Raw genomic sequence first — 115,343 nt, 5'->3', positions numbered from 1 at the left:
ACCGAATCGACATCATGCCAGGCGATGTTGGAAAAGCCACTATCAGCTTTAGGGAGCGATATAGATAATGAAAATGAACGGAATTTTACATGTCGTAGACTTTAAAACAGAACAAATTGTTGCAGCTATTCAACCAAAAGATTATTGGGACGATATGCGGCACTGGGAACTCAAAAATAATATAGATACGTTACAATTCACTACATTTGATGGAACAGATCAAGCGGTAACTTTCCAACAACAAAATTTAATATTGAAGCAAGTTCGAGACGGTCGCATTGTTCCATACGTGATTTCGAATGAAGTGGAAAAGGACTCGAAAGACAGGTCTGTTACTGTGCATGCAGCCGGCGCATGGGTCTTGTTAGCGAAGGCTGGAATTATTAGACCACAACGAATTGAATCGAAAACACTTAATGAATTCATGGACATGGCTCTCTTAGGAACGAAATGGAAGCGGGGGCGTACAGAATACGCAGGATTTCACACAATGACCATTGACGAGTTTATTGACCCTCTTACATTTTTAAAGAAAATCGCTTCTTTATTCGGGTTGGAAATCCAATACCGAGTTGAAGTGGTTGGCTCTCAAGTAGTTGGCTGGTATGTCGACATGGTCAAAAAGCGTGGTCGCGAAACTGGTAAAGAGGTAACGCTCGGCAAAGATTTAGTTAGTGTGAGACGCATTGAACATTCACGTGATATTTGTACAGCTTTAGTTGGTTTTGTAAGAGGTGAGGGAGACAAATTGATTACAGTTGAATCAATTAACAATGGACTCCCTTACATCACGGACTCTGACGCTTTTCAGCGTTGGAGCGAGAATGGACAACATAAATTCGGATTCTACACACCGGAAACAGAAGAACAAAATATGACCCCGCAACGTCTTTTAACTCTTATGAATACAGAGTTAAAAAAACGTGTAAATGCGTCTGTTTCATATGAAGTTGAAGCGGCGGATATTTCGAAAGTATTCGGGTTGTCGCATGAGGAAATCAATGAAGGCGATACAATTCGAATTAAGGACACGGGATTTACACCGAAACTTTATTTAGAAGCAAGAGCGATTGCTGCTGATGAATCATTCACAGACCCTACGAAAAACAAATACACGTTCGGTGACTACCGCGAGATTATGGATCCGAACGAAGAGTTAAGGAAAATGTACAATAGAATCCTTTCTACATTAGGAAGTAAAGCGAACAAAGAGTTGCTAGAGCAGTTAGAAAAACTCGTACAAGAAACCGATGAGAAGGTTGAAATTGTACAAAAAGAATCGCAAGCCGCTAAAGAATTGGCGGAGAAGGTGCAAGAGAACCTTGAAAATTATCAAACGAAGATTTATGAGGGAGCTAACCCTCCTACAACAGGATTAGAAGCAGGGAAGACGTTATGGCAAGATATAAGTAATGGAAAGCCAGGTATCCTTAAAAAGTGGAATGGTGAGAAATGGGAAATATTGATTCCTGACTATGGCGAGGATATCAAAGAGCTTGATGAAAAGAATGCTCAATTTGAAACAACTGTAAATGGATTAAAAAGTGATGTGGAACAACTATCAATCACCACTGATGAACATGGAAAACAAATTAGAGAAGCTAACACGAAAATAGAACAAAATTCACAAGCTATCGAAGCGAAAGTTGAAATAAAAGATGTTGAGGATTATGTGGGTGGTATTGGTAGCATTAACTTGATTAGAAATGCCAAATTAACTAATGGTGTTAAGTATTGGAAATTACATGACGCTACAAGGACACATATTGATATAACTGTTGTTAAAGATGGTATAAACTCCTTCAAAACGGTTTCTACAGGAAATACTTCTAATCACTATTACGGAGCTGAACAAACAGTAGAACTGAGAGAAGGTGAAACAATTGTCGCTTCTGCTTACTTTAGAACTGATAACCCCGCTGGACTAGATCAGGGCGCAGCATTAGAAATTAAGTTCTTGGGTAGCGGTGGATTAATTAAACTAGTTTCTGAGGAACTAAAATTAGCAAAAGATCAGTGGTTAAAAGTTTATAAAAGCGCAATTGCCCCTTCTGGTACAGTAAAAGCAATATTTCGTTATCAGGTAAGACGAAACGGTACATTGTGGATGGCTCAACCAATGCTACAAGTCGGAACGATACCTTCTAGCTTTTTAGAAAATCCAAATGATTTTGTAGACAAAGATAAAATCATGGAAGAGTTGGCTGACAAAGTAGCAACTGAACAATATACCAAAAAAGTAACGGAGTTAGAAAGAAGTATCAGCGCTAATGAAAAAGGCGTTGCAATTATATCTGAAAAACACGAAACCTTTGTGAATGATACTTTCGATGCTTATGTCAAAGAAACAGGATCTAAATTGCAAGTGTTGGATGAAGGAATTCTAGCTCAAGTGAAAAAAGGCGATATTATCGCAGCTATCAATATGTCAGCAGAGAAGATAACAATTGATGTAGCAAAATTAGCAATTAATGCAGACACAATGGTCAAATGGTTAACTGCAAAAGGTATCGATACGAATCTCATTCGAATCAGTGGCGATAAGATACTCATCGACAAAAACGGTGTAACGATTAAAATGCTAGATTTCCTTTTCGAAGATGAACGAGGACTAAAAACAACGGTACAAGCCAAACGAAACCTTGTTATTGACCATGATTTTTCAAGTGTTCCTAAGCAGGTTATGCCAGGTAACACAGCATTTTCATGGTTCGAAACAGGACGATTTTGGAGGAAAAACGGTTCTGTTGTAATCGAAAATGACACGCTGGCATTTAGCTATGAGCGAATGGTGAATGCGACTCGGGTAGACAAAAACAGCTATGTTGAAACTACGGTGAAAAATGGAGTTCATCCGGGGAACATCTATACCGTATCAGCGCACTTTCGAGCTGCTACAATAAACGGTCAACGTGTTACCGCCAAACCTGTCATTCAAATTTTATATGTAAAGTACGATGACAATGTCCACTATACGACGTGGTACGAAGTAAGTAAGTCTTTTGACGCTCCTAGTACCTTTTACGGCGATATACAAAGACGAGCATTCACGATTACGATACCAGCGAGTTACAGACCAGGCGAACACGCTGTAATCATTCGCTTGAAAGCGGAAGGAGACGTTGGCCAAGGAACAGCTGTTTGTGTATCTGGTGTGGAAATGGTAACAGGTAAATACCCTTCTATGTATAGTTGGCAAGCACAAAGTGGCAGTGTATATGGTGGTATTATGCCAATCGATGGATTAGAATTTGGCGATAGTCAAGGTACGATTAATGTTGCCCAAGATAGAAAAACGTTTGACATAGGCGGAACTTTAGAGACGAAGTTTCACAATAACATCAGAGCAACGCAAGGTGTCAATCTCGGCGGAAATGAGTTTCAAGGTTGGGGGCATGTTCGCTTCACAGACGGAAACCAAGGAATCGGATTTTACGTCCACAATTCAAATGGTTGGTTTTTTAATAGATTAGGATAGGAGTGATCGTTGTGGAAGGCGATACGAACATTACTTTCCCCTTTCCTTTACAAGAAGGAGAAGGAATGCCCTTTATGGGCAGAGTTGTAGATTTAGAGAGAACGGAAAACGGAATTACTGTACAAATTCCATTCGACATGCTAGATAACGCAGGGTTAGAAATGGGTACAAATAAAGTCGAAGTGTGGAGGGAAGTACATGACGGAACGATTTGCATTCGAGTGACTACTATTTGTGATATCTGCAAAAAGGGCGCTCGTTTATACGAGCTAGATTTAGGGTTTGTTAAGCGAATGGTATGCGCGGAAGACTATAAAAAGATTGTGGGCGAATATCCGAAAGAAACACAAGAAAATGAAGATACAGAACAGGCGGAGTAGGAGGCAAATAATTGGATCGTATCGATGTATTACTAAAAACATTTATTGCTACTTTTGGTGGCTTTTGCGGTTATTTCTTAGGAGGATGGGATACAACATTGAAAGTTTTAGTGATTATGGCAGCTATTGATTACCTCACAGGAGTAATCGCAGCAGGGTATAACGGGCAATTAAAAAGCAAAGTTGGTTTCAAAGGCATCGCTAAAAAAGTGGTTCTTTTTCTTTTGGTTGGAGTGGCAGCTCAATTAGATTCTACATTTGGTAGCAATAGTGCTATCCGTGAAGCAACAATCTTTTTCTTTATTGGAAACGAGCTATTATCACTTTTAGAAAATGCTGGACGAATGAGGATTCCCCTTCCACAAGCATTAACAAATGCAGTTGAAATTTTAAGTAATAAGAGCAATAAGACAAGCTCTGAATATGATAATAAAAAAGGAGATGTTGAGTAATGGGACACATTGTAGATATTTCAAAATGGAATGGTGACATTAACTGGCCTATAGCAAAGCAATACATTGATTTCATCATCGCTCGTGTACAAGATGGTTCAAATTATGTAGATCCATTGTATAAAGGATATGTACAAGCCATGAAGCAACATGGTATTCCTTTTGGTAACTATGCATTCTGTCGTTTCGTTTCTGAAAATGATGCAAGAATAGAAGCGCGTGACTTCTGGAACCGTGGAGATAAGAGCGCGACAGTATGGGTTGCGGATGTTGAAGTGAAAACAATGAATGATATGAGAGCGGGCACACAAGCATTTATTGATGAACTACGCCGATTAGGTGCTCAGAAAGTTGGTTTATACGTTGGTCATCATATGTATGCTCCGTTTGGTATGGCAAATGTAAAATCTGACTTTGTTTGGATTCCTCGTTATGGCGGTAACAAACCTGCATATGAGTGCGATATTTGGCAATACACAGAGACAGGGCACGTGCCTGGTATTGGTAAATGTGATTTAAATAAATTAATCGGAAATAAACCGCTGGCTTGGTTTACAAATCAAACTGTTGAAAAACAAGAAGGAGGATTTATTGTGGCTGACAATGGATATAAATTAGTGGCAACTGGTGGAGTTGGGTTTAATCATTTACAGGAGGTGGCAGAATTCCTTAACAAACTTGGATATGGAGCTTCTATCCAAATCTCTGGTAAAAACGACGGAATTTTTAGTGTTCGCACAGAACGTCGCATTGGTTCTGAATTGGACAAGTTCACCGCATGGCTAGATGAGCGTAACTGGTGGTATCAGTACGAGTAATAACTATAGAAAAGACCGCCCGTAATAGGCGGTCGATTTTTTATAATGTTTTAATGTCACGTATAAGTTCTTTAATGTCGCGTTCTTCACCTTGTTCAAACGATTGGATAAAATCGTTTAACTTAGTCTCATAATTTTTAATAGATTCTGTTTCACCTTTGACACTTTTGATGTCACCTACATGCTCAAGGACTAACTTTAAATCACCTGAAAGCATCTTAGTATCAATTTCAGATAATCTTCCACCATTAGCTACTGACCTTTTTAAGTCAGTCAGGGTTTTATCAGTCGTCATAAGTAATTTACGTATTGTCTCTTTAGTTTTGGAAACTTCTTTGTCAATCTCCGCTTGCTTTTTCTTTTCTTTCTTTTCGGCTCTTTCCTTCGCTTGCTTTTCTACTTTCTCTTGTTCCTTACGTTGTTTCTCCGCTTCTTTCTCTTCCTTTTCCTGTTGCTTACGTTCTTTCTCCGCTTCTTTTTCAGCTTGTTTTTGCGCTTTTTCTTCCTCCTTCTGTACCTTCGCTTGTGATGCCGCTTCTTTATCTTGTGGAGTACAGCCTACTGAAAGCGCAAGTGACGTACCGATAATAACTAATCCGAATTTATTTAACCATCGATTCCCCATTTAGTTCACTCCCGTGTGTATATTCTGATACAAGTATATCAAATATTACGGTAAATTTCTCCAATAAAAAAGAACGCCTTATCCTATATAGCGCTCTTCTTAGTCTTCAATAATTGTAATTAATTCGTTAATATCCGTTATATTCAACGCTGATATTATTTTATCAAGATGTTCTCTATTTAAAGATTTCCGTTGATTGTTATATAACTCACTAATGGCGGCGGGTCTAATACCTGTCAACTCCGCAAGCTCTTTTTGAGTTTTTCCTTTCTTTTTTAAAACGTTATCTAAAGTAATATGCACTTTCGGCATAGTTATCCTCCTCGTTAAAATGCGAACAATATTAATTACTATAATTATAAGGTTTCGTAAAGAATTACGCAATAACGGAAAAATTAATTGTTGACAATTACGAAATAACGTAATTATAATGAAGGTATTAATTACGAAATAACGGAATAACGAAAGGGGGATAAACGAAATGGTTGAATTTAAAACGATTCTTAACACTATTCAATCCATAACCTTCGAAGAATTACCCGCAGAATTACAACGTGAGATTAATAACAGTGTAAGTCCAATCGAAATAGAAAACGAAGTATTAATGTGTAAATCCCGTAAATTAAACGTAGGTGGTTACGTCCATACAGTCGTGTATATTGAAACGGACGCTAACTATTACGTATTTACACACGTGTTATTCCGTACTGGATCATCGATTAAGAAACAGGTGATGAGTAAAACGGCGCTCTGCATGTTCCAGTTGCTACATAACGAGGATAGAGGAGGTAACGTACTATGTTCGCAAAACTAAACGATTACTTCGGATTAGAAACGTTATCTGATCGTATTTGGTATTACGGAGTGTTTGGCGTAGGCGGTACGTTGTACGCTATCGATATGTTTATTGCCTATGTACTTTAATACGTGAATTAACGTAACTTAAAAATTGAATAACGGAAATTATCCAATCAGCCTCCTGTAACCATTCGTTTTTAAAAAGCGAAATACATGAGGTTTAGTTTTCTATTGTCTTTTTTAGGAGGAGAAGAGGTAATTTCCGAACGAGGAACGACCTAACACTCGTAAAACTTGAACAGGTGAGCCTAGCCAATGTCGGAAAGTAAGGCGTAGACACGTTATAAACGTTCCCTGTTGCGTTTGTGTCTAGTCTAGGCGAGGACTGCCATAAAAAGGTCTGGACGGTTGCTTGGCGTGTTACGGCACGGGTAGCAACGATCATAGAAAGACGTATTTAGGTTACGAGTAATTAAGAGTACGCCAGCAGCGCAATCTCTTCCCTAAGTCTTTCGGCAAGTAGGACAAGCATTATTTGTAAGAAGGTCGTTGCGTAAGAGATTACGACGTTCCAACAGGGTGTTACTATACGGATTCCTTAACCCGATAGACCATGAGAAATGACTTGGTGACAGAACGACTACTTTACGTCGCATTTATTTTTTATTTGCGATGTAAGGTAGTCGTTCTATGCCCTAGCCGTTGTCCTGTACCCTCATCCCATGATGAAAGACACGTAACCGAAGTCAAGTATAAATTCGGAGGAAACGGCGTTTAATTTAGGCGAGGAGTTAGATCGGCGGTAAGCGAGTAAGGGGCTGACGGCTAGGGGACGAAGTAAGGTTAACGTCAAGTTTAAGTGGAAATAACGAGATAACTTACTGATAAAATGGAAGAGGGATTGTGATGGGGAGTTAGGGGAAGAGGGCGAGAGTTGGCGTAGGTTATCGAGGGAATTGTCGGTAAATACGAGGGGAGGACGGAAAGGGTGACTTTTGGTGACCATGAAAAAAGAGCGTAACAACATACGCCCTTATACATTAATTTATTCACTATAAACGTTAATACATCGCACTTGCAACGGATATTTATGCAAAATGTGTTATTGTGAACGGTCACTTACCGTGTCACTTTTTCGACTTTTCAAAGCGAGATATTCACAATCTCTCTATACTTTTCATAAATCGAAGCCGCCACTACTGTATCCAAAAAGGCAACCCCAACTGATTTAAATAAAGTAATCTCATTCGGATTTGCTCGTCCTTGTTTCTTCCCTATAATAATATCCCCAAGTTCACTATATATGTTTGAAAAATCCCATTCATTTTGTTTGCTTGCAATCAAGAAATCTCCAGCTTCATGTTGTACACCTTCTATTGTATCTACAATAATTTTATCACTGCGCTGTAATGTAGTGACATCAAGTTCTTGCATATGGGGCTGATAAGAACCAATTCCATTTATATGAGTACCAGGTTTGAGATAGTTTCCATTTAATACAGGGGTAGTTGAAGTAGTGCTACAAATCACAATATCAGCTATTGCAACAGCATCATTAGCTGATTCCATAATTTCAATCGACCCGCTCCAATTCGGATATAAGGAGAGTAAGATATTTTTAAATTCAAATGCTTTTTGCATTGTCCGATTGACGAGGAGAATGCGAGTTACCGGGCGAACTTCCATAACGGCTTGTATTTGTCCGAGCGCTTGAGCGCCGCACCCAATGACAACGCAGACATTAGCATTTTGACGAGCGAAATGTTTTGTCGCGATACCGCTCATTGCTCCTGTGCGAAGTGTTGTTAAATAGGAAGCTTCAATTGTTGCGACATGATCACCAGTATTTGTTTCTGTTAAAACGATTAAGCTTTGTAGTGCTTTTTTCCCTTTTTGCGTATTTTGGGGAAAGACACTAACGATTTTCGTAGAAGCAAATTCGATGGGAGCTACATAAGAAGGCATATAAAGGGAGTTTGCTTCTTCTTGAGAGTGCTGTATATTTAGTCGTACCGGCGTTGCAATTTCATTGTTCATGTAATATTGGAATGCCCTTTCTACATCTTGTAAGCAATCTTTCATTTTATAAATTTCTTTTACCATTTCTTCTGTAATATGAATCATTCTAATCACCCTTCTTTTTAATAGAAAAGGGGGAGCTAGAAATCCCCCGATTGATTAAGCTTGTATATCTTGATTTTGTATATTTTCTGCCATTTGCTTCGTTGAAACGGCAGCAATTGCGATTAAAGAGATACAGCAAGTAAGTACAATATATAGCGCTACTGGAATCCATGAATTGTTATACACATTCATTAAATAAGCAGCAATCATTGGTGCCGTTCCGCCAGCAAGTGCAGCGCCTAGTTGATAACCTAATGTAACACCGGTATAGCGAACTTGAGTAGAAAAAATTTCAGAGAATAATGTACCTAATACAGCTGTGACAGGTGCCCATAAAATACCTAAACCAATAACAGTTGCGATTATGATAGAAAAAGAGGTTCCTTGATTTAATAGGAAGAAATAGGGGAAGGCATATAAAAGAATGGCAACTGTACCCCATATGTACATTTTCTTTCTCCCAATTGTATCTGAAAGTTTTCCCATTAACGGGATCATAATCGTCGTAATGAGCATAGCAATCGTAACAGCATTTAAAACAGTTGTATGCGGTAATTTGAGTTGCAGTGTACCGTAAGAAACAATGAATGTTGAGAAAATATAGAAAGGACCTGTTTCCGCTACCTTTGCACCTGTAGCGCTTAGAACAGACTTCCAATGATAGCGCAGCGTATCGACAATTGGCAGTTTAGCAATATTTCCGCTTTCCTTCGCTTTTTTGAAATCAGGTGTTTCATCTAATCCATTTCGAATCCATAATCCTATGAATACGAGTACGGCACTCAGAATAAATGGAACTCTCCATCCCCACGTCACAAAGTTATCACCAGAAATCATTGTCATAAAGGAGATTGCTGCAGTTCCAAGTAACATTCCAATTGTAACACCTGTTTGCGGAATACTGCCGAAAAATCCCTTTTTATCTTTTGGTGCATATTCGACTGCTAGTAGTAAAGCGCCACCCCATTCACCGCCAATTCCTAGTCCTTGAATAATTCGCAGTAAGATTAAAAGAATGGGAGCCAATATACCGACCGATCGTCTCATAAGAAGGAAGTAAGCCAATACATACTGTCGCTCCTCCCATAAGCGATAAGGTTAAAACAAGTGTCTTTTTTCGGCCGATTTTGTCACCGATATGACTGAAAATAATACCTCCAAGAGGGCGAATGAAAAACGGGATACCAAAAGAAAGATAGGAAAGCATAAGTGCGATAAGAGGGTCCTCGTTTACAAAAAACAACTTGTTAAATACAAGCGCGGCAGCTGTTCCGTATAAAAAGAAATCAAACCATTCGATAGAACTGCCAATTAAACTAGCTATTAATGCTCTTTTTTGAGTGGAACTTTGTTGTTGCATGAATTCACCTCTTTTTATTTTATTTTTTGATTATTGTGAATATTTTATATGAAAAAAATTTTTGTGTCAAAGTTTGAAGGAAGTGATACAGTAAGCAGCAAATACTATAAGGTGTTGCCTTTTATGAGAATATTGAGTTTCTACGAATGAGGAGGAAAAAATGAGGGTTAGGAATATACAAAGTGAAGATTATACAGCCATCCATTCTGTCCTTAACGAATGGTGGGGTGGACGGAATATGGCGGATATGTTACCAAAACTATTCTTCATTCATTTTCAAGAAACGAGTTTTGTTATGGAAGAGGATGGAGAGATAGTAGGTTTTTTATGTGGATTCTTATCGCAAACACATCCCGATGAAGCGTACGTTCATTTTATTGGAGTGGACCCAAAGTATCGAAGAAAAGGGATAGCCTCTACACTCTATTCTTATTTTTTTGATGTGGCTCGTGCAAATAATCGTCATACCGTTAAAGCAGTAACCTCTCTAGTAAATAAAAAATCAATTCAATTTCATCAAGAATTTGGATTTGAAATTGAAGCAGGTGATAGCGAGGTTGATGGTGTATCTGTACATACAAATTATGATGGGAATGGAGAGAGTAGAGTTTTATTTGTAAAGAAAGTATAAATAGCGACAAATAATTTCGTTATTCTCCCGTAACTTTTTAACTAGGAAAATCGTTATATAAATTGAATGCTAATTTTTTAGTTTGTGAAATGGGGGAAAGATATGAAGGTGCTTATATTAGGAGGTACGCGCTTTTTAGGAAGAGCATTAGTAGAAGAAGCTTTGAAACGAGGACATGAAGTAACTTTGTTTAATCGCGGTACAAATAAAGAAATATTTCCTAAAGTAGAACAGCTAATTGGCGATAGAGATGGAGATGTGTCTGCTTTAAAGAATCGAAATTGGGATATTGTGATGGATACATGTGGATTTGCACCACATCAAATTCGTAACATTGCCACCATACTTGGAGGAAATATCGAACATTATACATTTATTTCAAGCATGTCTACCTATAAAGATTGGATTCCACTGCATATTAAGGAAGACTATCAATTACAGTCTATTCCACCTAGGGAGAAGTTGAAAGCGATTGAGGACGGGGAGGCATCTCCTTACGAGTATTACGGAGGATTAAAAGTGTTATGTGAGAAGGAAGCAGAAAAATATTGGCCAGGGCGAGTTTTGCATATGAGAGCAGGACTTTTAGTTGGGGCATTTGATTACACAGACCGGCTTCCGTACTGGATTCAGCGTGTAGCACAAGGGGGGGAAGTATTGGTTCCAGAGCATTCCAACCGTCCTGTTCAATTGATTGACGTAAAAGATGTGGCAACGTGGGCGTTTAATATGGCAGAAGGCAGAAAAGTAGGCACGTTTAATGTAACAGGACCGAATAATGAATTGACGATAGGAGAGTTATTAAATACTTGCAAAGCTGTTACCAACAGCGATGCTGAATTTGTATGGGTGGAAGAACAATTTTTACTAGAAAATAAAGTGCAGCCATGGACGGAGATGCCTCTATGGATTCCTGAAACTTTTCCGTTAGAAGGAGAAACAGAACCGTGGAAGGGGAGTTTTTTTATAAGTATTGAAAAAGCTGTTAACGCTGGACTTTCTTTTAGACCCATTCAAAATACGATTTCTGATGTGTATCAATGGGAAAAATCGAGGAAAGATACAGAACGAAAAGCAGGTATGGCAAGAGAAAAAGAGAGGGAATTGTTAAAGCTTTGGTTTCAACAAGAGAAAATGCGATGAGAAGATAAGGTTAGAATGCAGAGGTGGATTGTGTTTAGGAATTTTATATAAATGATTGAAATATAAGGTATATCCCCCGCCTTCATTGAAGGCAGGGGGGGATTGTTTGAATGAACTGAAAATTATTTTTTGAAAGGTATATTTTGGTTGAATTTATATATGTCGCTGCATGTTCGAATGGGTGAAACACTTTACTACGGACTAGGAGTAAGAATTACCAATTCACATTCTGAAGAGAAAGTGATACGGCATTCAGGTTTAACACCGAATTCACATGCAAAAATGTTTTTTATACCTAAAACAGATTGGGGCGGCGTTATTTTAACGAATAAGAATCATATTTTTGAAGAGGAAGCGCTCCCTCAATTGAAATAAGGGATAATAAATACATTACATGGAAATAAACCGGTACATATTCCAGCAAGTACACCGAGTGTTCAGTGGATTCTATTTAGAATCATTTCCTTACTTAATAAAGATGAAAGAAACGTTACAAAAGGAATAAGTGGATATTTTCGGTATTGTTTTCTTTCTGATAGCTCTTATTATCATTCCAGCACTCATTTATAGCACAAATTCTCCGTGACATGTGATTTATATGTTTGCGTATGTGTTGGCGTTGTAATTTTTTTAGGAATCAATGGAGTATTGTCCATCATGATTGCGAGTAAGGGACAATGTAAATAAAATATAGTAATTTTTCAATCTAACATAATATGAAGAGGGGATTATCATGGATCTTACATTTCAAGTCAATCAATCATGTTTTAATTATAGAGTTGGTGCAATATGTAAACATGATAATAAAATTTTAATGCTTCAAAATGAGGGAGAAGATTTCTGGTATGTACCAGGTGGTCGCGTACAATTGCTAGAGACGAGTGAAGTAGCAATAAAAAGAGAGCTAAAAGAAGAGCTTGGAGTCGATGTTGCAGTGAAACGACCTTTATGGATTGTAGAAAATTTCTTTACGTATGATTCAAGGCAGTTCCATGAAATAAGTTTGTATTATGAAGTCAATTTACTTACGTTACCAGTAAAAGGAGCAGATTCTTTTCTTTTTGAAGAAGAAGGGAGAAAATATAAATTTCAATGGATACCTTTAGAACAAATATGTGAATATAACGTAAAACCAGAGTTTTTAAAAGATAAAATGACGCAGTTGCCACTTCATGTGGAACATATTGTTAAGAATCAATAGGGCAGTTATATGAAAAAGATATTCCTAAATATGGAACCGTATTATGATAGAGAAGAAAAAACAAAAAATGGAGGGCATCTATGATTACATTGCAACAAAAATTAGAGCAGTATACGAGCATATATAAACAGTTGAAGAGAGAACTAAAGTGGAAAACGAGTGATTCTCGAACAGGGATGATGATTGCTGCTATGTACACAAGTAGCGATAAACCTTTTGATTTAGAACGTTTTTTACAAATTAGTCATTATATTAAATCTCAGGTAGGTATGTTTTCCTATTTGAAATCTTATCATCGCTTTGTAGTTGCGGCAACGTTAGATATTCACTTTACGCATTATAAAACGGCATTTCAGCAGTTTTTAGACTTATATGAACGGTTTATCGCTAGTGGTTTTAGCCGCAGTATCTTTACTTATTTAGCCGCAGCTACGCTTTTGCCAGATGATCGTGAGCAATATGAAGCACGTATTCAGCGTTCCGTGAAGGTATATAAACGTATGAAAGAGGATCACTTCTTCCTTACAAGTACAAGTGATTATCCGCTCGCAGTTTTATTAGCAGGACAACAAGAAGAAATAGGACCGCTTATGGACCGGGTGGAGCGCCTCTATCAGAAACTGGCGACATCTGGTTTGCGCAAAGGAAATGCTCTTCAATTTTTAAGTCATATTCTCTCTCTAAAGAAGGATATTCGTGAAGATATGTTAGTGGCGCGATGTACAAACATATGGAATTTATTTAAGCAAGAAAAAGTAAAAGTGAAACAAATGCACTATCCAGCTATTGGGCTACTAGCATTGCTTGAAGATGGAGAAAAAGAAGTTTCTTCTATTCGAACATTTATGGAGAAATTGCAGGGGGATAAGCTATTCCGTTGGCAGACGGATACAAATATTTTGATTGCGATCCAACTATTTGTGAGTCAAAAAGGTATGGAACATCAAGCAGCTAACACAGGATTACAAACAATGATTGAGATTCTCATACAGGCGCAACAAGCAGCTGTCATCGCAGCAATTTCGGCTTCTACTGCCGCGACTTCTGCAAGCAGTAATTCATAACGAATTAGTTGCTGTATGTTATTATAAGACTTTTCAAAATTAACAGTAGTCTGGCTACTAGTAAGGGGATTTATTCTGAATGTAAAGGCTATTTCTATAAGGAATAGTCTTTTTTATATTCAAATTGAGAAGACGCAATAATACGTCATAAGGAATGTAATAGAATAAGTAAAAACAAAACAGTAAACATACAAACCTTTGGCGTTTTCTTATTATTGATAGTAAAGAAGGAAAAACAACACTTGCATCTCTCACTAAATGTAATCAACGACGAATAGGAACTTCCTCAGCAGTGATGGCTGTATGTGATGACTTGTAAAACTTTGTTAACACAAATCGGTATTTAACAGCATCGTGAAATAGTAACGTGTATGATGGGTAGCCAATCAAATAAGGAAAGTATGTTTTCCCTCCCTTGGTGAAGTTAGTGGAACTTAATCGAGGGGGATTTTGTTTTAAATGGATACTAATAAATTCCTTGCTTCGTTGAGCCCTAGAAAGAGTATGTGTATTGCATTTTCAATACAATCATTATATAATATCGTTAATCGATATATCGCCTGTTGATATAGATGTTGGCGATATAATGGAGGTAGATAGAGTGGATGAGAAAGCAAAAAAATATATTCCATTAACAGAAGCAACCTATTATATTTTGTTGTCATTCGCAAAGCGAATACATGGGTATGGAGTTATGCAGATGGTGGAAGAAATGACAGATGGGGAAGTTAAGCTTGGGCCTGGTACATTATATGGAAACATAACAAAGTTATTGACGGAAAAATTAATCGTAGAAGTAGATTCTACAGATAGAAAAAAATGTTATATGTTAACTCCATTTGGTAGAGAGGTATTAGAACTTGAATTTAAAAGATTACAACGCTCTGTTCAAAATGGAAAACAAATTTTAAGGGAGAAGATGTAATATGGAAATTAAGAAAACCTTTAAATTTTTTACAGCGTGGAACTTAGAAAAGGAAGAGGCATACTTAAGAGAAATGCATCAAAAAGGTTGGGCATTTCAGAAATATCATTTCATGTATACATTTAAGAAAACAGAACCGAAAGATGTTGTGTATAAAGCTGACTTTAACTTTGATTTTCAAAAATCTTTAAAGAATCAGAGAGAATATTTGGAAATATATGAGATGTCCGGTTGGAAATATGTATCTAGTTTTACAAAATGGCATTATTTTTGTAAAGAAGTTGTGGATAAGAATGAGCTACCAGATATTTATTCTGAAACAGAAACGAGAATTGAAAAATTAAAAGACCTATTAAACCACCTTGTAATTATTTTTTTATCGATCCTACCAGCCATATCTATTTCTTGTTTAGAGTCTCCTGCAAACAAATTGTCGATTATCATAAAAGGTTTCATAGGATTTGTAGTTTGTATACATATGTATATGTTTGTGCGATTGATTTTGAAAATTAGAAAGTTAAAAAAAGAAATAATATAAAATAGTGTGAAAAAGAGAGAATTAGAGTGTTGGTTTGACTATAGTATTTCTATAATTGACTTTAGAAGAAAGGATTGTGAAAGGAGCGATTCTTGTTTTTTATTAGATTCATTGTACGTGATATTATGAAGGTAGGGATAAGGGGATAAAAAGTGAGTAATGGACAAACAGCCGAAAAAGTAACGAGCTTGTTTTATTACTTTTTCGGCTATGAAATATGAACCGAGCTTTCTAATGTTAAAATAATTTGTTTTGTGCAGGTTTTATAAATTGTTCTGGATTTTCAACTAATCCACATACAGCGCATTGTACACGGTATGTAGGACCTTGGTAAGACATATGAAACACATTTAATGTTTCGTTTGTATATTCTTCTTCGATTTGTCCTGTTTGTGGGTTGAGTTTTACCGGTTTGACTTGTTGTTCAAGAATATTAAAGCGAGTACGGTTTGTTTTACAATTTGGACATAACATTGGTTCCATTTGTGCACACCTCCATCTTTAGCATGTGCGGAATGGAAAAATTTATTCAAAAGGGCGCACTACATAAAAAGGGCTAAACAATTTTCTCAATATCGATCATGTGATAAAAGGTTCAAAAATCTGAAAATATAAAATATAATAAAACATGAATTGGTTATGTCCAATCTCCTGTTTATGCCAATATGTTTGAGACCGAGTAATCGGTCTTATTTTTTATGCTATCATTTGTTGAAAACAAGGTGTTTAAAAATAATTTGTCGAATGTTAGAGAAGATGGTTATACGTTAAAAAGTATGAAGAACGTTTATTACTAAAAGAGGAACATAGCACATATGTTGAATAGAATTCAGGAGGAAAAGGAGAGAAAGAATGGGATTTCCAACTTTAGAGACGGAGCGTTTTATACTAAGAGAATTAACGTTATTAGATGCAGAGAATATGTTTCATTATTTTCAAAAAGAATCTGTCATGCGCTATTTTGGTATGGACGCTATTCGAAATATGGAGCAGGTAAAAAGAATGATTCAGATGTTTAGCAAAAAATATAAAGAAGGAAGCCAAGTGCGCTGGGGAATTGAACTGAAAGGGACAAATCGATTCATTGGTACATGTGGATTTCACTTTATTAATCTTAATCATAAGCGAGCCGAAATTGGTTACGAACTCGATGATGCATATTGGGGAAAAGGATATGCAACTGAAGCGGTACAGACAATCGTTACATATGCTTTTCAAACGATGAAACTTATCAGAATTGGAGCTGTTGTCTATAAAGAGAACGAGGCTTCTCATAAATTATTGAAAAAGATTGGATTTCAAAAAGAAGGACTGCTTCGGAAATATATGATTCAAAATAATGTAGAGTATGATACCATCATCTATTCCTTATTAGCAGAAGATTGGGAGAAAAGATCATGTCTTTCAATCAAGTATTAAAAGTGATTGATGAGAATATAGGTAAACGATTTGTTTTAGGAATAGATGGATTAAGTCGCTTAGGGAAAACAACTTTGGTGAAGCAGCTTGAACAAAAGTTAAAACAAAAGGGTGCATCATTTTATATATTTCATATAGATGATCATATTGTAGAACGGAACAAACGCTATCATACTAAATTTGAAGAATGGTAAGAATATTACTATTTACAGTGGGATATAGAATGGTTACGATATCATTTTTTTCAGCAATTAAAGTGGAAAGAACAGTTTCGGTTTCTAGGAGCTAGCCCCAAAACCCCCAGCTAGCTCTCTCACCCAAAAACAAGAATTCCTGTTAGAAATTTGCTAATTAAACACGCACTAAAAATAGAATCTTTATTTATATTCTTATCGTTTCCTACCTTAAGCATGCCGTAATTTATGGACATTCTTAAGATTTTGAAGAGAATTGAAATCCAATGACAAGTAAAGTTTTAGAAACTAATAAAACAAACAAAAGGATTATGTGAGGAGCGAATGCAATCGTAAGAATGAAAGCAACCAAAATAGTACATAAAATATTTGCTGTATGACAAATGACAAAAAATCTTGTTTGTCTTTGTTTGATGCTAATAAGAACATAGTTTAAAAAAGCAAGGAAGATGAGTGTACAACCGGCACTTGCAAACCAAAGGGCCTCGATTGTATATGACTTATAATTTATTGGAGTTACAGCAATATGAACGATTCCAATGATAAAAATAGCGACAATAAATATTAAAATCGCCTTTCTCATTTAAAAATCCCCTTTCTTTTCTTGGATACAGTTATAAATGATATGTGATTAGTTCCCATATCATGCGAAAAAGGAAGTATGTGTCTTTGATTTATTTAACATTAGTGCCCTTTAGGGGTGGCAACACTGATTAGGGAAACACGTATTGCAAACAAAAAGAGCTACTTTTTGTTTGCAATTCTTAAATTTATGTATTTAAGAAATCCTGCTTCCATACTTTACCTTTTTTAATGAATTCACTCAGCAAAAATCAAATGAAATATTTTAATTGAAAATAATTATCAAAATCAATTATAATAGAAGAATATGAAAGTGATTTGGAAATTAAGGGAGTGGGATGTATGTTTATTGAAACAAAGACACTTACAGTAAAAGAAGGTACTTCAGATCTTGTTGTGCAGCGTTTTTCTGGAGAAGGCATGATTGAAAAATTTGAAGGTTTTATTGATTTAAACGTTCTTGTGAAAAAGGTAAGAAGAGGAGACGAAGAAGTCGTTATTATGATTCGCTGGGAATCTGAAGAAGCATGGAAAAATTGGGAGACAAGCGAAGAACATTTGGCTGGTCATCGTGCAAATCGCGGAAAACCAAAGCCAGAACATATTTTAAATGCTGAACATGCTGTTTATTATGTGAAAGCAACGAAATCGGCTTATCAGCAATCATAATGTGGATGAAAAGGGGGCGATTTAGCCCTTTTTTTAATGATTAAAGAATTCTTTTCTTAAATGTAGTTTTGTATTATATTAGAAAATAAGAGTGTACCTATACCAATACTCATTTTGCAGCATATCAATTTTTGAAAGAAAGGAGTCAAAACCCTTATGTTTCAAGGGATAGACTTTATTTTTGAAAATGCATATGAAACAAAACTAACAGTGTGCTGCAAAACTTTCAGTGTATTATATAATAAATGTATTGATTTTAAAGAGAATTATGGTGATTTTTTATAGGGTTTTATCTGAACGTAGTGGGATATAAAGCACGATACCGCGTGCAAAGTCTTCTACACTACGCGCGTGTTTTATCTGAACGTAGTGGGATATAAAGTGATCCGTGCGCTACCATTTCCGCTTGGTCGCACGAGTTTTATCTGAACGTAGTGGGATATAAAGCTTAAGAAAGGAATATTGATTATTGAAAAATGGTTCAGTTTTATCTGAACGTAGTGGGATATAAAGGGAAACGTCTCTGTTTTAGACGACACTAATTTCAGTGGTTTTATCTGAACGTAGTGGGATATAAAGACGGTTTGCAATGCACCACCAACGCCACCAACACGGGTTTTATCTGAACGTAGTGGGATATAAAGGGGATGTTTTTCTTTGCAATCGCTCCGTGAAATCCTGTTTTATCTGAACGTAGTGGGATATAAAGTTGACTGAGCGTTCAAGAAAGTAGCATGTTTGTCCCAGTTTTATCTGAACGTAGTGGGATATAAATCCAATGTATTCAATGGTTTTTGGACATTGTTAGAAAGTTTTATCTGAACGTAGTGGATAAGATAAAAAGCTTCAGATGATAATAGTCCTTCTAGGGCATAGCTATCAACTTTAGAGAAGTGCTTCCCCTAAAAAAGTATCGGGACACTTTTTTGTAATCTTTGAATGCAATCCTGGATTTTGGGTATATTCAAATAGAACTTCCTATGATATATATTTTATGGCGCTATTTGAAGCCGATTCGCTGATTTTTCTATGTTTTGTTTACTGATAGCTTGAAAGAGGTTGCTAAGCACTAAAACAGGGGGGGGAAGTACAAAAAAGTTGCGGTGTATATTTTTTTGATAGATTTGCACCATATAAGCATATTTCAACTTACTCATTTTTTCCTTGTGTCTCTCATAAAGGTCTTTGTAGTTGATAGGTGTAACGCTTGCAAATAAACATAAACGCAAGGAGTATAAATTTATTTTAAATAGAAGTTCTATTTGCTGTCGTAATGAATAAAAAGCATACACTTCTGTGAGAGGATACTGAAAAATGGTGGTTTTGAAAAATAACACGCATTTTATCGAAATGTTAAGGATACAAGGGGGGCTTTTACCTACATAGTAGATGGCGGGCGCCTTTTTATTATTATGAAGTGGACTTTTTCAGTGCCTCCCTTTGTAGCTGGCAGTTTTTCTGTCGAAGTGTTGGTAACTAATAGAGTTACTCTGCTCACAGATTTGGTATTTTTTCATTTTTTTGATGCATCAAGCGTTTATATCGTTCATTCTATTTCAAACGATATAAGATAGTCGAGTTCTATGTTTGTGTTTTAATCGATATATATACCTGATAAATTCCTTAATTGGTGTGTAATTTAATTATTTTGCTCACTTTCTTAAGTTCATGGCTATAACCCTTCTAAGGGGATTTTGCATATTCACAAATTGTTAACCAAAAAGCACTTATATAGAATATATTGGGCGGTATAATAAAATCAAATACAATGAAGGAGGATAGCATATGAGGTTACATATTAAATTACAAACGAATCGGTTTCCGATTTCATATAGAATGATGATGGTGAGTTTTATTAAAGAAGCTTTGAAGTTATCCGATGCTGCATATTTTCAACAGATATACCAAGAAAGTAAAGCGAATCGACCATTCTCTTACGGCGTATATATACATGATTATAAACTTAATGCAACAGAGTTTCATATTAAAGGATATGTTGGTCTTACAATAACTTCTCCAGATGCTCAATTTATGTTGCACTTTTACAATGGGCTTATGAAAATGAACGACTTTCGATATAAAGGCTTTAGTCTAAAACGAATGAAGGTACAAATGGTAAATAGTGCGGATATTAATCAAAATCATGTGTATTTTAAAACACTATCCCCTCTATTAATCCGTGATAAACACGCCAAGCCAATTTTCATAGATGATGATAAGTTTGAAAAAGAATTAAACTATATTTCTGACACAGTTCTGAAAGAATTTCGTGGGTATGGACTAAAACAACCACTTATTTTTACAAGTAAGAATATGAAAAAAGTAGTGGTCAAGGAGAAAATTCATAGTGATCATGATACGCTATTTTTTACGGGCTATCATGGGATTTTTTCCTTACAAGGTGCTGTGGAAGATTTGAAAATACTTTCGGAAATTGGATTAGGCTTTAGATCTAGTCAAGGATTCGGTGCTGTGGAGGTGGTATAATGATATTTGTAACGGAAGAGATTCCTTTAGCGGCAGAGGAATGGACAATAACTCAAGGGTTAGTTGGATATTATCGAATTTTGAAGCATGCGGGTATAAAAGTGAAAACGACTGATGAGGGGATTTTGTTTAACCCTGAACATTTAAGAAACTTTGAACACTATTATTTTGACTACTTTTTGGATCGATTTAGTGTAGCTAAGCGTGATGAACAAAATATTAGGAGAACTTTTTTGAAGTTTAGAGCAGAAAGTGAATCAAAGGGAAGCAAAGAAGCGAAACGGCGGATGCAAGCGGCTAAAAAGAGTCTTGATGAAACGATAAAAAAAACGGCTATTGAAAAAGTTGAAAAGAAATTTGAGGATTCTTCGCATAAAAAAAGATTAGTAGAATATGCTACTTTAATTCGGAATCAAAAGACATATAATCCAGAAATGGATAAATGGATTGAAGAGTATATCCAAGCTTTATCGGAACCGAATATTAATGAAAAATTAACATTAAATTATTTTAAAGCAACTGTTTTAGGTACATATTTTGGACAAGTTAGTTTTTTAAATGTATCACATACATCGAAAGATATTGAAGAACAAAAAGAAATTTTTAGAAAAGATTATATTGAAAGTTTACTTGCTGATTTAGAGTTGCAACAAATGATTGCAAGAGCTGAAGATTCAGATGAAATTATGAAATATCTTGAAATAAGTACACATGAAATGGCAAAAAAATTAAAAACGAAGTTTAAAAAGATGACAATTCAGCAAATAAAAGATTATGTATCTAATGAAATAAATTGTTGTAGTTTTTTTGACTCGCAGTGGGCATTTGAACAGTATTCTGAGTTGCATTTTTCTCCTTTATCTATGAGTGCTTCGAAAGCGCTTAACTTTTACTGGAATGCCAATGGAACATTAACCATTCCAGTAAGCAAATTGGCAAAATTAATTTTATTTTGTGCACCTGCTGGAGCTTCGATTATTGGAGGGAAATCTTTATTTGTTCAGCGAGAAGGACGATTTGAACAAGTTATTTATGCAAATGAAACATATGAAATAGGGCGAAGTAAAGATAAAGCATTTGATGAAATTATTTTTGATTTAATTGCTGAGCAGAAAACGAAGGCACAGCACACTGGAGATAGTTATTTAATTTTAGAATACTCTTCGGAATATAATGCAAAAAAAACAGATTTGCAATACCTACATTTAACCCCAGGATTATGTTCATTCTTTAAAGAAAAAAATTGTACGAAATGGTTTAGTAGATTAAATTACGTACTTAGGAATCAAATTGTTCATGCATTTTTACGCTATCAAGATTCAAAGCATATCATTCATAATGCTTTGCGCAAGAAGTTGCAAGAACAGAAATTAGCAAATGAAATTGTTTATGCCTGTTTATTACGGTGTTACTATTTGTTCTTTGTAAAAGGAGAGGGGAAAATGAATACAGATTTGAAAACTAGTAAGAACAGAATCTGGAGTGCTTTTTATGAGGGGGTAGCAATAAAAAACATAGTAGAAGAAGGGAAAATACGATCTGTTGCTTACCGATTATTAAATGCAATTCGATCGAATGATAAGAAGATGTTTTTAGATACAGTAATGCGGTTATATATGTCTGTAGAAAAACCGTTCCCAAGAGTGTTTATGAATATATTAGACGAATCAAATATTGATTTTGCTTCTATTGGGGATTCGTTTATTGCAGGGCTAATTTCAAAAGAGGAGGAGAAGATAAATGAATAATAAAGCTTTAACATTAACAATCATATTTAAGGCAAGCTCTTTAAATTATGGGGAAGGCACAGCGAATATTTCTGAGTTAAAAAAGTTCCATCGTGGGAATGGAGAGGTTTATTCTTTCGCCTCTCGTCAAGCGATTCGTTATGATATTGTACGCTTAGGTAATCAATTGTTTAACTGGAACTTAAATGTTGTTGATAAAAGCAAAGGTGTTGTTCAATTTAAAGATGATTGTACAATTGCTGATTCTGTTGAAATGGATTTATTTGGATATATGAAAACAAAAGCGAAAGCAGGGGCAGATAAGCGTTCAGCTGTAGTACGATTAAGTCATGCGGTCTCATTAGAACCATATCGTAGTGATTTAGAATTTTTAAATAACATGGGATTAGCTTCACGTATTCAGGAGAATCCCAACTTAGCTACATTAGAACAGCATGAAAGTTTATATACTTACACATTAACAGTGGATTTATCAAAAGTTGGGGTAGATGGAGAAATCGAATTACCAGTAGACGAAAAAGTAAATCGAGTTAAACAATTAATTGAGCTTACGAAGTATTTAAATCGTGAAATTCGTGGGCGGCAAGAAAATTTATCTCCATTATTTGTGATTGGCGGTGTGTATCCAATTGCAAATCCGTTTTTCTTAGGCCGAATTTCTTTGCAAAACTTTGATTCGAATTTATTGAATGTGAAGTCATTAGCATCGGTATTAGGACAAACAGTATTAGGTCATGATGTACGTACTTGTACAAAAATTGGTTTAGTTGATGGAGTATTTGCAAATGAAGAGGAGATTTCTCAACTTACAGACACTGTATCCGTAGAAGAGTTTTATCAGCATGTAATGAATGAAGTAGAACAATTTTATAAGGTGTTAGTATGAAGGTAATTCGATTAAAACTTTTTCAAGAAACAGCTTGCTATACAAAGCCATTTGCAAACAAGGTAGCGGAAACATATCCACTACCTCCGTATTCCACGGTTAAAGGAATGATCCATCAACTATTACAAGCAAATGAACTGTTACCTTTACGTTTTTCAATACAAGGAAACTATGAAACAAAGCTAATAGATTATAGAAAAAGTTATATGGTGAAAAAGAAATCCGTTTCTATGCCTATTATTTTTGATGGGCTAGCAATGGAGGTACCAGAACAAGAACATATGACTTCCATGCCTTTATATACACATATGCTTTTTAATGTGGAGCTTGTTATTCATATTGCTGGGGAAGAAGCGTTACTAGAACGTATTTACCAACACTTTATTGAATTGAACCAGCACTTGTCTCTTGGTCGTCATGAGGATTTAGTACGAGTAGATGAAGTAACATTTGTAGAATTAGAAGAGTGTGATGAGTGGTATTCGAAATATGCCATATATGTTCCGAAATATTATTATAAAACGGATTTTCCTGCGGGCATTCCATATCGTTTAAATTGGACATATAAGATTGTGAATGGAATAAGAGAATGGAATAAGATTCCTTCTCTTTATGTGAATGGAAATAATCCTCATTTTGAAGATGGGAAATTATTTCATACAGATGGAGAGCATATCGTTCTTTGGAATGAATAAAAAGGGTTCGTATTCTTTTTGAAGAATACGAACTTATTTTTGAGGTGATGATGATGTTTTTAGCGAAATCTAATCCGAAAGAAACATTACGCGAACATACAGATGAATTACGCTCACGCTATAAAAAGTTAAAAGAATCATATGGTCATTATTTTGATGAACGTATTTGGGAGTTACTTCTTTATGCTGTTGATTATCATGATGCTGGTAAAGCTCATGAGCCATTTCAATTAAACATAAGGCGTGCTCTTGGAGAAGGAGTAAAGTTGCAAAGGAATTTAGAAGTTCCACACAACTATTTATCTCCTTTCTTATTGCCAGAATCGATTTTTTCATTACCGAAAAAAGACTATCAAGCCCTTATTCAAGCAATTGCATATCATCATGAACGGGATATCGAACCTAATGATACATTAATTAGACAAGCTCTTTGGCAGGACCTTTGGCCGAAAATGGATGAAATTAATAAACATTTAAATATTAATGGCGCAAATTTAGAAAAGAAATTTAATCGTATTTTAGCTCAACTACATAGGCGAATTAAGTATAGTGATAATAAAGAAAATTATGTAGATTATGTTATTCTGAAAGGTTTGCTTCATCGTATTGATCATGCAGCTTCTGCTCATGTAGATATTGAAATTGATGCAAAACAAGATTTTAAGAAACTTGTGGATGCTGGATTTCAAAAAATTGCAGAGAAAAAGAGAGTGCCAGTTGAAGAAGTATATCGCGATTTACAAAAACATGCACATAAACATCGTAAAGAAAATTTAATCATTGTAGCACAAACGGGTATGGGGAAAACGGAAGCTGCTCTTCTTTGGGCTAGTGACAGCAAAACATTCTTCACACTACCGTTAAGGGTTAGTATTAATGCACTATTTCATAGAGTGTATGAAAAAATGAACTATAAAAATGTTGGTTTGTTGCATTCATCATCAATGGATTATTTAACAGAGAATCTTGAAGAAGACTGGGAAGTAATTGCAGAACAATCTAAGCATTTTTCAAGTAAATTGCTGTTTACTACGATTGATCAAATATTGAAATTCCCGTTTCTTTATCGTGGTTACGAAAAAGAACTTGCAACAATGGCATATTCTTCGGTTGTCATTGATGAAATTCAAGCATATGATCCGAAAATTGCAGCTGTATTGGTTCGTGCGTTAGAAATGATTTATCTAGTAGGTGGGAAATTTCTACTCATGACAGCGACACTTCCTAGCATCTATTTAGAAACCTTGAATGAGAGCGACATTATCTCTAGCGATGGATTTCGAGTAGATACATTTATAGATGATTGCGTTATACGACATTGTATTGAGGTTGTAGAAAAGCCAATAGTAGATGATTTTGAGAAAATTGTAGATTTAGGGAAGCAAAAAAAAATATTGGTTATCGCTAATACAGTAAAACGTGCAATGGAGTTGTATAACAAAATCAAGGAATATAGTGACAATGTTCATGTCTTTCATTCTATGTATATTCAAAAACATAGAACTCTAATTGAAAAAGAATTACTTCTCTTTGATGAAAATAAAGAAGCAACTGGAATTTGGATCACAACACAGCTTGTCGAAGCATCTATCGATATTGATTTTGATGTTTTATTTACTGAAGCTGCAACATTAGATAGCTTATGTCAGCGATTTGGACGTTGTTATCGAAGAAGACAATATATGATGCATCAAGAGCCAAATGTGTTTATATATGCAGTTGATATGAGTGGTGTGAAATATGTATATGATGAAGAAATTCTAATGAAATCATTAGATATTTTACGACCCTTTAATCGAAAAATATTACTTGAATCTCAAAAGATTGAACTTGTGTCTCAATTGTATAGCAGGGAAAATTTAAAAGGAACGGAATTTCTTAAAACATTCGACGATGCTCTAGAGCAATTGCAAACATTTGAGGATTATACATTATCTTCGAAGGATGCTCAAAAGTTACTTCGCGATATTCAGGCTGAACTTGTAATTCCTAGAAATATTTATGATGAAAACGAGCATTTATTTGAACAGCTTAAAATAGTGAATAAAGAAGAACGAGCAAGATTGTATCGTGAAATTGCAAAGTTAACAGTTAGTTTGCGGAAAAATAGAGTCAGAGGGAAAACATCTAGAATACCTCATGAACGTATACAAAGTAACGGAAAAAAATATAACTTGCTACCATGGATTAAAATTTTAGAACTACAGTACGATTTTGATGAGAAAAGTAAAACAGGTACAGGTGTATTACTAGATCAGGAACTAGATAATTTTATTTGATTTTATAAGTTTATTGAACCGGAGTGGGATGTTACATAACAAATTTAAAATGAGGTGGTAAGGTGAAAGGGACTTACATTCATTACTATTTTGTTTGTCATCGTAAACTTTGGTTATTTGTGCATCAAATTCAATTAGAAAAAGAAAGTGAGCGGGTGATAGAAGGGAAAATTCTTCACGACTCTACATATCAACGTATGGAACACCGTGAATTGGATATTGACGGTGTAGGTAAGATCGACGAAATTGAAGGGGAATATATTCGCGAAATTAAGTTAACCAGCAAAATGCAAGAAGCGGATCGTTGGCAATTACTTTATTATTTAGCAGAATTGAAGAAACGAGGAGTTACAAAGAAAGGGTTATTAAGTTATAAGAAAGAAAAAAGGACAGAAGAAGTTCATTTAACAGAAGCTAATCAACAAGAATTAGAAAATATTCAAAAACGTATTCAAGCCATTATATTGAGTGATAAACCTCCAAAACTGGAAAAGAAAAAGTATTGCTCATCGTGTGCATATTATGATTTTTGTTTTTCTGGGGAGGGAGAAGGATGCTGAGAGATTTCTATATTTTTTCAAACGGAAGAATGAAAAGGAAAGACAATACATTTTATTTTATTAATGAGGAGGAAAAGAAGAGATCACTACCGATTGCACAAATTGATAATTTATATGTATTTGGACAGGTGGATTTCAATACGAAATTATTAAATTTTTTAAATCAACATCAAATTCATGTGCATTTTTTCAACTATTATGGTTTTTATAGCGGTAGTTTTACACCACGCGAAAGTAATTTATCAGGCTTTACATTGGTGCAGCAAAGTGCTCACTATTTAGATACAGACAAACGATTAATACTTGCCAAAGCCTTTGTCTCTTCAGCTGTATTTCATATGCTTAGAACTTTAAGAGGATATAAACAAATAACCGCTGAAATGCTAGGAGAAATCATACGATTAACTCCACAAATATCACAAGCTAGCACAATCCAGCAGCTCATGGGTGTTGAAGGACTTATTCGACAACAGTATTATTCTATGTTTAATTATATTTTACACCTGAATTTTCGTTTTATAAGCGTTCTAAGAAACCACCTCAAGATGAGATCAATGCATTGATTTCATTTGGGAATAGTTTATGCTATACAACAGTTTTATCAGAAATTTACAAAACGCAATTAAATCCAACAATTAGTTACTTACATGAACCATCATCAAAGCGTTATTCGTTAAGTCTTGACATTGCAGAAATTTTTAAGCCGCTTATTGTGGATCCACTAATCTTTACACTTGTTAATAAGAAAATGATTAGCTTAAAGCATTTTGAGAGTCTTGATGAGATGGTATTATTAAATGAACAAGGACGAAAAAAGTTTTTGCAGGCATGGGAAGGAAAACTGGGACAGACGGTGATGCATCGTCGTTTGAAACGAAAAGTGTCTTACAAATATTTTATACGTTTAGAGTGTTATAAACTCATTAAACATATGATTGGTGATGAATTGTATAAACCTTTAAAAGCGTGGTGGTAAAAAAATGTTTGTTATAATTACTTATGATATTGGAGAAAAAAGAGTAGGAAAAGCGTGCAAGAAATTAAAACAGTATTTAACTTGGACGCAAAACTCTGTTTTTGAAGGAGAATTATCTAGGACACAACTCTTAAAATGCTTAGCTGAATTAGATCAGATTATAATATCGAGTGAGGATTCTATTTACTTATATGAAGTAAATAATCCACGTAATATAAAGAAAAAGGTATTTGGTATTGAGAAAAGTTACGAAGAGCTATTTCTCTAAACACGATTTTATAATATATTAGGAGTAGTTTTTTTCTTATTAGTGAGAAGTTTGCAGTGCATCGTTTTTTAGCGAGTAAACTGCCAACCTCTTGTCTGTTAAAGGATGGAGCGTATTTTTGAAAATACTTTTGAAACACGACTCAACATCCGCTGCAAGATTTGGAAGTCTTAATGTAATGTGTTCCTTGATTTAAAAGGGATTATAGTGTTTTTTTATAGGGGTTTTATCTGAACGTAGTGGGATATAAAGTCAATGACCGCTTAACGTTCGCTGTAGCTTTAAGGGTTTTATCTGAACGTAGTGGGATATAAAGACATTAAATACACGCAGCACTGTACGTGGTAAATACGTTTTATCTGAACGTAGTGGGATATAAAGAAATTCATGATGTGGAAAGCTGCGAGACCAAAAAAGGTTTTATCTGAACGTAGTGGGATATAAAGAAAGATAATAAAGCGGCCCTTGTATATGATTTAAAAGTTTTATCTGAACGTAGTGGAATAGAAAGGCAGTTTTCTTATGGTTAAATAACCCATGGAAACAAAATTAGTCGCCATTTATGCTTATCTGAGCGGTATAGAACCTTTTAAAATAGTGGCTAGTTTTTTAGAAAAGAAAGAAGTTATCGTGAACGAAACTAGCTCCTTACCCGTAATTTCGTAGGTTAATTTGGTTACACTGAATAACTATAAAAAACAAACCAAATCAGAGCTACATTACGAAAGGAGCTAGTTTATTATGAAGGATACCACAAAATACGTAGGTTTAGACGTTTCAAAGGAAAAAATTGCTGTTGCTATCGCGGATGAAGGAAGAGAAGAACCTAGATATTTAGGAATGATCCCTCATACACCTGAATCTCTAAGAAAGCTGATAAAAAAATTAGGTGCCGTTGAACACCTAAAAGCATGCTATGAGGCTGATCCAACTGGCTATGGGATTTACCGCTTACTTTTCAGCTTAGGAGTAGATTGCGCAGTGATAGCTCCCTAAAAACCTGGAAATCGTGTAAAGACCTTAAAAAACTTGACATGGAGCCTCTGCGGGCATGATTCATACGCCGAGCTGCCAAATTCCTAAAGGAAGTTGGCGCTTACCCGTAAGGTTATCATGCGCGCCTTTCCGTATAAAGTTTTCTAGAGGGAACACCAAATTTTGTACCCTCTACTTTGAGTTGCTTAAAATATTGTTTTAACCCGAAATATGGGGAAGGACTTGAAAGTTTCGTTCATATCAGTGAAACTGATAGAAGGAGATAGAGTAGCTCTCCTTGCAGAAATCGTAGAAAAAATTCCAAAAGAATTTGCGATATGTATTTTTCATACGCATGTCGCAAAGCAAATGTCTGAAAGTGTAAAAAATGGATTAATAGAATAAATAAAAGAAATTGGCGTTAAGCATAATTTCATTTTGTTTACATAATAAAATTATGTTAGATTATTTTTTCGGTTTTCATGGCATGTTTTGTCTAAATAAATCGGTTACAATAAAAAGGGTGATAGATTGAGAAGGTTTTGGGTAGGGAGCATAAAATCATTTCAAAAAATATTTTAAAGGGAATGAATGTTCTTATATACTAAATATAACTATGTGACTAGAAAAGGAGAGAAGATGATGATTCATAAAGTTGGTCAAATTATGTTATATGTAAAGGATCAAGATGAAGCTGTACAATTTTGGACGGAAAAGATGGGCTTTCATCTAATTGCTGAAGAAGATAACGGTAAGGGATTTAGATGGATCGAAATTGCGCCAACGAAGGAAGCTGAAACAAGTATTGTGTTACATAATAAAGAATTTATTGCGAAAATGCAGCCAGAATTAAACTTGAATACACCTTCTATGCTGTTTTTTACAGAAAATATTGAGCAGTTACATAAACAACTTGTTGATAAAAAGGTGGCGGTTGGCGAAATTGTAAATATGCCTACGGGCAAGGCTTTTAATTTTGCTGACGATGAAGGGAATTATTTTGCCATTATGGAAAAGTCTTAATATGAAATAACAGTAAGAGGTGTTAAAGGTTGTTTTGATCCTGTTTTACAGGGTCTTTTTTGTAGGATGACAATCCGAAACGTTCTTTGTATAATGATGAATCGAGCAGGGATGAAAGCGCTCTAAAAGAGATGGATGTCAAACGTAATATCAAGCATGTTGTAGTGAAACTTCATGTAGAGTATTGCTGTTTATTACTACATAGTATTTCGATTGAAAGGACTTACTTGGTGTTAATAATATGCAGATTTCAATGTTAATGAATCGTAAAATAGAGGCATTTAGGGGAGGAAATGGTATGTGGGAAAAAATGATAAAAGGAAAAACAATAAGAAAGTGGACTGAGGAGAATCCGATTTTACAGCAGTTAATCGAAACAAGTGAAGTGTTTTGGGAAAATCCCAATTATAGTTCCTATGAAAAAGCGAGACAGGATTTTGTTTTAACGACGGAAGATGTGAAAGAAGCAGAGGCACGTTTGCTTCGTTTTGCGCCGTATATTGCGAAAGTGTTTCCAGAAACAAAAGAGATGGATGGAATTATCGAATCTCCTCTTGTTGAAACGATGCATATGAAGCAATATTTAGAGGATGCCTTTGCGCAGGAAATGCCAGGTAGGTTTTTATTAAAATGTGATAACAATTTACCGATTTCCGGATCGATAAAAGCGCGCGGCGGTATTTATGAAGTGTTGCAGCATGCAGAGAAGTTGGCGATAGAGCACAATTTGCTTTGTGAAGAAGATCATTATGCAAAGTTAGATAGCGATAGGTTTCGAGAATTCTTTTCTCAATATTCCATTGCGGTTGGATCAACAGGTAATTTAGGACTAAGTATCGGTATTATGAGTGCGAAGTTAGGTTTTCAAGTAACAGTACATATGTCAGCTGATGCAAAGGAATGGAAAAAAGAACTGCTTCGTAATAAAGGGGTAACGGTTGTCGAATATGAATCTGATTATAGTAAAGCAGTAGAAGAGGGGAGAAAACAAGCAGAGCAAGATCCTCATTGTTATTTTATTGATGATGAGAACTCGAAACATTTATTTTTAGGTTATGCAGTTGCGGCTTCCAGGGTAAAGCAGCAGCTTGAAGATAAGAATATTAGAGTAGATAAAGACCATCCTTTATTTGTCTATTTGCCATGTGGTGTTGGCGGAGGACCTGGAGGAGTCGCTTTTGGCTTGAAATTACTATTTGGTGATGCTGTACATTGTTTCTTTGCAGAACCAACACATTCACCATGCATGTTGCTCGGTTTAGTGACAGGGCTTCATGATGAAATTGCAGTTCAAGATTTTGAGATTGATAATGTAACAGAAGCAGATGGTCTTGCGGTTGGAAGGGCATCTGGTTTTGTTGGAAAGATTATGGAGCCGCTTCTTAGTGGTTGCTATACAGTTGAAGATCAACAACTTTATGAATTATTAAAGGCAATGGTAGACACGGAGAATATACGCTTAGAACCGTCTGCATTAGCAGCAGTCTATGGTCCAGTGCAATTGTATCGACAAGAAAATTATGTGAAGAAACATAAATTAGAAGGTAAGATGAATCGTTCGACACATATGATGTGGGCAACAGGCGGTGGAATGGTACCGAAATCCGTGTTCGATGAGTATTATCAAAATCAGTAAATCGTGTACAAAAAGGACGTCATTTTAAATGATGACGTCTTTTTGTTTATTTTTTCTTGTTTTTGTCTAATGGATTTTGTTCTTCCGCAAATTCTGTTTCGTATGAGAAGCGGCGGTTAAGATGGATGTTATCACTGTTATGCCGTTCGTAAGCATGGGAAAAGCGCTGAACAATGACTTCACATAAAGTAAAGACTAAAGCAGAAAGAATGCTTCCCCATGCAATTTGCATGTAATGATCTAACAAAATGTTTCCAAAAATCCATACACTTAAATAAGTTAACAGGAAATCCGTCATAATAGCTGCGGATCGACCAATGCGTTCTAAGATTATTTTATCTACAAATACGTATGAAACAATCGTTACAAATAAACTAAAGGAAATAATTTGAACGAGTGTGGCCGGAAAAAACAAAGCAAGTCCGATTGCAAAAGCAATGATACAAGATATAAATTTTATGAGCACTAAAGCAATATCACTCAACGTGTACACCTCCCGTTTCTACATAGTTTTTCTCTAACGCAATAACTTCATACATGCTATAGCGATATTGAGGCGAGAGATTTGCATTTTTTCATGCCAGTAATTTGACTAAATATTGAGAAATATCATAAGAAAAATGTTATAGTAAACTGAGGAGTTATGACATTTTTAGGTAAGGAGGGAATCCGAATGTGGATTACTTCAGAAGTAGAAATTCCAGAGGAGTTATTTGATCATCTTGAACAAGGGAAGCTCGTATTGTTTGTCGGAGCGGGAGTTTCTATGAAAGGAAAATCAAACTTACCAAATTTTGATGATTTAGTTGATGAAATTGCGAAGGCTTTATACGTTGAAAAACGTGAAATAACAGAACCGCACGATTACTATCTTGGTAAAATTGCAAAGACGAAAGATGTTCATCAAATTGCGAAAGATCTCGTAAACGTGGAAGGATCGAAACCGAATCCGCTACATTATGCGATTCCAAGACTTTTTCCGAAAGATACGGATGTGCGAATTGTAACAACGAACTTCGACCAGCATTTTACTACTGCTATGCGAGAGAGTGACCGGGATTTTAATATTTACTATGCGCCTGCTTTGCCGACGGGAAGAGCGTTTAAAGGATTAGCATATATACACGGAAATGTGGAGCAAGAAAAAGAAAATTTAATTTTAACAGATGGTGATTTTGGAAGGGCTTATTTGACAGAAGGATGGGCGCGTCGTTTTTTAGTTGATTTATTCTCGAATTACACAGTTTTGTTTATTGGATATAGCCATAATGATCCGGTTATGAAATATTTAGCGACAGGTTTACCGCCTAGTACAAGGCGCTATGCTTTTGTTGCACACGGGGATAATACGTATCATTGGGAACATTTGGGAGTAAAGCCGATTGTCTATCCGAATAAAGCAAATAACCATCAAGCACTTGTTAGAGCAGTAAAACGATGGGCGGAATTAATGGGAGATAATTATATTACAAAAAGAATGCGTATTCGCGATATTGTAACAGTTCCACCATCTGTTGAACAAGAACAATTATCTTATATTAAACAAGCGATTAAAAAAATTGAAATGCTTAGATACTTTGTGGAATTTGCACGTGATTATGGGTGGGTGGAATGGCTAGAAGCAGAGGGAAAGCTGCAAAATTTATTTCGCATGACTTCCCATTACGATGAAGTGGATGAATTACTTGCTGCGTGGCTTGTTGAACAATTTCTTGTTAGCCATCAAAAAGAACTATTTCAACTCATTTTTAAAAATCATTCTAAAATATCACCGCTACTTTGGAAGAGCATTTGCACCTATTTAAAAGAAACAAAAAAACCGGTGGATCCAATATTATTTGCAAAATGGACGCTACTTTTATTAGAGACAGCTGAGAATAATAGTCAGTCGATAGAAAAGATTTCCTATCTATTGCAGAAATGTTCGTTTCCAGAGCATAAAGAAATTAGCGTTTTATTATTAACGTTTATTTTAGACGGGAAAATTAAGTTGAAACGAGTAAAGCGATGGGAAGATGATATGCAGGATTCTGTTGAGTTAGAGGAATCAAGCTGCCTACCAGTATCGGTGTTTTCACATGTACAACGCATTTGGGAAGAAAAAATGAAACCACATATTTCCTATTTTGCAGGTCCTATTTTAGTTATGGGACTGGAAAAGTTACAAATGTTATCGCTAAGACAAACAGCTTTACAAAAAAGAGATGGTGTTCTTTATCATACAATGGAATTTTCAGAACACGATTTACAACCAAAAGATTTTACTTTTCTAATCCGAATTATGAAAGAATGTCTCGCCTATTTATGTGAGCATAATAAAGAGAAAGCAGCATATTATATCGCACAAATGATCGACACAGATAGTATATTACAAAAGAAAATTGCGATTGAAGCAATGAGTGAAAATACATTTGTAACAGCTGATGAAAAATTAATGTGGTTGCGAAAACAACAACTTATTTTTGATTTTACATATAAGCATGAAGTGTTTCAATTTCTAAAAAAACACTATCAAAATGCATTAGAAAAAACGAAGAAGGAAGTCATTCAAGAAGTGATGAAACATCTTGAAAATGAAAGGTTCTTTGATGCGTGCCTTGTGTTAGATTTACTGTACACATGTGATGCAAACAGTACGAGTACTGCCAGAGCCTATCGCATAATGAAACGGACGCATCCGCATTTTACTTCGAATCAATACGGTGAGAAAAAAGAAGAAGTAAGAGCGCCAAACATTATATGTGACGTAACAGCTGACGGGTTATTAAAATTGAAAGGTCATGAAATCAAGAAACAAATTTTGTTATTTTCAAATGATGATTCATTTGAACAACGTCATTTTTTAGAGATGTTATCAAAGGCTTGTAAGTTGAATGTAGATTGGAGTATTGCACTTGCCTACCAGCTTATAGGAGAGCAGAGAGTAAGTGATGAGATATGGTTTGTTTGCATTAGGGAATGGAGGAATAATCGAAAGTTGACAAATGAGCAGATTCAAAAGATTATTCCACTATTGCAACAGTTTGTACGAAATCCCGCATTTTATTGGTTGATTAGTAGCTTCTTATATGAGATTAGTAATCGACTAGAAGACTTTCAAGAAAATCAGATTCGGGCAGTGAAGCGATTTGCATTTTCTTTATTCCCGCATATCATGAAAGGAGAGAGCAGTTTTAAAGTAGGAGAGCTTGATTTTTATAATGAATCAATCCAGCATCCAGTCGGAAAAATGACGTCAGTTTTATTGAAATTATTAGCATACGACCATTTATACGATCGCAATATACATGAATATTTATTTTTATTTGAAGAGCAAATTAAGGTTGCTTCTGAGAGAACGCATTTTATGTTAGCGCGTTTAACGGCTGATGTTACATTTTTGTTTCACATTGAAAAACAATGGTGCAGAAAGTATGTGCTTCCTTATCTTAAATTAAATAGAGAACATAAAGCAGTGAAATATGCATGGGCAGGGCTATGCTATACACAAATTAATTTGCCGTTATTTACAGAGATAAAAAAATATATTAAATATGCAGTTGAGCACTTAGAGTTATTGCATCCACATACAAAACAAGTCTTTTTAAAATGGTTAAGCTTTGTATGTATTAAGTGTGTGTTGTACTGGGGGCAGAGAACAGACTGGGTTTATATGATATTTATAGAAGAAAAAGAGCATGACAAAATAAAGTTTCTGAAACACTTGTGCTATTATGTAAAAACATTGAGCGCGCGAGAGAAACAAAAATTTTGGGATTCGTGGTTAGCTACATTTTTAAAAGAACGCCCGAAAATGAGTTTGATCACTGGACGAGAATACGTAATGTTATTGCGTTTTGTTTTCTATATGGATGAAGTAGCAGAAAAAGGGGTGTACACCATTTTGAACTGCTTTCCAATTCCGATCGAACATTGTTCAGAGGCGGAAATGAAACAATTACTGTTGACGATTTTAACGAGAAAAGAAAAGGTCATAGCTCATGTACAAGCATATGCGAAACTATTTTTTATTTTGTTACAAATTGTGCAAGACGCTAGCTCCATTGAAAATGAAATGATACAAATGAAAGAAATGTTAGAGACTTGTCATGTAGATGATGACATATTGACCGCAATTCAAAACGAAATGATTCGAATTGGCATTGTAGTAACAAATTTTCAGCAAGAATCATAAGTGGAAAGTGGAATTTTAAAAAAATAGATAAAAAGTTATTGACAGTATTCAAAAAAGAGTTCTATAATACGAATCATACTTATTTAATTTCGAAAACATTTGAATAAATAACGTGCAATGAAGAGATCACAGTAGTGAGAATCTTCCTGTAACAGAGAGCTGATGGTTGGTGTGAATCAGTACAGGGGTTATCATGAATTACAGTCTTGGAGCACCTTTTTCGGAATAGAGTGATATATCTTTATGAAGAAAAGGCGGTCATTTGATCGTTAACAGTGAAGAGAGGTAGACGAAGTTAGTCTACAACTAGGGTGGTACCGCGATAAATATCGTCCCTACTGATTGGATCAGTAGGGACTTTTTGTATTTTTGTGGCCCAACTTGAAAAAGGAATAGGAAATGCAATGAAAGGAATAATAGTAGTAGTTGTTTCCCTGTAACAGAGAGCTGGTGGGTGGTGTGAACCAGTACAAAAACAAGTGCGAATTACAGTCCTGGAGCATCTTTTTTGTAGTAAAGAGAAACATCTTTATGAAGGGAAAGACGGTCGATTGATCGTTAACAGTGAAGAGAGGTAGACGAAGTTAGTCTGCAACTAGGGTGGTACCGCGATAAATATCGTCCCTACTGAAGAGATCAGTAGGGCTTTTTTGTACACAGAAAAGGCGGTATCGATTTCATATGATAACGATTTAGTTTATGGATTCAGAAAATAAGGAATTTTATTTCTCTTACTATACTTTTACACATTTGAGGAGGATATGAAAATGGCAAATCATGAATTAGAACAATTACGTAAACAGGTGGATGAAATTAATTTACAGCTATTAAAGCTTTTAAATGAAAGAGGTAGAATTGTTCAAAAAATTGGTGCACAAAAGCAACTGCAAGGAACGAAGCGCTTTGATCCCGTTCGCGAGCGCGAAGTACTAGATATGATTGCGGAGCGTAATGAAGGGCCATTTGAGACATCGACGGTTCAACACATTTTCAAAACGATTTTCAAAGCAAGCTTAGAGCTTCAAGAGGACGATAACCGTAAAGCGCTTCTTGTTTCCCGTAAGAAAAAACAAGAAAATACAATTGTGGATGTAAAAGGTGAGCGATTAGGTAGTGGAACACAATCATTCATTATGGGACCTTGTGCGGTAGAAAGTTTAGAGCAAGTTCGTCAAGTTGCGCAAGCGATAAAAGAGCAAGGATTAAAATTAATGCGCGGGGGAGCGTTCAAACCGAGAACATCACCATATGATTTCCAAGGTTTAGGGGTAGAAGGATTACAAATTTTACGACAAGTGGCTGATGAGTTTGATTTAGCGATTATTAGTGAAATTTTAAATCCGAACGATGTGGAAATGGCTCTTGATTACGTTGATGTCATTCAAGTTGGGGCACGAAATATGCAAAACTTTGACTTATTAAGAGCTGTAGGAAAAGTGAATAAACCTGTATTGCTAAAAAGAGGTTTAGCAGCGACAATTGATGAGTTCATGCATGCAGCTGAATACATTATTGCACAAGGTAATGATCAAATTATTTTATGTGAACGCGGCATTCGCACATACGAAAAAGCAACTCGTAATACGTTAGATATTTCAGCAGTACCAATTTTGAAAAAAGAAACACATTTGCCAGTTGTTGTGGATGTAACACATTCAACAGGACGCAGAGATTTATTATTACCGACTGCAAAAGCAGCGTTAGCAATTGGAGCAGATGCAGTAATGGCAGAAGTACATCCAGACCCAGCTGTTGCATTATCTGACTCAGCACAGCAAATGGATATTCCAGAATTTCATAGATTCATGGAAGAGTTAAAAGAATTCAAAAATAAATTATCGTAAGTTCATATAGAATATGCGAAGAAAGGGAAACAGTAGTGTTTATCTCCCTATTTATAGAGAGCTGATGGATGGTGAAAATCAGTACAAAGATAAACATGAATTACAACCCTGGAGCATCTTTTTCGTAGTATGGAGTGAAAGGTGAGATGGGGTACCATTACTTATGGATCGCGAGTAAAAGTGAAAAAACGAAGATGCACGTATAAAGCATCTTCGTTTTTTTTATTTTTATATAGGATTATAGAGGCACTAGTTCGAATGAAAGAAGGAGGATAGGAGGCGAAAAGTATGTAAAAAGAAAAATTTTAGTTGACAATATACAAAGATGATTGGATATACCTTTAACATGTTAAATATGGTATAGTAAGTGGAGTATGTAATAAAAGTATCGAAATTGGAGGAACCAAATGATTACAGTAAGTAACGTTAGTTTGCGTTTTGCGGATCGCAAATTGTTTGAAGATGTTAACATAAAATTCACGCCGGGTAATTGCTACGGCTTAATTGGAGCAAATGGTGCTGGTAAATCAACATTTCTAAAGATTTTATCTGGAGAAATTGAGCCGACAACAGGGGATGTACATATTACGCCAGGTGAGCGTTTAGCAGTATTAAAACAGAACCACTTCGAATATGAAGAGTTTCCAGTACTAGAAACAGTTATTATGGGTCACACTCGTTTATACGAAGTGATGCAAGAGAAAAATGCGATTTATATGAAAGAAGATTTCAGTGATGAAGATGGTATGCGCGCTGCAGAGCTTGAAGGTGAGTTTGCTGAACTTAACGGCTGGGAAGCGGAATCAGAAGCTGCTATTCTTTTAAAAGGGCTTGGAATTGGTGAAGAGCTTCATGATAAGAAGATGTCTGAATTAACAGGTGCAGAGAAAGTAAAAGTATTACTGGCGCAAGCGTTATTCGGTCAACCAGATGTTCTATTATTAGATGAGCCTACCAACCACTTAGATTTAAAAGCAATTCAATGGTTAGAAAACTTTTTAATGAACTTTGAAAATACCGTTATCGTTGTATCCCATGATCGTCATTTCTTAAATAAAGTATGTACGCACATGGCTGACCTTGATTTCGGTAAAATTCAACTGTACGTTGGTAACTATGACTTCTGGTATGAATCAAGTCAATTAGCGTTAAAATTAACGCAAGATGCAAATAAGAAAAAAGAAGAGAAAATAAAAGAGTTACAAAACTTTATTGCACGCTTTAGTTCAAATGCATCAAAAGCAAAGCAAGCAACTTCTCGTAAAAAATTATTAGATAAAATTACATTAGATGATATTAAACCATCATCACGCCGTTACCCATTCGTTGGTTTCACGCCAGAACGCGAAGTAGGAAATGACTTATTAACGGTTGAAGGTCTTTCAAAAACAATTGATGGAGAAAAAGTGTTAGATAATGTGTACTTCACTTTAAATAAAGGTGATAAAGTTGCATTTATCGGACGTAACGATATTGCGATGACAACATTATTTAAAATTCTTATGGGTGAAATGGAGCCAGATAGCGGTTCGTTCAAATGGGGTGTGACAACATCTCAATCGTACTTCCCAAGAGATAATTCTGCATACTTTGAAAACAGCGAATATAATCTAGTTGAATGGCTGCGCCAATTCTCACCACAAGATGAATCTGAAAGCTTCTTACGTGGCTTCTTAGGACGTATGTTATTCTCTGGTGAAGAAGTGAAGAAGAATGTTTCTGTATTATCTGGGGGAGAAAAAGTACGTTGTATGTTATCAAAAATGATGCTAAGCGGTGCGAACGTATTGGTACTTGATGATCCAACGAACCATTTAGATCTTGAATCTATTACAGCATTAAACAACGGTTTAATCGCATTTAAAGGTACAATTTTATTTACATCTCATGACCATCAATTTGTACAAACAATTGCAAATCGTATTATTGAAGTCACACCAAATGGTGTAATCGATAAAGAAACGACTTACGATGAGTACTTAGAAAATGAAGAGCTACAAAAGCAAGTAAGCGCAATGTACCAAAATAAATAAACGGATGAAATCCCCCCTTAACTAAGAAAGTATATAGGGGGGATTTTTTATTCCGCCATTTTAAGATAGTAACAGCCAGAATATAATCAGTGGAGGGCGAATCCTCCATTGATTAAAGTTTCACTTAATCGGAAATGAAGTATGGATAGACTTTCTCTACCTATATAAATAAACCATTACCAATCCAATTGGTAATTTTGGAAATAAAAATGTTTGCGAATGGAACCGCAAAGGTTTATAGTGATGTATGTTTTCGTTACTGGATGAAGTGGAAATATTACAAATTTATTTTGTTAAATGGAAAGTAAGGTCAAAATGTTTAGTAGGAAATAGTTGAATAAATAAAAGATTCAAATTATAATTACTAATATTCTTCATATGGTTAAATAAATGAACGACATGAAGAAAATAGATAAAAAATAGAGATAGACTTATAAAAAATAAGCCTTGGATAATTAAAAGAGGTGGAGAGATGAAACAATTATTACAAAAGAGCAAACGAGTGCTAAGTAATCACTTTGGGTTCTTTATTTTTGCGGTTGTTTTATTCTGGTTGAAAACATATGCAGCATATGTGACGGAATTCAACTTAGGAATATCGAACACAATTCAAAAGTTTTTGCTTTTCTTTAACCCGTTAAGCTCAGCCATTTTGTTTCTAGGACTTGCATTATTTGCAAAAGGGAAACGATCTTATATTTTGTTGATTGTTATTAATTTGCTACTGTCAATTCTTTTGTATGCAAATGTTGTATACTATCGTTTCTTCAGCGATTTTATTACGTTTCCAACATTGACTCAAACGAATAACTTTGGGGAAATAGGCGGCAGTGTTTTAGCATTGCTACAACCGTATGATCCTCTATATTTCTTAGACACAATCGTTTTACTTGTACTTGTTTTAACAAAAGTTGCGAATCCAAAGCCAATTCGTGTTGCAAAGTATAAATTGTCACTTGTATTTATTTCAGCAATTTTAATTTTCAGCATTAATTTAGGACTGGCAGAATCTGATCGCCCGCAATTGTTAACAAGAACATTTGACCGCAACTACATTGTGAAATATTTAGGTGCTTACAATTATACCATTTATGATGGTATTCAAAGTATGAAAGCATCAACAGAACGAGCTATGGCAGATGGTGACAGTATGACAGAGGTCAGAAATTACATCGCTTCAAACTATGCAAGCCCAAGCGCAGAGTATTTTGGAAAAGGAAAAGGGATGAATGTTATCTATATTCATCTGGAATCGTTCCAAAACTTTTTAATTGATTACAAGTTAAATGGGCAAGAGGTCACACCATTTATTAACTCATTTACAAAAGATGCAAATACGTTGTATTTTGACAACTTCTTCCATCAAACGGGGCAAGGGAAAACATCGGATGCGGAATTTATGCTAGAGAATTCCATGTTTGGATTACCGCAAGGTTCTGTATTTACAACAAAATCGCATAATACGTATCAAGCAGCACCCGCTATTTTGGGGCAACAAGGATATACTTCAGCGGTGTTCCACGGTAACTACAAAACATTCTGGAACCGTGATGACATTTATAAATCATTTGGATTTAATAAATTCTTTGATGCATCATACTATGATATGAACGAGAAAGACGTTGTTAACTATGGTTTAAAAGATAAACCGTTCTTTAATGAGTCAATTCCATTATTAGAAACAGTCAAGCAACCGTTCTATACGAAGTTTATTACGCTATCAAACCATTTCCCTTATCCAATTGATAAGGAAGAAGCAACAATTGAGCCAGCAACAACAGGCGATTCATCTGTAGATACGTATTTTCAAACAGCGCGTTATCTAGATGAAGCAGTCAAAGGGTTTGTTGATTACTTGAAACAATCTGGTTTATATGACAATTCCATTATCGTAATGTATGGGGATCATTATGGTATTTCAGATAACCATAATAGAGCGATGTCACAGATTATGGGTAAGGAAATTCATTCCTTTGAAAACGCACAATTACAACGCGTACCTCTCATTGTTCGTGTGCCAGGGATAAAAGGTGGCGTTCAACATCAGTATGGCGGAGAAATCGATGTTCTCCCAACGCTATTACATTTATTAGGTATCGATACAAAGGATTATATCCAATTTGGTACAGATTTATTATCACCAGAGCACAAACAAGTCGTAGCATTCCGTAACGGTAATTACGTAAGTCCGACTGTTACTGCACTTAACGGAAGATATTATGATACAACAACTGGAGAACCAGTAGAGGTTACAGAAGAAATAAAACAAAATGAACAAATGGTTCAGCAAACACTTAAACTTTCTGACCAAGTGGTAAATGGTGATTTATTACGATTCTATACACCAGAAGGGTTCACACCTGTAGATCGTTCGAAGTACAATTATAACCATCGTGATAAAAATAAAACGAAGGTGAAAACAACGCAAGATACGAAAACAGAATAAAGTATAAATAAGAAATCCTACTCATATGAAATAAAGCATGATGAGTAGGATTTTTTATTTTAATTATGAGTCAATTAGAAAAGGAAATATGTGATTTTATATATAATAAGTATAGAGGTGCTGATTAAAGGGAGAAGAGGGATGGTATATGATGGGAATATATGTAATCTTAACAATTGGAAAAACATAACCAAGAGTTAATAGAGGTTCCAAAACATGTATCAGGGGCAGATATAGAGTTTTCAATATTTGATGAAAAAGATGCGGAAATTGTTATAAGGAAAATTCGTGCGTGTATTTGTTGCAGTGCGACATAAGGAGAGGGGAGGCTTTTGAATTCAAAGCTCTTAAGCCCCTTCATAGCAATCTATTTGGAAGGGAGAAATTATAATTTCACATACCGTATTGTGAAATTATCATAAACAAATATAAGAAAATCAGTAAGACATAAAATGAAGAAGATGAAAAAACAGTACAATTATTGCACCGTACATAAACGATAATTTGGACTTAATTTTGCAAGAAATAAGAGATACTATATTAGTAGAAGGTGATGTCAATTATCTAATTTTGCAAAGTTAGTATCTATACTTGCAAGGTGAAGAAAGAACAAGTATAGAAAGGGTGTACATCATATGATATTAGATTATCGTAGTGCTGCAATTTTGCAACAAATGATGCAAGCGGATAGCTATACTTCTGTTGATCAATTGACAGAAGTACTACAAGTGTCGAAAAGAACAATTTATTATGATATGAAAAAAGTAGATGACTGGTTAATTACCGAACATCTAGAACCGATTCAATATGTTCGTCCGTTAGGATATTGTTTAGATAAGAAAACAAAACAAAAAGTAGCTCAAAAGTTACAAGGATTGCTAACAGTTCAATATGAGTATTCTCCACAAGAACGAAAGGCGTGGCTTGCGTTATATTTATTAACGGAAGAAAAAAGAATTTTGCTGGAAGATTTAATAAAACTCATTCAAGTAAGCCGAAATACAACACTAGCTGATTTGAAAAAATTGAAAGCAGAGTTAGGAAAGTTCAAGTTATCTCTACAGTTTCACCGTAAGCAAGGGTATTACATTAAAGGAAGGGAGCAAGGGAAGCGAAATGTATTAATAGCATATCTTTCACAGTTAATTGCAAAGCATGGCTGGGAATATGTAGTTTCTCATATGAGGAACATTGTGAATCATGGAGAAGGAGAAAAGAAGCAAACAGCACAAGACAAACTTCATGTAATAAAAGGTATTTTATCGAAGTGTGAGGAATTTTTGGGCGTTCAATATACAGACGAGGTGCTTGAGAATTTAAGCGTTTACATGTATTTGTTTTGTAGCCGTATTGTGAAAGGGCGATATATTGAAATGGAGGAAACTGAGAAAGCTGTTCTCCGCGAAACAAAGCATTTTCAAGCAGCTACCTATATTGGAACACAGTTTGAAAAATTGTTATATATAAAGTTTCCAAAGGATGAGATTTATTATATTACAACGCACTTATTGGGAGCAAAAGTGAACGCGCAGCAAAAAGAATATGAAAAGAATGATGTTCACGGCATTTGGCATATTGTCGATTGCATGATACAAGATTTTCAGCATTATGCTTGTGTCATATTCCGAGATTTTACAGGTCTTGCTTCTGACTTATATTTACATATGAAGCCAGCTTTCTATCGTGTGAAATATGGAATTGAAATTAAAAATCCATTATTGCAGATAATTCGAAACAGTTATGCGGAAGTATATCATTTAACAAAAAAAGTGGTTCATCATTTTGAACAATATGTAGGGAAAGAAATTTCAGAAGATGAAATTGCGTTTATTACGATGCATTTTAGCGCTTGGATGAGGAAAGAAGGAATCGTTCCCAGTCCGAGGAAAACAGCTTTACTTGTATGTCCAAATGGTATTGGTACGTCACGTATGTTGCAATATCAGCTAGAACAATTATTCTCAAATATAGATATTTTACAAGCAATCTCAAAGAGAGAATATGAATCTAATACATTTGATGTAGATTGTATTATTACAACTACTGAATTAGAGAAGGGATTGATACCTATTTTTATGGTAAATCCCATTTTGACAGATGCTGAAAAGGCATCCTTATTTCGAAAAGTGAATGCTACTTTATTTCGTGAGGATCAAAATGATTCAGCTGATATTATTATGCAGATGATTCACAAATATGCAGATGTGAGAGATGAACATGCTTTAAAAAGGGAACTGAGAGAATTTATAAGTGGACCAGTGCATTTCGGAAGAGAGGAGAAATACAAGCCGATGTTAAACGAGTTATTAACAAAAGAATATATTCAGCTTCAAGATCATGTTGATTCTTGGGAAGGTGCAATTCGAATTGCAGCAAAGCCGCTGTTACAAACGGAATATATTTCTGAAGAATATGTGCAAGAAATGATTGCAAATGTAAAAAAATTAGGTCCTTATATTGTCATTGCACCTAAAATAGCAATTCCTCATGCACGACCTGAATCAGGTGTGAAAAAATTAGGAATGAGCTTATTGCAATTAAAAGAAAGTGTTTCATTTTCTGAAAAACAAGAGCATGCGGCTAATTTAATTATTGTATTAGCTGCTATTGATAATGAAACGCATTTGAAGGCGTTGGCCCAATTAAGTGATATGTTATCACAACCTGAAAATGTCGATCTGTTAATTCGTTCAAATTCAAAAGAACAAATGCTAGAAATGATAGCGAAGTATTCAAATTAGGAGGAAGTTAAAATGAAAAAAATCTTAGTTGTATGCGGAAATGGATTAGGAAGTAGTTTTATTGTTGAAATGAATGTGAAGAAAATACTAGATGAACTTGGTTTACAAGCGGAAGTTTCGCATACAGATTTAGCATCGAGCAAATCTGAGCAAGCGGATTTATATTTAGGATCAAAAGATATTATTTGCAATTTAGAAGATGGTGTTCGTACTGTTGCTGGATTGACAAATATTTTAGATCAAAATGAAATTAAAGAAGCATTGCAAAAACACCTCATGTAACACAGTTGAATAAAGAGAAACTTTAATCAGTGGGATGATTTGATGTCCTACTGATTCTGAGCTGAAGGGGAGCGGTGCCATGTTTGATTTGATTATGAAAGACATTTTAGGACAACCAGCTATTTTAGTTGGATTATTTGCCATGTGTGGTTTATTGTTACAAAAGAAAAACTTTGCAGATACCGTATCTGGTACGCTTAAAACGATTATGGGATTTATCGTATTAGGTGGCGGAGCTACAATATTAACAGGTTCTTTAGATATTTTTGGTAAAATGTTTGACAAGGCATTCCATATTAAAGGGATTATTCCAAATAATGAAGCAATCGTTGCAATCGCACAGCAAACGTTAGGGAAAGAAACAGCATTTATTATGGTATTTGGGATGATTGTAAATTTATTGATTGCGCGATTTACGAAACTGAAATATGTATTTTTAACAGGGCACCATACACTTTTTATGGCCTGTTTAATTTCAGCTGTATTTTCTACAGCGGGGCTAAAAGGTTTTTCACTTGTATTGATCGGATCCATTCTTTTAGGAGTACTGATGGTCATTTTTCCAGCACTATTACAGCCATATGTTAGAAAAATTACAGGTATGGATGATATTGCAATTGGACATTTTGGTTCTGTTGGTTATTTAGCGGCTGGTTTTGTTGGTAGCAAGTTTGGAAATAAAGAAAAATCTACAGAGCTAATTCAAGTACCGAAATCTTTAGGCTTTTTACGTGATACATCTGTTTCTATGTCACTAACAATGGCTGTTCTTTTCTTCATTGTTGCACCATTTGCTGGAAAGCAATTTATTGAAGCAGAGTTAAGTAATGGCCAAAACTTTTTAGTTTATTCTTTTATGCAAGCCATTACATTTGCAGCGGGAGTATATATTATTTTAGCAGGTGTTCGTATGTTAATTGCAGAAATTGTACCTGCATTTAAAGGAATTGCAGATAAGCTTGTGCCGAATGCAAAGCCAGCACTTGACTGTCCGACTATTTTCCCATTCGCACCAAACGCAGTTATTATTGGATTTTTAACAAGCTTCATTGCTGGATTACTATCTATGTTCATTTTACCTGTTATTGGTTTAAGTGTTATCGTACCAGGACTGATTCCTCATTTCTTTACAGGAGCAACAGCTGCTGTATTTGGAAATGCAACGGGAGGAAGAAGGGGAGCAATTTTAGGTTCATTTGTGAACGGATTATTAATTTCGTTCCTTCCAGCATTATTGTTGCCAGTATTAGGCGGATTAGGATTTGAAAATGCAACATTTGGTGACTCTGATTTCGCTGTTATTGGTATTTTGATTAGCGAAATTACAAAATTATTTTAACTGAGGCAGAAAGAAAAGAGACTTGATTTTCTAATAAAGAAAATCAAGTCTTTTTCAATTAGATACGATGATCATGCCAGAAGTTTAATGGGAAGTGTTCGTCCTCTTTATAGCTTTCTAACTCGTATCCTTTTTCTTTTAAGCCTTTAATAATAGCAGGCACTGCTTTTACGGATTGTGGATGAATGTCATGCATAAGAATAACTTCCGTTGGCTTGTTTGCACCAGCAAGCACGTTTTGAACAATTTGAGCAGATGCTGCATCGACTGGCATTTTATTATATTTCCAGTCTAAAGAATCAATTGTCCAGTCCCACACTTTTAAGCCGTTTTCGACTACTTTATTGCGAAGAGCTTCATTTAATCCAGGCATAGATCCGTAAGATGGGCGTGTTAAAACTGGTGATTTTCCGATAACGCCGGCAATTAAGCCCTGATCCTCTTTCATTTCATCAACGTAACGACCTTCTGTGTAAAGTTTTTTGTAGTTATGCGTCATACTGTGCATACCAACATAATGACCTTCTGCGTGTTCACGTTTAACTAAATCAGGGAATGCTTTGACATTTGAACCGATTAGGAAAAATGTAGCTTTTGCATCTTCTTTTTTCAACATATCTAAAAGTTCAGCAGTGTATTTTCCAGGACCATCGTCAAATGTTAAGTAAGCGACTTTTCGAACTTGCCCGTTATATTGCTTCGGTGCTTCTTTCGGAGCAAGAGCTGTCTGAATTTCACTTACAAGTTGAACAGATTTTGCATCATCTTCTGTACTTGCATGAACAGCATTCCCTAATCCTAAAACCATTTCGGATAAAAAAATAGCCCCGATGCAAAGTAGCAGTACCCTTTTTACTAAAGTTGTCATTGGAATTCCATTGTGCATAATTTTCCTTCTCTCTATAAAAATTCTACTCTACTATATTAGCAATTTTAGGTAGGGAAATGCAAAGAAAGTTTATAAAAATTGTATAAGATTCTTTCATTTCGTTATTGTTATATGGTTAAGTGATAAGGGCTGAATAAAAAAGATAAGATCATCACTTTAAAAATTTCACATATCGTATTGTAAAAATAAAAATAGGAAATTTAGAAATAGCGTCGAATGTTTGTATGTATATAGAGAAAAAAGGAGAGAGAGAGATGAAAGCGATTGAGGCTGCACAAAACATAATCGAAGTTCGATTTCCAAATTGTGATGTTGCTTTATTAGGAGGTAGCGTTGCAAGAGGAGAAGAAACAATAACATCAGATCTCGACATCGTTGTATTAGATAGAAAGCTGCCGTCTTGTTATCGAGAATCATTCTTTTGCAACGGTTGGCCAGTTGAGGTGTTTGTACATAATTTTGAAACCTATAAACAATATTTTAAAAGTGATTGTGAGAGGGGAAGACCAACGCTTCCTCAACTTGTTTTAGAAGGGATTATGTTAAAGGGAGAAAAGGAAATCGTGTCACATGTAAAGAAGGAAGCGCAGCAATTATTAGAGAAAGGTCCTGAAACTTGGACAGAAGAAATAATTAGAAGAAAGCGCTATTTCCTTACAGACGCATTAGATGATTTTATTGGTGCAACAAAAAGGGAGGAGGAATTGTTTATTGCAAATCTCCTAGCAGATTTATTACATGAATTTGTACTGAGAGTAAATAGACAATGGGTTGGAAATTCAAAATGGTTTTTTCGTGTGTTAAGAAAATATGATGAAACATTTGCTGAAGCGTTTGTAGCGGCGTTTGATTATTTTTATAGAACTGGAGAAAAGAGAGAGCTTATTTATTTTATTGAACAAACATTAGAGCGTTATGGAGGGAGATTGTTTGAAGGATTTTCGATTGGGAAAGATAGATAATCATAATATTATTATGTAAATTAATTGTTCGTTACTTAGTTTGATGAAGGGGTGAAAAGATATGATTCGTATTTTAACAAAAGAAGACGCGTTACAATATTGGGACTTACGTTTACAAGCATTACAAATGAGTCCAGGTGCATTTGTAACCACTTACGAAGAAGCGCTACAAAAAGAAAAACCTCTTGAAGAGATTAAGCGAAATTTAAGTTCAAATACTAGTTACACATTTGGTGCTTTTCAGAACGATAATCAACTGGTAGGGGTAGTAACGTTATTGCTAGAGCAAAAAGCGGTATATAAGCACAAGGGCCATCTTGTTGCGATGTATGTTGATCATCGAAGTAGAGGAAGAGGAATTGCGAAAGCATTAATTGAAGCATTAATAGAAAAGGCAAAAGGAATAGACATAGAGCAAATCCATTTAGGAGTCGTTTCCGATAACAACGCAGCAAAGAAACTGTATCAATCTATCGGCTTTAGAACGTATGGAATAGAAAAAAATGCGCTAAAAATGAACGGTATGTACCATGATGACGAATATATGGTGTTATTTTTGTGAAAGAAAAAGATGATAAGGAAAGATTTGTATTTTTTCAGATTTTTCTTCGAATTGATTATGCTTCATTATATAGTAGAAGAAAAGTATAAGGGATTTTAGGATGAAAGCAATTGCAGCAGGGATATTGGCATCGTTTTTTCTTTGCCTTTACGTTTATTTTAAACCCGGCAATGGATTTACAGGGAGGAAGCTGGATTTGGAGTGCTTCTTTACGTTACTACTTTATGGTTCCATTACTATTTAGGAGTAATGTATAAAGGAAACTTAAAAGACCCTTTCAATGATCGATAGTAGCTCATTGAAAGGGGAATACTACTATCTTTTGAAAAAAGATACAGAGAGAAGTGGAAGCAATTCATTTCTTCATTTTAGTCAGTAAAGTTCCCGTACACATATAGTGAAGAAAGGTGATGTACAGCATGTTAGAACGAATTGAAAACATAGGACAAAACATGGTACATATATTGAAGCTTGCAGTTGGTCCCTCGGAGCTCAGTTTACAAAAAGCAATTCATTTTTATACAAAAAAACAGCAGGCCATATTATATAAATATGGAGAGTGTGCTTGTGTTGGAATGGAACTGATAGGTGAAAACAAAGCAAGATTATGTCATATTGCTGTTTCAAAAGCGAATCGTCATCAAGGACTTGCTTCTTATATGATAAAGGAAATCATTCGAATACATCAATTAGTCTACTTAGAAGCCGAAACAGACTATGAAGCAGTTGAGTTTTATAGAAAATGTGGATGGATTATTACAAGCTTAGGAGAAAAATATCCAGGTGTGGAAAGATTTCAGTGTTATTGGGAATGAATATTTCTTACATCTGAGCTGCTTGAGTAAAATAGGTATTTCGTTTTTATCCACAATAGGCGAGAATACTCCCACCTCAAGGAATGTGAAGGGCGTAGCCCAATGAGTAGGTGGGAGATGAATCGCCTTCGGATAGGGCGTGGTTTGTGCCACGTTAACGATCCGACACACGTAAACCTTTGCGGATAAGTTCATAAACTGCACCCGCAAAACTTGAGATATAGTTTTCCTTTTGATACTTTTCGATTTCTGCTACTAAATCAGCAGGGAACTTAATTAATTTTGAAATACGTTTCATGTTTTTCACTACCCTTTCAGTATATACTCGACATATTCTATATATTAAATATATAATTAGTGTATACCGAGAAGGAGGTAGAAATCAATGTTGGTCAAAAAGGCATATAAATTCCGTATCTACCCGAATAAAGAACAAGAAATACTGATTGCGAAAACAATCGGATGTTCTCGGTTTGTATTCAATCACTTTTTAGAGAAGTGGAATAACGTATACAAAGAGACAGGCAAAGGATTAACATATAATTCTTGTTCAGATAAACTCACACAGTTGAAAAAGGAATTAGTATGGCTAAAAGAAGTTGATAGCATTGCCCTTCAATCATCACTGAAAAACCTTGCTGATTCGTATACTCGATTCTTCAAGAAACAAAACAAAGCACCACGTTTCAAGTCTAAAAAGAATAAAGTGCAATCCTACACAACAAAGCATGTGAATGGAAATATTGCCATTGTAGACAACAAAATCAAGTTACCTAAACTTGGATTTGTTAGGTTTGCGAAAAGTCGTGAAGTAGAAGGACGAATTCTTCATGCTACAATGAGAAGAAATCCAAGTGGTAAGTATTTTGTATCCATTCTTGCTGAAACAAACGTTCAAGGACTTCCTAAAACTGGGTCGTCTGTTGGTGTGGATGTGGGTCTGAAAGATTTTGCGATTCTTTCAACGGGAGAAGTATTTAGCAATCCTAAATGGTTTCGCAAACTGGAAGAAAAATTAGCGAAAGCACAGCGTGTTCTTTCCAGACGACAGGAATTGGCATTAAAACGAAAATGTAAACTGGATGAAGCAAAAAACTATCAAAAGCAAAAACATAAAGTAGCTCGCATCCATGAGAACATCACGAATGCAAGAACAGACTATTTGCAAAAAATCTCTACTTATATTGTCAAAAACCACGACATCATTGGTATGGAAGATTTGCAAGTGTCAAATATGTTGAAGAATCATAAGTTAGCTAAAGTCATTAGTGAAGTGAGTTGGTCGCAATTCAGAACGATGTTAGCGTACAAGGCAAGATGGTACGGTAAACAAGTAGTTACTGTATCTAAAACATTTGCAAGTTCTCAATTGTGTTCAGTTTGTGGCTACCAAAATAAAGACGTTAAGAATCTTAAACTTAGAGAATGGACTTGCCCTAAATGTAATAGTCATCACGATAGAGATATTAACGCAGGACAAAATCTTAAAAATGAAGCAATAAGACTTCTAACCGTAGGGACTACGGGGATATCCTAATCAATAACTAACCGATAGGTTGGTGTTCTTAGGAATCTCCCACTTCAAACAGACCGTAAGGTCGTTAAGTGGTGAGTAGTTCAACATTGTTTCATTATAACGAGGAATGAGTGTAAAAATACATCCCCCCCTGAATCATGGGCTTTTTTAAGTGTCCACGATTCGGGGTACAGTTTAAATGAATTGATAGGCAATCTTTTTTGGCATATATATCTAAAATTTTGATTTCCACATTTACCTAATTTGTTATACTGAAAGGAATAACAAAAGAAAAGGAGACATTGCCTTTGATGAAATTTTTAGTTTTAGCAATTCTTACATTATTTTTAATTCCATGGACAAGAAAAACACTTCGTACAGTGGATCAAAAAAATGCTGAGACAATTATAAAAAAGAAGGCTGCACCTATTTTAGTCATTCCAATTTTTCTTTGGATTGGCATTGCAATCTATGAATATTTTTGGCTAATCGATAACCGTGTAGACTCGATTCTTACGCATTACACGGTTGTTATTGCTGTGCTCATTGGAGTTGTTCTCGTGTTGCAAGGTAGAAGAGGAAGATTAGAAGTTCAGGTGAAAGTAAGTGTAATGCTTGTTTTACTTTTAGCTTACGGCTATTTTGCTTATGTACATGATATCGTAATCTCACAAAATAAATATGATTCTGTTATAAAGGTCGAAAAAGATATTTCAGAGCCTTTCACAGAAAATGATCAACCGTTTACCGTTCCACCGAAAACAGCGGAAAATAAGATGAAGAAGGTATTTGGTGATATTCCAAAGGTAGCCTACTTTGAATTAGGAGAACTTACTCCACAAATGGTAGATGGGAAAGCTTTATATGTGGCTCCAATTGAGGTTTCGGGATTTTTTAAGGCACGCAAGGCAGGAACGATTCCTGGTTATGTGACGATGTCAGGTACAAATCCTGATGCGGAAGCGAAATTACATCTTGGGTATAAAATGAAATATGTACCAAGTATGTTTTTTGGTAATCATTTAGAACGTGTTGTTCGAAAGGCAGAGCCAAATCTTATTTTTAAAGGGAAACCGAAGTTTGAAATAGATGATAAAGGAAAACCGTATTATACAATGACATACGGTGAATTTATTTCTGGGCGATCTGGCTTTAAAGTAAAAGGCGTTGTCGTTGTGGATGCACAAACAGGTGATGTAAAGCGATATGATAAAGGGAAAGCGCCTAAATTTATTGATGGTGTGTTAAATCATGAAACGGCATCACTATTAAACACGTACTTTGGTAAGTTTGTACATGGTTTTTGGAATACGAAATTTTCTCAAAGTGATGTGAAGATTCCAACTGAATGGGGAACAAAAGAAGGGGTAACACCAATCTTTGGGAAGGACGGGACATTATATTACTTTACTGATTTTACTTCTCCAAAAGAAGGTGTCGATTCTGCTTTAGGTTATTCATTAGTAGATGCACGTACAGGGAAGCTGTATTACTATAATGGAAAAGAAGTAAAAGGAATTATGGATGGCTCAGCTGCGACAGAGGTAGTAGATAATTCTTTTAAGAGAGAGAAATGGCACGGAACGATGCCGGTTATTTATAATGTGTATGGGAAACCTTCTTGGATTGTACCTGTTATTGATGATGGCGGTTTAGTGCGAGCACATACGGTGATTTATGCTTCCAATGCAAAAATATTTGCGACAGGTTCCACTCAAAAAGAAGCGCTGGACAAATATAAGAGTGTGCTAACGGGAAGTGGAGGTTCATTCCGCCCGACTTCTAGCGGAAAAGAAGCACAAAAAGAAGGGATTGTACAGCGTGTTTATAAGGAGAAATCAGGAGAAAATACGCTTGTCTTCATCTTATTAGAAAATGAGAACAAAGTATTTATGGTTTCTGCAAAAGACTTCCCGTATGCGATGTTTACCGAAGTGGGAGATTCCATTAAAATGGCGTATTTGGACACAGGGGAAACGATGTCTTCGGTATCTAAATTCACAAATGAAAATTTAAAAAAGTAAAGCGATAGATTTTCTATCGCTTTTTTTATGTTATAAAAAGGAAAGTAGCATATACTTGACGTATCTGTATTGGTGTAACTATAATTGTTACGTTTATTTAAGATATATCAATTTAACCTTATATTTATAGTAGAAAGGATGAATCTTACAAGTGAATGAAATGAATCACGGTGTATATAAGCCTGTAAAAACAAACAGGTTTTGGATGATTATTGTTTTAGGGACACTCACAGCAATTGGCCCATTATCTATTGATATGTACTTGCCTTCATTGCCAAAATTAATGGGGGATTTGCAAACGAGTGCCTCCCTTGCTCAGCTTACACTAACAGCATGTTTGCTCGGACTTTCAGTAGGACAATTATTTGTTGGTTCTATTAGTGATATTTATGGACGGCGCAAACCTTTGATTATTGCCCTTATTATTTATGTAGCATCTTCTTTACTTTGTGCGGTTGCTCCATCTATTTGGATTCTAGTGCTATTACGGTTTCTGCAAGGAGCTTCAGGTTCAGCGGGTATTGTCATATCCCGTGCGATGGTACGTGATATGTATACAGGCCCTGAGATGACAAAGTTCTTTTCGTTACTTATGTTAGTAAACGGGGCAGCGCCTATTTTGGCGCCTATTATTGGTGGACAATTGTTGCAATTTACTTCATGGCACGGTGTATTTATTGTTCTTGGCGCAATCAGTATTTGTATGTTAATATCAGTTATTTTTGTACTGCGTGAAACATTGCCATTAGAAGAAAGGATAACAGGAGGCGTAGCAGGGACGCTGTCGGTCTATGGGAAGTTATTGAAAGACCGCTTATTTATGGGGTATGCCGTATCACAAGGGTTCGTTTCAGCGGCGATGTTTGCTTATATTTCTGGATCGCCGTTTGTATTACAAAATATATATGGGGCATCGCCACAAGCATTTAGCTTATTTTTTGCGATTAACGGAATCGGTATTATTATTGCCAGTCAAATTACGGGCCGCTTGGCAGGAAAGGTAAGTGAAAAAGCGTTGTTTGTAGTAGGTATTGGAATTGCGGCTGTTGGAGGTACTTCCTTACTACTTACGATTGTATTTGGAATTGGATTAATCGGTGTATTATGTTCTTTATTTCTTGTTGTATCGAGTGTTGGTGTTGTATCAACAACAGGTTTTTCACTTGCGATGAGAAATCAAAAACAAGCGGCTGGAACGGCTGCTGCATTACTTGGTCTGCTACAATTTATCTCCGGGGCACTTGTTGCACCTTTAGTAGGTATCGGGGGAAGTAATACAGCGCTTCCTATGGGTGTTGTTATTGCGTTATGTGAAGCAGGTGCCGTTTTATATTATTTACTCATGGCAAGGCCTAGTGAAAGAAAACTTGTATTGCCGGAAAAACAAGATATAGACGCATAAAAAAGAGGTGGTTCAAACATAAATTGAATCACCTCTTTTCATATTATAACTATGGTGAGATTGGTTGCATAAAGTGACGATACTGTGACAAAAATGATGGTATGCACACAGAAAATGACGGTCAAAAGTGCAAAGTGTGAAGTGTTCTCGTTATAATAACAAGTGGAGATATGATGTAAGTTTCTATAGAAAGATTGTCAGGTAGATAAAAGGAGAGTAAAAGATGAAGAAAATATGGGGCGCAGCCTTGCTTGGGAGCATGCTGCTTTTAGCAGGGTGCGGTGGAAATCAACATACAAAGGAAACAAAAGAAAATGTGCAACAATCAGCAGATGAGAAAGAAGCTATGAAGGTATATCAAGATGTACATAAAAAGTATGATGAGAAAATGAATAAGGAATTAAATCAATCTGTACAATTATGGGGGCAAGCGAAGGAAAAAGGCGGGAAATCGATAGCTAACAAGCAGTTTAAAGAAGATGTTCAGAAAGTAACAAAGAGCATGTTAGAAGATATTGAGCATATTCGCACAGAAATTCGCGTACCAAAGTCAAAAGAACAAGAGCATAAGTTATATGAAGGTTTCTTAAATGAAACAGAACAAGCGATGAAAAAGTTAGATCAATTAGCAAAAGAAGAAGATTCATCATTAATTCGTGATATAGAAGTTCATTTTTCAACAGCTTCTACATACTATAAACGTTTCCAAAAAGAAGCACAAAACTAACCTTGCAATATGCAAGGTTAGTTTTGTATATGGCAGATTCTTTCTTGTCGAAATGTCGATAGAATGGAAAGCTAGATATTTCCTGTTAAGTAAAAATATAAAAACTGATTTTTCTAAAAATACCCATTTGGATTGACTTTTTGTTTTTTCAGAATTATAATTCGAAATATACAATTCAAAGTAAAGAATAATATAGTCATTTACTTATCCAGAGAGGTAGAGGGACTGGCCCTATGAAACCTCAGCAGCGGGTTCTGAAAGAAGAATACCGTGCTAATTCCAGCAAGCAACCAAAGCTTGAAAGATAAGTGATAGGCATAGGATAGATTAAAAAGCCTTGATCTTATTTTTTAAGATCAAGGCTTTTTATATTGCGGATAAGGAGAGGAATTGGCAAAAAACCGCGAATAAAACAAAGTAAATTTATATGTTTAGGGGGTTATTTTCGTGTATGTTGTAAAGAAACTATCAGTTATGGTGTTTACACTATGGGTTATTGTTACAGCTACTTTTTTAATCATGCATATTATACCTGGTGATCCGTTTTCATCAGATGCAAAGATTTTTCCTGAGGAAGTTGTCCAAAATATGAGGGCTAAATATCATCTTGATGAACCTTTATGGAATCAATATGTAGCGTATTTGGATGGGATTATTCATTTTGACTTTGGAGAATCTGTTCAGTCAACGGGTCAAGGAGTGGCAGAAATCATAACAACTGGCTTTGGACCATCTGCTGTTATTGGATTACAAGCATTTGTTATTTCGTTGTTAGTTGGAATTGCAGCTGGAACGTTTGCGGCTTTATATCATGGGAAAATCATTGACTATAGTGTGAGTCTACTAGCGATTTTAGGGATCTCAATCCCAAGTTTCATCTTAGCACCGTTATTTATTCAGGTGTTTGCAATTCAACTTGAGCTGCTTCCGGTTGCCTCTTGGGGAACATTTGCTCATACTGTATTACCTTCCTTTGCGTTAGCGCTTGGGCCAATTGCTGTTATTACAAGATTTGTTCGTTCGAATATGATTGAAGTTTTACAAAGTGAGTATATTAAACTAGCACGTGCAAAAGGAATACCACTTCGAACAATTATTATAAGACATGCGCTTCGAAATGCGATTGTTCCGGTTCTTACTTTTGTCGGACCACTTATGGCTGGTTTGTTAACAGGAACCTTCGTGATTGAGAAAATATTTTCCATTCCAGGGTTAGGAAAATATTTTGTAGATAGTATTTTTAACCGAGATTATCCAGTTATCATGGGAACCACTATTTTCTATAGTGCACTGCTCATTATATGTATTTTCGTTACGGATATCATTCATCGCATGATTGATCCGCGCATTCGTTCTATTACGTGAGGAGGGAAATTAAAATGGGGGCTTACGAAATCGATGATCAGCTATTGACGGCTGAAGATAAGAAAGCATTAACTGCTAATAAAGAACAGCAAATGATTAGTCGGAAAAAGGAAGTATTTCAAAAACTCATATCAAACCCAATAGCAATTATAGGGGGAGTCACTTTACTTTTAATCGTTATTTTTTCTCTTATCGGAGAAAGTTTAACGCCATATAGTGCAAATGAGCAAATAAAAGAAGCAACAAACCTCCAACCAAGTAGTGAGCATTGGTTCGGTACAGATGATTTAGGAAGAGATATTTGGGCACGAACATGGGCTGGTGGAAAAATTTCATTAGCAGTCGGATTGATCGCAGCAGCTCTTGATATCGGATTAGGTGTACTGATTGGTGGCTTTAGTGGATATGTGAGAGGGCGTAATCGTCTCGGTACGTTAATTGATGAGTGGATTGTAAGAGGAATCGAAGTGATGTATGGTATACCGTATTTATTAATTGTTATTTTACTATTAATTGTTATGAAGCCAGGACTGTTTACAATTATTCTTGCTCTTGCATTAACAGGTTGGATTGGAATGGCACGACTTGTACGAGCGCAAGTGCTTTCATTAAAACAAAAAGAATTTGTCATTGCTGCTGAGAGATTAGGAACATCTCATATGAAAATTATTTATAAACACCTAATTCCGAATTTAACAGGGATTATTATTGTGAATTTATCTTTTACGATTCCAGCTGCCATTTTCTCAGAATCATTTTTAAGTTTTATCGGATTGGGTGTACAATCGCCAGCAGCAAGTTGGGGAACGATGACAAACGATGCACTAGGAACATTATTAAGTGGGGAATGGTGGCAGCTGTTTTTCCCAGCGATAATGATTGCATTAATTATGTTTGCTTTTAATGCGATTGGAGATGGTTTGCAGGATGCAATTGATCCAAAAATTGTGAAACAAAATCGAAAGGGGAAAAAACATGGGGCAGCTCTTATCTTTAGAAAACGTAACGTTAGCCGTTGAAAAAGAGGATCGTAAACAACCGATTGTAAAACATGTTTCTTTTTCCATTCATGAAGGTGAAATAGTTGCACTTGTGGGAGAAAGTGGTTCGGGAAAAAGTGTAACAGCACAATCGATTATTGGCTTAAACCAAGAGTCAATTCGCACTGAGGAAGGGAAAATTTCTTTTCAAAATAGCGAATTAACAAACTTGCAAGAAGCTGAATGGAATCACATACGGGGAAAAGATATTTCTTTTATATTTCAGGACCCGCTTTCATCATTAAATCCAACAATGAAAGTAGGAAAACAGATTACAGAAGTAATCTTGCAGCATGAAAAGAAATCAAAGAAAGAAGCAAAAGCAATTGCGATTCAGTTATTAAATGATTTAGGCATACATGAAGCAGAACAGCGTTTCGAGCAATACCCCTATCAACTAAGTGGCGGTATGAGGCAGCGCATTTGTTTAGCAATTGCATTTGCTTGTCACCCAAAACTCGTCATTGCAGATGAGCCAACAACAGCGCTGGATGTAACAATTCAAAAACAAATTATGGAGTTATTAAAAGAGAGAAAAGAAAAACAACATACAAGTATTCTATTAATTACACATGACCTTGCGCTTGTACGTGAAGTAGCAGATCGAGTTGTTGTTATGTATGGCGGCCGTGTTGTAGAAAAAGGAATGATTCAAGAAGTCATTGAGTCACCGAAGCATCCGTATACAAAAAGTTTATTACAAGCTATTCCGAATATGGACGATTCAGAAAAGGTATTGCGGGCGATTGATGGAACAACACCATCGCTTGAAATATTAAATAGTTTTGGATGCCCGTTTGTGAACCGATGCCCAGTTGCGATGAAAGAATGTATTCATCGTTTCCCAGAGAAAACAGTATTTTCGCCGGAACATAGTTCATTCTGCTGGAAACATATTATTGAGCAGCGTAAAGGGAAAGCGAAAGAGAAGGTGAGTGCTTCATGACGACAGAGTTCATTACAGTAAAACAGGTTACGAAAATATATGGGAGTAAGGAGAAGGGGCTTGCTGCGCTGAAAGATATATCACTATCCATTTCAAAGGGAACTACACTTGGCATTATTGGAGAAAGTGGTTCAGGAAAAACAACGCTTGGTAAGTTAATAGCTGGTATTGAAAAACCTTCATCAGGAGAGATTGCTTATAACGGTCAAATTGTCCATGCGCTTAATCGGAAAGAAAAGCGAGATTTTTTACAAAAAGTACAATTTATTTTTCAAGATTCCACCGCAGCTTTAAATCCGCGGTGGAAGATTCGAGATAGTGTTGCAGAAGGATATATCTCGTTTGGGTTAGGCGATAAGAAGGAGAAGGATAAAGTTGCTGGTGATGCGTTAGAACGCGTCGGATTAGATAGAAGGTATATCGAGCGCTATCCGCATGAATTTAGCGGTGGGCAACGTCAACGGATCGCTATTGCTAGGGCGCTTATATGTGAGCCTGAAGTACTAATACTAGATGAACCGATTTCAGCATTGGATGTTTCCTTGCAAATTCAAATTGTTCATTTCTTGCAGCAAATTCAAAGAGAACAAGGTTATACATATTTATTTATTGCTCACGATTTACCGATGGTTCATTATTTATGTGAAAAAGTAGCTGTTATGTACAAAGGAGAACTTGTTGAATTTGGAGATACGGATGAAGTATTCCGTAATCCACAACATTTTTATACAAAAACATTGTTAGAATCGACACCAAAAATTTCAGGCTAAAGGAGAATGTAGAATGAAGAAGATTTTACTTTTTGCCATTATGACAGTTTTAGCGATTGCTTCTGTCGGCTGCGGTAAGAAAGAAGCGTCAAAGGCAAGTGCAGATAAGGGGGATCGCTTAGTCACAAATATTAGTAGTGACCCATATACACTTGATTCAGCAATTGCGACAGATAGTACGTCAGGTTATGTAATTGAACATTTATTTAGTGGTCTATATACAAAGGATGCGAATGGAAAATATCAAAATGAGTTGGCAGAGAAAGAAGAAGTAAATGTAGATGGAACAGAATATACAATTCATTTAAAGAAAGATATGAAATGGTCAGATGGTTCACCTATTACGGCTAATGATTTTGAATTTGCATGGAAGCGTATATTAAATCCTAAAACAGGCTCTATGAATGCAACAGAAATGTATTTTATTAAGGGTGCAGAAGCGTATAATACTGGAAAAGGTGAAGAAGGACAAGTAGGTATTCAAGCGGTAGATTCGCAAACTTTAAAAGTAACGCTTGAACATCCAGTTGCATCTATCAAACAACAATTAGCGAATTCTTTATTTATTCCACTTTCAAAAAAATCTATCGATGATAAAAATAAGTTAAAAACAAGTCCAAAAGAATTACTTACAAACGGACCGTTCAAATTAAAAGAGTGGAAGCATAACCAAGCAATTATTTTAGAGAAGAACAAAGAGTTTCATGATAAAAAAGTAACATTAAAAGAATTGGAGTTTCGCATTATTCCAGATACTAATACGGCATATCAATTGTATAAATCGAAAGAACTAGACTTATTAAGCGGCTTGCCACAAGAGATGGTTGAAAAAGAAAAAAGAAATAAAGAATATAAACGTATGGCAGGATTTTCATCTTATATTTATTCATTTAATGTTGAAAAAGAACCGTTTACCAATGCGAAAATACGAAAAGCATTTGCGTTAGCACTTGATCGTAAATTTATTGTTGAAAAATTGTATAAAGGGAATGCACAAGAAGCATATGCTTTTGTTCCAGAAGGAGCGAAAACACAGAGTGGCCGTGATTTCCGTAAAGAAAAAGGGGATTATTTAAAATTTGACCCAGTAGAAGCGAAAAAATTATTAGAAGAAGGCATGAAAGAACAAGGATGGACAGAGCTTCCTCAAGTAACATTGAAGTATACAACAGATACACAACATAAAAAAGTAGCAGAAGCAATGCAAGAAATGTTCAAGAAAAATCTTGGTGTGGATGTAAAACTAGAAAATAAAGAGTGGAAAAGTTACATTGATACGTATAAACAAAGTGACTTTCAATTAGCTTATATGGGATGGGGCGGAGCTGTAGATCCAATTAAAAAACTTGAATTATATGCAGGTGATGGACCGAATAACTATGCAAAATGGCATAATAAAGAATTTGATACTTTAATAAAAGAAGCGGAAGTTGAAAGAGATGAAGAAAAGCGCTTTGATTTGTTGCATAAAGCAGAAGATATTATGTTTGCTGAAACGCCATTAATCCCAATCTTATTCCCATCATCATCCTATTTACAAAAAGAATCAGTGTCTGGGGTTCAGTATGATGTTGAAGGTAAACCAGATTTACGTTATGTAAAAATCAAGAAATAATACAAAATAAAGAAGTAGGCATTTGCCTACTTCTTTATTTTGCTTCCTTCTTATATTCTTTCTTCGTTCCATCAGAGAAGACAACTTCTAATTCGAATTTTTGATAATCTTTATCGAGTTGGAAGACGTCGACTACTTGATCAATCACTTCTTGATCTGGTGTGTTTTTATCAAATGTTAGCTTTTTAAGAAGTGGGCTTAACTTTGCAATTGCTTCATCGCTAGTTAAGTTTACATTAGCTTTATGGTCTTCAATTTTTGCTTCCATTTTTTGATCAGCAGATTTATGTTTATAGTCAGCTTCATAATCTTTGTTTGTATCTTGGTAGTCAACATCTAGATCGAATTCGTTAAAGTTAAGCTTTAAATCAGCAGATGTTTCATTCTTTGCTTCTTCCGTTGTTTTCTTGTTAGAAGTTGTACCTTCCTTTGCTGGTGCGTTACACCCTGTTAATGCAGGTATTAACATAAGAGCTAATAAAGCTGAAAGTAAAATTCTCATGGTATCTTCCTCCTTAGTATAGCTTCCTTCTATACAATTTTTCCCTAAATGTCCTTAATTATGTATCAATTAGAAAGATATTTTCTATGTAATAGGTAGCAGACTTCGCAAATTAAATCAAAAAATGAATTGGATGTATATGGTAAATTGGAAGTGTAAGGAGGCATGGATATGTATGATGAATATAGTAGTTTAGTCAAAAAGGCAATTGTGTATATAGAAAATCATTTAGAAGAAGAATTGACAACTGCAAAAGTCGCTTCGTATAGTGCGACATCTATGTATCACTTTCATCGCATTTTTCAAAGCAATTTAGGAATAAGTGTAACAGAGTATATTCGAAAAAGAAGACTTACATATGCTGCTCAAGCTTTAGTAACGACAAATAGACCGATTCTTGATATTGCACTGCAATATGGTTTTTCTTCACAAGAGGCGTTTACTAGAGCGTTTAAAAGAATGTATCATTTGCCACCGAAAAATACCGTAACTATTTTCAATCATTTTATATAGAAAGAGGGGAATTTTCAATGCAAAAAGGTTTACCGAAAGGATGGGTATTAAGTGGAAGTCACCCTACAGAATATGAAATGGGCTTAGATTATAAAACAGTTCACCAAGGAAAAGTATCAGCTTATATTCAAGCGAAAGAGGGTGTGACCCATGGCGGATTTACGACGCTAATGCAAATGTTTAAAGCGGATCAGTATAAAGGAAAGCGCTTGCGGTTAACAGCGTTTATCAAAAGTGAAAATGTGAAAGATTGGGCAGGGCTATGGATGCGTGTAGATGGGAAAGATACAGAACCACTAGCTATGGATAATATGCAAAATCGTCCTATAAGACATACTACAAGTTGGCAACCCTACTCAGTTGTACTCGATGTAAAAGAAGAAGCGATTGGGATTGCATTTGGCATTTTGTTGTCAGGGGAAGGATGTATATGGGCAGATAGTTTTCGGTTAGATGAAGTAGATGAAAAGGTACCGGCGACAGATCTGACAGAAAGTTTCTATGAAACCCTCTCCAATGAGCCAATGAATTTACAATTTGAAGAGATAGAAGACTAGCAGAGGTGAAAATGAATATATGTGGAAGCTGTTATTCTATTCAATAGCAGAATTGTTCAAAGTAGAAACGCCTATGTATTTTTTTATATGGTTTTTCGTTCTTTTCATTACGATGGTTATATGTGAAGTGATGGATACAAAAGGGAAGAAATATTCATTTTCATATGCCCTCTTCAAAGCCACGATTGAATTGTTCCTGTCACTTATTATTTGTCTCGGTATTAGTCTTTTATTATTCTGCATGGTGCACTTCATTTTTCCTAATCAAGTGACACCTTATGATGTGAAGTATGGAAGATGGCTAGCATTTATTATATTAACTTTAGTTTTCATACTTGGATGGATTGTAAAAGTAACAAAGAAAAAAACGAGAATATGGTTGAAGCCAATAGGGATTCTTGCACAATTTTTCTTTTTTAGTATTAGTATATGGATAGCAAATGCTATATTCTAACCAACGTTACATATAAGTGTGTTCGTTATGATTCTGTTTAGTTTCGTATTAACTGTATTTCAGTTCGTTGGTTGCTTATACGAATATCGATCTTACTAATTTACAGGAAATGAATTGACAATAATTAGAAAAAAGTGTACTATGGATTGCAAGTGATCACTTGCATAAGGAAGAGAGGATTGTATGGCGCGCTCAAAGACAGCAGAAAAAATTATTCAAGCAGCAATTGAATTAGTGAAAGAAAGAGGATATAAAGCAGCGACAACGAGAGAAATTGCGATGCGTGCTGGTGTCAATGAAGTGACAATCTTTCGTAATTTTAAAAATAAGAAAGGGGTCATTGAAGCAGCCGTTGCTGAATTTTCATATGTGCCGCATTTAAAACATTTTTTACAAACAAGAATTGTATGGGAGTTAGAGACAGACTTAAAGAATTTAGCAAGGCATTATCATCAATTTTTGAATGAAGTGAAAGATATCATCGCGATCGGTATTCGTGAAACAGGTGCGTTTCCGGAGTTAGATGATGAAATCGCCAAAATACCAAAGGGTTTAAAGGAAGAATTAATGATTTATTTTACAGAAATGCAGAAAAAGGGAAAAATCATTGATACGAATATTGAAGCACAAGTCATGAATTTTATATGGATTAACTTTGGATATTTTCTCTCTAAAATGCGTTTTGAAAATCGATTGATGGAGATGAATGATGAAGATTTTATTGAAAATAATATAACTTTATATGCTAGGGCATTAAGACCCTAGTATTTATTTAAAATAAAATGCAAGTATGTACTTGCTTGCTAGAAGGGGTTGGGAAAATGAATACGTTGAAACAATTTTTAAGAGTACCAGGTACGTATATAGGGATTGGAGTAGCTTTAGCATTCCAGCTCATTTTCTTTTGTGTTTGGCTAACAGCTTATGATGGAGTCAATGAAAGAGCAGATAAACTGCAAATTGCGATTGTAAACCAAGATACGAGTATGGGAAGTAAAATAGGAGACGGTTTACAGAAAAGTTTACCTTTTCAAGTGACAAAAGAGAAGTCTATGGAAAAGGCAAAAGAAGAAATGGATCAGTATGCATACAATATGATTATTGAAATTCCAGCCTCTTTTTCAAAGGATATAAGCGAAAAAGGTAAGACAGATTTAAACGTTCATATTAACCAAGCCAGCTCGATGATGGCAAAGCAGATGATGGAAAGCATAGCAAAACAAGTTCATAGCAATGTAAATAAAGAAATTACAAACAATAAACAACAAGCTATTGCAGGAAAGTTACAAGCTGTGGGGCCAGAGAGCATTGAAATGTTAAAGGGGCTAACAAAAGAATCAGTTGGACTTAAAGTGCACAAAGTAAATGATGCAAAAGGGTTTTCCGTAAACATGGTGCCGCTTATGATTGTGTTAGCTTCATTCGTTGGAGCGATGATTATGAGTATGGAATTATCGAAAGTGGCAAAACAAGTAGGAAGAGATTGGAGAAATTTTCTTTCAAGCCAAGTGATTAACGGTGTAGTATCTATTCTACTTGCATGTATGACCATTGGCTTAATGAAAACTTTTCACATCGGAATCCAAGAAACGATTGGGAATGTATGGATATTTCAAACCATTGTCTTTTTTGCTTTTCTATCATTAACGCAAATGTTTCTTACTCTATTCGGAAATGCAGGTATGATTTTTAATATTATATCACTCTCGTTGCAACTTGTAAGTTCTGGTGTAATGGTCCCGCAGGCTATGTTATCCAAAACATATCAAATAATCGGAGAATTATTTCCCGCAACTTATGCTGTGAAGGGTTATTTTGCAATAATATTTGGTGGTGGGAATTTAAGTGTAAATATTATTTCTCTATTATTTATAATTTTGATTACACAAATTGTAGCACTAAGTGTAGTAGGGATATCATTTATAGTAAAGAGAGAAAGGGCTGTAGGAAAAGACATGTAATAAAAAAGGTATCCGACAAATGGATACCTTTCTATTCTTCATGGACAATTTTTCGTTTCTTCAGTAGATGTAACAGCTAAACTGCCATTAAAAATCAAAATGATCAGGATCCGGACCAACGCGATGATTTTCATTTAAAGACTGGATTGTTTTCATATCTTCATGGCTTAATTCGAAATCAAAAATATTTGCGTTTTCGATGATGCGGTGTTCTTTAATTGATTTTGGGATAGTTACCACTTCATTTTGAAGATCCCAACGCAAAATAATTTGTGCTGTTGATTTATTGTATTTTTTTGCAATCCCTTGCAATGTTGGATGATCAAGAAGTTGTCCTTGCATTAACGGTGACCATGCTTCTAGTTGGATATGGTTTTCTTTACAAAAAGTATGTAATTCTTCTTGTGTTAAGCGAGGGTGATATTCAACTTGGTTCACCATCGGTTTAATTTCTGCAACTTCGAATATATCTTGTAAGTGATGGATGTGGAAATTACTTACCCCAATTGCACGAACGCGGCCATCTTTATAAAGTTTTTCTAATGCTTTCCACGTTTCGGTATATTTTCCTTGTACAGGCCAGTGAACTAAATATAAGTCTAAATACTCTAAACCTAATTTTTGTAAGGAAGTTTCGAATGCCTGTAATGTCGATTCATATCCTTGATCATTATTCCATACTTTTGATGTAATAAATAGCTCTTCACGCGGAACGCCGGACTCACGAATTGCTTGTCCCACACCTTCTTCGTTCTTATAGATAGCAGCTGTATCAATGCTACGGTACCCGTTTTTGATAGCAGCTTTCACAGAATCAATTACTTCTGTGCCCTCTTCCACTTTAAATACCCCTAAACCAAACCAAGGCATTTTTACCCCGTTATGTAATGTAGTGTAATCTTGTAAACTGGTAATTTTCATATTATTTCCCCCTTACCTTTTTATTTGTAGCTTCAATTGCTTGCTGAATAATTTTGGAAAAATGATGTTCATAGAGCACTTTTAAGCCTTCCGCAGTTGAACCGCCAGGTGTAGTCACTTGTTCCCGAAGAAGTGCTGGATTTTGTACTTGCCCAAGCATTGTGGCTGCGCCAGCAATCATTTGAATAACAAGGTGATGTGCTGTTGTTTCATCAATACCATAATTTTTGGTAGCTTCAATTAGGCTTTCTGCAAAGTGGTAAAGAAATGCTGGTGCGCTACCAGTAATAGCGGTTAGCTGATGAATTTCTTCTTCTGTGCAAAGCTGTGATGTACCAATTCCTTTTAAAAGAAGTTGTAATGTCTCTTTATGATTTTCATTTACGAAGTGTCCCGTCGTATACAAGCTGATAGACTGTCCAATGCTAGCAGCCGTATTTGGCATAATCCAAGCAACTGGTGTGCCGTGAGGTAATCTTTTCTCTAAGTAAGATGGGCCAATTCCAGCAGCAATCGTCACGACAAGTTGATGCGTAAGAAGAGGTGCTAGTTCTGTCAATAGTTGTTCATGTGCAGCTGGTGGCATTGCCAGAATGATCGTGTCTACAAACTTGACGCATTCTTTCCAATCAGTTGTTGTTGAAATAGGATATTGTTCTTGTAATTGCTGGAGTTTTTTTGTATTGTGTCGATTCGATACAATAATTTCTTCGATGTATGGTTTGCTTGTTTTAAGCAAACCAGAAAAGATTGCTTCGGCCATACGTCCAGCACCAATAAATAAAATTCGCTGTTTCTTTGGCATCTCCTCTAATCCTTTCTTATAAAGTAAGTTATAAAAACAATAACATTGATAAGAGAGCGTGTAAAAAGAAAAGGTCTATTAGATGGATATAAAAATGATAGAAAAGTTTTGAGAGGGAAAGAGCATTCATGGTTTATACGGAAAAATAGATGTCAAAACACCCTAAAAGGTTACTATACTTTTAGGGTGTGATAATCAATTGTGAGTTTATGCTTTTGTCATACCGAGTAAAACAGCACCACCAATAATGAAAATACTGCCTAATGCGATAAATATCATTTGACGTTTTGTTTTCTTCTCACCTAAGAAGACAATTGCACCAAATGTAGAGATAACAATACCTGTTTGTGATAATGGGAAACTTGTTGCGACTCCAACTTTTGGTAATGAAAGAAGTAAGAATAAGTTTCCTGTTCCCCAAAGTATACCAGATATTGTATTGCGAATTGCATATTTATTAAATGGTTTATGCTTAGATGTCAGTATGATTGCTCCAACAAACATACCAACCGCTTGTGGTAAAATAGCTGACCAGCCATCAATGTTATACCAGCGAATAATAATTACATATACAAGATAGCCGAAAGTAGAAATAATTAAAGTCAAAAGTCCTTTTTTTAATTGTCCTGGTGGCTGTGCATTTTCTTTATCATCTAATGAAGTGAAGACAACACCAATTACAATTAAAAGAATTGAAATCGTTCCCAGAATAATCGTAGTAGTAGTAGTCCACTCATGAAAAGCGATTACCCCAAAGATAGAAGTTGCAATAAGTTGCATCCCGGTTGAAATGGTTACTGTTGTCGAAACACCTAGTCTTTCAACAGTTTTTAACTGGTTTGCTTGTCCTAAAGCCCAGAATACACCAGAGATAAAACCGACAATTAAGATTGTCATCGTTAAAGCCGGCTGAGTAAATACATACATAATAATTGCAAAGAATAGAGCACCCATTGTCATACCAAGCGTTTGACTATAGGCACCGCCACCAGCTTTTACACTTACTAATAAGATATTCCCCCATGCAATTGCAGGAAGAAGAGCTAATAAAATGTCCATCACAAGACTCCCTTCGTTTTTACTATATCAATATAATTGAAAGCCACTCTAAAAATTGGTAATTCTCCATTAGTAGAGTAGAAGATTACTGATCATTAAAATATAATGAAGAAGGTACACTATAAATGCGTTTTCATTTCTTTATTTTTTCAAACACCTCCATATAATAACAGGAAAGTCATCATTTTAGAAAGTGAATTCAAATAAAATGTATATTTTTATAAATAGGAAAATTTCGTTATTATTTTACGATAAAAAAAAGATCCCAAATCGGGATCTTCTTTTGAGGGGAATAGGGAAATAAATTTGTTAACCCTTTTTTAACAACAAGATGTGGGGGGACAATCCACTTCTTGAGGGGGTATCTTATGTATTCATTATATGAGATGTGGTTGGGAGCAACTATCGAATTAGCTTACAGAAAGATTACATTTTTGTAAGATACGCCTTTCCTCGTTTTACAAAATAATTTATTTTTCGGGAAATAAAAAGGCAGCTTTTTGTCGAAAGCTGCTTTAAAAAGTAATTCGCTTATTAATGAATTGCATGCACAATAAGAAAATGAGCGACATACTAACTGTTATGATAACAAGTGTCCAAGCAAGGGGCATATTACTTGCATCAATTGCCATATAAATGGCTGTTGGAATTGTTTGTGTTTTACCAGGAATATTTCCTGCGAACATGAGTGTTGCACCAAATTCTCCTAGTGCTCGTACGAAACTTAAAATCATTCCGCTAAGTAATGCAGGGAATGCAAGTGGTAGTGTGACGTGTAAAAACACTTGATATTCACTTGCTCCGAGGTCACGGGCCCCGTCTTCAATTTGTTCATTTGCAATAGAGAAACCTGTTTTGGCCGATTGGTACATAAGCGGAAATGAAACAACTGTTGAGGCAATGACTGCTGCCCATGATGTAAACATAATTGATTGTTGAAATAATGTTTCAATCCATTTTCCAATCGGGCTATGATTTCCAAAAATAATAATGAGAAAGAATCCAATCACAGTTGGTGGAAGCACCATCGGCAATAGAAAAATGGTTTCTAAAAACACTTTATAACGCGAAGAGGAGCGTGCTAATATCCGACCAATAATTGTACCGAAAATCATAGAAATAATGGTAGCAAGTGCAGCGACTCGTAAAGAAAGAAAAACAGGTAGCCAAAGTGTATCAAATGTCATAGTAGTTAAGGTAGGATTGTAAATCCATACTTGTTAAAGATTGTTTGTGCATCTTTGGATTGTAAATATTCATAGAATAAAGTCGCCTCTTTTTTATGCTTAGATTCTTTTATAATTCCAACAGGATAACGAATCGGTTCATGAGAGTTAGCTGGTGCTGCAGTAGCTATTTTTACTTTATCTGAAATGAGGGCATCTGTTTTATATACAATACCAGCATCTACATTTCCTGTCTCTACATATGTTAATACTTGACGAACGTCTTTTGTAGGTACAATTTTGTCTTGAAGGTCAATCCATAAGTTTTCGTGTGTAAGAAGAGCTTTTGCGTACTTTCCAGCTGGCACGGATTCAGGTGTACCAATTGCTAGTTTTTTCACTTTCTCTTCTTTTAATTCTTGGAATGTTTGAATAGAGCTTTCTTTTGGGACAACTAACACAAGCTCATTTCCTAGAAGATCTTTTCCTTCTTTTTTATTGATAAATCCTTTTTTTACAAGCGTTTGAAATTTATCTTCTGCCGCAGAGAAAAATAAATCAGCAGGAGCACCTTGTTCAATTTGTTGCTGAAGTGCACCAGAACCACCAAAGTTAAATGATAGCTTTATGTTAGGTTCTTTCTGCTTATATTGTTTTTCAATTTCTTTAAAAGCATCTTGTAAACTAGCGGCAGCTGATATTGTCAATTCAATCGTTTGTTCTTCTTTTGCATTTGTTTTCTCTTTCTTGTTTCCGTTTGTACAAGCGCTACTGAAAATAAGGAAAAAAGAAAGTGTGAGCAATCCAATATACCGCAATATAAATTTGTTCATAACGTATAATCTCCTTTCCTTCTTATCATATTAATTATAACTAAGTATATTTAATTATGAATGGTTATAATTAAATATAATGTGAAATACGTCACTGTTTGAAAAAATAGGAGAAAGTTTCACTTCTTTGCTACAATAGAGTAAGAAAGTGAGGAATCGCCTATGAACCATCATTCCTACACAACGGAAGAAGTAGCGAAACAATTAAAAGTATCAAAGTTAACCGTATACGACTTAATAAAAAAAGGAGAACTCCCTTCTTATAGAGTCGGTAGACAAATGCGTATTGATGCGGGGGATCTAGAACAATATATTAGACAGATGAAGACAGGAAAGTTACAAACATCCTCTGTAAAAGTAGAGAACAAAGGTGCAGAGCACTGTATAATTAGTGGTCAAGAACTAACGTTAGATATGCTAGCAAAGCATATAGAAAATCGAATGCCGAATTCTAATATACTTCGAGCGTATCAAGGTAGTTTAGCAAGTTTAATCAAAATGTATCATGGGGAACAAAGCGTTGTTAGTCTACACTTATTTGATGGAGATACAAAAGAATATAATATTCCATATGTAAAACGAATTTTAGTTGGACAGCCTTGTGTTGTCATCAATTTATTAGCAAGAAATGTTGGGTTTTATGTTCAAAAAGGAAACCCAAATGAAATACAGAATTGGAGCGACTTAGTTAAACCATCTATACAATTTGTAAACCGTGAAAAAGGGTCAGGAATTCGTGTATTAGTAGATGAGCAAATTCGCATTCAGAACTTAAGGAAGGAATATGTTCAAGGGTATGAATGGGAAGAATCAAACCACCTTGGTGTTGCTTCGCAAATTGCTAGCGGGAAAGCTGATGTTGGTGTAGGAGCAGAAAAAGTAGCGCAAATTGTAAATGTAGACTTTATTCCACTTATGAAAGAACAATATGACTTAGTCATTTTGAAAAATAAGAAGAATGAACAATTGATTGAAGTGGTAAAAGATATTTTGCAATCTATAGAATTTCAAAATGAATTGCTAGCAATCGGTGGTTACGATATAAGTAAAACGGGTCAAATTATATATGAAACAAACTAAAAAAGCTGTGTGCCTATAGGGTACACAGCTTTTTTCGATATATGCTAGGTGAGGCATTGCAGGGGGATAAGTATATGTCTCTTTCCTTCTTTATTGAGGTAGATTTGCTTTTCTTAAATTAATACCTAATTTTATTACCAACTATTAAAAGTTAGTGTTATAATGGTTTTAAAAGTGGAATTCAATTTGGAAAGTGAGAAAGGAACGAACGAAATGTATAAACCAATCGCATGTTTGTTGAAATATATATTTAAGACTGTTGGAAAAGTAGAAGTACAAGGAAAAGAGAAATTACCGAAAGAAGGACCGTATGTTGTAGCATGTACGCATACAAGTTTTATGGATGTGTTAATGCTAGCAACAGGAATGTATCCGACGGAAATCCATTACATGGCCAAAAAGGAGTTATTTGAAAAAAAGTTTTTGAACTGGTTTTTTAAGAATGTAAATGCTTTTCCTGTAGATCGAGCAAATCCAGGGCCAAGTACATTGAAAATCCCATCGCGTTTATTAAAAGAAGGAAAAGTTGTTGGGATTTTTCCAAGTGGAACAAGATCTACAGAAGATGTCTCTTTAAAGGCTGGTGCTGTAACAATTGCGATGCGTTCTCGTGTGCCGTTAGTACCGGCAGCATATATTGGACCGACAAGTGTGAAAGAATTGATAAAAGGTAAGAGAGCACAGCTTATTTTTGGAGATCCAATTCAAATAGAGGCGGAAGAAGCGATGGATCGGAAAGCGATGATGCAAAAGATGACAGATCAATTAAATACGAAGTTTGAAGAATTAAAGGAAACTTTAATAAAGAAATAGGAAAAAATAATTGGATATAGAGAGACCATTAAAAAAGTCTACTTCATAATAAAACAGGAGTCCATCATCTACTATATAGGTGTCGGACTCCTGTTTATTTTCAACATTTTTATAAAATGCACGTTGTTTTTTAGGGAGAACTCTCTTTTTCAGTGCCTTTGATGTGGACGTTATTTTTATACGAAATGGAAAAATTTTTATTTGTATATGAGGGACATATTTAGTAAGAGGAAGTACAGTGATTAATGTGGATTGTGAGGGAGAATTTGAATAATTAACCAAGCGTTTGTTTAAACATAATTTTGTAAATAGCGTATAACAAAATGTGTGGTAAAAACCACTTCTATACCTCTAGGAGATGGTGATACAATGTCAAATGGGGAGGGAGGTACGAACTATGGTTACTCAAAGAATACAAGAAATTACACTCATTACAATTGGTTCATTATTATTTGCAATCGGTATTAACTATTTTGCAATTCCAAATCGTTTGTCAGAGGGTGGAATTATTGGGTTAACAGTTGTTACGTATTATTTATTTGGATGGTCACCAGGGGTTGTGAACTTTACTTTAAATGCAATTTTATTAGCGATTGGATATAAATTTTTTGATAAAAAAACGATGATTTATACAATTATTGGAATTGTAGAGACGTCTTTATTTTTATATGTTACCGAGCATATTGGACATCGAGTAAATAGCGACACATTACTAGCCGCTTTATTTGCTGGGGTGTTTGTTGGAGTTGGATTAGGATGTATGTTCCGGGCAGGAGGTACATCAGGGGGATCAGCAATTTTAGCACAATTGGCAAATCAATATTTAGGATGGAGTGTTGGGAAAGGTGTTCTTATTATTGATATTGTTGTGATTACTGGGTCTGTCTTTATCATCGGTCAAGAAAAGGCGATGTATACACTTGTCGCAGTCTTCATCGGAGCGAAAGTAATTGACTTCATTGTAGAAGGAATTAATACGAAAACGGCAGTGACGATTATATCGGATCAGCCAGATTTAATACGTGAGACAATTACAAAACATATGACACGTGGTGTGACCGTTCTAGAAGGACGAGGTGGATATACAGGAAAGAATAAAGAAGTGTTGTATGTTGTGATTAATAAGCAAGAGCTTGTTAAGTTAAAACAAGTGATTCGTGATGTAGATAAAGAAGCATTCGTCGTGATTCATGATGTACGGGATGTACTTGGCGGTGGCTTTAAAGCAAGTTAAAAAGATGAACGAGTCGATTCGTTCATCTTTTTATTATTTTAATATTTGAGGCAAGTGAGCTAATAATTTCTGTTTTATTTTCTTTGCAAGTGATGGACTTTTGCCAAAGGTGGAAATGCTTATCATATAGTCATTCCTTCGAATGATGGCTGGTGTATGGAAGGAGGATTTTGTTCCATCACTTACAACATTGACCCATTGAAAATCATGAGCAGCTCGTTTGACCATCATATTGATTTCATGATGATTCGTGGCTGCATAAATAAGGTGTGCCCTTTGAATATCATCTTCTGTAAACTCTTTTTTCTTCCATTCAATATAAGATAGTTCTTTCATTTCATTGCAAATATGAGGACTTACAATTGTGACGAAGGCACCGGTATTTTGTAAACTAGCCGCCTTTCGATAAGCAATTGTTCCCCCTCCAATAATGACAACATTCTTACCTGTAAGGTTGCACATAATTGGGTATGTTTGAAACATGTACATGTTCCTCCATTCGTTCTAACAAAGTAAATTTCATATAAGAATCAAATTGAAGACAGTTACAAGTGCTCACATTATCATATATTTTTGCATACTTTTTTATCTTTTGAAGCAGTAATCCGGTAAAGAGAAGATAAGGCATAATATAGATATGCTTTGCAGTAGGTGCTGTTTTAGCTAGCATATCTATAAAAGAAGGTGTCCCTTTTGTTAAAAAGGTGCACGTTACCGGTATTTTTAATTTTTGTTCCACAGCTAAACCGATTTGTTTTAATTCATAGATAGGCTGAGCATCACTACTGCCTCGGCCGACTAGTAGAATTTCACTTTCTTGTATGGGCTGCATTTCATGTATTCGTTTTATTACAAGTTTAATCATGAATGGATGGATACTAAAAGGTGGTGCAACTGAAAATGAAATGTGCGGATAGAGCTGTTCTATTGTTTTTATTTCAAAAGGGACATCGCGTTTATAATGAGCAGCTGCGAATAGTAAAACAGGGACAACTACAATTTCAGTGGCCCCTTCAGTAATCGCTTCATAAATAGCCTCTTGAACGGTTGGAGTTGCAAGTTCCAGAAATCCCACCTTTTGTATTTTCTCGTTTCGTTCCTGCATAACAGAACGAATAAAATGTTTGAATTGCTCATTGCCCTCTTGCAGACGACTACCATGACCAATATATACAATTGCTTTCATGATGCAGTCACTTCTGTTTGGTCCACTATTCTTTGTACTTGATGATCGATACAATGGAGCCCAACCTTGTTGGCGTATTGTAAAGTGGCTTCGTCCATATATGAAAATGGTAATTTCGAAATATCGTTAAAACGAAGGCGATTGATTTCTGCTAAAAATGTATCAATTGTAGCGCGGCCTTCAAAGAAAATACTATCCCATGTAAACTCAGTGAGCATACGTGCATGAATTTCATCGAAACGATTATCGATTGTATATTCATGTGTCATTAAGAACAAACCAGCACCTATTTTGTTCTTGATGACGTCAATTCGTTTTATATTCCGCCCTAAATAAACGGTTGTTTCTGTAGAAAATGTAGCAGGTGTGCCCAGTAATCCGTACTTCATAAACATTTGCCCTGTCTTTGCATTCATATATTGAAGTTTCGCTTGTAAGGAACGAATATCTTTTCCATGTTTTGTGCAAGATTGCAAGAAGATTTCCATGCTTTCTGGTGAACAGAAAACAAGGCGTTCCGCTTCGAATATTTCACCGAGTTCATTTGCTGTTAAAGAATGTTCTTGCTTTTTGAAGGTAGGTATTTGGTATATTTCTGCTCCAGCTTCTCGCAGTATTTCTGCATATTTACTTACTTTATTTGTTGCAGAGACAAATAAAATTTTTCTTCCATGAAGAGGTTTCCGTTCTTGCCAAGCAAGTTGTTTCCGTAATGATACGACTTCCCCGACAATGGTCATGGAAGGGTTCGAAATGTTTTCTTTTTTTACATCTTCCGCAATTGTAGAGAGCGTACCTGTTACTACTCGCTGCTTTCCAGTTGTGCCCCATTCAATGACTGCTACAGGTGTATCGTTTCTTTTACCAGCTTGTAATAAATTTTTACAAATTATTGGTAAGTTTTTAATCCCCATATAAAAGGCAATTGTATCGCTATTTAAAAGATTGCTGTAATCAACTTGATCGCAAATTGTCCCTTTTGTGTGTCCAGTTAGCAAAGTTACACTATTACTGTAATCGCGATGGGTGAGAGGGATACCGGCGTACGAACCAGCGGCACTGCTGGAGGTAATCCCTGGGACGATTTCGTATGAAATGTTTGCTGTAGCTAAAGCAGCTGCTTCTTCACCAACACGACCAAAGATGGAAGGATCGCCGCCTTTTAAACGAACGACGATTTTTCCTTCCTTTGCTGCCTGTACTAAACAAGTATTAATCATGCCTTGACGCATAATATGATTTGTTGGCATTTTTCCGCAGTATATGAGTTCGCATGTTGGCTTTGTATAGCGAAGTAAACTTGGGTTTAATAAGTGGTCATATAACACAATATCTGCCTTTTTTAAGTAGTTTACTGCTTTTTTTGTAATCAGCCCTTCATCACCAGGTCCAGCACCAATTAAATATACGTATCCGTTCATCTCTTCACCTCATCTTGTTTGACTTAAAAGAAAGCTAAATCTTTTACAAATTATAGATATATATAAATGTCATCTTGAATGACTTCTACTTTATGTGTTTGAATACAACCATCATCAGGCTTTTGAACTTCGCCTGTAAGTAATGAAATTTTCCAATCGTGCAACGGACAAAAGACAAATTCACCAGAAACAATTCCTTCCGCTAATGGTCCGTTTTTATGCGGGCATCGATTTTCTACAGCGCGAATATCCCCGTTTGCAAGGCGAAATAACGCAATAGATTTGTCACCGATTCGTACTTCTTTACCAATTTGCATGGGGAGGTCTTTGGCACGCATAATTTTTATTTTCTGTTTTGTGTGTAACATATAAATCGCTCCTTATTGTACAGTTTCTACTTTATACATAGCTTGTAATGACTTTGTTTTTAGAGCTTGTCCCCAGGCTTCTTCATATGTGCTGCGGGCAGTTTGGAAACGTTCATTTAGCGCAGTGACCATGTCTTCCTTTTGCAGTATTTCTTTTACATGTTCTAAGCCCATTCGTTCTACCCAAGGAGCTGTTCGCTCGCCATAAATCCCTGTTTCACGATAATACTGTACATAAGCGGTTGCGATGCGTAATACGTCTTCTTCCGTAGGAACAGTCATAATAAAATCGGCTTCACGAACTTCTGTACCACCATTACCACCGATATAAAGCTGGAAGCCGTTTTCAACACAGACAACTCCAAAGTCTTTTGTTAATGCCTCAGCGCAATTACGTGGACAACCTGTAACACCCATTTTCATTTTGTGAGGTGTATCTACCATCTCTAATGACTGTTCAAGCAACATACCAAGTCCTAAGGAATCTTTTGTACCAAAGCGACAGAAACGAGAACCAACACATGATTTAACATTACGAAGGGATTTTGCATAAGCATAACCGGATGTCATATCAAGATCCGCCCAAACATTTGGTAAATCCTCTTTTTTTACACCATATAAACCAATGCGGCTTGCACCTGTTATTTTTATGAGCGGTACATCATATTTCTTTGCCACCTCTGCAATTCTCATTAAATCATCTGCGTTAGTCACACCGCCGTACATGCGAGGAATAACAGAAAATGTGCCATCATGCTGGATGTTGCCATTCATTCTTTCGTTCACGAAGCGTGAAGCTTTATCATCAGCATATTCTTCTGGATTGGTCATACGTAAATAATAATTCAGTGCAGGACGACATTTAGAGCAGCCATCTTCCTGTACGAAACCAAGGACGTTTCGCACTTCTTTTGGCGATTTTAACGCTTTCTCATGAATAGCTGCGACAACTTCATCACGTGATAAAGAGGTACAACCGCACATACCAATTGATTGAGCAGAAGGATCAAAATGATCGCCCAGTGTATGGGATAAAATTTGCTCAACGATTGGGCGGCATTTCCCACATGAACCAGCTGCTTTTGTGCATCCTTTTACTTCTTCAAAAGTAGTTAACCCTTGCTCCAAAATGGCTTGAACAATGGTTCCTTTTGTAACACCATTACATCCACAAACGGTATCATCAGCACTCATACTTGCAACATCAAGCCCGCTCTCTTCACCAGCTTTATGAAGAAGGGAAACGGCTGTATATTCTTGTATGTCTTCTTCTTTTTGTAACATGCGGAATAGACGTGTGCCGTCTGCAGTATCACCGTATAAGACAATCCCGACAACTTTATTGTCGCGAAGGAAGACTTTCTTATAAGAACGTGTACATTCATTAAAGATAGAAATGGCTCTTGTTTGATCGTCTTCATAGATTTGTCCAGCAGAGAACAAGTCACATCCGGCTACTTTAAGCTGCGTACCAACGATGCTCCCTTTATATTTATCTGTCTGTGTATTTGTTATATGTCTTGCTAATACAACTCCTTGTTCATATAAAGGAGCTACAAGTCCGTAAGCAATTCCGTTATGTTCGGCACATTCGCCAACAGCATAAATTGCGCTGTCTTCTGTTTGCATATAATCGTTAACAACAATTCCGCGATTAACAAGTAACCCAGCGTCTTTTGCTAATTGAGTATTAGGACGTATCCCAACGGCCATTACAACTAAATCGCATGGTACAACATTGCCATCTTCAAACTGAATACCTTCTACATGGTCTGTGCCTAAAATTTTTACGGTTTTCTTTTGCATAAGAAACTTCATGCCTTGCGCTTCTAAGTCCTCACGTAATAATGAAGCTGCTTTCGCATCAAGTTGTTGCTCCATTAAATGTGGCATTAAATGAACTACATGTACATCCATTCCTAGGTCAATGAGACCTCTAGCAGCTTCAAGGCCAAGTAGTCCTCCACCTATCACAACAGCTTTTTTGTATTGTTTAGCAGCATTTATCATAAATTGTGTATCTTCAATGGTGCGGAAACCCGTTACTCCCGGCAGATTCGAACCTTCAATCGGCAGAATGAAGGCACTAGAACCTGTTGCAATAATAAGTTTGTCATATGTAACAATACGCTGTTTTTCAGTAACAACCATTTGTTTTTCCCGATTAATCGTAATTACCTTTTCATTTGGATAAAGTGTAATGTTATTTTCTTTATACCAACTATATTCATTTATGATGATATCTTTTGTAGTAGTTTTTCCTTGTAAGACGTGAGATAGCATAATGCGATTGTAGTTTGGGTGAGGTTCATCACCAAAAATAGTAATATCATAAAGATCTGGTTGTTGTTTTAAAATTTCTTCGATACATCGTATTCCAGCCATACCATTTCCGATCAGGATTAAGCGTTTTTTCATATTCATTTCCCCTCTTAAATGTGAAATGTTTAACAATTTTTTATACCTATAGTATAGATTTTCTGGAAAATAGAGGATGTGACATTAATCACAGTTTTTACAGGTTCACAAATTGTTAAAAATCATATAAAATCCGAATTGGATTCTTACAAAAATGTAAGAGAAATGTAATAAGGTGTGATGGCGGGATCTAGTCTATCTTTTTAAAATAAATATATAGAAAAACTGCGCATATTGTGTGGAGGAGGAGTCAACCTTGCGGTGGGAAGTATTAAAGAAAAAAATTATTATCACTATAATTGCACTGGCGGCTTTGTTAATACTCTTATCGCCAACAAGACTGGGACCAGTAATTGATAAATATAATCCATTTTATAAGACGAAAGAATACTATACTGTTGTGAATGATATTGGTCAACATATCGGTGATGGATGGTATGAATATGAGTTTATTGCTTACGATGAAAAGGGAAGAGAGAAAACGATTATTAAAAAGGTTAACCATATGTTAAAACGAAATGAACCGTTGAAGATCTTTGCAAAAGGAAGTTACGGTGAGTCAATTGTAGAAATTGAACCACAAGATATCCCTGTGCAAGCTAGAACGAAGTTGATGGCGGTGAACTAAAGACAGCCTGCCCGAAGTTGGATAGGTTGTTTTTAGTTTAGAATAATGATGTATCAGGACACCTTAATTAGTGATAGAACCTTACTATTCTAAAATAGTGGAATAAGAATTAATTTAGCTTCTGAAAAAATATATCAATACAACAATATACTGGCAATGAAATAGGAACTTTACTATAATAGCAACGTTGCACTTTTAGGAGGTGGAAGGTTGGGAGCATATTTATTACCTATTCAAACAGCATTTATCACATTTCCGATCGCTGGTTTTCTATTATTAATTCCTTTTCTAATTTGGCAGTATCGGAAACATGGTTATATTCATTACTTTCGCATGTTTATTTTATATTCCTTACTATTATATTGTATGGCGGCATATTATTTAGTCATTTTACCGTTTCCAAGTACATTTGATACGTGTAGTATGCAGCGCCCAGGAACGCAACATTATAATTTAGTACCATTTACATTTGTGAGCGATTTTCTAAAAGAAACAAACGTGATTTGGAATCAACCAGCTACGTATCTCGCTGCATTAAAAGAGCGCAGTTTCCTACAAGCGGCATTTAACGCCATTTTATTATTACCACTAGGAGTGTATTTGCGTTATTATTTCCGACGGAATTTTATGCAAACGTTGTGTATTGTCTTTTTAACTTCTCTATTTTTTGAAATTACGCAAATCACAGGGTTTTATGGTATGTATAATTGTCCATATCGTTTATTTGATGTAGATGATCTCATCTTAAATACAACGAGCGGAGTTATTGGTTTTTGGATTGCACCGCTATTTGTATACTTTTTGCCAGATATGCACCGCTTAGATGAAAAAATTGACTTGCAAAATAAGCCTGTTCGGATGACGCGCCGTGTATTAGCTCTTTGGCTAGATTGGCTTATTCTTGGAATGGTATCAGGGCTATTAATTGGACAACAAGTTCAATTGACATCTGTCTTCCATTCTACTTCGGGATTAGATGAATTATTAAATGGCTTTTTTGTTGTATTTTGTTATTTTATCGTCATCCAATATTTCACGAATGGGAAAACATTCGGGAAATGGTTATTGCACATGCGTGTGAAGGGAAAGGGCGAGAGAATTACATGGCTAGAGTTATTGAAACGCTATGGTCTTTTATATTTCGGAATTGGCGGGATCAATTATCTGTTATTTGCAGTTGCGGTGTCGAATGAAAATAACCCAATCATTTATCTCATTATAGCGATGCTTTTCTTCGTATTTAATGGTTTGTTTTTCTTACATGTTTTACTTCACATGTTTAAACGTGATAAGCGATTATTCTATGAGAAAATAAGCGGGACATATAATGTGATTACCTTTACAAAGAAAAATAGTAACAATAATCATGGGTGACAATATTGTAAGGTGGATGTAAGTTAATTCGATAGTTGTATGTGAGAAACCTTATTATAATAAGAATAGAAAGTATCGCAATATTACTTTCTGTCTGAAGTAATGAAGAATATTGAAAAACCAACTAACCTGTAAAATAGCTCTTATCCTAATAGGGATGGAGTTATTTTTTTGAACCTTACAATATTGTAAGGTTCACGTAAGTTAATTCGATAGCTTGTTTTTTATATTTTTTGCATAATAGAAATAGATTAGGGAGATGATTCAGAAGGGAGACAAATGAGATGTGTAAAGAAGAAGTAGTGAAGGTTCCGCTGAAAGAGTGCTGTAGCTACTTTATGGTTGCTATAGTATGTATTGGATTGTTTGATATAATAACAAATTTAATTGTTAAATAATATAGATATGGAATAAAATGCTAAACATAGAAATAAAGATTTATATGTTTGGTAATAAATTAATATATATAAAACAAGAAAGATGCTCTTTCTTGTTTTTTTATATCCTTTCCTTAAAATCACGTATTAGAATAAGTGTAAGAGGTGATAGGAGTGAAATGGATAGATAGTCATATTTGGATCAATATGAAAGTAAAGAGCAAATGAATATATTAAGCGATGTGAAAAAAAGTGTTGCAATTGATGGATGAATGGGGGTATCAATGAACTATCATTCTTGTTATGAAATATGATCTTTAGCAAAACAGTACCCGTTTGTATATCCAACGATTGGTTTCCACCCAGAACAGCCGATTCAGAAAGAAGAATATGAACCAATTATTGCTATCGGTGAGGTTTGTTTTCCATATTATGTAGGACAAAAGCAGCCGAAACTTGCATTAGAAACGTATATAGAGGTATTAGAGCGATTTATAATTTTGGCTAAGGAATATCATTTGCCAATTATATTACATGCAGTCTATGAATATGCAGACATTGTTTGCGATCTACTTGAAAAGCATGGAATTTCATATGCTCATTTTCATTGGTTTAAGGGAAGTAAAGAAACGATGGAAAGAGTGATTCGAAATGGTTACTATATTTCTATTACACCAAATACTTTGTATAAGGAAAAAATTAGAAGTATCGTCTCGTTTTATCCGTTAAAATATATGGTGATAGGGACAGACGGACCTTGGGAATTTCAAGTGAGTCAAATCACACATCCGAATATGATTAAAGACGTATGAAAGGAAATTCGTGTAATCAAAAATGTTCCGATAGACGAGGTGGCGAGGTGAATATATTGGAATACAGTTCAGTTTTACTTAAGTAAGGCAGAATAGAAAAGGTAAAGTACGAATGAATTTTTTTAAATCAGTCTAAAGCACGATGCTGCGGTATATATTTGTTTGCTATGATAAAGGTTGTAGAGATTGCTAGAACCATATAGATAGAAGGATGAAAAGGAGTAAAATTCAGCAAAGAAAGAGGTAAAAGCAGTGAAAAAATTCTTTGTAGGATTTCTAGTTGTTCTTGGAATGTATTTATATTTTCAAGGTGAAACTGAAGGAATGGAAAGATTGACAAAACAGACAAGTTATAGCGATTCAGAAGAAGCAAAGCGAATGAAACAAATTATTATAGAAGAAGCAAAGAAGGTAAACCTCCCAGAATGGATTCCTCTTACAATTGCTGAACATGAAAGTCGTTTGAACCCAAGAAGTGTTGGAGATAATGGTACTTCATTTGGGTTGTTTCAATTACATCGCGGTGGTGGACTGGCTCCAGAGCATGTAACAGATGAACAACTAAAAGATCCTCGTACAAATGCTCAAATTGCGATGCCTCATCTACTGAAAGGTTATAAAAGAGGAGTACAAAAAGGGTTAACCGATTTTGCTTTATTAAAATATATAGCGAACACATCTGGATGGCCAGGAAACTTAGGGACAGAGTGGACGGATCAAAATATGAAGTATAATGAAGGTTTGCAAGAAGTATACTACCGAAATAAAGGAATCGTAAAAGAGTAGGGGCATGTAGCCTCTATTCTTTTTATTTATATTTGTTTTTCGTATAGTCCAATCGTATCATTTGCGTTTCAATTGCGGTTTTATTTCTTCTAAATTAGTAGAATCCCTTTATGAAAAGAAAACATAAAAGACAAGATACCTATATGTATTGGATATCTTGTCTTTTATGTTCTCGATAGTTTTTTCTTTTGATTGCCTGTTGCACATAAGGAAATGTTTATAACGATGGCTTTCTGCATATCCCTTTTCCCCTTTTATTGTTGATTTAATTCTTGGCTAACAGCTTTTGCATCAATTAAAGCATGAAGAATCATTTTAACCATGTTCATCATCTTTACTCCTCCTTTTATCATTGATTTAATTCTTTTACAACTGCTTGTCCGTTCACTAACACCTCAAGGATTGCTTTTACGATTTCTTTCATCATGATTATTTCCTCCTTTTGTGATCTCTTGTTTCTATCTTTATTGTATAGGGAGGCATCATTTCGCACTATCGCTTTCCATTACGTGAACATAACAGTTTTGTAAGGTTAGATGTGATATTGTGAAATGTTTAGTCTATCTTCATTATTTTCAGAAAAATGATTATTCAAACATTAAAGTGAGGAGAATAAGATACATTATGAAAAATATAAGAGAGGTGACTTGTTTTTCATCTATCTGTTTGTAATAAAATGGTATAATTTTTTTGTTATAGGTGAAATCCACATTTTAAAATGCGAGGAGAATTGTATGTTAAAGTATGCACGTATCATTACGATTATTATGATCTGTTTAGTATATATCAACAATGTTTCACGTGGAACGATAGGTTTGCAAGTATTTATTGGTATGGCATGTTTTATTTATATTTTGAATCATGTATTGCTCTTTCAGCCACAAAAAGGAAAAAAACGTGATTTTTATATATTTCTAACCAATGGAATTGTTACAGCAATGCTTGGATTTTTATTTCCTGAAACATCTTTATACTTGATTATATTTGGGATTGAAGCAGTAGGAATATTTATTCACACATGGCGGAAAGAAGTTGTATATTTTTTTGTGAGTTTTTTCTTTATATGTTGGTTTTCTATTTTGTTATATACATATCAATATACAGGGAAGGTAGAATTGGATACAAACGCCATTAACTTTATGTTTGTACTCTTTAGTGCTTTAGTAGGGAGTTTAATAAGAAAACTGACCGTAGCACATCAAACGGTTGATGAACAGTATGAAAAATTAATATCATCTCATACGGCTTTAAAAGAAGCACATGAACAACTACGGCTTTATGCTAAAGAAGTAGAAGAATTAACTGCTGTTCGGGAACGAAACGATATTGCTAGAGAAATTCATGATACAGTAGGTCATAATATGACAGCTTTACTTGTACAACTGCAACTTGCCGAAGCTTTATGGAAACAAAAGTCAAATGTGACAGAAGATGTTTTGCGTACATGCCATGAATTAGCTAAGAAATCTCTTCAAGAGGTAAGAGCTTCGGTACGTGCACTAAAGGAAGAAAAGAATTTAGGGAATATAGTAGAGAGTATGCGAGAAATGTTAAGGGAGTTTTCAAAAGCGGCGACAGTGCAAGTAACCTTTCAATTAAAAGGAGATCCGATTGTTATTCCGTTATCATTACAGCCAACTCTACTACGTATTATGCAAGAATCTTTAACAAATGCGAAACGTCACGGAAAAGCTAGTGTATGTGAAGTTGAATTATTTTGTGACAGTGAAACAGTAATGTTATCGATTTCTGATAATGGCATCGGCATGAATGAAGTGAGCCCTGGTTTTGGATTAATGAACATGAAAGAACGCATAGAGGAACATGGAGGAGTAATTCGGTTTGAAAGTGAGATAGAGAAGGGATTTCGGCTAAAAGCTGAGTTCCCGTTAAAAGAAAAAACATGGGTAATAGGAGGAACGAAATGATTCGTATTATGATTGTGGACGATCAGCCATTGATTCGTGACGGTTTAGCAATGTTATTAAACTTGCGCCCAGAACTTGAGGTGGTAGGGACAGCAAGTGATGGGGATGAAGTTGTTGAGAAAATAGAAAAACTGCAACCTGAAATTATTTTGATGGATATTCGAATGCCTCGAGTAAATGGGGTGGAAGGAACAAGATTGGTAAGGGGAAAATTTCCAGAAGTCAAAGTACTTATGTTAACGACGTTTAATGATAGTGAACTTATTTTTGAGGCGTTAGAACAAGGTGCAAGTGGTTATTTATTGAAGGATATGGAGACAGATGCGATTGTTCAAGCAATATTAACAGTCCATGGCGGAGGTGCTGTTCTTCCGCAAGATATAACAGCGCAAATTGTAAAGGAATTAAAAAGAACAAAAGTTGTAGACACATCAGAACAAAGTGTTCCAAATCAAATAGAACAATTAACAGAACGTGAAATAGATGTATTAAGGGAAATCGGCCTTGGACTTAATAATAAAGAGATTGCTGAAAAGTTGTTTATTACAGAGGGTACTGTAAAAAATCATGTTTCCAACTTAATTGGTAAGTTAGAGCTTAGAGATCGGACGCAAGCAGCTATATATGCAGTGAGATATGGTATTACTACATACACATGACTTTTAGCATAGAGAAATCGAAAAAAGTAGCCAATGATGCTGCTTTTTTATTTTACATTTCTATCTGAGGAAGGATGGAAGAGAGGGGGCATTTTTTTACAATGGAACTGTAGATGAATGCAAGGAGGATGAAACGTCATGTTAGCTGTGGAACATATTGTGAAATCTTTCGGAAAGAGAGAGGTTGTACAGAATATATCTTTTGAAGTGCATAAAGGGGAAATATTTGGTTTACTTGGGCCAAATGGCGCTGGAAAGTCAACGACGATAGCGATGATTTGCGGGCTCATTCCTTATGATAGTGGTGATATTAAAGTTGGAGGAAAGTCTGTACAAGAGTATCCATTAGATATAAAAAGGAAAATCGGAATTGTTCCACAAGATATTGCTTTATATCCTACGCTTTCTGCGAAAGAGAATTTAATTTTTTGGGGAAAGATGTATGGATTAAGTAGAGCTGTTGCTAAGAAACGATCAGATGAAGTGCTTGCATATGTAGGATTACAAGATCGAGCGAAAGATAAAGTTGAAACATTTTCAGGAGGAATGAAACGCCGAATTAATATTGGAGCAGCGCTCATGCATGAACCAGAGTTATTAATTATGGATGAACCGACAGTAGGAATCGATCCACAATCGCGAAATCATATTTTAGAAACAGTAAAGAAATTAAATGAAAAAGGTATGACTGTTATTTATACAAGTCACTACATGGAAGAAGTAGAGCATTTATGTGAACGAGTTGCCATTGTTGATCATGGAAAAGTGATTGCAGTAGGAACAAAAACAGAGCTATGTAATCGTTTGACAGATGGCTTTATGGTGAAAGTACAATTGAATCATTTCACTCAGAAGTTATTGAGAGAATTAAGGGCAATTCCTACTGTAGAACGGGTTGTTATCCATGAGGAGACAAATACTTTTGATATTGGATTGCAGAATGGAGAGGCTGTTGGTACTGTTGTTTCGGTAGCGGTAGAAAATCGAGCGCAAATTTTAAAACTTGAAGTGCAAGAACCAAATTTAGAAGCCCTTTTTTTACAATTAACAGGGCGGTCACTTCGCGATTAGGGGGAGAATGTTATGAAAAGCCTCATTGTAGCATGGAAAGATGTAAAGATTCGTATCATCGATCGGCGCGGAGTTATGATGATGTTACTAATGCCATTATTGCTCACGGCTATTTTAGGATCGGCACTAAGTAACATATTTGATAACGGAGGACTACCTAAAACAGTAATCGGCTATTATCAAGAAGGCCCGGATGAGTTTGGTGAGATGCTTCGAAAAGACATATTGCAATCAAAAGAGATAGAGAAGGATATAAAAGTAGAAATGGTAACATCACAAAGTGAGCTAGAGGACTTATTAAAAAAACAAAAAATTGATGTTGGGGTAATCATACCAAGCGGCTGGAGTGAACAGATAGAAGAAGGAACTTTAAAAGAAGCAAAACTAATGACGAATCCAGCAAAAGGTATACAAGCAAAAATTGCTGAATCGGTTATTCGTTCTTTTACAGAACAGGCACAAACCATCGCAGTTTCTACTCAGGTTGTTATTACAGAGTTAGCAAAGTCGCAACCTAAAAATATAGAACAAATCGCAAAAGAAGTGAGTACGAATTTACAAACAGTAGCTACTTCCGATAGAGATGAAGTCGAAAAAGGAACCATCGGTAAAAAGACAGTCACTGCCATGCAATATTATGCAGCAGCTATGGTAGTCATGTTTTTATTATTTAATATAACAGTTGGTGCGAAATCTATTATAACGGAGCGAAGAACAGAAACGTTGGCAAGGTTATTCAGTACTCCAACAAGTTCATTCTCTATTTTATTAGGAAAATTCTTTGGAACATTGTTATTTTCTCTTATTCAATTTGGAGTATTTGTATTGGCTACTCATTATGTATTTCATGTGAATTGGGGCGAGAATATATTTCAGATGATAACAGTAGGAACTTCCTATGCCATTTGTGTTTCTGGATTATCGATGCTTATTGCAGCATGGATTCATGAAGAGAAGACGGCAGATTTAATGGGGGGGATTGGAGTTCAATTACTTGCTCTATTAGGCGGATCTATGCTGCCGCTTTATGCGTTTCCAGATAGTCTTCAAACCATTGCTCATATTGCTCCAAATAAATGGGCGCTGACAAGTTTTTTAAACATTATGTCGGGTACATCTTGGAGTACATTACTTCCAGTTATCTTAAGTTTGGCTAGTGCAGGATTTGTTTCAGTAATTATTGGAACTGTTCGTCTACGCATGAGATAGGAGGAGAAGAAATGAAAAAAATTTGGGCGCTTTGTTCGTTAGAGTTAAAACAAGTTTTCACGAAACCGCAAAGCTATATACTCATGTTTGGAATGCCAATCATTTTTACATTCATATTCGGAGGTTTGTTAGGGGGAAGTGGAGACGAAAAAGTAAAGATTAGTTTAGTAGATTATGATCAGTCAAAGTTATCTCATTCGTATTATCAAGAACTGAGAGGGAATCATTTCATTACGATTGAAAAAGGAACTGATCAAGAAGCAAAGCAGAGAGTTGAAAATAAGAAGTCTTCGGGTATTGTTATCATTCCAAAGGGATTTCAAGAGAATGTGATAGCTGGAGAGTCGGGAAAAATTAAATTTCAATCAAGCGCTGATTTTACAGGAAGTTCTTCTGTAGAGCAAGTTCTGCAAAGTACGATTAAAAAAATGAAAATTGAGGTAGCAGCAGCAAAAAAACTCGAACAAACAAGGGGAACTTCTTGGAAGGATGTATATGAAAGTATTCATGCAAAAGTAGAACCTGTCTCAATTGAAAAAGATTCTATAGCAGGGAAGAAAAATTTGAATCACATGGCAGGACGTGCAGCAGGGTTTTCTATTTTATTTGTTATGATTGTTATGCTAAGTGCAACAGGGACGATTTTGAAACTAAGGCAAATGGGAGTATGGTCTCGCCTGCTTGAAACTCCTACATCAAAAGCTCAAATACTAGGCGGATATATACTGTCATTCTTCTTAATCGGATGGGTTCAATTTGGTGTCTTGATGATATTAACGAATCGTTTATTTGATGTTCAATGGGGGGATATGCTGGGAATTATTATGCTTGTATCGGGATTACTGTTAGCGGTCATTGGATTGGCGCTGCTAGTAGCGAGTATTGTAAAAACAGCCGATCAACAATCTGCGCTAGGAAATATTGTTGTGATTTCAACATGTATGATAAGCGGTCTATATTGGCCGATTGAAATTGAACCGGAATGGATGCAACAAATTGCCAATTTCGTTCCGCAAACGTGGGCAATGCGCGGATTTACTGAATTAATTGTAAGAGGTGGAACTTTCATTGATATAACGGGGGAGATTTGCATATTACTGTTGTTTGCAGGCGTATTTTTTATCATTGGTTTAACAAGAATACGTTATGAATGACAAAAAGCAGAGTTTACAGCTTTAAGCGCTGAGCTCTGCTTTCTTTTTGTGTATCGTCCTCTCCTAAGGAGATAATAATAGCCATTCCAAGTATGAAAAAGAATGCTAAAAAGAGGACGAACTTTGGAAAGAATGGGAACAAAAGCAATGCTCCCACAATCATGATTGTCAATGCCACATAGTGCAAGACATATTGGAATAGTTTGTCCATATTTTCGCCCCCTTTTTGGTCATTTGTTAGTAGTTTATGCATAGGAAAGAAAAAATAGAATAATTTTTATGATTTTATACATAAGGTTCATTTTCGAAGTGTATAAGAAAGAAAATTAAAAATATTTAAATAGAATGAATTGACAAAAAATAATCAGAGGTGTAATCTAATATAAATAAAACCTATAGGAAATATATGAATTAAATTATTACCCCCTCACGAACACTTATTTTTTAAAAGATAAAACAAATTTTTCCGATGGGTTTTATAGTTTTTTGAGGGCGATTTAAGAAATACTTAAGAAAGTTAAGGTGGGGACAATGGAGAAAAAGTCAAAAAGATGGGCGAGTGTATTTTCGATTTTACTAGGTAGTTCACTTGTATTATCCGCTTGTGGGGGAGGCGAAGAAGAGGTTTCAACGGAACCTGCCAAGCAGCAGGACTTGAAGAATCTCAAAGTTGAAAAAATCGCAGCTACAGATAAGACGAAAGTTCCGGACAAAGCAAAAAACAGAAAGGATACGCTGATTGCTGGTATTTCGAAACCAGGGGGTGTTTTCTTACCATATTTTCAAGAGAACGGTTGGGATGGCAACGTAACATCTGTTATTTTTGCTTCCCTTGTTACAACAGATAAACAAGGGAAACCAGTTCCCGATTTAGCGGAAAAATGGGATGTTTCTTCCGATCAATTAACATACACATTCCACTTGCGTAAAGATGCAAAGTTTAGTGATGGTTCACCGTTAACAGCGGATGATGTAGCATTCACATTAACGCTTTTACATGATCAAGCATATGAAGGTAGCGATTCTATTTTGCAATATGCGATTAAGGGGGGAAAAGATTACAGAGAAGGGAAGGCAAATGCTATTGAAGGTATTCAAATTATTGACCCACAAACAATTACAATTACAACAGAGAAAGTAAATTCTCAAGCTTTACTCGCTTTAGGAGGACCAGTATTATCGAAGGCATATTACGGTAAGGACTATAAACAAAATACAAGTTTAGATTATTTAAAAGAGCTGTATGGTAAACCGCTTGCTGCCGGCCCTTATAAATTTGAAAAATATATTCCTGGGCAAGAAGTTCGTTTCGTAGCGAATGAACATTATTATGCAGGAGAACCAAAAATTAAAAATTTTATTTATAAAATTACGTCAGCAGATACGAAATTTCAACTATTCCAAACAGGTGAGATAGACTATACAGGTGTTGGAACAGGTGATGAAATTTTAGAACAAGTAAAAGGCTTAGGATTTGCCAATATTGAAATTGAGACGGCATCTTCATTCTCTTATATAAAAATAAATAGTAAAAAGCCATATTTAAAAGATAAAAAAGTTCGACAAGCACTTATCTATGGATTAGATCGTAAAAAGTATGTGGATACAGCCTTGAAAGGTTACGGTACGGTAGCAAACGTACCAATTCATCCAACTTCGTGGGCTTATACAGAAGATGGGATTAATAAGTATGAATATGACAAAGAAAAGGCGAAGAAATTATTAGATGAGGCGGGATGGAAAGTCGGTTCGGATGGAATTCGGGAAAAAGACGGTCAAAAATTAAAAGTAACATATTATGGTGGAAGTTCAGCAAAAGAGGGCGATCTATTCATCCCGATTGCGAAAGAGAATTATAAAGAAATAGGAATTGAGTTTAACCCAGAGTTTATGGATTTTAATACGATGCTTTCAAAAGTGAACAAGGGTGACTATGATTTAGCTGCTGTTGCAACTCCAATTACAGTAGATCCAAGCGAACCAGTTAGTGGTTATTCATCTGAAGGTGATGGAAACACGCTAGGATATAAAAATGAAAAAGTTGATGAGTTAATTCAAAAAGGGCTTGAAACAATTGATATCGAGAAAAGAAAACCGATTTATAAAGAACTATATAAAGAATTAAGTGATGATCCACCTGTTATTCTATTAAACTACCGTAAAATGATTACAGCTTACAACGCAAATATAAAAGGAATTGATCCTGAAAAATATGACAGCATTAGTTCTAATTTACCTGTATTATCAATTGAAAAATAAAGATAAGTCCGTATAAATAGAAGACATTTTTTTATTCGAAACGCTGAATGAAAAAATGTTCTTCTATTTTAAGTACATAAGATTGGGGAGACGAAGGGTGAAAACATATATCATTCGTAGGTTGTTACAAATGATCCCTACACTGTTTGGTACATCTATTATTATCTTCTTCTTATTCGCACTTTTACCAGGGGATTATATTGATTCGAATCCGAAGATTACGCCAGAAAGAGCTGCGGAGCTGAGGGAACTATATGGGTTAAACAAACCAATTATGGAACGTTACTTTCATTGGTTGGGTAATGCATTACAAGGGAACTTTGGTTTTTCTTTGCAATATCAAGAATCTGTAACATCGCTATTAAATAAATTTATTTGGAATTCGTTTATGGTAGCGATTGTAGCTTTATTTTTAATTTGGTTAATCGCGCTTATTGTCGGAGTATTTTCAGCCACAAAACAGCACTCCTTATTCGATAAGCTTGTGACAGTCGGAGTTTTTGCTGCAATGTCATTTCCGTCATTCTTTATTGGCTTATTTCTGATTAAAGTCTTTGCTGTAGATTTTCATTTGTTACCGATAGGTGGAATGATTGATGTTGGTAGTAATTCAACCGGTTTTGCTTATGTTTTAGAAGTTGCTGGACATATGATCCTACCAGTATTTATTTTGACACTTCTTGGTGTAGGGTCGTTAACTCGTTATTTTAGAACAAGTATGCTTGAGGTTGTAAGACAAGATTATATTCGCACAGCACGAGCAAAAGGGCTCAAGGAGAAGGCTGTTATTTATAAACATGCACTAAAAAATGCCATTTTACCAGCTATTACATTGCTTGCATTTGAACTACCAGGATTATTCTCTGGTGCAATTATTATTGAACAAATTTTTAACTGGCCTGGAATTGGAAGCATTCAATTAGAGGCATTAAATTTTCGAGATTATACAGTATTAATGGGCTTTACAATGTTTCTTTCTGTTTTAACGATTGTTTCAAATTTCTTAGCGGATATTGTATATGCTGTTGTGGATCCACGCATTCGGTTGCAGTAAAGGGGGGAGAGAGATGGAAGTTGTTACAACAACTACAGAGATAAAGAAGAAAAAGAAAAGAAGAAATGAATCGTCGCCATGGCGACAGGCCCATAGGAAAATTAAGAAAAATAAAATGGCGTTAGTCGGGTTTTATGCATTAATTTTTATGTTTTTATTTTGTTTTATTGGACCATTCTTTTCACCATATGCATCTGGAAAAATACAAGTTACTTTAATAAATAAACCACCTAGCTTGTTACATTGGCTTGGTACAGATCAACTTGGAAGAGATGTATTAACAAGGCTTATGCAAGCGGGGCGTATATCACTAACAATTGGCTTGGCATCAATGGTTCTATCGGTAATTTTAGGTGCTTTATTAGGTGCCATTTCTGGTTTTTATCGAGGTATTGTTGACAACGTTATTATGCGCCTTGCCGATATTTTAATGTCAATGCCAGGATTACCTTTACTCATTATAATGGGAGCGATTTTATCAGAGTGGAAAATCCCATCAAACTACCGTCTTTATGTCATTATGATTATTTTAAGTTTGGTGGGTTGGCCAGGACTCGCTCGTCTTGTTAGAGGACAAATTTTGTCGCTTCGGGAACAATCCTTTATGCAAGCAGCTGATGTGTTAGGGTTGAAAGACTATCGTAAGATTGTGTATCACTTAATTCCGAACGTATTACCGTTATTGATAGTTGTATCTACCTTAGGGGTTGCAGGGTCTATTTTAGGGGAGTCAGCACTCAGTTATCTAGGTCTTGGAGTTGTTCCACCTACACCTTCATGGGGGAATATGATTCATGCAGCAAACTCACTAATTGATTTTCAAAAGCGTCCGTGGTTATGGATTCCACCAGGGTTTGCTATTTTTATAACCGTTATATCAATTAACTTACTTGGTGATGCACTTCGTGATGCATTAGATCCAAAGATGAAGCGGTAGGTGAAAAGAATGAGCAGAGCAATAGTAGAATTAAAAGATTTACAAACACACTTTCAAACAGAAGAGGGGATTGTGAAAGCTGTTAATCATGTGAGCTTTTCTGTTCGAGAGGGAGAAATTGTTTGTGTGGTTGGTGAATCAGGATGCGGGAAAAGTGTAACAGCTTTATCTATTATGGGACTTATTGATGAATCCGGTCGTATTGTTGGTGGTGACATTCTTTACGAAGGAAAAAGCCTGTTAGGAATGAAAGAGAAGGAGCTTCGTAGTTTAAGAGGAAATGACATAACGATGATTTTTCAAGAGCCAATGACATCTCTTAACCCCGTATTTACTGTTGGGGAACAAATTGTTGAGACATTACGAGAACATGAACTTCTTAGTAAAAATGAAGCATATAAAAAAGCAATTGAACTCATTCGGAAGGTTGGGATTGCACGTGCAGATGAGATTGTTCATTCCTATCCACATGAATTAAGCGGCGGAATGTTACAGCGAATTATGATTGCGGTTGCTCTTAGTTGTAATCCTAAATTGTTAATTGCTGATGAGCCAACAACAGCTCTTGATGTTACAATTCAAGCGCAAATCTTAGATTTACTAAGACAAGTCAAAGAAGAATTCAAAACATCTATTTTATTCATTACACATGACTTAGGTGTTGTAGCAGAAATGGCGGATTATGTTGTTGTGATGTATGGTGGAAAAGTCATTGAAGAAGCGAAAGTATTAGAGCTATTCCAAAATCCGAAGCATCCATATACAAAAGGTTTATTAAAGTCAAAGCCAGTAATGGGAAAACGAACAGATAAACTGTATTCAATTCCTGGGCAAGTTCCAAACTTAGTTGGATTAGGGGAGTTTTGCTACTTTAGTGGTCGCTGTGAGCATTGTATGGATATATGTAGAAATGCAGCGCCAGACCTTAAGGAACATGAAAATAACCATAAAGTAGCATGCTGGTTATATGAGGAGCGTGCTGAGAGATGAGTGAACCATTATTAGAAGTAAAGAATTTAAAAACGTATTTTCCGGTGAAAGGCGGTGTATTTAGAAGGACAATTGGACATGTAAAGGCAGTAGATGGAGTTAGCTTTGCAATCAATAAAGGTGAAGTATTCGGTCTAGTTGGTGAATCTGGAAGTGGTAAAACGACGATTGGGAAAACCATTCTTCGTCTCGTTCCAAAAACAGAAGGTGAAGTGAAATTTAAAGGGGAAGATATTCACTTGTTATCGAAAGAAAAGCTGCGAAAATATCGCCCCAATATGCAACTTGTATTCCAAGATCCATTTAGTTCATTAAATCCAAGGATGCGAATTGGTGAAGCGCTTAGTGAACCAATGTTAGTTCATGGTTTAGCAACAAAGAAAAATGTTCGGGAAAAAGTGTTGGAAGTATTAGAATTGTGTGGATTAGCCCCATATCATATAGATCGTTATCCGCATGAATTTTCTGGAGGACAACGCCAGCGTATTGTGATTGCAAGGGCGATGGCATTAGATCCAGAATTTATTGTTGCCGATGAACCTGTTGCAGCGTTAGATGTATCGATTCAAGCACAAATTATTAATTTGTTTAGTGAGTTGCGTGAGAAAAAAGGTCTTTCCTACTTATTCATTTCGCATGATTTAAGCGTTGTTGAGCATTTATGTACGAAAATAGGGATTATGTATTTAGGGACAATTGTCGAAACAGCTTCTCGTGATCAATTGTATACGAATCCACTTCATCCGTATACAAAAGCGTTATTATCTGCGGTGCCAATTCCCGATCCAACTGTGAAGCGTGAACGAATCATTTTGCAAGGTGATGTTCCAAACCCAGCTAATCCACCATCAGGCTGTCGTTTCCATACGCGCTGCCCAATTGCAACAAATATTTGTAAGCAAGCTGTACCAGAATTTCGAGAAGTTGAGGAAGGACATCACGTTGCTTGTCATCATATGTAAATAAAAAGGCTCTTTCAAATGGTGAAAGAGCCTTTTTATCACTTGCTGGATGAAGGTTGTTTTAATACATATTGTTTAATTGCGTACGCAACGCCATGTTCATCATTTGTTAATGTCACTACATCACATAGTTTCTTTACATCTTCTTCGGCATTTCTCATTGCGACAGATAGACCTGCTATTTCAAGCATTGGCACATCGTTAAAGTTATCACCGATTGCCACGGTATCTCTAAGCGGAATGTTGAAATGTGCCGCCATTTCTCGTAGTCCATTTCCTTTATGACCGTCTTTATCCATAATTTCCAAGTTTGTTGGTGCTGACGCTGTAACCATAATCTCTTTATCTTTTTGTAAAGTTTGTAGTAGTGCCGAGCGGTGTCCGGCATGGAAAGTTAAAATAAAGAATTTAGATATTTCTAAGTCTGCATTACTTATAACATCTTCGATTTTTTGAAAATCAGTAATTAGATTCGATTTTTTTTGTTTTTCTGTAATTCTTTCCAATTCTTCTATTGTAATGTCAAGTTCATGCTTATTTTCTTCAAATGTACGCATAACTTGTTCATTCCAATTATAAGGAGCATAGACTCCTTGGTTTGTATATAATTTATATGGAAAACCTTCAGATTCTAGTAATTTTGCAAGCTTGTATACTTTATCATTTTGTAAACAGCGAGAATTAATTACATTTCCATCCACATATACAATTGCCCCATTGCTTGCTCCAACTGGAAGTGATAACTTATATTCTTCCAATACTTTTAAAGCATCTTCTTTTGCACGACCAGAGCAAATCATTACAATATGCCCAGCTTCTTGTGCAGCATGAATTGCTTGTAAGTTTTCTTTGGAGATTTCAAGATTAGATGATAAGAGTGTACCATCCATATCTAATGCGATTAATTTCAAAATGACCACCTCTTTGCTTTTATTATACATAGTTATGTTAAGGAAATATATCAACTTTGAGATAAAAAGTAGAAGTCAGGAAGTAATCTATTTTAAGGAGAGATAGGAAAAAATCGCTATCATTCGTTTATCCCGTAACAGACCAATTGGTGAGGGCTCATAATCAGTAGAGATGAAGAAAATCCTATTGATTAAAGTTTCACTTTAGTACGCTTATTTTTATGAGTGTAATACAAATGTTACATTTACATTACAAACAATAAAACGATAGAATCCTTTATATAAAAGGATATTAGTAGATATTTTTATTATCTTGTAAAAAAAACGTCATAAATTTTGCAAATGATGTTGCGGATGAAAGGGAGTTATGTTACATTAATGTTACAAACGTTACACGGAGTGAATTATTGTAACGAAAAGATAAAAACTATGAATCAATCATTTCTTCAAAATGATATAGAGATGCATATAAAAGGAGAGGGAAAATATGAACAAAGAGCAAGTGTTACAAGTAACGAAAATGGATTTTTTAGGATCAGCAAGCGGGGCAGCGGCATTAACAGCATTCATCGTATTTTTAGCTAACGTTTTAGTGTAAGAATTGAAATACATATGCAAAACGAAGGGAGCATGAACAATATGGAAAACAAAGAAGCATTACAAGTAACAAAGATGGATTTCTTAGGATCAGCAGTATTAACAGCACTTATCGTATTTCTTTCAAGTGTTTTAGTATAATAAAATTTTTATACTTTATATATAAATAAAAGGAAGGGAGCATGAGGAATATGGAACAAGTATTACAAGTAACAAAGATGGATTTTTTAGGCACAGCAAGTGGGGCAGCCGTGTTAACAATGTTAATCGTATTCCTTGCAAATGTATTTGTATGATGAATAGAAATAGAAAGAATTTTTCATATTTGATTCGAACAATTATTTTAACAAGATAAAAGCTCTAACATATTAATTATTGATAATATGTTAGAGCTTTTTTTATTTTTGAGTGTTTTGTTGGAAATGAGCTAACTTTTAGATAGAAAAAAGTCGAATTTTATGTGGGAGAAAAAAAGAGGAATTTGACAGAAAAAATAGAAAAATTAAAAAGTCGCAAATTTGTTAGCTTGCTAACTAATTTGCTATTAGTATCTGAAAGAGTTTTCGAATGGTTGTAAGTATGTAATATTCAATTCATTTACAGGGGGATGAGAAAGTTATGAAACAACAATCTATGGATGCGTTGACTGCACAAATGGAGGATTTTTTCCCAGTACGTGATGTAGACCATGTAGAATTTTATGTAGGAAATGCAAAGCAGGCAAGTTATTATCTTGCAAGAGCATTTGGCTTCAAAATCGTAGCTTATTCTGGATTAGAGACAGGAAACCGCGAAAAGGTATCTTATGTTCTTGTACAAAAAAATATGCGCTTTGTTGTGTCTGGAGCATTAAATAGTGATAATCGTATCGCAGAATTTGTAAAACTTCATGGAGATGGGGTAAAAGACGTTGCGCTACTTGTTGACGATGTCGAGAAAGCATACTCAGAAGCTGTGAAACGAGGTGCTGTTGCAATTTCCCCTCCGGAAGAGTTAACAGATGAGAATGGAGCAATAAAAAAAGCAGTAATTGGTACGTATGGGGATACAATTCATACGCTTGTAGAGCGTAAAAACTATAAAGGAACATTTATGCCTGGCTATGAAAAAGCTGAGTTCGAAGTCCCATCAGAAGAAGCAGGTTTAATTGCTGTAGACCATGTTGTCGGTAACGTTGAGAAAATGGAAGAATGGGTTAGCTATTACGAAAATGTTATGGGCTTTAAACAAATGATTCATTTTGATGATGAAGATATTAGTACGGAATATTCTGCGTTGATGTCAAAAGTTATGACAAATGGAAGTCGTATTAAATTCCCGATTAATGAGCCTGCAGAAGGGAAACGAAAGTCGCAAATACAAGAATACTTAGAGTTTTACAATGGTGAGGGTGTACAACACCTTGCATTGTTAACAAATGATATTGTCAAAACAGTTGAAGCGCTTCGTGCCAATGGAGTTGAATTTTTAGACACACCAGATACGTATTATGAAGAATTAACGGCACGTGTCGGAGAAATCGATGAGGAAGTTGAAAAATTAAAAGAGCTTAAGATTTTAGTAGACCGTGATGATGAAGGATACTTACTACAAATTTTTACAAAACCGATTGTAGATCGTCCAACCTTATTTATTGAAATTATTCAGCGTAAAGGATCTCGTGGATTCGGAGAAGGGAACTTTAAGGCGTTATTTGAATCAATTGAAAGAGAGCAAGAACGTCGCGGAAACCTATAAAATGTATATCCACCAGTAAGAAATCGGACTGCTGGTGGATACGTTATTTGATGATAAGCAGGGAGGAGTATTGATGAAATTTGTTACGTTTCGTCTTCCTTCACAAGAGATGCGAGCAGGGTGGCTAGAAGGCGATCAAGTGATTGATATGAATATAGCAAGTGGTGGCGTACTTCCTTCTACAATGCTGGCTTTTTTAGAGAAAGCGAATGAGCACTTAGAGATTGCACGTCGTATTCAAAAGCCGACAAGTGGTATATACCCTTTAGAACATGTGGAACTTTGTGCTGCACTTCCAAATCCGAGCAGTATACGCGATTTCTATGCTTTTGAACAACATGTCAAAACAGCCCGTGGGCGTCGTGGTTTAGATGTCGTTCCTGAATGGTATGATATTGCGGTTTTTTATTTTACGAATCACCGTGCTGTAATCGGTCCAGATCATGTTGTCATTGGACCAAAGAATACCGAAAAGCTTGATTATGAATTAGAAATTGCTTGTGTTATAGGGAAAGAAGGTAGAGATATTCCGCGTGAACAAGCGGAAGAATATATTTTTGGTTATTGTATTATGAATGATTGGAGTGCAAGGGATTTACAGGCAAAAGAGATGAAAGTAGGGCTTGGGCCAGCAAAAGGAAAAGATTTTGCCACTTCATTAGGTGCTTATCTTGTTACAAAAGATGAGCTGGACATATATCGATTACAGGATCGTTATAACTTGGAAATGACCGCCCGTGTAAATGGAAATCTCTTATCCAAAGGGAATTTTCAAGATATTTATTATACGTTTGCAGAAATGATTGAGCGTGCCTCTGAAAATGTTACGTTATACCCTGGAGATGTAATAGGTTCTGGAACAGTAGGGACTGGATGCATTTTAGAATTAGGGACGGAGCAGTGGCTACAAGATGGCGATGTAGTAGAACTTGAAATTACAGGATTAGGTACACTGCGTAATACAATTAAAAAAGAGATGAAAGCAGGTGATGACCATGTATTATCGTCACATGGGAGAACTTCCCCATAAAAGACATGTACAATTTCGTAAAAAAGATGGATCACTTTACCGTGAACAAGTAATGGGAACAAAAGGTTTTTCGGGTACACAATCCATTTTATATCATCACTATATGCCGACAGAAGTAGAGCGCGCTACATTAGCGTATTCTTGTCAATTACAGTATGAAGAAGAGGGGGCGCTTTCGCATCGTCATTTTCGTACGAAGGAGAATCAAAAGAAAGGCGATGTAATAAGTGGTAGAAATTTTATATTAGGAAATGAAGATTTATTAATTGGTGTTGTACATCCGACGGAAAAAATGGACTATTTTTACCGCAATGGTGATGGAGATGAAATGTTATTTATCCATCATGGAACTGGAAAAATCGAAACGATGTTTGGAACGATTCATTATCGCAAAGGAGATTATATAACGATTCCAATCGGGACAATATATCGAATGATTCCAGACGAAGGTGAATCTAAGTTTCTTGTTGTAGAGGCGAATAGTCAAATTACAACACCGCGTCGTTATCGAAATGAGTATGGTCAGTTATTAGAACATAGCCCTTTCTGCGAGAGGGATATTCGCGGTCCAGAGAAACTGGAGACATATGATGAAAAGGGTGAATTTGTCGTTATGACAAAATCACGTGGATTTATGCATAAGCATGTTTTAGGTCATCATCCGTTAGATGTCGTTGGGTGGGACGGATATTTATATCCATGGGTCTTTAATATTGAAGATTTTGAACCGATTACAGGCCGTATTCATCAACCACCACCAGTTCATCAAACGTTTGAAGGGCATAATTTTGTTATTTGTTCTTTTGTACCTCGTTTATATGATTACCATCCTAAGGCTATTCCAGCACCGTATTATCATAGTAACGTGAATAGTGATGAGGTTCTGTATTATGTGGAAGGAAACTTTATGAGTAGGAAGGGGGTAGAAGAGGGGTCTATTACACTCCATCCAAGTGGAATTCCTCATGGACCGCATCCAGGTAAAACAGAAGCGAGTTTAGGGAAAAAGGAAACAATTGAATTAGCGGTTATGATTGATACATTCCGTCCGCTGCGCATTGTAAAACAAGCGCATGAAATAGAAGATGAAAAGTATATGTATAGTTGGATTGAAGAAAATTCGTATACAGTTAAATAGAAGAAAGAGCATGTTCAAAAAATGAACATGCTCTTTCTTTTTGGAATCGACAATGTATAGAATAGCAAAAATAACCAAAAAAAGATATAGGGATATAATGTTTGTTTATTTTTGATTGATTGAGGTGTAATGCTGCAATATGTACGCGCTGCATACGATGTAATAAATGATGAGCGTCGTGTGTTTTTCACAATAACAGGATATGTGTTTTGAAAATTTACATTTTTCTGTAATTGTTATAACATAATAAATGGCTAAATAAAGGGGGAAAAACATGAAGGAAACATGGCGTGAATTGAGAGGGATGGATCGTAATGTATGGATTCGATTTATAGGAGAAACGTTAAATGGAATTGCGATGATGATGTTGATGCCGTTTTTTGCATTGTATTTAAAAGATCGTGTAGATTCCTTATTTCAGGTAGGAATTATTATGGCGCTTTCTCCTATCGCAGCGAGTATCGGTTCTCTTATAGGGGGAAGAATTGCTGATATATATGGAAGAAAGCCCATTATGATTTTTTCGATGGCTAGTAATGCGCTCTTGATGCTCGGCTTTTTATTTATAGAAGGATTTATTCCTTATGCTATATTATCTATTCTTTTGGGATTTAGTAACTCGTTATTTCATCCAGCGGCGTCTGCAATGGTAGCTGATGTTACTGCACCTGAAAAAAGAACAGAGGCATATGGTCTATTGCGGATGGGACATAATATTGGGGCAGCAATTGGACCGATTCTGGGTTCATTGGTCGTTATACTATCAAAAGACCTTGTGTTTATGATTGCAGCATCTACTATGTTGTTTTATGCATTACTTGTCTTCCTATTGATTCGTGAAACAATGCCGAAAGCTCAGATTGCCCAAGCAAAAGGTGAAAGTAAGCAAAGAGGTTCTGTTTGGAGAGTTGTTTTAAAAGATAGAGTTTTAATGGTTTATTTGTTGGCAGGAATTATTATTTCAATGGGATTTTCTCAAACGGAGGGAATGCTCCCGCTTCATTTTGATAATGAAATGAAAGATATATTGGGGAAAAATAATCCGTACCCATATTTAATGGCTTTAAATGGCCTACTAGTTGTTTTATTTCAATTTCAAATTTCTAAATGGGCAACAGATAAGCCGGTTGGGAAGACGATGTTATATGGTGCGTGGCTATTTGGATTTGGTTTGTTTTTTATAGGATGGGTACCAAAATGGTTTGGCAACTTTGGAACCAATGTGACAGTTCTCTTCATCATATTGCTAATTATATATGCTGTATACACATTAGGAGAGATGATTATGTCTCCTGTACAAATGACATTTGTTGCTAATTTAGCACCGGAACATTTACGCGGGACATATATGGGTGCGGCAAGTTTGCAATGGATTACAGGGAATGCGTTTGGGCCTCTTTTAGGAGGTGTGTTACTTGACCGCTTATTAGGGCACTTATTATTTACAATTTTAGCGATAGGCTGCATAGTAGCAGGTCTTGTATACATATCATTAGATCATCTTGTTGAAAAGAAGCAAAAGGAAAATGCAGTAAAGCAATCTTTATAATGAATAGGTGACATACACAAAAGGAATGAATTTTTCATATTTTAGGGCAGTAAGACTCCCGCCTCAAGATTCAGAAAGAAGCAAGGAAGATAGGTGGGAGTAGGGAGGCCCGTAACAGCCCGATTGGTGAAGGATCATAATCAGTGGGGGATGAAGCCCCCCACTGATTAAAGTTTCACATTATATACTTCTAATAGAGAAACCAATACACGGTGCTTTTCTATTATTTGTGGAAGTTTCATTTTATTTCAAATAGAACTACCTATTTTTATAAAAAGTGCTAAAATAGAAAAATGAAAACAATTGGTTAGGGTGATTTCATTGACGAAAATTAAATTAGGTTTATTATATGGTGGGAAATCAGCAGAGCATCAAGTTTCATTACAAACAGCTCTAGCTGCTATTAAAGCATTAAATCAAGAAAAATTCGAGATTCATCCAATTTATATTACAGAGCAAGGCCAATGGATGCGTGGGGAACGCATTGAAGGCGAAGTAACAAGTGTGCAAGCTTTACAAATGAGTGGAGAAGCGAATGCCATTTCTCCGGTATCACTAAGTACAGAAATTATCCCTGCACCTGCTTCTAAGCAAGAGGAAGCAATTGATGTTATTTTCCCATTGCTACACGGGCCAAACGGTGAAGATGGAACGGTACAAGGACTATTAGAATTAATGAATATACCATATGTTGGGAATGGTGTGTTAGCATCAGCTGCTGGTATGGATAAAGTTGTGATGAAAAATATTTTTGCAGAGGCTGGATTAAACCAGGCAAAATATACATCTTTCGTTCGCAGTGTATGGGAGAAAAATCGTGAAGAAGCTTATGAAAAAGTAGAAGAAGCGCTAGGATATCCATGTTTTGTAAAACCAGCAAACCTTGGATCAAGCGTTGGTATTAATAAATGTAAAGATCGTGAAGAATTAGAGAAAGCATTTGAGGAAGCTTTCCAATTTGACCGTAAAATTATTGTAGAAGAAAATATTATCGGTCGTGAAGTGGAAGTGGGCGTTTTAGGAAATGATGATCCGAAATGTTCTGTTGTAGGTGAAATCGTACCTAAGAAAGAATTCTATGATTATAAATCGAAATATATTGATGGTGATACAGCATTAATTATCCCTGCTGAAATTACAGAAGAAGAAACAGCTACAATTCAACGAGATGCAATTCGTGCATTCCAAGCTTTGGATGGTGCGGGTTTAACAAGAGCTGACTTCTTTTTAACAAAAGATGGCGAAGTTTATATTAATGAAGTAAATACAATGCCAGGATTTACACCATTTAGCATGTTCCCGTTATTATGGCAACATACGGGGTTGTCATATCCAGAGTTAATTGAAGAATTAATTCGTTTAGCAATTGAGCGTCATAAGGAAAAACAAAAAATTAAATATACAATCTAACAAAAAAAGGGGGAAGCACTATTCACAAGAATAGTGCTTCCCCTATATAAGGAGTGTTTCATATGATAAAAAGAACGTTAAAGCAAATCGAGAAAATGGTAAATGGAACAGGCTTAGCAGAGAAATATTTTGATATGACTGCGCAAGGTGTTTCAATTGATACACGGAAAATGGAAAAAGGGAATGTATATGTGCCAATTCAAGGTGAACGTTTTGATGGTCATTCATTTGTAGAGAAAGCAATAGAGAGCGGTGCTGTAGCTACACTTTGGAAAAGAGATGTACAAAACCCACCTGCGAATATGCCAGTTATCTTTGTGGAAGATACATTGGAAGCATTGCAAATGTTAGCTAAAAACTATCGTGATCAATTGAATGTAAAAGTTGTTGGGGTAACAGGAAGTAATGGTAAGACATCTACAAAAGATATTGTGACGAGTCTTCTTGCAACTAAATTTAAAGTCCAAAAAACAGAAGGTAATTTTAACAATCATATCGGCCTACCTCTTACGATTTTAAATTTGGAAGAGGATACAGAAATTGCTGTTTTAGAAATGGGAATGTCTAGTAGAGGAGAAATTGAATTTTTATCTAAGTTAGCTCGTCCGAATGCAGCGATTATTACAAACATTGGCGAAGCTCATTTGATGGATTTAGGTTCTCGAGATGCAATTGCAGAAGCGAAGCTTGAGATTGTTACCGGATTACAAGAAGGTGGAGTATTTGTATATAACGGGGATGAGCCTTTATTAACAAATCGCGTACCGAAGATGGATTTAGCGGTAGAGACGATTACATTTGGAGATGCTAGAGCGAATGATTATTATCCAACTTCTGTGACATTACAAGCAACTGGGACGCATTTTACAATGAACCGAGATGAAAATGTATTGTTCTATTTGCCTGTTCTTGGGAAGCATAATGTATATAATGCACTTGCATCGATGGCAATTGCGAAATACTTTGGGGTGACATGGGAAGAAATGAAACAAGGTCTAGTGACGCTCCAAATGACAGGAATGCGTATGGAAGTTGTAAAAACAAATAGCGGATTAACAATTATTAATGATGCGTACAATGCAAGTCCAACTGCAATGGAAGCTGCTTTTCATTTGATGAATGGTTTAGATGGGTTTGCTAAAAAGATTGTTGTTCTGGGTGATATGTTAGAACTTGGAGATCAAGAAGTACAATTTCATTATGAGGTAGGTAAGCTCATTGATCCTGCACGAATTTCTTATGTATTCACATATGGTAGATTAGGAGCTCAAATTGCTGAAGGAGCAAAAATTAATTTCCCAAATGAACGTGTGAAGGCGTATGACAATAAGGAAGAATTAGTGAAAAATCTAAAAGATATTGTAGATATGGAAGATGTCGTGTTGGTGAAAGCATCTCGCGGGATGAAAATGGAAGAAATCATTACAATGTTGAAATAATTGGGGTATATAAATAGGAATGTTCATCACGAAAATAGCAGAAACTTATAATAAGCGCTTACAGTGAAAGTTGAAAAGAGAAAGTGAAGAAAAAAGCCCTATATTATGAAATAAGGTAACAGTTGGGGTTTGCTTTTTACACATACAAAACTTATAATTGATAAAGTGTAATAACGTTTAGAAGTATTTTCGTGACGAATATACGCCCGTTTATATACGTGAGCATTCAGGAAAAGGGCTTTTCCGCAAACACGGAAAAAGCCTTTTTTTAAATGATAAGTACTAGGATAAGAAAAGGAGAAGTAACATTGACAACATTTCGAGAATTAGGATTAAGCGATTCTTTACTGCAATCTGTTGAAAAAATGGGCTTTGAAGAGGCTACACCAATTCAAGCTGAAACAATTCCACATGCATTGCAAGGTAAAGACATTATTGGGCAAGCGCAAACAGGTACAGGAAAAACAGCTGCATTCGGATTACCACTATTAGAAAAAGTGGACACAAATAAAGAAATGGTTCAAGGAATTGTGATCGCGCCAACACGTGAATTAGCAATTCAAGTAGGTGAAGAACTTTATAAAATTGGTCAACATAAGCGCGTTCGTATTTTACCAATCTATGGTGGCCAAGATATTAACCGTCAAATTCGTGCACTAAAAAAACGTCCACACATTATTGTTGGTACGCCAGGACGTATTTTAGATCATATCAATCGTAAAACACTTCGTTTGCAAAATGTAGAAACGGTTGTTCTTGATGAAGCGGATGAAATGCTAAACATGGGCTTTATTGAAGATATTGAAGCGATTTTAACAGATGTGCCAGAAACGCATCAAACGCTATTATTCTCAGCGACAATGCCAGAGCCGATTCGTCGCATTGCGGAGCGTTTCATGACTGAGCCTCAGCACATTAAAGTAAAAGCAAAAGAAGTAACAATGCCAAATATCCAGCAGTTCTATTTAGAAGTACAAGAAAAGAAAAAATTTGACGTATTAACACGTTTATTAGATATTCAATCTCCAGAACTTGCAATCGTATTCGGTCGTACAAAGCGCCGTGTTGATGAATTATCAGAAGCACTAAACTTACGCGGTTATGCAGCGGAAGGGATTCATGGTGATTTAACACAAGCGAAACGCATGTCCGTACTTCGTAAATTCAAAGAAGGTTCTATTGAAGTTCTTGTTGCAACGGATGTAGCAGCACGTGGTCTTGATATTTCAGGTGTAACGCACGTATACAACTTTGACATTCCACAAGATCCAGAATCATACGTTCACCGTATTGGCCGTACGGGACGTGCTGGTAAAACGGGTCTTGCGATGTTATTTGTAACACCGCGTGAAATGGGACAATTGAAAAATATCGAGCGTACAACAAAGCGTAAAATGGATCGCATGAAAGCACCAACGCTGGATGAAGCATTAGAAGGGCAACAACGTCTAATTGCGGAAAAACTACAAAGTGCAATTGAAAATGACAATTTATCATACTACAAGCGTATTGCAGAAGAAATGTTAGAAGAAAATGATTCTGTAGCGGTTGTAGCAGCTGCTTTAAAAATGATGACAAAAGAGCCGGATACAACGCCAATCTCTTTAACATCAGAACCGCCTGTAATTTCACGTGGTTCTAAGAAACGAAGCGGCGGATATCGTGATGGTAACCGCAACCGTAGTCGTGACCGTGATGGCCGTAATCGCGATCGTAATCGCAGCCGTGGTCGTAAAGGTGAAGGTCGCTCTGGCTCTTCAAATGGACGTGGTGAAAGAAAGCATCATAGCCGTAAGCCACAAGCTTAATAAAAAAAGGATGATTTTTGAATCATCCTTTTTTTGTGCATATATGATACTAAAAAGAGAAGATGCAGCATAGTGAGAGCCCTTCCATTCTATAAGTTCTACATTAACGCGTGTTTTGTAAAAAAGGTGCCAAAATACCACCGATTAAGAGACCGGTTAAATGGCTGATAGGATTAGAAGAAGAATGAAAGAAAGTAAAGAGGAGAAGGATAAATAGAATTGAAAAAAATAACATGAGTTCCTTTCCGTTTGCATCGCGATAGTGGCTGTAAAAAATGAAAAGTTGTGCGCCGAGTAGACCAAATATGCTACCGGATGCCCCAGTATGGATATATGTAATGGACATAATGAGGTAAGAGAGAATATTACCGCTAATACCAGCGGTAAAAAAAATAATAGAAAAAGCGATGCTACCTAAGTATTTTTCAATTGAAAGGCCGAGAATAAGTAAACAAATCATATTTGAAAGAAAATGCTGAAAGTCGACGTGAAGAAAAAGGGAAGTTATAAATCGCCACCATTCTCCATTAGATATGTATTCATTGTAGGCGGCTAAAGTAGAGAAGAAAAAATGTCCCAATAGCATCATAAACACTTGTAAGAAGAGTAAAGAGAAGGTGACGGGTTGTGAGCTGATTCGTATATATGGCAATATCCTTGGCATTTTATAATCCCACCTTTTGCATCGGAAAGATTCTCTGTTATTCTTACAATATGAATGAAGAGAGAGAAATAGAAGAAGGGGATTGTTAGAATGATTCTAGGTATTGGGATAGACATTATTGAGTTAAATCGAATTGAAAAGATGATAAATGGAAAACTGAACTTTATAGAAAGGATTTTGACTGAAACAGAACGCGACGTTGCTGCTAAGTTAAAGGGGAAGCGTCTTGTAGAATTTGTAGCTGGAAGATTTGCAGCAAAAGAGGCGTATTCTAAAGCTGTTGGAACGGGTATTGGAAAAGAAGTGAGTTTTTTAGATATTGAAATAAAAAATGATCAAAAAGGGAAACCAGTACTTTTTACAAATACGGAATATATTGTCCATCTATCCATTAGTCATAGTAGAGAATTCGCAGTTGCTCAAGTTGTTTTAGAAAGCCCGTCATGCTAGTCTGCATATTTTGAAGCTTTGTCTCATATATTTGAGGTAGCGATAGGGAAGAAATATCTTCCATTTATTTATGGGGCAAAGGGGCTGAAATGATGAAAAGGCAGCTATTTTTAGTGATTGTCGGTTTATTGACCGTTTTTGTGCTAGCGGGTTGTATGGAGAAGAAACAGGAAGATGTTGTGCGGGATTTAGAAGCGAAAGTGAAAGGGATGAAGAGCTACCAGGCTGAAGCAACATTGTCTATTAAGACGGGAAATGAGCCGCAAGAGTACAAAGTAGAAGTTTGGCACAAAGAGCCTGCTTATTACCGTGTGAATTTGAAAAATGCGAAGAAAGATCAAAGTCAAATTATTTTAAGAAATAATGAAGGTGTGTTTGTGTTAACACCATCTCTTAATAAAAGTTTTCGCTTCCAAAGCGATTGGCCACAAAATAGCAGTCAAGCTTATTTATATGAGTCGCTTGTAAGGGACATCTTAAAGGATAAGAAGAATCTCTCGTTTAAAAAGACCGATAAATACTATGTATTTAAGACAAAAACGAATTATCATCATCAAAACATGTTACCACAGCAGGAAATAAAATTGAATAAGAGTGATTTAGCACCTGTTTCAGTAAAACTAATGGATAACGATCAAAATGTTCTTGTGAAAGTCGACTTCTCAAAGGTGAAATTTGATGCAAAATTTGATAAAGGTGCTTTTGATATGAAACAAAATATGTCAAGAGCACAAATGGATGTACAAACAACTGTGAAAGAAGATAAGTCATTTGCTATTTTATATCCGCGCGATACCCCGCAAGGTGTTGTTTTAAAAGAAGAGAAAGAGTTAAAGACAGACAGTGGCAAGCGTGCGATTCTCACATACACTGGAGAGAAGAAATCTTTTACTTTAATACAAGAAAAGGCAAAAGCTGCGGAGGCTTCGTCGCCAATTCGTGTAAGTGGAGAGTTAGTTGACCTAGGCTTTACAATTGGCGCATTAACAAAGGACTCCTTAACATGGTCTCATAACGGAGTGGAATATATGCTTGTGTCTAAAGGTTTAAAACAAGAAGAGTTGTTAATGGTTGCTCGTTCTGTTACAGAAAAGCAGGTGAAATGACCTTTTTTAGACGTGGTGATATATACACCACGTTTTTTCTTACTTCAAGGAATGGATTTCGTGAAAAGTTGCATATAAAAGAATAAGCTTCGTATATCTTATATAAGGAAGTGTTTTTTTATGGAAGAATTATCGTTTTACCGTGATACGTGGGTTGAAGTAGACTTGGATGCAATTTATAACAATGTTACGCGCATTAAAGAATTAATCCGAGATGATGTAGAGATTTTTGCTGTAGTAAAAGGGAATGCATATGGACATGGCTATGTACCAGTAGCCAAAACAGCATTAGAGGCCGGAGCGACAAGATTAGCAGTTGCGTTTTTAGATGAAGCTTTGATCCTTCGGCGTGCAGGTATTACAGCACCTATTTTAGTATTAGGTCCCTCAGCGCCACGCGATGTAAATGTAGCTGCGGAACATGATGTTACATTAACTGTGTTTCAAAAAGAATGGGTGGAAGAAGCGATAAAACTTTGGAATAGTCCAGTTTCAATGAAATTTCATCTTAACTTTGATAGTGGTATGGGGAGAATTGGGATTCGTGAGCGCGGGGAATTAGAAGGATTTTTAAGAAGTTTAGAAAATGCTCCATTTCTAGAGTTTGAAGGAGTTTATACACATTTTGCAACAGCGGACGAAGTAGAGACATCGTACTTTGATAAACAATACAATACATTTTTAGAGCAACTGAGTTGGTTGGAAAAACTTGGAGTCAGTCCGAGGCTTGTTCATGCAGCGAATAGTGCAGCTACTTTGAGATTCCATGGAATTACATTTAATGCTGTTCGGATCGGAATTGCAATGTATGGGGTAACACCATCTATAGAAATAAGCCCTTTTTTACCAATACAATTAGAAGCGGCCCTTTCTCTTCATTCAACTGTTGCACATATTAAGCAAGTTATGAAAGGAGATGGGGTTAGCTATGGTGTTACGTATCAGACGAGGACGGAGGAGTGGATTGCTACCATACCGATTGGTTATGCGGATGGCTGGCTTAGAAGATTACAAGGATTTAAAGTGCTTGTAAATGGAAAACGAGTTCCGATTGTAGGTAGAGTTACAATGGACCAATTGATGTTGCGTCTTCCTTATAAAGTTTCTCTTGGTACAAAAGTCACACTTATTGGCAAACAAGGGAGTGAATATATTCACGCAGCAGAAGTTGCGGAGTACACAAGTACGATTAATTACGAGATTATAACAACGACTAGTTTTCGTGTACCGCGTATATTCATTCGAAATGGGAAAGTAGTAGAAGTAATCAACTATTTGAATGATATATAAAAGAAGTATTTAAGATTAGCTCGTAGGCATAAAGGTATTATATGATGTTGAAATTAGAAAAGGAAAAATAAAAGAGAATGAATGTTTTGTTTGTGAATTGGAAAACATAAGCAAGGAATAAGGAAGTCTTTGCAACAGGCTCCATACAATGGTATTATTACAATAGGTGTCATATATATTTGAGTGTGTAGTTGACGGTGGAGGTGTATTTTTGTGTCCGAATCAAGTGTAACTACTGAAATCGTGGTTCGGTTGCCAAAGCAAGTGGTGACGGAATTGGACGGGATTGGAAAACAAGAGAATAAGAATCGCCATGAACTAATTTGCCAGGCAACACAACTGTTATTGCGTCAACATAAGACGAAAAAACGCTACCAACATGAATCAATGCGACGTGGGTACATTGAAATGGGAAAAATTAATCTTGGTATTGCATCTGAAGCTTTCTTAGCAGAGTATGAAGCAGCTCATACAGTAGAACGCTTAGTAAGCGGGGGGTAATATTTTGATTGTAAAACGCGGCGACGTGTATTTTGCAGACCTTTCCCCAGTTGTTGGTTCTGAGCAAGGAGGCGTTCGTCCGGTTCTTGTCATTCAAAATGACATCGGAAATCGTTTTAGTCCGACTGTGATTGTAGCAGCGATTACTGCACAGATTCAGAAAGCAAAATTGCCCACGCATGTGGAGATTGATGCGAAGAAGTACGGATTTGAGAGGGATTCTGTGATCTTGCTCGAGCAGATTCGAACAATTGATAAGCAACGCTTAACGGACAAAATCACACATTTAGATGAAGTGATGATGATTCGTGTAGATGAGGCTTTACAAATTAGTTTAGGACTAATAGATTTTTAAATCGGCAGTTTAAGTTGCTCTTTGTAGGGGCAACTTTTTTTATTAGAGGAGGTTTCGATTATATATGGAAATGGTAGATAATCGTCAAGTGTTAATGAAAATGTTAGTAAAAGAATTAGGCTTTACTGAAAAACAAATTCGTCATGTGATTCAATTAACAGAAGAGGGTAACACAGTTCCATTTATTGCTCGTTACCGAAAAGAATGGACAGGTTCTTTAGATGAAGTGCAGATTCGTGCAATCTTAGATAGATGGCAGTATGTCATGCAACTCGAAGAGCGAAAAGAAGAAGTGATTCGTCTAATCGAGGAAAAGGGTAAATTGACAGAAGAGTTGCACCAACAGATTATTGCTGCAACAAAATTACAGGAAGTAGAGGATTTATACCGTCCTTATAAAGAAAAGAGAAGAACAAAAGCAACGATCGCAAAGGAAAAAGGGCTAGAGCCGTTAGCAGAATGGTTATTGCTATTTTCAAAAGAGGAACCGCTATTTAAAGCAAAGTCCTTTATAAATACTGAGAAAAAAGTGGACTCGGCAGAGGACGCATTGCAAGGAGCGCAGGATATTATTGCGGAAATGATTTCAGATGACGCTTCCTATCGCACTTGGATTCGAAATGTTACGTTTAAAAAGGGAATGATTTCTTCTTCTGTGAAAGATGAAGAAAAAGATGAAAAGAACATATATGAGATGTATTACGGTTATGAAGAAGCAATCCAAAAAATTGTACCACATCGTGTGCTAGCTATGAATCGTGGTGAAAAAGAAGAGATATTAAAAGTTTCTATTGTGCCGCCTGTAGAAGAAGTGCTTCGTTTTTTACATAAGAAAGTGATTTGTGATGAATCTTCGAAAAGTGCCATGTATGTACAATTAGCGCTTGAAGATGGATATAAACGTTTAATTCAGCCGTCGATTGAAAGGGAAATTCGTAAGGAATTAACAGAAGTAGCAGAAGAGCAAGCGATTCATATTTTTGCTGAGAATTTGCGTAACTTATTATTGCAGCCGCCTATGAAAGGGAAAGTCGTATTGGCGGTAGATCCTGCATATAGAACAGGCTGTAAATTAGCAGTAGTCGATGATACAGGAAAGGTACTGCATATTGATGTCATTTATCCGCATCCGCCTGTGAAAAAGTACGATGATGCAAAACAGAAAGTTCTTTCTATTATAAATCAGTATAAAGTACAAATGATTGCAATTGGAAATGGAACAGCTTCAAGGGAAACAGAAGAATTTATTGTGGATGCCTTGCAAGATGTTAAACAAGATGTATTTTACATGATTGTCAATGAGGCGGGAGCTAGTGTATATTCAGCTTCTGATTTAGCACGTGAAGAATTTCCGGATTTACAAGTTGAGGAGAGAAGTGCGGTTTCAATTGGTCGTCGTTTACAAGATCCGCTTGCTGAATTGGTAAAGATAGATCCAAAATCAGTTGGAGTGGGGCAATATCAACATGATGTATCGCAAAAGAGATTGAACGAATCATTAACATTTGTAGTAGAAACAGCTGTTAACCAAGTTGGGGTAAATGTAAATACAGCTTCGGTGCCACTATTGCAATATGTATCAGGATTATCCAAAACAGTTGCGAAAAATATTGTTGTAAAACGCGAAGAGAATGGAAAATTTACAAATCGTGCAGAACTTAAGAAAATACCGCGACTAGGTGCGAAAACATATGAACAATGTATCGGTTTCTTACGGATACTAGAAGGAGAAAACCCATTAGACCGAACAAGTATTCATCCTGAACAGTATAAGAATGTTGAATTGCTATTAAACAAAATAGGGTTAACAATTCAAGATGTAGGAACACCAGAACTACAAAAACGTTTAGAAGGAGTAGACGTTTCGAAATTATCTTCAGAAACCAATATCGGTGAACCTACTTTAATGGATATTATAGATGCTTTAATTAGCCCTGAACGCGACTTACGTGATGAATTACCGAAACCGTTGCTTAAAAAAGGTATTTTGAAACTAGAAGATTTAAAGCGCGGTATGGAATTAGAAGGGACTGTTCGAAACGTTGTTGATTTCGGTGCTTTTATAGATATTGGTGTGAAGCAAGATGGATTGGTACATATTTCTAAGTTAAGTAAGCAATTTGTAAAGCATCCATTAGATATTGTGTCGGTTGGACAAATTGTAAAGGTATGGGTAGATGATGTGGATATGAAAAAGGGACGTGTAGCTTTATCCATGTTGCCTATCGAGTAAGAAAGAAAAGAGAGCAGAAAAGATTGCTCTCTTTTCTTTATGGTAGTTTGCGTGATAAAAAAATAAGTATTCGTTAGGAACGTGGAAGTGCAGTCGAATTTTGATTTGTGTTGCTATAATAAAACCAGCATTCATTTAAAAGCTTAATTTGATACCGGTTTTTTTCAAAATATGCACGCTGCATTTGTTTTCGAAGCCATGTGGGCACGCGTATCCCTCCTTGTTTTATCCTACTCAAATAAGTAGTTTCTTTGTGTGAAAAGGCATATAGATGTGTTGTGTTAGAAACGCCCTATAAGAGTTTAGGGAAGAGACTTCTATCATTTATCCCGCCATTTTAGGACAGTAAGACTCTCGCCTCAAGATGCAGAGAGAAGCAAGGAAGATAGGTTGGAAGCCCTACTGCCGGTAACAAACAGCCCGGTTGGTGAAAGTTTATAATCAGTAGAGATGAAGAAACCTACTGATTAAAGTTTCACTTTATAGAAGTTCTGCCTTTTGTATGAGGATGGGTATATGTACTATTTAATATATGTATCAAAAGCAAGAAAAGTGTAAATTTATTTTTCATTTGGGAGGAATACAGGTGAATGACAAAGAAATTCAAAGACTTGTAGAAGAAATATCATTACGATATTTTGAAATGCCATTTTTACATAGAGCGACATTTAATATGCGATTACGGACAACAGGCGGGCGATATGTATTAAAAAGTCATAATATAGAACTGAATTATCATTACTACAAATTATACGGGAGAGAAGAATTGATTGGAATCATTAAGCATGAACTATGCCATTATCATTTGCATATTGAAGGAAAAGGATATCAGCATAGGGATCGTGACTTTCGTCAACTATTAGAAAAAGTGGATGCACCTCGATTTTGTAAGAGAATGCCTGTATCAAATAAAGGAGAGAGAACGTATGTATATGAATGTGTGGAGTGTTCGTTTCAATATGTACGTAGGCGTCAAATGAATATAAGAAAATATGTGTGCGGAAGGTGCAAGGGGAAAGTAAAACAAATTGAAAAACGCCTTGACAGTTAAAAAGCAATCCAGTATATTATAAGCATGTCACGTTTGAACAAAATGTAAAAAAACATCTTGACTTACAACGTGAAATTTTATAAGATACAAATTGTCTTTATTCCGCAGTAGCTCAGTGGTAGAGCTATCGGCTGTTAACCGATCGGTCGTAGGTTCGAGTCCTACCTGCGGAGTTATACAGAGAAGTACCCAAGAGGCTCAAGGGGCTCCCCTGCTAAGGGAGTAGGTCGCTAACGCGGCGCGAGGGTTCGAATCCCTTCTTCTCTGCCATTTATTGGCCCGTTGGTCAAGTGGTTAAGACACCGCCCTTTCACGGCGGTAACACGGGTTCGAATCCCGTACGGGTCACCACTTTTGGAGGATTAGCTCAGCTGGGAGAGCACCTGCCTTACAAGCAGGGGGTCGGCGGTTCGATCCCGTCATCCTCCACCATATCTTGCATAGAAATAGGTAGATTAAGTTCAAATGGTCCCGTGGTGTAGTGGTTAACATGCCTGCCTGTCACGCAGGAGATCGCCGGTTCGACCCCGGTCGGGACCGCCATTTCAACTTCTGCTATCAGCAGTTGTTTTTTATTTGTTTCTATGATATAATATTTTGCATTACAAAAAAAATGATGGGCTATAGCCAAGCGGTAAGGCAACGGACTTTGACTCCGTCATGCGCTGGTTCGAATCCAGCTAGCCCAGCCATTTATGAGCCATTAGCTCAGTTGGTAGAGCATCTGACTTTTAATCAGAGGGTCGAAGGTTCGAGTCCTTCATGGCTCACTCTTTTTTATTTCCGCGGGTGTGGCGGAATTGGCAGACGCACCAGACTTAGGATCTGGCGCCTTTGGCGTGGGGGTTCGACTCCCTTCACCCGCATACGCGGTCGTGGCGGAATGGCAGACGCGCTAGGTTGAGGGCCTAGTGGGGGCAACCCCGTGGAGGTTCAAGTCCTCTCGGCCGCACCAAAGAAAAATAAAAAAGTGCTTGCAATTAAAAATGTGTTATGATAAGATGATTAAGTCGCTAAGAGATGGCGATGAAAAATATTACAAATAAGCGCCCGTAGCTCAATTGGATAGAGCGTTTGACTACGGATCAAGAGGTTAGGGGTTCGACTCCTCTCGGGCGCGCCATTAACGGGAAGTGGCTCAGCTTGGTAGAGCACCT

104 protein-coding genes, 10 tRNA genes, 7 pseudogenes, 1 CRISPR repeat array, 1 riboswitch and 2 other annotated features (1 of these 125 running past the window's edge) are annotated in these 115,343 nt (G+C 35.8%); of the genes and pseudogenes, 97 read left to right on the top strand and 24 right to left on the bottom strand.

Translation table 11 applies throughout. The annotated features are described in order from the left end of the window. The 5 genes from MR059_RS12350 to MR059_RS12330 form a co-directional block, all read left to right on the top strand. Nucleotides 1-68: the end of a distal tail protein Dit gene (locus MR059_RS12350; RefSeq protein WP_242161785.1), read on the top strand. It extends 1,435 nt beyond the left edge of the window; the window shows 68 of its 1,503 coding nt (coding positions 1,436-1,503); its start codon lies off the left edge, out of view; its stop codon occupies nt 66-68. Next, a complete protein-coding gene (locus tag MR059_RS12345) occupies nt 68-3,478 on the top strand; it encodes a phage tail spike protein (protein ID WP_277927678.1) in 3,411 nt (1,136 codons plus the stop codon). Before MR059_RS12350 ends, MR059_RS12345 begins: the two co-directional genes overlap by 1 nt. Before the next feature lie 65 nt (nt 3,479-3,543). Continuing rightward, on the top strand, nt 3,544-3,858 hold the full coding sequence (locus MR059_RS12340; protein WP_242161831.1) for a hypothetical protein: 315 nt from the start codon (nt 3,544-3,546) through the stop codon (nt 3,856-3,858). A gap of 11 nt (nt 3,859-3,869) precedes the next feature. Next, a complete protein-coding gene (locus MR059_RS12335; RefSeq protein ID WP_242161784.1) occupies nt 3,870-4,310 on the top strand; it encodes a phage holin family protein in 441 nt (146 codons plus the stop codon). Next, the gene (locus tag MR059_RS12330; RefSeq protein WP_242161783.1) at nt 4,310-5,128 is read left to right on the top strand and encodes a GH25 family lysozyme; all 819 of its coding nucleotides are present in this window, start codon (nt 4,310-4,312) and stop codon (nt 5,126-5,128) included. Before MR059_RS12335 ends, MR059_RS12330 begins: the two co-directional genes overlap by 1 nt. Before the next feature lie 40 nt (nt 5,129-5,168). Here the strand turns inward: MR059_RS12330 and MR059_RS12325 are convergent, their stop codons facing one another. Continuing rightward, nucleotides 5,169-5,753: a hypothetical protein gene (locus MR059_RS12325; RefSeq protein ID WP_053083801.1), complete on the bottom strand. Its 585-nt coding sequence runs from the start codon at nt 5,751-5,753 to the stop codon at nt 5,169-5,171. 99 nt (nt 5,754-5,852) lie between these two features. Next, nucleotides 5,853-6,065, bottom strand: a complete 213-nt coding sequence (locus tag MR059_RS12320) for a helix-turn-helix domain-containing protein (RefSeq protein ID WP_242161782.1) — start codon at nt 6,063-6,065, stop codon at nt 5,853-5,855. 169 nt (nt 6,066-6,234) lie between these two features. Here MR059_RS12320 and MR059_RS12315 point away from each other — a divergent pair, with 169 nt between their 5' ends. Beyond that, nucleotides 6,235-6,567, top strand: a complete 333-nt coding sequence (locus MR059_RS12315) for a hypothetical protein (RefSeq protein ID WP_242161781.1) — start codon at nt 6,235-6,237, stop codon at nt 6,565-6,567. Then, nucleotides 6,552-6,677: a DUF3961 domain-containing protein gene (locus MR059_RS12310; RefSeq protein ID WP_242161780.1), complete on the top strand. Its 126-nt coding sequence runs from the start codon at nt 6,552-6,554 to the stop codon at nt 6,675-6,677. The genes MR059_RS12315 and MR059_RS12310 overlap by 16 nt, the downstream gene beginning before the upstream one ends. Nucleotides 6,678-7,694: 1,017 nt before the next feature. Here MR059_RS12310 and MR059_RS12305 read toward each other — a convergent pair. Both MR059_RS12305 and MR059_RS12300 read right to left on the bottom strand, forming a co-directional pair. After that, complete coding sequence (locus MR059_RS12305; protein ID WP_242161779.1) at nt 7,695-8,675, bottom strand: ornithine cyclodeaminase family protein; 981 nt, start codon at nt 8,673-8,675, stop codon at nt 7,695-7,697. A 54-nt stretch (nt 8,676-8,729) separates the two neighbouring features. Continuing rightward, nucleotides 8,730-10,035 (bottom strand): annotated as a pseudogene (locus tag MR059_RS12300) (MFS transporter). Between the two features lie 160 nt (nt 10,036-10,195). On the opposite strand from MR059_RS12300, the gene MR059_RS12295 reads away from it, so the two are divergent. From MR059_RS12295 to MR059_RS12260, 7 genes are all read left to right on the top strand, one after another. Next, nucleotides 10,196-10,666 (top strand): GNAT family N-acetyltransferase, encoded by a 471-nt coding sequence (locus MR059_RS12295; RefSeq protein ID WP_012094505.1) that lies wholly within the window; start codon nt 10,196-10,198, stop codon nt 10,664-10,666. 102 nt (nt 10,667-10,768) lie between these two features. Then, a complete protein-coding gene (locus tag MR059_RS12290) occupies nt 10,769-11,809 on the top strand; it encodes an SDR family oxidoreductase (RefSeq protein ID WP_012094504.1) in 1,041 nt (346 codons plus the stop codon). Nucleotides 11,810-11,968: 159 nt separating this feature from the next. Then, on the top strand, nt 11,969-12,184 hold the full coding sequence (locus MR059_RS12285) for a serine hydrolase (protein WP_235436519.1): 216 nt from the start codon (nt 11,969-11,971) through the stop codon (nt 12,182-12,184). Between the two features lie 358 nt (nt 12,185-12,542). Beyond that, nucleotides 12,543-13,010 carry an NUDIX hydrolase gene (locus MR059_RS12280; RefSeq protein WP_012094502.1) on the top strand — a complete coding sequence of 156 codons (468 nt, stop codon included), beginning with the start codon at nt 12,543-12,545 and terminating at the stop codon, nt 13,008-13,010. 80 nt (nt 13,011-13,090) lie between these two features. Further along, nucleotides 13,091-14,074, top strand: a complete 984-nt coding sequence (locus tag MR059_RS12275; RefSeq protein ID WP_012094501.1) for a DUF4003 domain-containing protein — start codon at nt 13,091-13,093, stop codon at nt 14,072-14,074. A 601-nt stretch (nt 14,075-14,675) separates the two neighbouring features. Beyond that, nucleotides 14,676-14,999: a PadR family transcriptional regulator gene (locus tag MR059_RS12265; protein WP_012094500.1), complete on the top strand. Its 324-nt coding sequence runs from the start codon at nt 14,676-14,678 to the stop codon at nt 14,997-14,999. A 1-nt stretch (nt 15,000) separates the two neighbouring features. Further along, on the top strand, nt 15,001-15,537 hold the full coding sequence (locus MR059_RS12260) for a DUF2812 domain-containing protein (RefSeq protein WP_012094499.1): 537 nt from the start codon (nt 15,001-15,003) through the stop codon (nt 15,535-15,537). 237 nt (nt 15,538-15,774) lie between these two features. Here the strand turns inward: MR059_RS12260 and MR059_RS12255 are convergent, their stop codons facing one another. After that, on the bottom strand, nt 15,775-16,020 hold the full coding sequence (locus MR059_RS12255) for a hypothetical protein (RefSeq protein ID WP_012094498.1): 246 nt from the start codon (nt 16,018-16,020) through the stop codon (nt 15,775-15,777). A gap of 369 nt (nt 16,021-16,389) precedes the next feature. Here MR059_RS12255 and MR059_RS12250 point away from each other — a divergent pair, with 369 nt between their 5' ends. Beyond that, entirely contained in the window at nt 16,390-16,956 is a 567-nt protein-coding gene (locus MR059_RS12250) for a GNAT family N-acetyltransferase (protein WP_012094497.1), read from the top strand. Then, nucleotides 16,935-17,213, top strand: a pseudogene (locus tag MR059_RS12245) (nucleoside/nucleotide kinase family protein); the annotation flags it as partial. The gene MR059_RS12250 and the pseudogene MR059_RS12245, both read left to right, overlap by 22 nt. A gap of 175 nt (nt 17,214-17,388) precedes the next feature. Here the strand turns inward: MR059_RS12245 and MR059_RS12240 are convergent. After that, a complete protein-coding gene (locus MR059_RS12240) occupies nt 17,389-17,733 on the bottom strand; it encodes a hypothetical protein (protein WP_012094495.1) in 345 nt (114 codons plus the stop codon). A gap of 341 nt (nt 17,734-18,074) precedes the next feature. On the opposite strand from MR059_RS12240, the gene MR059_RS12235 reads away from it, so the two are divergent. From MR059_RS12235 to MR059_RS12175, 13 genes and pseudogenes are all read left to right on the top strand, one after another. Continuing rightward, complete coding sequence (locus MR059_RS12235; RefSeq protein WP_012094494.1) at nt 18,075-18,401, top strand: antibiotic biosynthesis monooxygenase family protein; 327 nt, start codon at nt 18,075-18,077, stop codon at nt 18,399-18,401. Between the two features lie 286 nt (nt 18,402-18,687). Beyond that, nucleotides 18,688-19,176: a CRISPR direct-repeat array (repeat unit 29 nt; unit sequence GTTTTATCTGAACGTAGTGGGATATAAAG). 1,010 nt (nt 19,177-20,186) lie between these two features. Then, nucleotides 20,187-20,888, top strand: coding sequence for a CRISPR-associated endoribonuclease Cas6 (cas6, locus tag MR059_RS12230; RefSeq protein ID WP_012094493.1), 702 nt, complete (start codon nt 20,187-20,189; stop codon nt 20,886-20,888). Continuing rightward, nucleotides 20,888-22,636, top strand: coding sequence for a type I-B CRISPR-associated protein Cas8b1/Cst1 (cas8a1, locus tag MR059_RS12225; protein ID WP_012094492.1), 1,749 nt, complete (start codon nt 20,888-20,890; stop codon nt 22,634-22,636). The genes cas6 and cas8a1 overlap by 1 nt, the downstream gene beginning before the upstream one ends. Next, entirely contained in the window at nt 22,629-23,522 is an 894-nt protein-coding gene (cas7i, locus tag MR059_RS12220; protein WP_012094491.1) for a type I-B CRISPR-associated protein Cas7/Cst2/DevR, read from the top strand. Before cas8a1 ends, cas7i begins: the two co-directional genes overlap by 8 nt. Then, entirely contained in the window at nt 23,519-24,217 is a 699-nt protein-coding gene (gene cas5b, locus MR059_RS12215; RefSeq protein WP_012094490.1) for a type I-B CRISPR-associated protein Cas5b, read from the top strand. Before cas7i ends, cas5b begins: the two co-directional genes overlap by 4 nt. Nucleotides 24,218-24,270: 53 nt before the next feature. Next, nucleotides 24,271-26,496: a CRISPR-associated helicase/endonuclease Cas3 gene (locus MR059_RS12210; RefSeq protein ID WP_012094489.1), complete on the top strand. Its 2,226-nt coding sequence runs from the start codon at nt 24,271-24,273 to the stop codon at nt 26,494-26,496. A 62-nt stretch (nt 26,497-26,558) separates the two neighbouring features. Beyond that, nucleotides 26,559-27,056, top strand: coding sequence for a CRISPR-associated protein Cas4 (cas4, locus tag MR059_RS12205; RefSeq protein WP_012094487.1), 498 nt, complete (start codon nt 26,559-26,561; stop codon nt 27,054-27,056). Beyond that, nucleotides 27,050-28,032: pseudogene (cas1b, locus tag MR059_RS12200) on the top strand (type I-B CRISPR-associated endonuclease Cas1b). Before cas4 ends, cas1b begins: the two are co-directional and overlap by 7 nt. Nucleotides 28,033-28,036: 4 nt before the next feature. Beyond that, complete coding sequence (gene cas2 / locus MR059_RS12195; protein WP_012094486.1) at nt 28,037-28,300, top strand: CRISPR-associated endonuclease Cas2; 264 nt, start codon at nt 28,037-28,039, stop codon at nt 28,298-28,300. Nucleotides 28,301-29,041: 741 nt separating this feature from the next. Next, the gene (locus tag MR059_RS12190) at nt 29,042-29,296 is read left to right on the top strand and encodes a hypothetical protein (protein WP_242161835.1); all 255 of its coding nucleotides are present in this window, start codon (nt 29,042-29,044) and stop codon (nt 29,294-29,296) included. Nucleotides 29,297-29,536: 240 nt separating this feature from the next. Next, nucleotides 29,537-29,677: pseudogene (locus MR059_RS12185) on the top strand (DUF2332 family protein); the annotation flags it as partial. A 240-nt stretch (nt 29,678-29,917) separates the two neighbouring features. Beyond that, nucleotides 29,918-30,298 carry a VOC family protein gene (locus tag MR059_RS12180; protein ID WP_179196711.1) on the top strand — a complete coding sequence of 127 codons (381 nt, stop codon included), beginning with the start codon at nt 29,918-29,920 and terminating at the stop codon, nt 30,296-30,298. Between the two features lie 298 nt (nt 30,299-30,596). After that, nucleotides 30,597-31,934, top strand: a complete 1,338-nt coding sequence (locus MR059_RS12175) for a D-serine ammonia-lyase (protein WP_242161777.1) — start codon at nt 30,597-30,599, stop codon at nt 31,932-31,934. 46 nt (nt 31,935-31,980) lie between these two features. Here the strand turns inward: MR059_RS12175 and MR059_RS12170 are convergent, their stop codons facing one another. Beyond that, the gene (locus MR059_RS12170; RefSeq protein ID WP_242161776.1) at nt 31,981-32,418 is read right to left on the bottom strand and encodes a YndM family protein; all 438 of its coding nucleotides are present in this window, start codon (nt 32,416-32,418) and stop codon (nt 31,981-31,983) included. Nucleotides 32,419-32,577: 159 nt separating this feature from the next. Here MR059_RS12170 and MR059_RS12165 point away from each other — a divergent pair, with 159 nt between their 5' ends. The 7 genes from MR059_RS12165 (at nt 32,578) to MR059_RS12135 (ending at nt 46,793) form a co-directional block, all read left to right on the top strand. Then, nucleotides 32,578-36,108, top strand: a complete 3,531-nt coding sequence (locus MR059_RS12165) for a DUF4020 domain-containing protein (protein WP_242161775.1) — start codon at nt 32,578-32,580, stop codon at nt 36,106-36,108. 108 nt (nt 36,109-36,216) lie between these two features. Continuing rightward, nucleotides 36,217-36,448, top strand: a binding site (T-box leader). 55 nt (nt 36,449-36,503) lie between these two features. Beyond that, nucleotides 36,504-36,737, top strand: a binding site (T-box leader). 138 nt (nt 36,738-36,875) lie between these two features. Then, nucleotides 36,876-37,952, top strand: coding sequence for a bifunctional 3-deoxy-7-phosphoheptulonate synthase/chorismate mutase (locus tag MR059_RS12160; protein WP_242161774.1), 1,077 nt, complete (start codon nt 36,876-36,878; stop codon nt 37,950-37,952). A 407-nt stretch (nt 37,953-38,359) separates the two neighbouring features. Next, on the top strand, nt 38,360-39,985 hold the full coding sequence (locus MR059_RS12155; RefSeq protein WP_012094478.1) for an ABC-F family ATP-binding cassette domain-containing protein: 1,626 nt from the start codon (nt 38,360-38,362) through the stop codon (nt 39,983-39,985). 472 nt (nt 39,986-40,457) lie between these two features. Beyond that, nucleotides 40,458-42,431 carry a lipoteichoic acid synthase gene (gene ltaS / locus MR059_RS12150; RefSeq protein ID WP_012094477.1) on the top strand — a complete coding sequence of 658 codons (1,974 nt, stop codon included), beginning with the start codon at nt 40,458-40,460 and terminating at the stop codon, nt 42,429-42,431. 635 nt (nt 42,432-43,066) lie between these two features. Further along, the gene (locus MR059_RS12145) at nt 43,067-45,172 is read left to right on the top strand and encodes a BglG family transcription antiterminator (protein ID WP_242161773.1); all 2,106 of its coding nucleotides are present in this window, start codon (nt 43,067-43,069) and stop codon (nt 45,170-45,172) included. 12 nt (nt 45,173-45,184) lie between these two features. After that, nucleotides 45,185-45,454, top strand: a complete 270-nt coding sequence (locus MR059_RS12140) for a PTS sugar transporter subunit IIB (protein WP_012094475.1) — start codon at nt 45,185-45,187, stop codon at nt 45,452-45,454. Nucleotides 45,455-45,533: 79 nt separating this feature from the next. Then, entirely contained in the window at nt 45,534-46,793 is a 1,260-nt protein-coding gene (locus MR059_RS12135) for a PTS ascorbate transporter subunit IIC (protein WP_242161772.1), read from the top strand. A gap of 58 nt (nt 46,794-46,851) precedes the next feature. On the opposite strand, the gene MR059_RS12130 is transcribed toward MR059_RS12135, so the two are convergent. Continuing rightward, the gene (locus tag MR059_RS12130) at nt 46,852-47,679 is read right to left on the bottom strand and encodes a peptidoglycan-N-acetylglucosamine deacetylase (RefSeq protein ID WP_012094473.1); all 828 of its coding nucleotides are present in this window, start codon (nt 47,677-47,679) and stop codon (nt 46,852-46,854) included. A gap of 257 nt (nt 47,680-47,936) precedes the next feature. Here MR059_RS12130 and MR059_RS12125 point away from each other — a divergent pair, with 257 nt between their 5' ends. The 4 genes and pseudogenes from MR059_RS12125 (at nt 47,937) to MR059_RS12110 (ending at nt 50,021) form a co-directional block, all read left to right on the top strand. Next, the gene (locus MR059_RS12125) at nt 47,937-48,644 is read left to right on the top strand and encodes a nucleotidyltransferase domain-containing protein (RefSeq protein ID WP_242161771.1); all 708 of its coding nucleotides are present in this window, start codon (nt 47,937-47,939) and stop codon (nt 48,642-48,644) included. A gap of 61 nt (nt 48,645-48,705) precedes the next feature. Next, entirely contained in the window at nt 48,706-49,206 is a 501-nt protein-coding gene (locus tag MR059_RS12120; protein WP_012094471.1) for a GNAT family N-acetyltransferase, read from the top strand. A gap of 100 nt (nt 49,207-49,306) precedes the next feature. Continuing rightward, a pseudogene (locus tag MR059_RS12115) lies at nt 49,307-49,485 on the top strand (multidrug resistance efflux transporter family protein); the annotation flags it as partial. Nucleotides 49,486-49,625: 140 nt separating this feature from the next. Beyond that, the gene (locus MR059_RS12110) at nt 49,626-50,021 is read left to right on the top strand and encodes a GNAT family N-acetyltransferase (RefSeq protein WP_242161770.1); all 396 of its coding nucleotides are present in this window, start codon (nt 49,626-49,628) and stop codon (nt 50,019-50,021) included. A 154-nt stretch (nt 50,022-50,175) separates the two neighbouring features. On the opposite strand, the gene MR059_RS12105 is transcribed toward MR059_RS12110, so the two are convergent. Next, nucleotides 50,176-50,319: a hypothetical protein gene (locus MR059_RS12105; protein ID WP_164468619.1), complete on the bottom strand. Its 144-nt coding sequence runs from the start codon at nt 50,317-50,319 to the stop codon at nt 50,176-50,178. 87 nt (nt 50,320-50,406) lie between these two features. Between MR059_RS12105 and tnpB the strand changes: the two genes are divergently transcribed. The 9 genes from tnpB (at nt 50,407) to MR059_RS12060 (ending at nt 61,426) form a co-directional block, all read left to right on the top strand. Further along, nucleotides 50,407-51,558: an IS200/IS605 family element RNA-guided endonuclease TnpB gene (gene tnpB, locus MR059_RS12100; protein ID WP_242161769.1), complete on the top strand. Its 1,152-nt coding sequence runs from the start codon at nt 50,407-50,409 to the stop codon at nt 51,556-51,558. Between the two features lie 290 nt (nt 51,559-51,848). After that, nucleotides 51,849-53,561: a DUF3981 domain-containing protein gene (locus tag MR059_RS12095; RefSeq protein ID WP_140388377.1), complete on the top strand. Its 1,713-nt coding sequence runs from the start codon at nt 51,849-51,851 to the stop codon at nt 53,559-53,561. Nucleotides 53,562-53,703: 142 nt separating this feature from the next. Then, nucleotides 53,704-54,963 (top strand): multidrug effflux MFS transporter, encoded by a 1,260-nt coding sequence (locus MR059_RS12090; protein ID WP_048721225.1) that lies wholly within the window; start codon nt 53,704-53,706, stop codon nt 54,961-54,963. A gap of 223 nt (nt 54,964-55,186) precedes the next feature. Then, nucleotides 55,187-55,690 carry a hypothetical protein gene (locus tag MR059_RS12085; protein ID WP_011983314.1) on the top strand — a complete coding sequence of 168 codons (504 nt, stop codon included), beginning with the start codon at nt 55,187-55,189 and terminating at the stop codon, nt 55,688-55,690. A gap of 201 nt (nt 55,691-55,891) precedes the next feature. Continuing rightward, nucleotides 55,892-56,001: riboswitch (SAM riboswitch) on the top strand. A 136-nt stretch (nt 56,002-56,137) separates the two neighbouring features. Continuing rightward, nucleotides 56,138-57,055, top strand: a complete 918-nt coding sequence (locus tag MR059_RS12080) for an ABC transporter permease (protein WP_011983315.1) — start codon at nt 56,138-56,140, stop codon at nt 57,053-57,055. 14 nt (nt 57,056-57,069) lie between these two features. Next, on the top strand, nt 57,070-58,074 hold the full coding sequence (locus MR059_RS12075; protein WP_048721233.1) for an ABC transporter permease: 1,005 nt from the start codon (nt 57,070-57,072) through the stop codon (nt 58,072-58,074). After that, nucleotides 58,031-59,041 carry an ABC transporter ATP-binding protein gene (locus tag MR059_RS12070; protein ID WP_048721236.1) on the top strand — a complete coding sequence of 337 codons (1,011 nt, stop codon included), beginning with the start codon at nt 58,031-58,033 and terminating at the stop codon, nt 59,039-59,041. The genes MR059_RS12075 and MR059_RS12070 overlap by 44 nt, the downstream gene beginning before the upstream one ends. Then, nucleotides 59,038-59,811: an ABC transporter ATP-binding protein gene (locus tag MR059_RS12065; RefSeq protein ID WP_242161768.1), complete on the top strand. Its 774-nt coding sequence runs from the start codon at nt 59,038-59,040 to the stop codon at nt 59,809-59,811. Before MR059_RS12070 ends, MR059_RS12065 begins: the two co-directional genes overlap by 4 nt. A 13-nt stretch (nt 59,812-59,824) precedes the next feature. After that, nucleotides 59,825-61,426, top strand: coding sequence for a peptide ABC transporter substrate-binding protein (locus MR059_RS12060; RefSeq protein WP_011983319.1), 1,602 nt, complete (start codon nt 59,825-59,827; stop codon nt 61,424-61,426). 34 nt (nt 61,427-61,460) lie between these two features. On the opposite strand, the gene MR059_RS12055 is transcribed toward MR059_RS12060, so the two are convergent. Next, nucleotides 61,461-61,928 (bottom strand): YusW family protein, encoded by a 468-nt coding sequence (locus tag MR059_RS12055; protein ID WP_011983320.1) that lies wholly within the window; start codon nt 61,926-61,928, stop codon nt 61,461-61,463. 171 nt (nt 61,929-62,099) lie between these two features. On the opposite strand from MR059_RS12055, the pseudogene MR059_RS12050 reads away from it, so the two are divergent. The 4 genes and pseudogenes from MR059_RS12050 (at nt 62,100) to MR059_RS12035 (ending at nt 65,413) form a co-directional block, all read left to right on the top strand. Continuing rightward, nucleotides 62,100-62,998, top strand: a pseudogene (locus MR059_RS12050) (helix-turn-helix transcriptional regulator). A gap of 19 nt (nt 62,999-63,017) precedes the next feature. Next, the gene (locus tag MR059_RS12045; protein ID WP_011983321.1) at nt 63,018-63,452 is read left to right on the top strand and encodes a hypothetical protein; all 435 of its coding nucleotides are present in this window, start codon (nt 63,018-63,020) and stop codon (nt 63,450-63,452) included. A 183-nt stretch (nt 63,453-63,635) separates the two neighbouring features. Then, on the top strand, nt 63,636-64,217 hold the full coding sequence (locus tag MR059_RS12040; protein ID WP_011983322.1) for a TetR/AcrR family transcriptional regulator: 582 nt from the start codon (nt 63,636-63,638) through the stop codon (nt 64,215-64,217). Nucleotides 64,218-64,273: 56 nt separating this feature from the next. Next, complete coding sequence (locus MR059_RS12035; protein WP_041809366.1) at nt 64,274-65,413, top strand: YhgE/Pip domain-containing protein; 1,140 nt, start codon at nt 64,274-64,276, stop codon at nt 65,411-65,413. An 87-nt stretch (nt 65,414-65,500) separates the two neighbouring features. On the opposite strand, the gene MR059_RS12030 is transcribed toward MR059_RS12035, so the two are convergent. The 5 genes from MR059_RS12030 to modA form a co-directional block, all read right to left on the bottom strand. Further along, entirely contained in the window at nt 65,501-66,334 is an 834-nt protein-coding gene (locus tag MR059_RS12030) for an aldo/keto reductase (RefSeq protein WP_011983324.1), read from the bottom strand. A 1-nt stretch (nt 66,335) separates the two neighbouring features. Next, nucleotides 66,336-67,139: a pyrroline-5-carboxylate reductase gene (gene proC, locus MR059_RS12025; RefSeq protein ID WP_011983325.1), complete on the bottom strand. Its 804-nt coding sequence runs from the start codon at nt 67,137-67,139 to the stop codon at nt 66,336-66,338. Between the two features lie 207 nt (nt 67,140-67,346). Continuing rightward, a complete protein-coding gene (locus MR059_RS12020; protein ID WP_011983326.1) occupies nt 67,347-68,198 on the bottom strand; it encodes a GRP family sugar transporter in 852 nt (283 codons plus the stop codon). Nucleotides 68,199-68,713: 515 nt separating this feature from the next. Continuing rightward, nucleotides 68,714-69,385, bottom strand: a complete 672-nt coding sequence (modB, locus tag MR059_RS12015) for a molybdate ABC transporter permease subunit (RefSeq protein WP_011983327.1) — start codon at nt 69,383-69,385, stop codon at nt 68,714-68,716. 5 nt (nt 69,386-69,390) lie between these two features. Further along, nucleotides 69,391-70,197 carry a molybdate ABC transporter substrate-binding protein gene (gene modA / locus MR059_RS12010; RefSeq protein WP_011983328.1) on the bottom strand — a complete coding sequence of 269 codons (807 nt, stop codon included), beginning with the start codon at nt 70,195-70,197 and terminating at the stop codon, nt 69,391-69,393. A gap of 162 nt (nt 70,198-70,359) precedes the next feature. Here modA and MR059_RS12005 point away from each other — a divergent pair, with 162 nt between their 5' ends. The 3 genes from MR059_RS12005 to MR059_RS11995 all read left to right on the top strand — a co-directional run bounded on the left by MR059_RS12005 (nt 70,360) and on the right by MR059_RS11995 (nt 73,324). Then, a complete protein-coding gene (locus tag MR059_RS12005; RefSeq protein ID WP_011983329.1) occupies nt 70,360-71,277 on the top strand; it encodes a substrate-binding domain-containing protein in 918 nt (305 codons plus the stop codon). A 213-nt stretch (nt 71,278-71,490) separates the two neighbouring features. Next, nucleotides 71,491-72,090 carry a lysophospholipid acyltransferase family protein gene (locus tag MR059_RS12000; protein ID WP_011983330.1) on the top strand — a complete coding sequence of 200 codons (600 nt, stop codon included), beginning with the start codon at nt 71,491-71,493 and terminating at the stop codon, nt 72,088-72,090. Between the two features lie 397 nt (nt 72,091-72,487). Continuing rightward, entirely contained in the window at nt 72,488-73,324 is an 837-nt protein-coding gene (locus MR059_RS11995) for a YitT family protein (protein ID WP_011983331.1), read from the top strand. Nucleotides 73,325-73,357: 33 nt separating this feature from the next. Here the strand turns inward: MR059_RS11995 and MR059_RS11990 are convergent, their stop codons facing one another. Genes MR059_RS11990 through nirB form a run of 5 tightly spaced genes read right to left on the bottom strand, consistent with a single transcriptional unit; the run spans nt 73,358 to nt 78,717 of the window. Beyond that, the gene (locus MR059_RS11990; protein ID WP_011983332.1) at nt 73,358-73,807 is read right to left on the bottom strand and encodes a precorrin-2 dehydrogenase; all 450 of its coding nucleotides are present in this window, start codon (nt 73,805-73,807) and stop codon (nt 73,358-73,360) included. Next, nucleotides 73,767-74,510, bottom strand: coding sequence for a sirohydrochlorin chelatase (locus tag MR059_RS11985; RefSeq protein ID WP_011983333.1), 744 nt, complete (start codon nt 74,508-74,510; stop codon nt 73,767-73,769). The genes MR059_RS11990 and MR059_RS11985 overlap by 41 nt, the downstream gene beginning before the upstream one ends. Further along, on the bottom strand, nt 74,507-75,931 hold the full coding sequence (locus tag MR059_RS11980; protein WP_011983334.1) for a uroporphyrin-III C-methyltransferase: 1,425 nt from the start codon (nt 75,929-75,931) through the stop codon (nt 74,507-74,509). Before MR059_RS11980 ends, MR059_RS11985 begins: the two co-directional genes overlap by 4 nt. Before the next feature lie 50 nt (nt 75,932-75,981). After that, nucleotides 75,982-76,299, bottom strand: coding sequence for a nitrite reductase small subunit NirD (nirD, locus tag MR059_RS11975; protein ID WP_011983335.1), 318 nt, complete (start codon nt 76,297-76,299; stop codon nt 75,982-75,984). A 12-nt stretch (nt 76,300-76,311) separates the two neighbouring features. Continuing rightward, on the bottom strand, nt 76,312-78,717 hold the full coding sequence (nirB, locus tag MR059_RS11970) for a nitrite reductase large subunit NirB (protein WP_011983336.1): 2,406 nt from the start codon (nt 78,715-78,717) through the stop codon (nt 76,312-76,314). A 256-nt stretch (nt 78,718-78,973) separates the two neighbouring features. Between nirB and MR059_RS11965 the strand changes: the two genes are divergently transcribed. The 9 genes and pseudogenes from MR059_RS11965 to MR059_RS11925 all read left to right on the top strand — a co-directional run bounded on the left by MR059_RS11965 (nt 78,974) and on the right by MR059_RS11925 (nt 88,715). Further along, complete coding sequence (locus tag MR059_RS11965) at nt 78,974-79,345, top strand: YxeA family protein (RefSeq protein WP_011983337.1); 372 nt, start codon at nt 78,974-78,976, stop codon at nt 79,343-79,345. Nucleotides 79,346-79,555: 210 nt separating this feature from the next. Beyond that, on the top strand, nt 79,556-80,719 hold the full coding sequence (locus MR059_RS11960) for a VanZ family protein (protein WP_011983338.1): 1,164 nt from the start codon (nt 79,556-79,558) through the stop codon (nt 80,717-80,719). Between the two features lie 551 nt (nt 80,720-81,270). After that, a pseudogene (locus MR059_RS11955) lies at nt 81,271-81,959 on the top strand (TatD family hydrolase). Nucleotides 81,960-82,160: 201 nt separating this feature from the next. Next, on the top strand, nt 82,161-82,694 hold the full coding sequence (locus MR059_RS11950; RefSeq protein WP_011983339.1) for a transglycosylase SLT domain-containing protein: 534 nt from the start codon (nt 82,161-82,163) through the stop codon (nt 82,692-82,694). Between the two features lie 734 nt (nt 82,695-83,428). Beyond that, nucleotides 83,429-84,622: a sensor histidine kinase gene (locus tag MR059_RS11945; RefSeq protein ID WP_011983340.1), complete on the top strand. Its 1,194-nt coding sequence runs from the start codon at nt 83,429-83,431 to the stop codon at nt 84,620-84,622. After that, complete coding sequence (locus tag MR059_RS11940; RefSeq protein ID WP_011983341.1) at nt 84,619-85,281, top strand: response regulator; 663 nt, start codon at nt 84,619-84,621, stop codon at nt 85,279-85,281. Before MR059_RS11945 ends, MR059_RS11940 begins: the two co-directional genes overlap by 4 nt. Nucleotides 85,282-85,419: 138 nt before the next feature. Beyond that, a complete protein-coding gene (locus tag MR059_RS11935; RefSeq protein WP_011983342.1) occupies nt 85,420-86,352 on the top strand; it encodes an ABC transporter ATP-binding protein in 933 nt (310 codons plus the stop codon). Between the two features lie 12 nt (nt 86,353-86,364). Then, nucleotides 86,365-87,561: an ABC transporter permease gene (locus tag MR059_RS11930; protein ID WP_011983343.1), complete on the top strand. Its 1,197-nt coding sequence runs from the start codon at nt 86,365-86,367 to the stop codon at nt 87,559-87,561. 11 nt (nt 87,562-87,572) lie between these two features. Further along, a complete protein-coding gene (locus MR059_RS11925; protein ID WP_011983344.1) occupies nt 87,573-88,715 on the top strand; it encodes an ABC transporter permease in 1,143 nt (380 codons plus the stop codon). Nucleotides 88,716-88,728: 13 nt separating this feature from the next. Here the strand turns inward: MR059_RS11925 and MR059_RS11920 are convergent, their stop codons facing one another. Beyond that, a complete protein-coding gene (locus MR059_RS11920; RefSeq protein ID WP_041809369.1) occupies nt 88,729-88,926 on the bottom strand; it encodes a hypothetical protein in 198 nt (65 codons plus the stop codon). A gap of 320 nt (nt 88,927-89,246) precedes the next feature. On the opposite strand from MR059_RS11920, the gene MR059_RS11915 reads away from it, so the two are divergent. The 5 genes from MR059_RS11915 (at nt 89,247) to MR059_RS11895 (ending at nt 94,917) form a co-directional block, all read left to right on the top strand. Then, the gene (locus tag MR059_RS11915; RefSeq protein ID WP_011983346.1) at nt 89,247-90,974 is read left to right on the top strand and encodes an ABC transporter substrate-binding protein; all 1,728 of its coding nucleotides are present in this window, start codon (nt 89,247-89,249) and stop codon (nt 90,972-90,974) included. A gap of 97 nt (nt 90,975-91,071) precedes the next feature. Beyond that, nucleotides 91,072-92,028 carry an ABC transporter permease gene (locus MR059_RS11910; protein ID WP_011983347.1) on the top strand — a complete coding sequence of 319 codons (957 nt, stop codon included), beginning with the start codon at nt 91,072-91,074 and terminating at the stop codon, nt 92,026-92,028. 13 nt (nt 92,029-92,041) lie between these two features. Beyond that, the gene (gene opp4C / locus MR059_RS11905) at nt 92,042-92,965 is read left to right on the top strand and encodes an oligopeptide ABC transporter permease (RefSeq protein ID WP_011983348.1); all 924 of its coding nucleotides are present in this window, start codon (nt 92,042-92,044) and stop codon (nt 92,963-92,965) included. A gap of 9 nt (nt 92,966-92,974) precedes the next feature. Beyond that, nucleotides 92,975-93,955 carry an ABC transporter ATP-binding protein gene (locus tag MR059_RS11900; RefSeq protein ID WP_011983349.1) on the top strand — a complete coding sequence of 327 codons (981 nt, stop codon included), beginning with the start codon at nt 92,975-92,977 and terminating at the stop codon, nt 93,953-93,955. Beyond that, nucleotides 93,952-94,917: an ABC transporter ATP-binding protein gene (locus MR059_RS11895; protein WP_011983350.1), complete on the top strand. Its 966-nt coding sequence runs from the start codon at nt 93,952-93,954 to the stop codon at nt 94,915-94,917. Before MR059_RS11900 ends, MR059_RS11895 begins: the two co-directional genes overlap by 4 nt. A gap of 38 nt (nt 94,918-94,955) precedes the next feature. On the opposite strand, the gene MR059_RS11890 is transcribed toward MR059_RS11895, so the two are convergent. Next, a complete protein-coding gene (locus MR059_RS11890; protein WP_011983351.1) occupies nt 94,956-95,828 on the bottom strand; it encodes a Cof-type HAD-IIB family hydrolase in 873 nt (290 codons plus the stop codon). Between the two features lie 487 nt (nt 95,829-96,315). Between MR059_RS11890 and MR059_RS11885 the strand changes: the two genes are divergently transcribed. From MR059_RS11885 to MR059_RS11840, 10 genes are all read left to right on the top strand, one after another. Next, nucleotides 96,316-96,426: a DUF3948 family protein gene (locus MR059_RS11885; protein ID WP_011983352.1), complete on the top strand. Its 111-nt coding sequence runs from the start codon at nt 96,316-96,318 to the stop codon at nt 96,424-96,426. A gap of 32 nt (nt 96,427-96,458) precedes the next feature. After that, nucleotides 96,459-96,566, top strand: coding sequence for a DUF3948 family protein (locus tag MR059_RS11880; RefSeq protein ID WP_109456132.1), 108 nt, complete (start codon nt 96,459-96,461; stop codon nt 96,564-96,566). A gap of 41 nt (nt 96,567-96,607) precedes the next feature. Further along, nucleotides 96,608-96,721: a DUF3948 family protein gene (locus MR059_RS11875; RefSeq protein WP_011983354.1), complete on the top strand. Its 114-nt coding sequence runs from the start codon at nt 96,608-96,610 to the stop codon at nt 96,719-96,721. Between the two features lie 322 nt (nt 96,722-97,043). Continuing rightward, complete coding sequence (gene hppD, locus MR059_RS11870) at nt 97,044-98,162, top strand: 4-hydroxyphenylpyruvate dioxygenase (protein WP_011983355.1); 1,119 nt, start codon at nt 97,044-97,046, stop codon at nt 98,160-98,162. 73 nt (nt 98,163-98,235) lie between these two features. Further along, nucleotides 98,236-99,192, top strand: a complete 957-nt coding sequence (locus MR059_RS11865; protein WP_011983356.1) for a fumarylacetoacetate hydrolase family protein — start codon at nt 98,236-98,238, stop codon at nt 99,190-99,192. Then, complete coding sequence (locus tag MR059_RS11860) at nt 99,158-100,330, top strand: homogentisate 1,2-dioxygenase (protein WP_011983357.1); 1,173 nt, start codon at nt 99,158-99,160, stop codon at nt 100,328-100,330. The genes MR059_RS11865 and MR059_RS11860 overlap by 35 nt, the downstream gene beginning before the upstream one ends. A gap of 274 nt (nt 100,331-100,604) precedes the next feature. Further along, entirely contained in the window at nt 100,605-101,879 is a 1,275-nt protein-coding gene (locus MR059_RS11855) for an MDR family MFS transporter (protein WP_242161767.1), read from the top strand. Between the two features lie 321 nt (nt 101,880-102,200). After that, nucleotides 102,201-103,289 (top strand): D-alanine--D-alanine ligase, encoded by a 1,089-nt coding sequence (locus MR059_RS11850; protein WP_011983359.1) that lies wholly within the window; start codon nt 102,201-102,203, stop codon nt 103,287-103,289. A 62-nt stretch (nt 103,290-103,351) separates the two neighbouring features. Next, entirely contained in the window at nt 103,352-104,728 is a 1,377-nt protein-coding gene (locus MR059_RS11845) for a UDP-N-acetylmuramoyl-tripeptide--D-alanyl-D-alanine ligase (RefSeq protein ID WP_011983360.1), read from the top strand. Between the two features lie 308 nt (nt 104,729-105,036). After that, on the top strand, nt 105,037-106,536 hold the full coding sequence (locus MR059_RS11840; protein WP_041809375.1) for a degradosome RNA helicase CshA: 1,500 nt from the start codon (nt 105,037-105,039) through the stop codon (nt 106,534-106,536). 103 nt (nt 106,537-106,639) lie between these two features. Here MR059_RS11840 and MR059_RS11835 read toward each other — a convergent pair whose 3' ends face one another. Further along, nucleotides 106,640-107,200, bottom strand: a complete 561-nt coding sequence (locus MR059_RS11835; RefSeq protein ID WP_011983362.1) for a rhomboid family intramembrane serine protease — start codon at nt 107,198-107,200, stop codon at nt 106,640-106,642. Between the two features lie 90 nt (nt 107,201-107,290). Here MR059_RS11835 and acpS point away from each other — a divergent pair, with 90 nt between their 5' ends. The 6 genes from acpS (at nt 107,291) to MR059_RS11805 (ending at nt 113,135) form a co-directional block, all read left to right on the top strand. Beyond that, nucleotides 107,291-107,650, top strand: coding sequence for a holo-ACP synthase (acpS, locus tag MR059_RS11830; RefSeq protein ID WP_011983363.1), 360 nt, complete (start codon nt 107,291-107,293; stop codon nt 107,648-107,650). A 155-nt stretch (nt 107,651-107,805) separates the two neighbouring features. After that, nucleotides 107,806-108,756, top strand: a complete 951-nt coding sequence (locus MR059_RS11825; RefSeq protein WP_041810183.1) for a LolA family protein — start codon at nt 107,806-107,808, stop codon at nt 108,754-108,756. Between the two features lie 120 nt (nt 108,757-108,876). After that, on the top strand, nt 108,877-110,046 hold the full coding sequence (gene alr / locus MR059_RS11820; protein ID WP_011983365.1) for an alanine racemase: 1,170 nt from the start codon (nt 108,877-108,879) through the stop codon (nt 110,044-110,046). A 213-nt stretch (nt 110,047-110,259) separates the two neighbouring features. Then, on the top strand, nt 110,260-110,547 hold the full coding sequence (locus MR059_RS11815) for an antitoxin EndoAI (RefSeq protein ID WP_000004571.1): 288 nt from the start codon (nt 110,260-110,262) through the stop codon (nt 110,545-110,547). Between the two features lie 4 nt (nt 110,548-110,551). Beyond that, nucleotides 110,552-110,902: a type II toxin-antitoxin system endoribonuclease NdoA gene (gene ndoA / locus MR059_RS11810; RefSeq protein ID WP_000635963.1), complete on the top strand. Its 351-nt coding sequence runs from the start codon at nt 110,552-110,554 to the stop codon at nt 110,900-110,902. A 64-nt stretch (nt 110,903-110,966) separates the two neighbouring features. After that, nucleotides 110,967-113,135, top strand: coding sequence for a Tex family protein (locus MR059_RS11805; RefSeq protein ID WP_011983366.1), 2,169 nt, complete (start codon nt 110,967-110,969; stop codon nt 113,133-113,135). 73 nt (nt 113,136-113,208) lie between these two features. Here the strand turns inward: MR059_RS11805 and cmpA are convergent, their stop codons facing one another. Further along, on the bottom strand, nt 113,209-113,343 hold the full coding sequence (gene cmpA, locus MR059_RS11800; RefSeq protein ID WP_087097560.1) for a cortex morphogenetic protein CmpA: 135 nt from the start codon (nt 113,341-113,343) through the stop codon (nt 113,209-113,211). Nucleotides 113,344-113,721: 378 nt separating this feature from the next. Here cmpA and MR059_RS11795 point away from each other — a divergent pair, with 378 nt between their 5' ends. The 11 genes from MR059_RS11795 to MR059_RS11745 all read left to right on the top strand — a co-directional run bounded on the left by MR059_RS11795 (nt 113,722) and on the right by MR059_RS11745 (nt 115,309). After that, nucleotides 113,722-114,186: a SprT family protein gene (locus MR059_RS11795; protein ID WP_011983367.1), complete on the top strand. Its 465-nt coding sequence runs from the start codon at nt 113,722-113,724 to the stop codon at nt 114,184-114,186. A 101-nt stretch (nt 114,187-114,287) separates the two neighbouring features. Then, nucleotides 114,288-114,359, top strand: a tRNA-Asn gene (locus MR059_RS11790). Between the two features lie 6 nt (nt 114,360-114,365). Beyond that, nucleotides 114,366-114,456 (top strand) — tRNA-Ser (locus MR059_RS11785). A gap of 6 nt (nt 114,457-114,462) precedes the next feature. Next, a tRNA-Glu gene (locus MR059_RS11780) sits at nt 114,463-114,537 on the top strand. A gap of 5 nt (nt 114,538-114,542) precedes the next feature. After that, a tRNA-Val gene (locus MR059_RS11775) sits at nt 114,543-114,618 on the top strand. A 35-nt stretch (nt 114,619-114,653) separates the two neighbouring features. After that, nucleotides 114,654-114,729 (top strand) — tRNA-Asp (locus MR059_RS11770). A gap of 74 nt (nt 114,730-114,803) precedes the next feature. Further along, nucleotides 114,804-114,878: transfer RNA gene (locus tag MR059_RS11765), tRNA-Gln, on the top strand. Nucleotides 114,879-114,883: 5 nt separating this feature from the next. Then, nucleotides 114,884-114,956, top strand: a tRNA-Lys gene (locus MR059_RS11760). 15 nt (nt 114,957-114,971) lie between these two features. Continuing rightward, nucleotides 114,972-115,052, top strand: a tRNA-Leu gene (locus MR059_RS11755). Between the two features lie 3 nt (nt 115,053-115,055). Beyond that, nucleotides 115,056-115,141: transfer RNA gene (locus MR059_RS11750), tRNA-Leu, on the top strand. Nucleotides 115,142-115,232: 91 nt separating this feature from the next. Further along, a tRNA-Arg gene (locus MR059_RS11745) sits at nt 115,233-115,309 on the top strand. Nucleotides 115,310-115,343: the final 34 nt, after the last annotated feature.

It is taken from the genome of Bacillus cereus group sp. BfR-BA-01522 (assembly GCF_022662635.1).
Taxonomy (GTDB): domain Bacteria; phylum Bacillota; class Bacilli; order Bacillales; family Bacillaceae_G; genus Bacillus_A; species Bacillus_A cytotoxicus.
Note: the sequence above shows the minus strand (reverse complement) of the source record. Positions and strands in the feature narration are given on the sequence as shown.

What these genes read in the sequence shown, in the direction of transcription:
- MR059_RS11930 (WP_011983343.1), top strand. Translation starts at nt 86,365, where the DNA reads ATGAAAAGCCTCATTGTAGCATGGAAAGATGTAAAGATTCGTATCATC.
- MR059_RS11915 (WP_011983346.1), top strand. Translation starts at nt 89,247, where the DNA reads ATGGAGAAAAAGTCAAAAAGATGGGCGAGTGTATTTTCGATTTTACTA.
- MR059_RS11895 (WP_011983350.1), top strand. Translation starts at nt 93,952, where the DNA reads ATGAGTGAACCATTATTAGAAGTAAAGAATTTAAAAACGTATTTTCCG.
- MR059_RS11995 (WP_011983331.1), top strand. Translation starts at nt 72,488, where the DNA reads ATGGTTACTCAAAGAATACAAGAAATTACACTCATTACAATTGGTTCA.
- MR059_RS12120 (WP_012094471.1), top strand. Translation starts at nt 48,706, where the DNA reads ATGATTCGTATTTTAACAAAAGAAGACGCGTTACAATATTGGGACTTA.
- MR059_RS12305 (WP_242161779.1), bottom strand. Translation starts at nt 8,675, where the DNA reads ATGATTCATATTACAGAAGAAATGGTAAAAGAAATTTATAAAATGAAA.
- cas6 (WP_012094493.1), top strand. Translation starts at nt 20,187, where the DNA reads ATGAGGTTACATATTAAATTACAAACGAATCGGTTTCCGATTTCATAT.
- MR059_RS11980 (WP_011983334.1), bottom strand. Translation starts at nt 75,931, where the DNA reads ATGAACGGATACGTATATTTAATTGGTGCTGGACCTGGTGATGAAGGG.
- MR059_RS11940 (WP_011983341.1), top strand. Translation starts at nt 84,619, where the DNA reads ATGATTCGTATTATGATTGTGGACGATCAGCCATTGATTCGTGACGGT.
- MR059_RS12180 (WP_179196711.1), top strand. Translation starts at nt 29,918, where the DNA reads ATGATTCATAAAGTTGGTCAAATTATGTTATATGTAAAGGATCAAGAT.
- MR059_RS11885 (WP_011983352.1), top strand. Translation starts at nt 96,316, where the DNA reads ATGAACAAAGAGCAAGTGTTACAAGTAACGAAAATGGATTTTTTAGGA.
- MR059_RS11835 (WP_011983362.1), bottom strand. Translation starts at nt 107,200, where the DNA reads ATGCCAAGGATATTGCCATATATACGAATCAGCTCACAACCCGTCACC.
- cas7i (WP_012094491.1), top strand. Translation starts at nt 22,629, where the DNA reads ATGAATAATAAAGCTTTAACATTAACAATCATATTTAAGGCAAGCTCT.
- MR059_RS12155 (WP_012094478.1), top strand. Translation starts at nt 38,360, where the DNA reads ATGATTACAGTAAGTAACGTTAGTTTGCGTTTTGCGGATCGCAAATTG.
- MR059_RS11845 (WP_011983360.1), top strand. Translation starts at nt 103,352, where the DNA reads ATGATAAAAAGAACGTTAAAGCAAATCGAGAAAATGGTAAATGGAACA.
- MR059_RS12130 (WP_012094473.1), bottom strand. Translation starts at nt 47,679, where the DNA reads ATGCACAATGGAATTCCAATGACAACTTTAGTAAAAAGGGTACTGCTA.
- modB (WP_011983327.1), bottom strand. Translation starts at nt 69,385, where the DNA reads ATGACATTTGATACACTTTGGCTACCTGTTTTTCTTTCTTTACGAGTC.
- MR059_RS11990 (WP_011983332.1), bottom strand. Translation starts at nt 73,807, where the DNA reads ATGTTTCAAACATACCCAATTATGTGCAACCTTACAGGTAAGAATGTT.
- MR059_RS11945 (WP_011983340.1), top strand. Translation starts at nt 83,429, where the DNA reads ATGTTAAAGTATGCACGTATCATTACGATTATTATGATCTGTTTAGTA.
- MR059_RS12105 (WP_164468619.1), bottom strand. Translation starts at nt 50,319, where the DNA reads ATGAAACGTATTTCAAAATTAATTAAGTTCCCTGCTGATTTAGTAGCA.
- ltaS (WP_012094477.1), top strand. Translation starts at nt 40,458, where the DNA reads ATGAAACAATTATTACAAAAGAGCAAACGAGTGCTAAGTAATCACTTT.
- MR059_RS11925 (WP_011983344.1), top strand. Translation starts at nt 87,573, where the DNA reads ATGAAAAAAATTTGGGCGCTTTGTTCGTTAGAGTTAAAACAAGTTTTC.
- MR059_RS12330 (WP_242161783.1), top strand. Translation starts at nt 4,310, where the DNA reads ATGGGACACATTGTAGATATTTCAAAATGGAATGGTGACATTAACTGG.
- MR059_RS12145 (WP_242161773.1), top strand. Translation starts at nt 43,067, where the DNA reads ATGATATTAGATTATCGTAGTGCTGCAATTTTGCAACAAATGATGCAA.
- MR059_RS12125 (WP_242161771.1), top strand. Translation starts at nt 47,937, where the DNA reads ATGAAAGCGATTGAGGCTGCACAAAACATAATCGAAGTTCGATTTCCA.
- alr (WP_011983365.1), top strand. Translation starts at nt 108,877, where the DNA reads ATGGAAGAATTATCGTTTTACCGTGATACGTGGGTTGAAGTAGACTTG.
- MR059_RS12035 (WP_041809366.1), top strand. Translation starts at nt 64,274, where the DNA reads ATGAATACGTTGAAACAATTTTTAAGAGTACCAGGTACGTATATAGGG.
- MR059_RS12135 (WP_242161772.1), top strand. Translation starts at nt 45,534, where the DNA reads ATGTTTGATTTGATTATGAAAGACATTTTAGGACAACCAGCTATTTTA.
- MR059_RS12020 (WP_011983326.1), bottom strand. Translation starts at nt 68,198, where the DNA reads ATGGACATTTTATTAGCTCTTCTTCCTGCAATTGCATGGGGGAATATC.
- MR059_RS12165 (WP_242161775.1), top strand. Translation starts at nt 32,578, where the DNA reads ATGACATTTTTAGGTAAGGAGGGAATCCGAATGTGGATTACTTCAGAA.
- tnpB (WP_242161769.1), top strand. Translation starts at nt 50,407, where the DNA reads ATGTTGGTCAAAAAGGCATATAAATTCCGTATCTACCCGAATAAAGAA.
- MR059_RS12040 (WP_011983322.1), top strand. Translation starts at nt 63,636, where the DNA reads ATGGCGCGCTCAAAGACAGCAGAAAAAATTATTCAAGCAGCAATTGAA.
- MR059_RS12175 (WP_242161777.1), top strand. Translation starts at nt 30,597, where the DNA reads ATGTGGGAAAAAATGATAAAAGGAAAAACAATAAGAAAGTGGACTGAG.
- acpS (WP_011983363.1), top strand. Translation starts at nt 107,291, where the DNA reads ATGATTCTAGGTATTGGGATAGACATTATTGAGTTAAATCGAATTGAA.
- MR059_RS12060 (WP_011983319.1), top strand. Translation starts at nt 59,825, where the DNA reads ATGAAGAAGATTTTACTTTTTGCCATTATGACAGTTTTAGCGATTGCT.
- MR059_RS11985 (WP_011983333.1), bottom strand. Translation starts at nt 74,510, where the DNA reads ATGAAAGCAATTGTATATATTGGTCATGGTAGTCGTCTGCAAGAGGGC.
- MR059_RS11880 (WP_109456132.1), top strand. Translation starts at nt 96,459, where the DNA reads ATGAACAATATGGAAAACAAAGAAGCATTACAAGTAACAAAGATGGAT.
- MR059_RS12110 (WP_242161770.1), top strand. Translation starts at nt 49,626, where the DNA reads ATGTTAGAACGAATTGAAAACATAGGACAAAACATGGTACATATATTG.
- MR059_RS12320 (WP_242161782.1), bottom strand. Translation starts at nt 6,065, where the DNA reads ATGCCGAAAGTGCATATTACTTTAGATAACGTTTTAAAAAAGAAAGGA.
- MR059_RS12160 (WP_242161774.1), top strand. Translation starts at nt 36,876, where the DNA reads ATGGCAAATCATGAATTAGAACAATTACGTAAACAGGTGGATGAAATT.
- MR059_RS11875 (WP_011983354.1), top strand. Translation starts at nt 96,608, where the DNA reads ATGAGGAATATGGAACAAGTATTACAAGTAACAAAGATGGATTTTTTA.
- MR059_RS12315 (WP_242161781.1), top strand. Translation starts at nt 6,235, where the DNA reads ATGGTTGAATTTAAAACGATTCTTAACACTATTCAATCCATAACCTTC.
- MR059_RS12250 (WP_012094497.1), top strand. Translation starts at nt 16,390, where the DNA reads ATGGGATTTCCAACTTTAGAGACGGAGCGTTTTATACTAAGAGAATTA.
- MR059_RS12085 (WP_011983314.1), top strand. Translation starts at nt 55,187, where the DNA reads ATGAAGAAAATATGGGGCGCAGCCTTGCTTGGGAGCATGCTGCTTTTA.
- MR059_RS12190 (WP_242161835.1), top strand. Translation starts at nt 29,042, where the DNA reads ATGAAGGATACCACAAAATACGTAGGTTTAGACGTTTCAAAGGAAAAA.
- MR059_RS11805 (WP_011983366.1), top strand. Translation starts at nt 110,967, where the DNA reads ATGGAAATGGTAGATAATCGTCAAGTGTTAATGAAAATGTTAGTAAAA.
- MR059_RS11855 (WP_242161767.1), top strand. Translation starts at nt 100,605, where the DNA reads ATGAAGGAAACATGGCGTGAATTGAGAGGGATGGATCGTAATGTATGG.
- MR059_RS11865 (WP_011983356.1), top strand. Translation starts at nt 98,236, where the DNA reads ATGAAATTTGTTACGTTTCGTCTTCCTTCACAAGAGATGCGAGCAGGG.
- MR059_RS12280 (WP_012094502.1), top strand. Translation starts at nt 12,543, where the DNA reads ATGGATCTTACATTTCAAGTCAATCAATCATGTTTTAATTATAGAGTT.
- MR059_RS12065 (WP_242161768.1), top strand. Translation starts at nt 59,038, where the DNA reads ATGACGACAGAGTTCATTACAGTAAAACAGGTTACGAAAATATATGGG.
- cas2 (WP_012094486.1), top strand. Translation starts at nt 28,037, where the DNA reads ATGTTTGTTATAATTACTTATGATATTGGAGAAAAAAGAGTAGGAAAA.
- hppD (WP_011983355.1), top strand. Translation starts at nt 97,044, where the DNA reads ATGAAACAACAATCTATGGATGCGTTGACTGCACAAATGGAGGATTTT.
- MR059_RS12210 (WP_012094489.1), top strand. Translation starts at nt 24,271, where the DNA reads ATGTTTTTAGCGAAATCTAATCCGAAAGAAACATTACGCGAACATACA.
- MR059_RS11920 (WP_041809369.1), bottom strand. Translation starts at nt 88,926, where the DNA reads ATGGACAAACTATTCCAATATGTCTTGCACTATGTGGCATTGACAATC.
- MR059_RS12340 (WP_242161831.1), top strand. Translation starts at nt 3,544, where the DNA reads ATGCCCTTTATGGGCAGAGTTGTAGATTTAGAGAGAACGGAAAACGGA.
- cas8a1 (WP_012094492.1), top strand. Translation starts at nt 20,888, where the DNA reads ATGATATTTGTAACGGAAGAGATTCCTTTAGCGGCAGAGGAATGGACA.
- MR059_RS11900 (WP_011983349.1), top strand. Translation starts at nt 92,975, where the DNA reads ATGAGCAGAGCAATAGTAGAATTAAAAGATTTACAAACACACTTTCAA.
- MR059_RS11860 (WP_011983357.1), top strand. Translation starts at nt 99,158, where the DNA reads ATGTATTATCGTCACATGGGAGAACTTCCCCATAAAAGACATGTACAA.
- MR059_RS12045 (WP_011983321.1), top strand. Translation starts at nt 63,018, where the DNA reads ATGTGGAAGCTGTTATTCTATTCAATAGCAGAATTGTTCAAAGTAGAA.
- MR059_RS12240 (WP_012094495.1), bottom strand. Translation starts at nt 17,733, where the DNA reads ATGAGAAAGGCGATTTTAATATTTATTGTCGCTATTTTTATCATTGGA.
- MR059_RS12235 (WP_012094494.1), top strand. Translation starts at nt 18,075, where the DNA reads ATGTTTATTGAAACAAAGACACTTACAGTAAAAGAAGGTACTTCAGAT.
- nirB (WP_011983336.1), bottom strand. Translation starts at nt 78,717, where the DNA reads ATGAAAAAACGCTTAATCCTGATCGGAAATGGTATGGCTGGAATACGA.
- MR059_RS12055 (WP_011983320.1), bottom strand. Translation starts at nt 61,928, where the DNA reads ATGAGAATTTTACTTTCAGCTTTATTAGCTCTTATGTTAATACCTGCA.
- MR059_RS12255 (WP_012094498.1), bottom strand. Translation starts at nt 16,020, where the DNA reads ATGGAACCAATGTTATGTCCAAATTGTAAAACAAACCGTACTCGCTTT.
- MR059_RS12005 (WP_011983329.1), top strand. Translation starts at nt 70,360, where the DNA reads ATGAACCATCATTCCTACACAACGGAAGAAGTAGCGAAACAATTAAAA.
- proC (WP_011983325.1), bottom strand. Translation starts at nt 67,139, where the DNA reads ATGCCAAAGAAACAGCGAATTTTATTTATTGGTGCTGGACGTATGGCC.
- MR059_RS11825 (WP_041810183.1), top strand. Translation starts at nt 107,806, where the DNA reads ATGGAGAAGAAACAGGAAGATGTTGTGCGGGATTTAGAAGCGAAAGTG.
- nirD (WP_011983335.1), bottom strand. Translation starts at nt 76,299, where the DNA reads ATGTTACACACAAAACAGAAAATAAAAATTATGCGTGCCAAAGACCTC.
- MR059_RS12070 (WP_048721236.1), top strand. Translation starts at nt 58,031, where the DNA reads ATGGGGCAGCTCTTATCTTTAGAAAACGTAACGTTAGCCGTTGAAAAA.
- MR059_RS12285 (WP_235436519.1), top strand. Translation starts at nt 11,969, where the DNA reads ATGTCGCTGCATGTTCGAATGGGTGAAACACTTTACTACGGACTAGGA.
- MR059_RS12345 (WP_277927678.1), top strand. Translation starts at nt 68, where the DNA reads ATGAAAATGAACGGAATTTTACATGTCGTAGACTTTAAAACAGAACAA.
- MR059_RS11935 (WP_011983342.1), top strand. Translation starts at nt 85,420, where the DNA reads ATGTTAGCTGTGGAACATATTGTGAAATCTTTCGGAAAGAGAGAGGTT.
- MR059_RS12290 (WP_012094504.1), top strand. Translation starts at nt 10,769, where the DNA reads ATGAAGGTGCTTATATTAGGAGGTACGCGCTTTTTAGGAAGAGCATTA.
- MR059_RS12310 (WP_242161780.1), top strand. Translation starts at nt 6,552, where the DNA reads ATGTTCGCAAAACTAAACGATTACTTCGGATTAGAAACGTTATCTGAT.
- MR059_RS12030 (WP_011983324.1), bottom strand. Translation starts at nt 66,334, where the DNA reads ATGAAAATTACCAGTTTACAAGATTACACTACATTACATAACGGGGTA.
- MR059_RS12295 (WP_012094505.1), top strand. Translation starts at nt 10,196, where the DNA reads ATGAGGGTTAGGAATATACAAAGTGAAGATTATACAGCCATCCATTCT.
- MR059_RS12095 (WP_140388377.1), top strand. Translation starts at nt 51,849, where the DNA reads ATGAAATTTTTAGTTTTAGCAATTCTTACATTATTTTTAATTCCATGG.
- MR059_RS12325 (WP_053083801.1), bottom strand. Translation starts at nt 5,753, where the DNA reads ATGGGGAATCGATGGTTAAATAAATTCGGATTAGTTATTATCGGTACG.
- cas5b (WP_012094490.1), top strand. Translation starts at nt 23,519, where the DNA reads ATGAAGGTAATTCGATTAAAACTTTTTCAAGAAACAGCTTGCTATACA.
- MR059_RS12000 (WP_011983330.1), top strand. Translation starts at nt 71,491, where the DNA reads ATGTATAAACCAATCGCATGTTTGTTGAAATATATATTTAAGACTGTT.
- MR059_RS12260 (WP_012094499.1), top strand. Translation starts at nt 15,001, where the DNA reads ATGGAAATTAAGAAAACCTTTAAATTTTTTACAGCGTGGAACTTAGAA.
- MR059_RS12140 (WP_012094475.1), top strand. Translation starts at nt 45,185, where the DNA reads ATGAAAAAAATCTTAGTTGTATGCGGAAATGGATTAGGAAGTAGTTTT.
- modA (WP_011983328.1), bottom strand. Translation starts at nt 70,197, where the DNA reads ATGAACAAATTTATATTGCGGTATATTGGATTGCTCACACTTTCTTTT.
- MR059_RS12275 (WP_012094501.1), top strand. Translation starts at nt 13,091, where the DNA reads ATGATTACATTGCAACAAAAATTAGAGCAGTATACGAGCATATATAAA.
- MR059_RS12075 (WP_048721233.1), top strand. Translation starts at nt 57,070, where the DNA reads ATGGGGGCTTACGAAATCGATGATCAGCTATTGACGGCTGAAGATAAG.
- opp4C (WP_011983348.1), top strand. Translation starts at nt 92,042, where the DNA reads ATGGAAGTTGTTACAACAACTACAGAGATAAAGAAGAAAAAGAAAAGA.